This window comes from Actinoplanes flavus, assembly GCF_017592555.1.
In the GTDB taxonomy this organism is placed as follows: Bacteria; Actinomycetota; Actinomycetes; order Mycobacteriales; family Micromonosporaceae; genus Actinoplanes; species Actinoplanes flavus.
Genome location: NZ_JAGFNS010000001.1, coordinates 435,071 through 550,413 on the forward strand (window position 1 = coordinate 435,071; position 115,343 = coordinate 550,413).

Genomic DNA, 115,343 nt, shown 5'->3' on the forward strand with positions numbered 1-115,343 from the left:
GGGGTGCACCGCCGTTGGGCCGGGCGCCCGCGGGGGGGGGGCGGGGGGGCGGGGGGGGCGCCGCCCGCCGCGTGGGGCCGGCGGTTCGGGGTGGGTTGCGGTTGATCGCTGGCCCACCCGTACCGGAAATGGGTCAGAGGACGCGGTGGACCCAGCCGAAGGGGTCTTCGGCGAGGCCGCGCTGGATTTCCACGAGCTGTTTGCGGATGCCCATGGTGACCTCGCCGGGGCCGCCGTCGGCGACGGTGAATTCGCCGTCCTCGCCGCGGATCGTGCCGATCGGGGTGATCACCGCGGCGGTGCCGCAGGCGAAGGCCTCGCGGACCCGGCCGGAGGCGGCGCCCTCGCGCCACTCGTCGAGGCTGATCGGGCGTTCCTCGACGCGGCGGCCGGCCCGTTCGGCCAGCTTGATCACCGAGTCGCGGGTGATGCCGGGAAGGATGGTGCCGGTCAGCGGTGGGGTGACCAGGGTGCCGTCGTCGAGGACCAGGAAGACGTTCATGCCGCCCAGCTCGTCGATGTACTTCCGCTGCACCGCGTCGAGGTAGACGACCTGGTCGCAGCCGTGTTCGGCGGCTTCGGCCTGCGCCGAGAGGCCGGCCGCGTAGTTGCCGCCGCACTTGGCCGCGCCGGTGCCTCCGGGGGCGGCCCGGGTGAAGTCGGGCGACACCCAGATCGTCACCGGCTTGACGCCGCCGGAGAAGTACGGTCCGACCGGGGAGGCGATGACCAGGTAGAGGTACTCGGTGGCGGGCCGGACACCGAGGAAGACCTCGCTCGCGTAGGCGAACGGGCGCAGGTAGAGGCTGCCCTCCGGGTCCTGGGGGATCCAGCCGCGGTCGATCCGGATGATCTCGTGCAGTGACTGGAGGAACGTCTCGACCGGCAGGGCCGGCATGGCCATCCGCTGGGCGGACAGGTTGAACCGCTTGGCGTTGGCGTCCGGGCGGAACATCGCGACACCGCCGTCGGGCAGCGTGTACGCCTTCAGGCCCTCGAAGATCTCCTGGGCGTAGTGCAGCACGGCGCTGGCCGGGTCCATCGGGATGGGCGCGCGGGCCTCGACACGGGGTTCATACCACCCCTTACCGTCGGCGTAGCGCACGGTGACCATGTGGTCGGTGAAGATGCGGCCGAAGCCGGGGTTGGCCAGTAGGGCGACGCGATCCGCGTCGCTCACGGGTGCCGAATTCGGACGGATCTCGAAATTGAGGTTGTCATCACCATTCATGGCGAATTGACCTGCTTTCCACAGAAGAATACAAGCATGCGGGGGCACCCGTAGTGCCCCATGAATTTACCCCGAACGGCCGTTAACACAACGGCCGCGGGTGAGGTGACGGGTGAAGTCCGCTCAGAGGGCGGAGGCGACCCGGTCGCCGACCTCGGCGGTACGCAGCGGCGCGCCCGGAGCACGGGACGCGACCTCGGCCGCGACCGCCTCGGTTACTCGCCGGGCCTCGTCGAGCCGGCCCAGGTGCTCCAGCAGCAGGGCGGCGGACAGGATGGCGGCCGCCGGGTCGGCGATGCCCTTGCCGGCGATGTCCGGCGCGGAGCCGTGCACCGGCTCGAACGTCGACGGGTACTTCCGCTCGGGGTTGACGGAGCCGCTGGCCGCCATACCGATGCCGCCGGTCACGGCGGCGGCGATGTCGGTGAGGATGTCACCGAAGAGGTTGTCGGTCACCACCACGTCGAACCGCTGCGGGTTGCTCACCATGAACATGCTGGCGGCGTCGATGTGCTGGTACTCCGTGGTGACCTCGGGGAACTCCGCGGCGACGGCGGCGAAGGCCCGGGACCACAGGTTGCCGGCGTGGGTCAGCACGTTGGTCTTGTGCACCAGGGTGACGTGGCGGCGGTCGCGGCGCTGGGCGCGGGCGAACGCGTCGCGGATGACCCGCTCGACGCCGTGCCGCGTGTTCAGGCTCTCCTCGGTGGCGATCTCGGCGGGGGTGTTCTTGTGCAGAACGCCGCCGGCGCCGACGTAGAGGCCCTCGGTGCCCTCACGGACCACGACCATGTCGATCTCGCCGGCCTTGACGCCGGAGAGCGGGCTGGTGGTGCCCGGCCACAGCTTGCTGGGGCGGAGGTTCACATACTGGTCGAAGTCGAAGCGGAGCTTCAGCAGCAGTCCGCGCTCCAGGACGCCCGGCGGGACGCTCGGGTCGCCGATGGCGCCCAGCAGGATGGCGTCGTGGCCGGCCAGCTCGTCCTGGACGGACGACGGCAGGACCTCGCCGGTGCGGTGGTAGAGGCGGGCGCCGAGGTCGTACTCCTGGTACTCGGTGCCGGGGAGGACGGCATCGATGACCTTGCGGGCCTGCGCGGTCACCTCAGTGCCGATGCCGTCGCCGCCGACAACCGCGATCCGCGCCACGCTCACGTCAACTCTCCCCACACGTCCGGTCAACCCTCGGCCAGGCTACTCGCCCGTCCCGAAACACGGAACGGGAGTCCCACCAAGCGAACAGCCCCCTGGCCGCGGCAAACGGTCAGGGGGCTGTGGCGACGAGAAGTCCCGCCGGGATACACACCGCTCGCCCCGGGACGGGCGACGTCACCCGAAGACGGGCCCACTCGAGACGCGCGGCTGGGACAACGCTAGCGATGCGGACTAATGACGCGCAAGCCGCGCGCCCCGCGTGTCGGGCTCACTCACTCGGCACGGAGGTCGACCACCGCGGCCCGGGACGCACCGATCTCGGCGGCCACCCGGCCCAGCAGATCCGGCTCCACCGACGAATCCACGGTGAGGGTCATCAGCGCCTCGCCGCCGGCCGCACGGCGGGAGACCCGCATGGCCGCGATGTTCACCCCGGCCCGGCCCAGGGTGGTGCCGATCCGGCCGACCACGCCGGGCCGGTCGGTGTAGCGGAAGAACAGCAGCACCCCGCCCAGCGGCAGGTCCAGGTCGAAATCGTCCACCTCGACGAGCGTGGCGGCGGGCCGCCCGGCGACGCTCACGGTGCGGCCGTCCGGCAGGCCGCCGCGGACCCGGATCAGGTCGCCCGGCTCCTCGACGGCCGCCGTCTCCACCGTGACACCGCGCTCGGCGGCCAGGCGGGGCGCGTTCACGTACGTCACCGGCTCGCTCACCACCGGCGCGAACAGCCCCTTCAGCACGGCCAGCTCGAGGACCGTGACGTCGTGCCCGGCGGCCGCCCCGTGCACCTCGACGGTCACCCGTTCGGGCAGGTGGCCGGCGACCGCGGTGAGCACCCGGCCCAGCCGCTCGGCGAGCGGCAGCAGCGGGCGGACGTCCTCGTCGACCGGCCCTCCGGCGCGGACGTTGACGGCGTCCGGGACGAACTCGCCGCGCAACGCGAGGCTCACACTGCGGGCCACCGCGAGGCCGGCCTTGTCCTGCGCCTCCACGGTCGACGCGCCCAGATGCGGGGTGACCACCACGTTGTCCAGAGTGAACAGCGGCGACGCGGTGAGCGGCTCGGTCTCGAACACGTCCAGCCCGGCGCCGGCCACCCGTCCGTCGGCGAGGGCCTCGGCCAGCGCCCGCTCGTCGACCAGCCCGCCCCGGGCCGCGTTGACGATCCGCACCCCGGGTTTGACCAGCGCCAGCTCCTTCTCCCCGATCAAACCCACGGTCTCCGGGGTACGGGGAAGATGCACCGAGATGAAATCACTCTCCCGGAGCAGCTCCTCCAGGGTGACGAGCCGGACCCCGAGCTGGGCGGCACGGGCCGGCTGCACGTACGGGTCGTACGCGATCAGGCGGACCCCGAAGGCGGCCATGCGCTGCGCGAAGAGGACGCCGATCCGGCCCAGCCCGGCCACCCCGACGGTCTTGCCCTGCACCTCGACGCCGGTGTAGGCGGACCGTCGCCAGGCGCCCGCCTTGAGCGCGGCGCTCGCCGCGGCGGTGTGCCGGGCCACCGCCAGCAGCAGCGCCACGGCCTGCTCGGCGGCGGAGACGATGTTGCTGGTGGGCGCGTTGACGACGAGCACTCCGCGGGCGGTGGCGGCGGGGACGTCGACGTTGTCGAGGCCGACGCCGGCGCGGGCGACGACTCTCAGGCGCCGGCCGGCGGCCAGGATCGGCGCGTCGATGCGGGTAGCGCTCCGGATGATCACCGCGTCGGCGTCGGCGAGGGCTTCCGCCAATGCCGCCCGATGCGTCCCGTCGACGTGCCTGACCTCGAAATCCTCGGCCAGCACGTCGAGTGCGGCCGCTGCCAGTTCCTCGGTGACGAGCACTACTGGACTCATGGACCTCGATATTAAAGGCCCGGCCGGGAATCCGGCCGGGCCTTCAATCGTGAATGAATCAGGCGGTCTCGGTGATCGGCCGGTCCACCCAGCTCATCATGCCGCGCAGCTTCGCACCGGTGATCTCGATCGGGTGCTTGGCGGCCTCCTCGCGGAACTTCTTGAGCTCCGGCGCGCCGGCGTCGTCGTCCGCGATCAGGCGGCGGGTGAACTCGCCGGACTGGATGTCGGCGAGGATCTTCTTCATCTCCTCCTTGACCGCCGCGTTGATCACGCGCGGGCCGGAGACGTAGTCACCGAACTCGGCGGTGTCCGAGACGCTGTAGCGCTGGCGGGCGATGCCGCCCTCGTACATGAGGTCGACGATCAGCTTGAGCTCGTGCAGGCACTCGAAGTAGGCGATCTCGGGGGCGTAACCCGCCTCGGTCAGCACCTCGAAGCCGGTCTGCACGAGCGCGGACGCGCCACCGCAGAGGACGGCCTGCTCACCGAAGAGGTCGGTCTCGGTCTCCTCCTTGAACGTCGTCTTGATGACACCGGCACGGGTGCCACCGATCGCCTTCGCATAGGAGAGCGCCAGCGCCTGGCCCTCGCCGGTCGGGTCCTGCTCGACAGCGATCAGCGCGGGGACGCCCTTGCCGTCGACGTACTGACGGCGGACCAGGTGGCCCGGGCCCTTCGGGGCGACCATGGCGATGGTCACGTCAGCCGGCGGCTTGATCAGCTCGAAGCGGATGTTCAGGCCGTGGCCGAAGAAGAGCGCCTTGCCCGCGGACAGGTTCGGCTCGATCGACTCGGTGTAGATCTTGCGCTGCGCGGTGTCCGGCGCGAGCACCATGATCACGTCGGCCCAGGCGGCGGCCTCGGCCGGGGTCTTCACGGTGAGCCCCTGCTCCTCGGCCTTCGGGCGGCTCTTCGAGCCCTCCTGCAGACCCACCACGACCTCGACGCCGGAGTCGCGCAGCGACAGCGAGTGGGCGTGGCCCTGGCTGCCGTAGCCGATCACGGCGACCTTCTTGCCCTGGATGATCGACAGGTCAGCGTCGCCGTCGTAGAAAACTTCCGCGGTCATGACTTCCTTCTTCTTTCGTGTGGGCGAGCTTAGGCGGCGCGGAGCGCGGGGCCCGTGGTGATGGAGCGGGATCCGCGGCCGATGGCCACGAGGCCCGACTGGACCATCTCCTTGATGCCGTACGGCTCGAGGTCGCGCAGCAACGCATCCAGTTTGTCGGGATTACCGGTGGCCTCGATCGTCAGGGTGTCCGGAGCGACGTCGATCACTCGCGCCCGGAACAGCTCGACGGTCTCGAGCACCTGGCTGCGCTGCGCCCGGTCGGCACGCACCTTGACCAGCAGGAGCTCGCGCTGGACCGACTGGGCCGGGTCCAGCTCCACGATCTTCAGGACGTTCACCAGCTTGTTGAGCTGTTTGGTGACCTGCTCCAGCGGCGACGACTCGGCGTCGACCACGATCGTGATGCGGCTGACGTCCGGGTTCTCCGTCTCGCCGACCGCAAGGGAGTCGATGTTGAAGCTGCGCCGGGAGAACAGCCCGCTGACCCGGGCCAGCACACCGGGCTTGTTCTCGACCAGCACGCTCAGCGTGTGCTTGTTTGTCATCAGAGGTCGTCCTCGTCGAAGGTCGGGCGCACGTCCCGGGCGAACATGATCTCGTCGTTGCTGGTGCCGGCCGCGACCATCGGCCACACCATGGCGTCCTTGCCGACCGTGAAGTCGATGACCACCGGGGCGTCGTTGATCTCCATGGCCTGCTTGATGACCTTGTCGACGTCGTCCTTCGACTCACAGCGCAGGCCGACGCAGCCGAGCGCCTCGGCCAGCTTCACGAAGTCCGGGATCCGGTGCTTGTGGGTGCCCAGCTCGGTGTTCGAGTAGCGGCCGTCGTAGAACAGCGTCTGCCACTGCCGGACCATGCCCAGGTTGCCGTTGTTGATCACGGCGACCTTGATCGGGATGCCCTCCAGGGCGCAGGTGGCCAGCTCCTGGTTGGTCATCTGGAAACAGCCGTCGCCGTCGATCGCCCACACCGTGGTGCCCGGCTGCGCGACCTTGGCGCCCATCGCGGCCGGGACCGCGTAGCCCATCGTTCCGGCGCCGCCCGAGTTGAGCCAGGTGCCCGGCTTCTCGTACTTGATGAACTGGGACGCCCACATCTGGTGCTGGCCCACACCGGCGCAGTAGATCGCGTCCGGGCCGACGATCTCGCCGAGCCGCTCGATCACGTACTGCGGGGCCAGGGTGCCGTCGGTCGGCTCCTCGTAGCCCAGCGGGTAGCGCTCCCGGATGTCGTTCAGGGTCGACCACCAGGCCCCGTACTGCTCGGCGCCGCCGGCCGTGGAGGAGACCGCCGCGATCAGCTCGTCGATCACGTGCCGGGCGTCGCCGACGATCGGCACGTCCGCGTGCCGGTTCTTGCCGATCTCGGCCGGGTCGATGTCGGCGTGCACGATCTTGGCGTCCGGGGCGAACGAGTCCAGCTTGCCGGTGACCCGGTCGTCGAAGCGGGCGCCCAGGGTGACCAGCAGGTCCGCCTTCTGCATGGCGTACACCGCCGGGACCGTACCGTGCATGCCGGGCATGCCCAGGTGCTGCGGGTGCGAGTCGGGGAACGCGCCGATGCCCATCAGCGTGGTGACCACCGGGATGCCGGTCAGCTCGGCCAGCTTGCGCAGCCCGTCGGTGGCGCCGGCCTTGTGCACGCCGCCGCCCACGTACAGCACCGGGCGCTTGGCCGCGGCGATCAGCCGGGCCGCCTCGCGGATCTGCTTGCCGTGCGGGTGCAGGGTGGGCCGGTAGCCGGGCAGGTCCAGCGCCGGCGGCCACTGGAAGGTGGTCTGCGACTGGAGCACGTCCTTCGGGATGTCCACCAGGACCGGGCCGGGCCGGCCGGTGGCCGCCAGGTGGAACGCCTCGGCCAGGATCCGGGGCAGCTCCTCGGCGTTCTGCACCAGGAAGTTGTGCTTCGTGATCGGCAGGGTGATGCCCTGGATGTCCGCCTCCTGGAAGGCGTCCGTGCCGATGTAGGGCCGGCCGACCTGTCCGGTGATCGCGACGATCGGGACCGAGTCCATGTACGCGTCGGCGATCGGCGTGACCAGGTTGGTGGCGCCCGGGCCACTGGTCGCGATGCAGACGCCGACCTTGCCGGTAGCCTGCGCGTACCCGGTGGCGGCGTGGCCCGCGCCCTGCTCGTGCCGGACCAGGATGTGCCGCACCTTCGAGTCGAACAGCGGGTCGTACGCCGGCAGGATCGCCCCGCCCGGGATGCCGAACGCGACCTCTACCCCGAGGGCCTCGAGCGACCGGACGAGCGCGCCGGCACCGGTGGTGGCTACCGGGGCCACGGTGGTGGAGACGGTGTTCACGGCCGCCGCGACGGTGGCCGGAGTGACTCGGTTGGCGAGGGATTCGGGAGTGGGTCTCGTCATGGCAGTTCAGACCTTTTCGGGTTGGTCGCACCGGTACTTGAGCAACAAAAAAGGCCCTCGTGCGGGATGCACGGGACCTAGCGCACTCTCCTCACTCGAGGACAGTGCGCTCAGATAAGTACTCGGGACGCGAAGCACATGCGGCTAACCTTGCCCCATCTCACGGCCTGAGTCAACTGATCCCACATTTTGATCACCACGGGTGGTGACGAAATCCGGATCACTCGGCAACAGCGCTCTGACCTGCCGCATTCCCGGGCCGAGCCGGACCACCTGACTGCGGGCCGGCGCGTCACTGGGCGGGTTGACCCGGGGCGCCGGCAGCGGGCGCGGCCCCGCCGGGCGCAGGGTGCGCAGCCGGGACTCGAAGTGCTCGGCCGGCACGCCCCAGCCGAACAGCGAGCCCTGCCCGAGCCGGCAGCCGGCCTCCTCGACGATCTTCCGCTGGTCCTTCGTGCCGATCCCCTCGGCCAGCACCTCCAGGCCCAGCCGGTGCCCGAGCCGGACCACCACGTCGACCAGCGGGGCGGCCGTGCCGGTCCGCGACTCCGGCTCCGCCACCAGCGCGTGGTCGATCTTCAGGATGTCCACCGGGAGGGTCCGCAGCTGGCCCAGCGACGAGTAGCCGGCGCCGAAGTCGTCCAGCGCGATCCGCACCCCGGTCTTGCGCAGCTCGGCCAGGCGGCGGACCAGCTCCTCCATGTCGGTGGCGACGGCGTGCTCGGTCACCTCCAGGACCAGGCGCTGCGGGGGGACGCCGTACTCCGCCAGCACGTCCGCGACCTGGGCGGCGTAGTCGGAGTTGTGCAGCTCCTTGGGTGACAGGTTCACCGACAGCCAGACGTCGTGGCCCTTGGCCCGCCACTCGGCGAGCTGCTTGCACGCCTGCTCCAGCACCCAGGCGCCGATCCGGTTGATCAGCCCGGACTCCTCGGCCACCGGGATGAACTCGACCGGCGGCACCCGGCCCAGCTCCGGATGGGTCCAGCGGAGCAGCGCCTCGGCGCCGACCGGGCGCATCGACGGCAGCGCCACCACCGGCTGGAAGACCAGGCTCAGCTGGCCACGGTCGATGGCGTGCCGCAGCTCACCGGTGAGCGTGCCGCGGCGGCGCAGCACCTCGTCGTACTTCGGCTGGTAGCGCTCGACCCGGTTCTTGCCGCGCTGCTTGGCGTACCGCAGGGCCAGGTCGGCGTCGTGCAGCAGCTCTCCGGTGGCGGCCACGCCCAGGCTCGCGGACAGGAAGATCGAGCCGCCGTCCACGTCGTACGGCTCCCCGAGCACGGCGAGCAGCCGGTGCGCCGCCAGCACCGCCTCGTCGGCGTCGCCGCGCATCAGCACCGCGAACTCGTCGCCGCCGAGCCGGGCCGCCACGTCGCCGGCCAGCAGGTTGCGCCGCAGCCGGGCGCCCACCTCGGCCAGCACCGCGTCACCGACGTCGTGGCCGCGCATGTCGTTGACGGTCTTGAAGCCGTCCATGTCGATGCCGATGAGCGCGGCCTCCCCCGGGCAGGAGCGCAGCGCCCGCTGGAGGCCACGCCGGTTGGCCAGCCCGGTCAGCGGGTCGGTGTGCGCCAGCTCACGGAAGTGGGCCTCGCTCTGCCGCAGCCGCAGTGTGTAGCGGCGGACGTCGTCGAGGGCCAGGTACTGCCGGGCGACCAGGGCCAGGCCCACCACGGCGGCGCCGAAGTAGCCGGCCGCGTCCAGGGTGCCGCCGCGGGCCAGGTGGTAGCCGAGCGCGCCGAGCAGGGCCAGCATCGGAAAGACCGCGTACGCTCCGCCGCGCTCCAGCACGTCACCGGTCACCTCGACCGGCCGGTCGGCGGCCCGCACCGCCCAGGCCACCACGGTCAGCCCGGCGGTCAGCAGCAGGCCGCTGGCCAGCGTGAACCCGTCGTCGCCCCGGCAGATCCCGGTGGCCAGCACGTTCGCCGCGAGGGCCACCAGGCCGACACCGGCCGACACCCGGACGGTGTGCCGCCGTGGCCGGTGCGCGTGCAGCGCCAGGACCGCGGTCAGGCCGAGGGAGAGCGCCACCAGGACGGCCGGGACGATGATCGCGGGACACCGGTACGGCGTCGCGTCGCCCAGGATGCGGGTCGGCCGGCTGAGCAGCACCCAGCCGACGAACCAGATGGCGGCCGCGATGACCAGCCCGTCCAGCACGTGCCGGAGCGCCGCGGCCGGGCCCCGGGCGGCGCCGGGCAGCGCCACCGCTCCGGCCAGCAGGATGACCACGCCGATCGTGGTGCCGGTGGCCACCGCCGTGGCGAGCGCCCGGGCGTGCCCGGGAGAGTGATGGTGGCTGGTGATCAGCACGGTGACCAGGCCGGCCAGCGCCGCGGCGGTGACCAGCGCGCCACCGGCGGCCAGCAGCAGGTGCGCCCGCCGGGCGGCGCCGGTGTGCCGGCGGCCGGAACGGGCCAGGTAGGCGACCGCCGGGACGGCGACCAGCAGGCCCACGAGTCCCGCCAGATCCATACCGGACGGTGAGTGCACGGACACACTGTGCCCGATCTTCTTCGATTCCGACACCCCCGGCGTCCCGCGCTGTGGACGGCATGGGTGGTTCCGGGCCTGGCCGGTGGCACTATTGAGGGATGCCTGAGCTGCGCTCCCGGACTTCGACCCACGGTCGCACCATGGCCGGCGCGCGCGCCCTGTGGCGCGCCACCGGCATGACCGACGACGACTTCGGCAAGCCGATCGTCGCGATCGCCAACAGTTACACCCAGTTCGTACCGGGTCATGTCCATCTCAAGGACCTCGGTGGCCTGGTCGCCGAGTCGGTGGCGGCCGCGGGTGGCGTCGGGCGCGAGTTCAACACGATCGCGGTGGACGACGGCATCGCCATGGGTCACGGCGGCATGCTCTACTCGCTGCCCAGTCGCGAGCTGATCGCCGACGCCGTTGAGTACATGGTGAACGCGCACTGCGCCGACGCCCTGGTCTGCATCTCGAACTGCGACAAGATCACCCCCGGCATGCTGATCGCCGCCCTGCGGCTGAACATCCCGACGGTCTTCGTCTCCGGCGGCCCGATGGAGGCCGGCAAGACGATCGCCATCGAGGGCGTCGTGCACGAGAAGCTCGACCTGGTCGACGCGATGAGCGCGGCCGCCAACGACAACGTGACCGAGCAGCAGCTCGACACGATCGAGCGGTCCGCCTGCCCGACCTGCGGCTCGTGCTCCGGCATGTTCACCGCCAACTCGATGAACTGCCTGACCGAGGCGATCGGCCTGTCGCTGCCCGGCAACGGCTCGACGCTGGCCACGCACGCCTCCCGCAAGGCGCTGTTCACCGAGGCCGGCCGGCTGATCGTGCAGATCGCCAAGGAGTTCTACGAGAACGACGACGAGTCGGTGCTGCCGCGCTCGATCGCCAACCGGGACGCCTTCGAGAACGCGGTGGCGCTCGACGTGGCGATGGGCGGGTCGACCAACACGATCCTGCACCTGCTGGCCGCGGCCCGCGAGGCCGAGCTCGACTTCAGCGTCTCGGACATCGACGCCGTCTCGCGCCGGGTGCCCTGCCTGTCGAAGGTCGCGCCGAACAGCCCGAAGTACCACATGGAGGACGTGCACCGGGCCGGCGGCATCCCCGCGCTGCTCGGTGAGCTGCACCGGGGCGGCGCCTTGAAGGAGAACGTCCGCGCCGTGCACTCTGCCTCGCTGTCCAGCTGGCTCGCCGATTGGGACATCCGGGGCGGGTCGCCCACCGAGCAGGCGCTGGAGCTGTTCCACGCCGCGCCCGGCGGAGTCCGGACCACCGAGCCGTTCAGCACGCGGAACCGCTGGGCGACGCTCGACACCGACGCGGAGGGCGGCTGCATCCGGTCGGTCGAGCACGCCTACACCGTCGACGGCGGCCTGGCCATCCTCTTCGGCAACCTCGCCCCCGACGGCTGCGTCGTGAAGACCGCCGGCGTGGACGAGTCGATCTGGAAGTTCACCGGCCCGGCCCGGGTCTACGAGTCCCAAGACGACGCGGTCGCCGGCATCCTCGGCAAGGAGGTGGTCGAGGGCGACGTCGTGATCATCCGGTACGAAGGCCCCCGCGGCGGCCCCGGCATGCAGGAGATGCTCTACCCCACCTCGTTCCTGAAGGGCCGCGGGCTGGGCAAGGCGTGCGCGCTGATCACCGACGGCCGGTTCTCCGGCGGCACGTCCGGGCTCTCCATCGGCCACGTCTCCCCCGAGGCGGCCGGCGGCGGCCTGATCGCGCTGGTCGAGACCGGCGACGAGATCACCATCGACATCCCGGGGCGCAGCATCACGCTGAACGTGCACGACGACGTCCTGGCCCAGCGCCGCCACGAGCAGGAGCGGCGGCCCCGGCCGTACACGCCGGTCGCCCGTCAGCGCCCGGTCTCGGCGGCGCTGCGCGCCTACGCCTCGATGGCCACCAGCGCCAGCGACGGCGCCTACCGGCGGGTGCCCGAGTAGCGGGGGTTGCTCTTCAGCGACGCCGTGGCGGCTTCCGGCCCCCACGGCGTTGCTTTCCATCGGTACGGGCATAGCCGCGCCCACCCACGGCAGCGGCCGTTCCGCCGCACCTCGCAAGGCGCTGCCCACTCCAGGCCCCAACGCGCCCGCCGGGCCAACGCGGTTGGTCACCCGAAAAGATCTGCACGGCCAACTCCCGTGCTGTCTCGCCGACCGTGAAACAGCCCCGACAGCCCCGGAGCCAGCCGCGAAGATCCACTCGTCCCAGCCACGGAACCCGCGCCCCGAGCGGAACGGCGGTGCACTGAACACCCCCGCAAAACGCCGCCGGTGTCGAGGCAGCTGATTTCCCGACGCCAGCGGGGTGTGCTGGCGGCGGGAAATCACCTGCCTCGACACCGGTTACAAGGCGTTTTGCCGCGGAGCGAAGCGGAGCAATTGGGCCCAGCTTGCCGCGGAGCGAAGCGAAGCCATCAGGCCCAGTTCAGTCAATTCCAGGTGGGGAGGGGCTGGCCTGGTTGTTTGCGGCTCAGGTACTCCAGCACCTTGCGGCAGTCGAGGTTGGGTGAGCTGTAGGTGTGGCCCTTCAGCTTTTCCACGAGCGGCTGGTCGCCGGCCAGCTGGTCGAACTCGTTGTGGCAGGTCAACCGGGTGTCGACGGCGGATTGCGGGATGCGCATGACATACCGGGTGTCGGCGTGCAGGACGGTCAGCCATTCCTCGGTCTCGGCGATCGGGTAGCCGATGAACCGGCTTTCCGGGCGCACCTGGAGATCGTTGACGCCGTCGCCCAGGTCCTGCGTGGAGGTCACGGCGGTGCCGTTGATGAGGAAGGCCTGCGCGGACACCCATGGCGCGTCGAGGCTGTTCATGAACTGGAACGCCAGCGCGGCGGCGCCCAGGTAGACGACCGAGAGCCCCTGCCAGCCGGTGAGCGTATGTCCGCGCTTGATCAGCCGCTCGTCCGCGGAGCGGGCCCATCGGTGGCGGAGGTGGCGGATCACCAGCTCCACGCAGAGCGCGGTGAGGACCACGACCAGACAACGGCGCAGGTACGAGTACGGCGAGGCGAGGGCGGTGACCGCGGCCACGATCAGGATCAGTGGCCAGAGAGCGGGCTGGATCCGGGCCCGGTAGCGGATCGCGAACCAGATCGTGCCCAGGGCGATCGCGGGCAGGATGTAGTACGCGTAGATGGTCACCGTGCCGAGCGCCACCTGCACCGGGGTCGCGGCGAGCAGGGCGGTCGTGGTGGTCAGCGAATACCGCGCGACCCCGTAGATCTTGATGAGGAACAGCAGCAGGAGCAGGCTGGAGCCGACCGCTACCAGCTCCCGGGAGCTGATCCGGCCGTCCAGGTCGCGCGGTCCGTCCACCGGCGACGGGGCCGGAGCCGGAGCCGGGGGAACATCCGGAGTGGACGGCGGGTGCGGTCTGGTGACGGTCTCAGGGCTGGTCAGATGACGGGTGCGGGGACGTTTCTTCGGCTGTGCCATCGCCGGTCGGCCTCTCTCGGATCCCGGTCTCCGACGGGGCCTCAGGGTAGGCATCGAAGGCAACGACACGCCAGAGGCGGCTCGCCGGGTCCGGGCGGGCCGCGCGGGAGTCACGTCGGCTGCGGTGGGCGGGCTTCACCCGTACCCCCGAGGTCTGTGGAAAGGGGTGCGGCCCGCCCACCGCAAGCGATGGACGGGCCTCGACCCGCCGGATCGTGGCGGGCTCTACTTGAGAGCGCCCTCCATGATGCCGCGGACCAGCTGCCGGCCGCCGATGAGCAGCAGGACGATCAGCGGGACCGTGGCGACGAAGGCGCCGGCCAGCACCCGGCGGTAGATCACGTAGTTGCCGCTGGCCAGGTCCGACAGGGCCACCATCGAGGTGGGGAAGTCGGTGCCGTTCAGCGTGATCAGCGGCCACTGGAAGTCGTTCCAGGTGGCCACGAACGTGAGCAGGCCGAGCACGGCGAGGGCCGGCCGGATCGCCGGGACCACGACGGTCCAGTAGATCCGCAGGGTGAGCGCGCCGTCGATCCGGGCGGCCTCGACCAGCTCGTCCGGGATCGCGTGCCCGATGAACTGGCGCATGTAGAAGACGCCGAACGCGCTGACCAGGCCGGGCGCGATGACCGCGATCAGCTGACCGTTCCAGCCCAGCTTGCCCATCAGGATGTAGAGGGCGACCACGCCGAGCTGGTTCGGCACGGTCAGCGTCAGGATGACGATGAACATCAGGACGTTGTTGCCCTTGAAGCGCAGCTTGGCGAAGGCGAAGCCGGCCAGCGAGCAGAAGAACAGCGTCGACGCGGTGACCGCGAGGGCCACGATGAGGCTGTTGATCAGCGACGCGGTGAAGTAGACGTCCTGGAGGGTGAAGACCTCCCTCAGGTTGACCATCAGCTGGTCGCCGGGGATCACCGACGGCGGCGACTTCATGACGGCGTCGTCGGTGCTCGTCGCGATGACGAACATCCAGTACACCGGGAACGCCGAGACCAGCAGGATGGCGAACAGCCCGAGGTAGGACTTCCAGGTGCCCGGGGTGTCCTGGGGCGCGCGGCTCAACAGGCGGGTGCTCACTTTCCGCCTCCCAGGCGCCGGGTGGCCAGCGCGTTGATCGCGGCCACGATCAGGATGATGAGGAACAGCGCCCAGCTCATCGCGGCCGCGTACCCGAGGTTGAGGTCACGCCAGCCGACCTTGTAGATCAGCTGCGCGATGGTCCGCCACTGGTGGTCGTAACCGCCGTTGGCCAGTGCCGGGTTCTCGTCGAAGAGCATCGGCTCGTTGAAGAGCTGGAGCCCGCCGATGGTGGAGAGGATGACGGTGAACAGCACGACCGGCTGGATCATCGGCACCGTGATGCGCCAGAGCTGACGCCACGGGCCGGCGCCGTCGACGGCCGCCGCCTCGTAGACGTCCTTCGGGATGGCCTGCATGGCGGACAGGTAGAGCAGCGCGTTGTAGCCGATCCACTTCCAGTTGACCATGGTGGCGATGGCGATCCAGCTGCTCCAGGTGGTGGCCCGCCAGTCGAGCGGCTGCTCCTCGCCGAAGCCCACCAGCGACAGCAGCCAGTTGGCCATGCCGTAGTCGCGGCTGAAGAAGACCGCGAAGACCAGGGTCGAGGCGGCCACCGGAGTGACGTAGGGCAGCAGGACGCCGATCCGCCAGAATGTGGCGCCGCGCAGCTTGCGGTTCAGCAGGTTCGCCAGCATCAGCGCGATGAGCAGCTGCGGGACGGTGGAGAGGATGAAGATGCCGAACGTGTTGACCAGGGCGTCCCAGAAATCGGTGTCGCTCGCCAGCTTGGTGAAGTTCTCCATCCCGGCCCAGCCGGTGAGCGTCGGGTCGTCCAGACGCCAGTGGCGCAGCGCCACCACGCCGTTGAAGATGATCGGGAACAGTCCGAAGATCGCGAACAGGATGAAGAACGGCGCGATCAGCAGGTAGGGCACGGTCTTGGTGTCGAAGCGGTAGAGCCAGAACTTCGCGCGCGGCGGGGGCGCGTGCTTCGGCTCCTCGGTCCGCATCGCGCGGACATCGGTGAGCGACACGACAACTCCTCTAACGGGCCGGACGGCGGGACGGCCTCAGGCCGCCCCGCCGTACCGGAAGGGTTCGGATCAGGACTTCGAGGCCTTCTCGGCTTCCTTGACCGCCTCAGCCCAGGCGTCGGCCGACTTCAGCTGGCCCTGCTGCACCCGGTTGATCACGTTCTCCACGGCGACCCGGGTCGGGCCGTTCTTCTTGCCCAGGTACTGCGGCTTCAGGTTCGCCGCGGTGGTGGCGAAGATCTGGCCGGTCGGGGCGTTGGTGAAGAACTCCTTCTTGAAGTCCAGGATCTCCTTGTTCTGGTACAGCTCCGGCTGCGAGGGCAGGTTGCCGACCTTCTTGAAGACCTCGATCTGCTGCTCCGGCTGCACCAGCCACTCGACGAACTTGTACGCCTCGTCGACGTTCTTGCCCTGCTTCGGGATGGTCCACCAGGAGCCGCCCCAGTTGCCGCCGCCACCCGGGATCGCGGCGATGTCCCACTTGCCGGCCTGGTTCGGGGCGGTCTTCTGGATGTGGCCGAGCATCCACGCCGGGCAGGCGAGGACGGCGAACTGGTCCTTGGTGAAGCCCTGGTCCCAGTTCGGCTGGAAGCTGGCCAGGTTGGCGGAGAGCCCGGCGTCGATCGCCTTCATGGCGACGTCGAAGCCGGCCTTCGGGCCGCCCTCCATCTGGAGGGTCTCCTGCTGGTCGTAGAAGCCGACCGGCTGCTGCGAGAGGACCGGGTTGAACAGGTTGGTCGCCGAGTCGACGAACTTCTTGCCGGTCTTGGCCGTGTAGGTCTTGCCGGTCTCGATGAACTGGTCCCAGCTGGGCCAGAGCTTGGAGACCGCGTCCCGGTCGGTCGGCAGGCCGGCCGCCTTGAACAGGTCGGTGCGGTAGCACATGGCCAGACCGCCGACGTCGGTGCCGAGACCGATCTGCTTGCCGTCGGTGGACTGCGAGGCCTGCCACTTCCACGGCAGGTACTTCGACTCGAAGCTGCTCGCACCCTTGTCGTTCAGGTTCACGAACTGGTCCGCCTGACTGCGGAACTGAACGATGAAGCCCTCGTCGACGGCCGAGATGTCCGGGGCGCCGGAGCCGGCGACCAGCTTCTTCTGCAGGTCCTCGTGCTGGGCGTTGTACTCGCCCGAGTTCAGGACGATCTTCACGTTGGGGTGGTCGGCCTCGTACTTGGCCTTGAGCTGATCCAGGCCCATGTCACCCCAGAAGTTGACCTTCAGGGTGACCTGGCCGCCTTCGGTGCTGGAGTCGTTGCCCTCCAGCGCCTGCCCACTGCAACCGGCGATGGCCAGCGCGGCGGCGAGGCCGGCGGCCCCCACACGCGCGGCGCGACGTCCGAAACGTTCCATGTCATTCCTCCGCAAGGAGATGCGCATCACTGAACCGGGTAAGTAGGGGAGACCGTAAGCCGGGCTTTCAGCCATGTCAATACCGGGTTACGGGCGCGCTCCCAACCCCACCCAGTCCGGATTATTCGGACACCCGGTTTACATTGTCCGATGTGTGCCGTAACACTTAACCGATCAAGCGTGTGTCGGACGTCGAGGTAGTCCGTCGGCGTGCACCCGGCGCCCGATAAGCTCGGCGGCAGTGGGGACAGAGGAGACTGAGTGAAGCGGCCCACAATCGCCGACATCGCACGGCGGGCGGGCGTGTCCAAGGGCGCCGTGTCATATGCGCTGAACGGCCAGCCCGGCGTCTCCGAGGCGACCCGAAAGCGAATCCTGTCGATCGCCCAGGAGATCGGGTTCAACGCCAACAGCGCGGCCCGGGCCCTGTCCGGCGCCCGCGCGCGGGCCGTCGGCCTGACCCTGTGCCGCCCCGCCCGGCTGCTCGGCATCGAGCCCTGGTTCATGGGCCTGATCAGCGGTTTCGAGGCCGAGCTGGGTGAGCGGTCGTACGCGCTGACCCTCCAGGTGGTGGCCACCCCCGAGCAGGAGGTCGAGGTCTACCGCCGCTGGTGGGGCGAGCGCCGGATCGACGGCGTGATCGTCACCGACATCCGGGAGAACGACATCCGCATCCCGGTCCTCCAGGAACTCCAACTGCCGGCCATCGTGATCGGCGGCCCCGGCGACACCGGGCCGATCGCCCAGATCTGGTCCGACGACGCCGGCGCCATCACCGAGGCGGTCCGCTACCTGGTCGCCCTCGGGCACCACCGGATCGCCCGGGTCAGCGGCCCGCCCGGCCTGCTGCACACGCAGAACCGGACCAGGGCGTTCGAGGGCGTCTGCGCCGCCCTCGGCCTGGACCACTCGATCACCATCCCGGCCGACTACACCGGCGAGGAGGGCAGCCGGGCCACCCGGCGCCTGCTGATCGGCGGGGACCGGCCCACCGCGATCATCTACGACAACGACGTGATGGCGGTCGCCGGCCTGGCCGTGGCACAGGAGATGGGACTCTCCGTACCGGGTGACCTGTCCATCGTGGCCTGGGACGACTCACCACTGTGCAGCCTCGTCCACCCGCCGCTCACCGCGCTCAGCCGGGACATCTCGGCGTACGGGGCACAGGCGGCCCGGGAGCTGCTCAACGCCATCGACGGCACCAAGGTCGGCAACGTGGAGGCGGGCCGGGTCCACCTCACCCCACGAGGGAGCACCGCGCCGCCCCGTTAGCCGCGGTGGCTCTCCAGGTAGGCCTCGACGCGCTCGGCCGGCCCCGGATAGCCGAGCGCGAAACCCTGGCCGTACCGGCAGCCGGCCGCCACCGCCCGGGCGATGTGCTCGTCGGTCTCCAAGCCCTTGGCCACCACGTCCAGGCCCAGCCGGCGACCGAGACTGACCACCACGTCCAGCACCGCCGGGCCGCCGCCGACCACCGCCTCCGCGGGCGGGTCGATCAGCGCCCGGCTCAGCTTCAGCATGTCCACCGGCAGCCGCCGCAGATGCGACAGCGACGTCTGGCCCGACCCGAAGTCGTCCAGCGCGGCCCGGACACCGAGTTTGCGCAGCCCGGCCAGGGCGGCCACGATCGCCGGCACGTCCTCGGCGATCCAGGTCTCGGCCACCTCCACGACCAGGCGTTCCGGAAGCAGGCCGTAGCGGCGCAGGATGGTGGCGACCCGGTCCGGGAAACGGGCGGTGAGCAGCTCACGCGGGCCCACGTTCACGGACAGCCAGAAATCGTCGCGCACCGTCCAGGAGGCGAGACGGCGGCACGCCTCGTCGAGCACCCACTCGTCCAGCTCGGCGGTGATCCCCAGCGCCGCGGCGATCGGCAGCAGCTCCCCCGGCGGGATCGTGCCCAGCTCCGGGTGCCGCCAGCGGAGCAGCGCCTCGACCCCGGCCGGGCGGCCGTCACGCAGCGCCGACACCGGTTGGAACACCAGGTCCAGCTCACCGCGCCCGGCCGCGCCGAGCAGCTGCTGCTCCAGCTCCATCCGGCGGTGCAACTGGATCTCCACGTCCGGGTCGTACCACTCGACCCGGTCCCGGCCCAGCTGCCGGGCCCGCTGCCGGGCCAGGTCCGCCTGGCGCAGCACGTCGTCCGAGTCGGCGCCGCCGGCCAGCTCGGCCAGGCCCACGCTGGTGTAGAGCGTCACGGTCGCCCCGGGCAGCGGGTACGGCTCGCCGAGAGTGGTGACGATCCGGGTGGCCAGGGCGTACGCGGGCACCGCCGACTCACCGGTCAGCACCGCGAACTCGTCGCCGCCCAGCCGGGCCGCCACGTCCTCGCCACCGAGCAGGCCCCGGATCCGGCGGCTCACCTCGATCAGCACCGCGTCGCCGATCTCCCGGCCCCGGGTGTCGTTGACCTCGGCCAGTCCGTGCAGGTCGATCACCAGCAGGGTGCCCTGCTGCCCGGCCCGGCGGCGGAACGCCAGCAGGTCCCGCATCAGCGCCCGGCGGTTCGCCAGACCGGTCAACTGGTCCAGGTAGGAGAGCCGGCTGAGGGTGCGCTCCAGGTGCCGGCGCTCGCCGACGTCCCGGACGTGCACCACGATCGCCGCCACCTCGGGGACGGCCCGCTGGTCGGAGATCGTCGACTCGGTGTCCCGCCAGAGCCGCGCGCCGTCCCGCATCCGGGCGTTGATCAGCACCGGCGACCCGCCCTCGTCCGCGCCGGCGAGGATCGAGCCGATCACCGCGTCCGCGTCCGCCGCGTCGTCCGGGTGGATCAGCTCCCGGAACTCCCGGCCGATCACCTCCTCGTCACGCAGCCCGAAGAGGCGGGCCGCGGCCGGGGACTGCCAGCGGACGGTCAGTTTCTCGTCCAGCACCAGGGTCAGGTCGGTGGCGCCGGCCACCAACGAGCGGAAGTGCGCCTCGGCCACCCGTAGGCGGCCCGCGTACCGGCGGATGTCGCGCACCACGAGCAGTTCCCGTACGGCCAGGACGCTGACCATCACGAGACCGAAGATGATCGCCTCGGTGTCGAAGTCCCGGACCGTCACCAGGTGCCAGATCGCGGCGATCACGCCGACCGCGGCCGGCACCGCCAGCAGCGGATAGCTGGCCAGGTACTGGTCGGGGTGCCGGGGTTCCAGCGGCGGGGGCGGCAGGTCCCGCCGGGAGCCACCGACCGCCGACGCGGTCAGCCCACCCACCACCAGCAGCGTGGCCGGCCAGAGCAGCGGGCCGGTCGACCGGTAGGCCAGCATCCCCAGCCCGATCAGGACCAGCGACGATCCGGCGCCGCACCACAGGGCCGGCACCGGGCGGGGCCGGGCCCGCAGCACGATCACCGTGACCATCGCGACGCCGCCGGCCGCGATGAGCAGCGCCGGCACCAGCTCGGGACGCCGGGTGGTGGCCGGGATCAGGTACGCCGCGAAGCCCAGGCTCACCCCCAGCCCCACCCCGTCGAACATCCGCCGCAGCCGGACCACCCAGTTGCGGGCCGCGCCGGGCAGCAGCGACGTGCCGGTCACGAAGCAGGTGGCGGCGACGGCCAGCCCGGCGGTCAGCCAGACCACCCGGTGCTCCGGCGCCCACCACGGGATCAGCCCGGTCAGCCCGGTGGCCAGCGCGCCCAGGCCGACGAAACCGGCACCCCGGCAGGCCACGAAGGTGCCGTCGGCACGATGGATCGACAGCGCCACGCGGATCAGGACGGCGGCCGCGCCGAGGCCGGCGACGGCGATCGCCAGCGCCGCGACAGCGGAGCCGGGTGGCACAGCGGTCATCGGCGGTCCTCTGCTGTCGGCCCGGCGAGCCGGGGTGGGGCGGAGCGAGAGGGAGCTGCACCGGGTCAACGAGGGTCCCCGGATCGGGTTACGGCACGGCGTGTCACCGTCCCACGAACGGAATCGTCGGCCATTCAACGATGACGGTCAACCGGTGACCGGCCGGACGGGTCCGGCGTACCGGGTGGGAGGATGGGGGATGTGAGCAGTCGTCCCGTCCTCCGCGTCCGTAAGTCCGGCGCCGTGCTGGTCGCCGCGTTGATCGCGCTCGTCGGCACGGTCCCGCTCGCCGGCGCCGCCTGGCAGTTGACCCCGATCCTGCTGATCCCGCTCGCCGCCCTGGTCTGGGCGTGGCGGGCCGGCACCGACGTCTACCCCGACGAGCTGCGGGTGCGCGCCCTCTTCGGCGGCAACCGGGTGCCCTGGAGCCGGGTCGTGGAGCTGGCGCCGGACCGGCACGGCCGGGTCTCCGCCCTGCTCGACAACGGCAACGTCATCCGGCTCACCGGTGTCACCAGGGCCAATCTTCCGCTGGTCCTCGAAGCCGCCGGTCACCCGGTGACCGACCGGGACGCCGCCGCTCCATGAGCGGCGGGGTTCTGTCGGACCTCGCGGCTACCCTGGTCGGCAGATGTCGAGAGGGGTGGCTTGTCGTGCGATTCCGCCGGGTCCGCGCCGTGGCCGCGACGTCCAGCGCCGTGCTGGCGCTGACCGCGGGCTGCAGCTTCGGGCCACCAGGCCCGGATCAGGCCGGCTCGCCGCCCAACCTGCCCCGCCCGTCGGTCGCGCCGACCGCCGGCGAGGGTGACGCCGAGCGCGAGGTCGCCCTCAGCGTGCTGGCGAAGGATCTCGAGGTCCCGTGGGGCATGGCCTTCCTGCCCGACGGCGGCGCGGTGGTCACCGAGCGCGACACCGCCCGCATCCTCAAGATCGGTCCCGAGTCGACCGCCGGCGGGCTCCGGGTCACCGAGTTGCGGCGGCTCGGCGAGGTCACGGCCGGCGGTGACGGCGGGCTGCTCGGCGTGGCCGTGTCACCGAAGTTCGCGTCGGACAAGACCCTCTTCGTCTACTACACGACCGCGCAGGACAACCGGATCGCCAAGATCGCCGGGGACGGGCCGGTCCAGCCGATCCTCACCGGCATCCCGCGGTCCGCCGACCACAACGGCGGCGCCTTGGCGTTCGGGCCGGACGGTCTGCTCTACGCGGGCACCGGCGACGGCACGCCCGACGGCACCCAGGCCCAGGACCCGAAGAGCCTCGGCGGCAAGATCCTGCGCATCACCACGGCCGGCAGGCCCGCCCCCGGCAACCCGGTGCGGAATTCACCGGTCTGGTCGTCCGGGCACCGCAACGTGCAGGGCCTGACCTGGGACGAGACGAAGCGGATGTTCGCCACCGACCGCGGCCAGCCGCGCACCGCCGAGCTCAACGTGGTGGTGAAGGGAAAGAACTACGGCTGGCCGAAAGCGGACGGCCCCGCCACCAACCCGAAATTCACCGATCCCCTGGTCTCCTGGCCCACCGACACGTCGTCGTGCGCCGGTGTCGCCACGCTGGAGAGCATGGTCGCCACCGCGTGCGTGCTCGGCCGGCGGTTGCAGCTGCTCAACGTGACGGGCAACGGCACCGTGCTGGGCAGCCCGCAGGAGCTGCTGGCCGATGAGTTCGGCCGGCTGCGTGCCCTGGCCGCCGCGCCGGACGGATCGTTCTGGGTGGCCACCTCCAACCAGGAGGACGCCGGGCAGCCCGGTCCCGAGGACGACCGCATTCTCCGGCTGGTGTTCTCCGACGGCGGCGCCGGCCGGAGTTGACGGCGATGACTGTTTCGCGGCGATCCGGATCGGGCAGGTGAGGGCCCGATGAGCGAGGCGCCGACCAACCAGGAATCGCCCCGGCGGAGCACACGCCGACGCGCCGCCACCGCCACCTCCGCGCTCCTCGGAACGGTGACGCGGTCGTTCCGGGCGCTGGCCGGGCCGCTCCGGGCCGGCGCCGGCTTCTTCCGGGCGGCCACCGGTCTGACCGGCCGGGCGGTCCGGCATCGGTGGGCCCGGCGGCTGCGGGTCGCGGCGGCGATCGGGTTGACCGCGATCGTCGGCTCGCTGATCGGGGTGATGCTCTTCGCCCGCTCCGATCTGAACGTCGGCCCGTTCAGCGCCGAGATGGCGGTGATCCCGTCCGTGCACGGCGGCACCGAGGTGAACATCCCACCGCTCGGCTCGCTGCACCTGGACAGTCACCGCGGCCCGGTGCACCTGCGGGTGGACCTCGGCTCGCTGGACCAGAGCCGGACCGAGGCGCTGATCGACAATCCGGCCGCGATCAGCACGGCCGGCGAGCGGGCGGTCGACGAGGTGGTCGCCGGGGTGGCCCGGCTCGGCCTGCGCACCATGGGCCTGGCCGTGCTCAGCACGCTCGTCCTGGCCGCGCTGATCTTCCGCGACACCCGGCGGACGGCGGCGGCCGGCCTGACCGCACTGGTCGTCACCGGCGGCAGCCTGGGCGTGGCCGCCGCCACGCTGCGACCGGATTCGATCAGTGAGCCACGCTATGAGGGCCTGCTCGTCAACGCGCCCGCCGTGGTCGGTGACGCCCGGCGGATCGCCGACAACTACGGGCGCTACTCGGAACAGCTCCAGGCCATCCTCGGCAACGTGAGCCGGGTCTACTCGACCATCTCGGCGCTGCCGGTGTACGAGCCGGCCGGCAACACCACCCGCCTGCTGCACGTCTCCGACCTGCATCTGAACCCGACGTCGTGGGGCCTCATCCGGACCGTGGTGGAGACCTTCGAGATCGACGCGGTGATCGACACCGGCGACATGGTCGACTGGGGAAGCAGCGCCGAGACGTCGTACGTGGCGTCCATCCCGTCGATCCAGGTCCCCTACATCTACGTGCGCGGCAACCACGACTCGGCGGCGATCCAGGCCGCCGTGGCCCGGCAGAGCAACGCCGTGGTCCTCGACGACGCGCTCACCGAGATCGACGGGCTGACCATCGCGGGCATCGGCGACCCCCAGTTCACCCCCGACAAGAGCGAGACGAACGCGGCCGGCGACGAATCCAGCCCCGAGCTGCTGACCGCCGCCGGCGACCAACTGGCACAGACGATCCGCGACTCCGGCAAAAAGGTCGACATCGCCCTGGTCCACGACCCGGCCATGGCCCAGCCGCTGTCCGGCCTGGTCCCGCTGGTGCTCGCCGGCCACAAACACCGCCGCTCGGTGAGCACACTGCCCGCGCCCACCGCACCCCCGCCAGGCCCGTCGGCGTCGGCGTCCCCGGCCCCGTCGGCGTCCACGGCACCCTTGCCCACCATCACCACCCGCCTCATGGTGGAGGGCTCGACCGGCGGCGCCGGGCTGCGCGGCCTGGAAGGCGAGGACGCGACCCCGCTGAGCCTGTCGGTCCTCTACTTCGACGAGAACAACGAGCTCAAGGCATACGACGACATCCAACTCGGCGGCACCGGCGAGTCGAACGTGGAGATGCAGCGCAACGTCATCGGCCTCGAACCGGAGCCGTCCCCCACCCCGGCGCCCTCCCTCTCGGCGGTCCAGCCGTCGCGCTGACCGGTCACGCGCGTCTTCTCACTTCCTTTCCGGTACGCGCGACCCCGGCGGAACCCGGGCGGGGACCGGCGAGAACCGGCGGAAACCGGCGAGACCCGGCGGGAACGGCGAGACCGACGCGAGACCCGGCGGGAACAGCGCGACCCGACGCGAGACCCAGCGGGAACAGCGCGACCCGAAGCGAGAACCGGCGGGAACAGCGGGACCCGGCGAGAACCGGCGGGCGGCGGAGTAAGCGCCTCGGTCATGGGGTCGGAGTGGGTGGCGCGGTGTTGGGTTCGTGTGGCTGAGGAGGGGGCAGTCGGCTGGATGGCCTGCGCTAGCGGCGAAGTGCCGGCGGGGCTGTTGTTGGTCTTCAGGGGATTCGGCGGAGGTCCAACTGGAGTGTGCCGGTGTCCAGGCCCTCTGGGTCGATCTCGATGGTGTAGATGCCGGCTGTGGTACTGAAAGCCAGCGATGCGGTGGGGCGCTCGGCAGTCAGTGTGCCGGAGCCGGCGTCGAGGCCCAGGGGGGTCAGCAGTTGTACCGAGGTCTGGCCGGTGGCGGTCAGGGAACCCCGGCGGACGGTCAGCCGGAGCTGGTCGGCCTCCTTGGCGCGGAAGGTGACGTAGGCTCGCTCGCCGGCTCGGGACAGGGTGATGCGGGACGGCGGGGCGCCGGGGGTGAGGCGCGCCGTGACGGCGCCGACCAGCTGGACGGTGAGGGTGCCGGTGAGTGTGGTGTCCGGGTTGACCTCGATGGTGTGGACGCCGCCGGCTGTGGTGTCGAAGTTCAGGGTTCGGAAGTCGCTGTCCTCGCCGAGGGCTCCGAGCACCTCGGTCTCGCCGGCCGGGGTGGTGACCTTGAGATCGGTGTACTCCTGGCGGGGCAGGGTGCCTCGCCGGGCCACCAGGGTGAGATGCCGTGCCGCCGGCGACGGGAAGGTGAGGAAGGCCCGTTCGCCGGGTTTTCCGATGGTGACCTTCCGGGGTGGGCCGCCGGGGACGAGGGTGCCCGAGGTCGATCCGCGCAGGCTGAGCAGTACGGTTCCGTGTTCGGCGACCCGGGGTTTCACCTCGATGATGTAGCCGGCGGTCGCCGGGGCGGTGAAGTCGACGCTCGCCGACGACCAGGTGGTGAGCAGGGTGCCCTCGGCCACCTTCTCGTCGATGCGGCGGATGATCACGTCGGTGTTGTCGGCCGCGGTGAGGGTGCGACGTTCGGCCAGTACGGTGAGACGCTGCCCGGCGGTGGCGTCGAACCGGACGATGGCGAGCCGGTCGGCGTCGACCAGCGCACCCGGGCCGCCGACCGTGAGCCGGTCGACACCCGGCGCCCCGGCGCGAAACAGCGGACCACCGGCCGCGAGCCGCCCGCCTGGGACCGCAGCACGGAACAGCGGACCACCGGCCGCGAGCCGGTCGGGCGAGGTCATGGCGGTGAGCAGCGGGGCGCCGACGGGGAGGTGCACGGGTGGGGTCATGGTGGTCAGCAGGGGGCCGCCGATGTTGGTCAGGCCGGCCACTACGACCGTGGCGAGCACCCCTAACGCGGAGAACAGTGGCATTTCCGCAGAATATGACGGATTAGCCGTTTTCTGGCTGGATCGAGGGGCTCTCATCCGCGCGGGCCACGGCTCTGCGGTGTGGCCGTGAGCGGACGGCGGCAGCTCCGCCCGAAACGGGCGGCAAAGGGCCGGGGACGGCAACGCCCGGCCCCCATGGATTCCCGGGGCCGGGCGTAGCCGTACAAAATCGGTCAGGAAACGCCGAGGCGCTCCAGGAGCAACTCGCGGACGGTCTTGGCGTCCGCCTGGCCGCGCGTGGTCTTCATGACCGCACCGACCAGGGCGCCCGCCGCGGCGATCTTGCCGTCGCGGATCTTGGCGGCGATGTCCGGGTTCGCGGCGATGGCCTCGTCGACGGCGGCCGTGAGGGCGCCCGTGTCGTTGACCACCTCGAGGCCGCGGGCGGCCATCACCTCGGCCGGGTCGCCCTCGCCGGCGACGACACCCTCCAGGACGGTACGGGCGAGCTTGTCGTTCAGCTTGCCCTCGTCGACCAGCTTCTGCAGGGCCGCGACCTGGGCCGGCGTGGCGCCGACCGCGGTGAGCTCGACGTTCAGCTCGTTGGCGCGGCGGGCCAGCTCGCCCATCCACCACTTGCGGGCGCCCGCCGGGGACGCGCCGGCCGCGATGGTCTCCTCGATGATCTCGACGGCGCCGGCGTTGGCCACCGACTGCATGTCGAGCTCGGTGATGCCCCACTCCTCGCGCAGCCGGGCCCGCTTGGCGCTCGGCTTCTCCGGAAGGGCGGCCTTCAGCGTGGCGACCCACGCCGGGTCCGGAGCGATCGGCACCAGGTCGGGCTCGGGGAAGTAGCGGTAGTCGGTCGCGGTCTCCTTGGAGCGCCCGGGACTGGTGTCGCCCCGGTCCTCGTGGAAGTGCCGCGTCTCCTGGTGGATCTTGCCGCCGTCGTCGAGGATCGCGGACTGGCGGATGATCTCGGAGCGGACGGCGCGCTCGACCGAGCGGAGCGAGTTGACGTTCTTCGTCTCGGTCCGGGTGCCCCACTCCTCGCCCGGGCGGTTCAGCGAGGTGTTGACGTCGCAGCGCATCGAGCCCTGCTCCATCCGCACGTCGGAGACGCCCAGCGAGCGGATGATGTCGCGCAGCTCGGCGACGTACGCCTTGGCGATCTCGGGAGCGAGCCCGCCCAGGCCGGGCACCGGCTTCGTGACGATCTCGACGAGCGGGATGCCGGCCCGGTTGTAGTCGACCAGCGACTCGGTGGCGCCGTGGATCCGGCCGGTGGCGCCGCCGACGTGCAACGTCTTGCCGGTGTCCTCCTCGATGTGCACCCGCTCGATGCCGATGCGGTGGGTGACACCGTCGACCTCGACGTCCACGTAGCCGTCCACGCAGAGCGGCTCGTCGTACTGCGAGGTCTGGAAGTTCTTCGGCATGTCCGGGTAGAAGTAGTTCTTCCGGGCCATCCGGCACCACTCGGCGATGTCACAGTTCAGCGCCAGGCCGATCCGGATGGTCGCCTCGATGGCGGCCCGGTTCATCACCGGCAGCGCGCCGGGCAGGGCCAGGCAGACCGGGCAGACCTGGGTGTTCGGCTCGGCGCCGAAGTCGGTCTTGCAGCCGCAGAACATCTTGGTCGCGGTGCCCAGCTCGACGTGCGTCTCCAGGCCGATCACCGGCTCGTACCTGGTGAGGATCTCTTCGTAGCTCATCTCTGCTCCCTCCTCACAGGGCCGGCGGGGTGAACGTGCCGACGGCGGACTCCAGCGCGGCGGCGACCCGGTACATCCGGTCGTCGGCCAGCGTCGGGGCCATGATCTGGAAGCCGACCGGCAGGCCCTCGGAGAGCCCGCACGGGACCGAGATGGCCGGTCCGCCGTACAGGTTCGTCGGGATGGTGAAGAGGTCGGCGAGGTACATCTGGTACGGGTCGGAGGTCCGCGATCCGAACGGGAACGCCACGAACGGGGTGGTCGGCGAGACCAGCACGTCCACCTTCTCGAACGCGGACTGGAAGTCGCGGGTGATCAGGGTGCGGACCTTCTGCGCCTGGCCGTAGTAGGCGTCGTAGTAGCCGCTGGACAGGGCGTAGGTGCCGATGATGATCCGGCGCTTCACCTCGGGGCCGAAGCCGGCCTCCCGGGTCAGCGACATGACCTCCTCGAGCGAGCGGTTGCCGTCGTCGCCGGCGCGCAGACCGTACCGGACGCCGTCGAAGCGGGCCAGGTTGGAGGAGCACTCGCTGGGGGCGATCAGGTAGTAGGCGGGCAGCGCGTACTCGAAGTGCGGGCAGGACACCTCGACGACCTCGGCACCCAGCTTGACCAGGGCTTCCAGGCTGTCCTTGAAGGCCGCGGCCACACCCGGCTCGGAGCCGTCGCCGCTGAACTCCTTGACCACGCCGAGCTTGACGCCGGACAGGTCGCCGCTCTTGCCGAGCTGGGCGGCCCGGACGACGTCCGGGACGGGCTTGTCGATCGACGTCGAGTCCCGCGGGTCGTGGCCGGCGATCACCGCGTGCAGCAGGGCGGTGTCCTCGACGGTCCGGGCGCAGGGGCCGGGGGTGTCCAGCGAGGAGGAGAAGGCGATCAGCCCGTACCGGGAGGTGCCGCCGTAGGTGGGCTTCGCGCCCACCGTGCCGGTGACCGCGCCGGGCTGGCGGATCGAGCCGCCGGTGTCGGTGCCGATCGCGAGCGGGGCCTCGTAGGCGGCCAGCGCGGCGGCCGAGCCACCACCCGAGCCGCCCGGGATCCGGCCCAGGTCCCACGGGTTGTTGGTCGGGCCGTACGCGCTGTACTCCGTGGAGGAGCCCATCGCGAACTCGTCCATGTTGGTCTTGCCGAGGATCGGCATGCCGGCCTTCTTGAGCCGCTCGACGATGGTCGCGTCGTACGGCGGCTTCCATCCTTCGAGGATCTTGGAGGCGGCGGTGGTCGGGACGCCCTTGGTGGTCACCACGTCCTTGACGGCGATCGGCACGCCGGCCAGCGGGCCGGTGATCTCCCCGCGGTCGACGGCGGCGGCGGCCTCGAGGGCGCCGGCCCGGTCGACGTGCAGGAACGCGTGCACCCGGTCGTCGACGGCGGCGATCCGGTCGAGGTGCGCGGTGGCGACCTCGACGGCCGACACCTCCCGCTTCGCGATGAGTGAAGCGAGATCAGCGGCGGAGAGCCTGGTCAGGTCACTCACGGATCAGTCCTCCTCGTCCAGGATGCGCGGCACCCGGAAACGGCCCTCGTACGCGTCCGGCGCGCCGGACAGCGCCGCGTCCTGCGTGAGGCTCGTGGTGGGGACGTCCTCGCGGTACACGTTGGTCAGCGGCACCGAGTGAGAGGTCGGCGGGATGTCCTCCGCGGCCACCTCACCGACCCGCGCGACCGACTGCAGGATCACGTCGAGCTGCCCCGCGAATCGATCGAGCTCTTCTTCGGTCACGGCGAGCCGCGACAGGCGCGCCAGGTGCGCTACCTCTTCGCGGGAGATGGCGGCCATCCTGCCCCCTCATCGTTTGACGGTTTAACTGCCGGGCCTGAGTCTATTTCGCCGCGATTCCCGGGCTTGACCGGGCGGTACCGACGTCGCCACGTGGCGAGTTCGGTGGCCGGCATGGGACGGGCGTGGAACCAGCCCTGCGCCATGTGACAGCCGGCGGCCGCGAGCATCCGCCAGGTGGCCTCGTCCTCCACGCCCTCGGCGACGGCACGCAGCCCCAGCGAGTCGGCCAGGCCGATCACCGAGCGGACGATCGCGGCGTCACCCCGGTCGGTGGTCATGCCCAGCACGAACGAGCGGTCGATCTTCACCTCGGCGAGTGGCAGCCGCCGAAGATGCTGCAGCGAGGAGTAGCCGGTGCCGAAGTCGTCCAGTGAGATGGCCACGCCCATCCGGCTGAGCCGGGTGGTGGTCTCCAGGACCCGGTGCGGGTCGGCCATCAGCGCGCTCTCGGTGATCTCCAGCTGCAACAGGTCGGCGGGTACGCCGTACCGGCCGAGCAGCGCGCCCACCCGGTCCGCGATGTCCCCGGCGTGCAGGTCGCGGGCGCTGACGTTGACCGCGGCCCGCAGCGGCGCCCGCTCCCGCCGCCAGGCCGCGAGCTGGGCCACCACCTCCTCCAGCACACGGGCGGTGAGCAGCCGCATCACCGGGGTCGGCTCGGCCGCGCGGAGCAGCTCCTCCGGGCCGACCATGCCGCGCCGTGGGTGCCGCCAGCGCAGCAGCGCCTCCACCCCGACCACCTCGCCGGTCGCGATGGCGATCTGCGGCTGGTAGTAGAGGACTATCCCGTCGTCCGGCGGGTTCCGGCGCAGCGCGGTGCGCAGGTCGGCGACCAGGGTGAGCTTGTCGGGGGTGTGCTCGGCGACGTCCGGACCGTGCACGGCGACCTGGTCGCCGCGCTGTTTCGCCTCGTACATGGCCGACTCGGCCTCGCGCAGCAGGGTGCTGTCGTCGCGGCGGCCGGATTGCAGTGCTATCCCGATCGAGGCGCTCAACTCGACCGGGGTGCCGTCCAGTGGGAACGGGCGGCTCAGCTCGTCGGTCAGGTGCTGGGCGATGCGCCGGGCCGAGGCCGGGTCCTCGACCCGGGTGGCGAGCACCGCGAACTCGTCGCCGCCGAGCCGGACCACCAGGTCGTGGGTGGGCACCGCGGCGGTCAGCCGGTCGGCGACCCGGGTCAGCAGCCGGTCCCCGGCGCCGTGGCCGAGGGCGTCGTTGACCGTGCGGAACCGGTCCAGGTCGATCAGGAGCAGGGCGCGGCGCCGGTCCGGGTCGCGCTCGGCCATCGCGGCCTGGAGGCCGCGCCGGTTGGGCAGGCCGGTCAGCGGGTCGAAGCGGGTGGCCCGCTCGAACTCGCCGGCCCAGCGGACCATCCGGTGTACGGCGTGCAGCGCCAGCAGGGCCAGCGGCAGCAGGGCCGGGCTGACCCGGGCGGCGACCAGCACCACCGGGCCGAGCAGCAGCAGGGCCGCGGTGGCGAACAGGTCGGCGTGGCCGCGGCGGCGCCGGCGTGGCCGGGCGTCCGAGGTCAGCAGCCGGGCCAGGGCGGCCACCGCGTACCGGGCGAGCATCCAGGTGACGGCGGCCGCGCAGATCAGCACCGCCGTCCACCAGCCCGCGGTGTCGTCGACGCGCAGCGACGCCAGGTGGGCGACGGCCGACGCGGCGACCAGCGCCACGGCGTGCTGCACGGTCAGATGCAGGGTACGCCGGGGCGAGTGCCGCATCCGGGCGCCCGCGACCGCCACCGCCACCGTCTGCACGGCCACCGCCGGCAGCGCTCCCCAGGCGAGGGCGATGCCGAAGGTGAAGCAGATCGACGGCAGGATCACCGAGCTGGCGCGGCGGCCGGGCACCACGTACGGCCGGGAGTCCACCACGACGGCCAGCACCGCCATGGTCCAGAACGCCGGTGACAGGCCGCCGCTCGCCCAGATCAGCGGAACGGCGGCGACGACGGCCGGCACGGTGGTGACAAGCACGGCACGGCGGTGGTCCGGACCGGCCAGCCGTGGACGAGCGGCATCCATGCGACCTCCACGATGGCCTCGATCACCGATCGCATACACCATAGATCCATATGGCGCTTTTTGTCCGAAAGCGCCTAAACGTTGTTAGACGTCGGTTAGCTCTCAGACGTGCGATCCGCCGGGATTCACCCTTCCGGGGTGGTCTCGGCCACCGCCCTGGCCGCCTCCGGACCGTCCGTCAGCAGGATCCCGAAGCCCGCCTCGTCGAGCACCGGCACCTTGAGGGCGAGCGCCTTGTCGTACTTGCTGCCCGGGTTGTCGCCGACCACCACGAACCCGGTCTTCTTCGACACCGAGCCGGTCACCTTGCCGCCCCGGGTGGTGATCTCCTCGGCCGCCTTGTCACGGGTCCAGCCGGCCAGGGTGCCGGTGACCACGACGGTCACGCCGTCCAGCGTGCGGGGACCGGTCTCCACCCGCTCGTCGGCCATCCGCACGCCCGCGGCCCGCCACTTCCCGACGATCTCCCGGTGCCAGTCGACGGCGAACCACTCGCGCAGGCTGTCCGCGATGGTCGGCCCGACCTTCTCCACCGCGGCGAGCGGGTCGACGACCTTGGCGGGGCGCTTCGCGGCGGTCGCCTCCTCGGTCACGGTTTCGGATTCGGCCTCGGGCGGGGTCAGGGGCCGGGCGACGACCTCCTCGAGCGCCGCCATCGAGCCGAACTCCAGCGCCAGCGCGCCGGCCGCGTCCGGCCCGACGTGCCGGATCGACAGCGCCCGCAGGATCCGGGCGAGCGGGCGCTTCCTCGCCTCCGCCAGGCTCGCCAGCATCTTGACCGCGTTGGCGCCGAGCGTGCCGTCCTTCTTCACGAAGAACGGGGCGCGCAGCAGATCCTCCTCGGTGAGGTCGAACAGGTCGCCCTCGTCGAACAGCACCCCCGAGTCGATCAGCGCCCGGGCCGACTTCTCCCCGAGCACGTCGATGTCGAGGACGTTGCGATGACCGACATAGGTCAGGCGTTCACGACGCTGGCCCAGGCAGTACCGCGAGTTCGGGCAACGGATGTCGATGTCGCCCTCCTTCGCGGGAGCCAGTGGCGTGCCGCAGTCGGGACACTCGGTGGGCATCACGAACGCCCGCGCGTCCGCCGGCCGCAGCTCCAGCACCGGACCGAGGATCTCCGGGATGACGTCACCGGCCTTGCGCAGCACCACGGTGTCGCCGATCAGCACGCCCTTGCGGACCACCTCCTGCGCGTTGTGCAGGGTCGCGAACTCGACCTCGGACCCGGCCACCACGACCGGCTCCACCACCGCATAGGGGGTGACCCGGCCGGTGCGCCCCACGTTGACCGCGATGTCGAGCAGCTTGGTGGTGACCTCCTCCGGTGGGTACTTGAAGGCGATCGCCCACCGCGGCGCCCGACTCGTCGACCCCAGCCGGCCCTGGATCGAGACGTCGTCGACCTTCACCACCACACCGTCGATGTCGTGCTCGACGTCGTGCCGGTGCTTGCCGTAGAACTCGATGAACTCGCGCACCCCGGCCAGGTCGTCGACCAGCCGCCACCGCTCGCTGACCGGCAGGCCCCACGCCTTCATCGCCGCGTAGGCCGCCGACTGCGAGGCCGGGCCGAACCCCTCCCGTGCGCCCAGCCCGTGCACCACCATGCCGAGCCCGCGCGACCCGGTGACCCGGGGGTCCTTCTGCCGCAGGCTGCCGGAGGCGGCGTTACGGGGATTCATGTACGTCGGTTTGCCCTGCTCCACCAGCATCGCGTTGAGCGCCGCGAACGCCTCGGCCGGGAAGTAGATCTCGCCGCGCACCTCGACCAGGTCGGGCACGTCGTCGCCGGTCAGCCGCTCCGGGATGTCGCCGATGGTCCGCACGTTGGGGGTCACGTCGTCACCGACCCGCCCGGTGCCACGGGTGGCGGCGCGGACCAGCACACCCTTCTCATAGGTCAGGTTGATCGCCAGACCGTCGATCTTGAGCTCGCACAGGAACCGCACCGGGCCGCCGGCGTCCCGCACCGCGCGCTCGGCCCACGCCGTCAGCTCGTCGAGGTTGAACACGTTGTCCAGCGACATCATCCGCTCGGCGTGCTCGACCTTGGGGAAGTCGCCGGTGGCCGTGCCGCCGACCATCTGGGTCGGCGACTCGGGGGTGCGCAGCTCCGGGAACTCCGTCTCCAGCGCCTCCAGCTCGCGCAGCAGCAGGTCGAACTCCGCGTCCGACACCGTCGGCGCGTCGAGCTCGTAATAGCGGTGCTGGTGCTCGCGGATCTCGTCGGCCAGCTCGGCATGCCGGGAAGATGCCTCTGGTGTAGCCACTGAACCGAACCTCCGTGTCAGGAATACCTAGGTGGCACGGTAGTCCCACCCCCTGACACTTTCCGCTCTCAGACCTCGGCGATCCGGCGGCCGGCCTCCGTGCACGCCTTCAGCAACGCGCGGACGTAGCCGATCGGCGCGCCGGCCAGGCCGCAGGCCGGGGTGATCACGACCTGTTCGGGCAGCCGGGCGGCCGGGAAGCCGAGCCGCTGCCAGAGGGTCCGCACCCGGTCGGCGATCTGTTTCGACTCCGGGCGGCGGCCGGCGACCGGACGGGTCGGCGCGGCCCCGGCGAAGATCCCCAGCCCCGCCTCGATCGCCTCTCCGAGCGGGTCCAGGTCCGTGAGCAGCGACAGGTCGAAGGCGACCCCGGCGGCGCCGGCGTCCCGGATCACCGGCAACGGCACGTCCGGCGCGCAGCAGTGCACGAGGACCGGGGTGCCGGCGGCCTCGACCACCGTCCGCAGACGGGACGCGGCGTCCGGCCCGTCCACCTTCCGGTACGCGGAGAGCCCGCTCTCGGTGGGCACCTGCCCGGCCAGCACCGCGGGCAGCGACGGCTCGTCGAGCTGGAGCAGCACGGTGGCCCCGGGCACCCGCTTGCGCACCTCGGCCACGTGCCGGCGCAGCCCCTCGGCCAGCGAGTCGGTCAGATCCCGGACCGCGCCCGGGTCACGCAGCATCCGCCCGCCGATCGGCAGGTCCAGGTTCGCGGCCAGGGTCCACGGTCCGGCGGCCTGGATCTTCAGCGGGCCGGAGTATCCGTCGGCCTGCTCGGTGAGCTGGTCCAGATCGCGTTCCAGCAGATCCGCGGTCCGCCGCAGGTCCTTGCCCGGCCGCGAGGCGATCTGCCAGCGGCCGGCGTAGACCTGCACCGGCAGTTCGACGAGGAACCCGGCGGTCCGGCCGATCATGTCCGCGCCCGGGCCGCGGTCGGGCAGCTCGGGCAGGTGCGGCAGGCCGGGCAGCTCGCCCAGCACGATCCGCTGGGCCTCGGCGATGTCGGTGCCGGGCAGCGAGCCGATGCCGGTGGCGACGCCCGCACCCCAGGGGAGATCAGGCATGCGACGACACCCGGGAACCGGCCGTGATCGTCGCCGAGCCGAGCACGATGTCCCCCTCCGGATCCGGCCGGTAGGCGACGATCGCCTGACCCGCGGCGACGCCTCGCATCGGCGACGCGAGCGTGGCGACCAGGGCGTCCGGGGAGACCGCCACCGCGGCCGGGACCACCTCGCCGTGCGCCCTCAGCTGAACCTCGCACGTCACCGACTCCGCGGGACCGTGCCAGATCGGCCGGTCGGCGGTGACCACGTCGACCTCCAGGTCCTCGCGCGGGCCGACGGTCACCGTGTTGGTCACCGGGGTGATCGACAGCACGTAGCGGGGACGGCCGTCGGCGGCGGGAACCCGCAGGTCGAGGCCCTTGCGCTGGCCGACGGTGAACCCGTACGCCCCGTTGTGGGTGCCGAGCCGCTCGCCGGTCCGCCCGTCCACGATGTCGCCGGGCGCCGACCCGAGGCGGCTCTCCAGGAACCCGCGGGTGTCACCATCGGCGATGAAGCAGATGTCGTGCGAATCCGGCTTGTCGGCCACGGCCAGCCCACGCTCGGCGGCCTCCGCCCGGACCCGCTCCTTCGTCGAGTCGCCGAGCGGGAAGATCGCCCGGTCGAGCTGGGCCCGGGTCAGGACGGCCAGCACGTACGACTGGTCCTTGGCCAGGTCGACGCTGCGCCGCAGCAGGCCGTCGGCACCCAGCCGGGCGTGGTGGCCGGTGACCACCGCGTCGAAGCCCAGAGCCACCGCCCGGTCCAGCACGGCCGCGAACTTGATCTTCTCGTTGCAGCGCAGGCAGGGATTCGGGGTACGGCCGGCCGCGTACTCGTTCACGAAGTCGTCGACGACGCTGTCGTGGAACTCCTCCGCCATGTCCCACACGTAGAACGGGATGCCGATCACATCGGCGGCCCGGCGGGCGTCCCGCGAGTCCTCCAGGGTGCAGCAGCCGCGCGCCCCGGTCCGGAACGTCTGGGGGTTACGGGCGAGCGCGAGGTGCACGCCGGTGACATCGTGGCCGGCGTCACGGGCGCGCGCGGCGGCGACCGCCGAATCGACACCGCCCGACATGGCAGCGAGAACACGCATGCTCCCAGCCTATCTGGGTGTCTTCCAGGCCCCCGCCCGGCGGGCGCGTTCCACCGCACCCGGCAGCGCCGCGAGCAGCGCGTCCACGTCCGCCTTCGTACTGTCGTGCCCCAGGCTGAACCGCAGCGACGAGCGGGCCCGCGGGTCGTCGGCGCCCATCGCCAGCAGCACGTGACTGGGCTGGGCCACCCCGGCCGAACACGCCGAACCGGTCGAGCAGTAGATGCCCTGCGCGTCCAGGAGCAGCAGCAGCGCGTCGCCCTCGCAGCCCGGGAAGGAGAAGTGGGCGTTGCCCGGCAGCCGGTCGGCCGGGTCGCCGTTGTAGATCGCGTCCGGGATCGCCGCGCACACCCGCTCCACCAGGTCGTCGCGCAGCGCCGCCACCCGGCTGACGTGCTCGTCCCGGCCGGCGACGGCCGCCTCCACGGCCGTGGCGAACGCCACCACGCCCGGAGTGTCCAGAGTCCCGGAGCGCACGTCCCGCTCCTGGCCGCCACCGTGCAGCAGCGGCGTACAGGTCACGTCCCGGCCCAGCAGCAGCGCGCCGACGCCGACCGGACCGCCCACCTTGTGCCCGGTGAGCGTGAGCGCCGCGGCGCCGCTCGCCGCGAAGTCCACCGGCACCTGCCCGACCGCCTGCACCGCGTCGGTGTGGAACGGGATCCCGGCGGCCGCGGCCAGCGCCGCCAGCTCAGCGACCGGCTGCACCGTGCCGACCTCGTTGTTCGCCCACTGCACGCTGACCACGGCGATCTCGGCGCCGTGCGCGCGCACCAGCTCGGCGAACGCCTCCGGGTCCACCCGGCCGGCCGCGTCCACCGGTTGCAGGGCCGTGTCGGCGCCCTCGTGCCGCCCCAGCCAGTCGACCGCGTCCAGCACGGCGTGATGCTCGACCGCCGAGGCCACCACGCGGCGCAACCGCTGATCGGCGTCCCGCCGGGCCCAGAAGATGCCCTTGACCGCGAGATTGTCCGCCTCGGTCCCGCCACCCGTGAAGATCACCTCGGACGGCCGGGCCCCCAGCGCCGCCGCGATCCGCTCCCGCGACTCCTCGACCAGGCGCCGGGCCCCACGACCCGCCGCATGCAGCGAGGACGGGTTTCCAAGCTCGCGCGCCGCGGCGACATAGGCGTCGAGCGCGGCGGGCAGCATCGGCGTGGTCGCCGCGTGATCCAGGTAGGCCATCGCCTCCAGCTTAGGCCGTCCTCCGGTCACCGCCCCCGTCCGAGTCCTCCCAAGATCAAAATCACTGACCCGCTCCGGTACGCGGTCCGCCGCCCCCGACCACACCCACCCCGTCCCGCCCTACCGGCGACCTCTCCGTTTCCTCACGCCCGGTGCCGCCCGCGCCGGGCGGACCCGCCGCCCTCACCCTTACCCCGGCAGCCCTCACCCCGAGGCACCACCGCCCCAGCCGGCCGTGAGCGCTGTCTCGCAAGGCCCGAAACAGCACTGGCAGCCAGCCGGGGTGATCCAGCTGGCCGTGAGAGCTGCCTCGCGGGGCGCGAGACAGCGCTGGCAGCCAGCCGGGTGGGGTCGAGGGTGAGGGCGGCGGGTCCGCCCGGCGCGGCGGCAACAGGCGGGAGGTGACGGAAGGCTCGCGTGAGCCGGCGGGACGGGATGGTGTGGTCGGGGGCGGCGGACCGCGTACCGGGAAGGGGTTGGGGAAAGCGAACGGCCCGGCGCATGAACGCCGGGCCGAGCACGTGCATGTCCCGGGCGATCGGCCACCCGGAGGGTGAGCCAACGCCCGGGCCGTGGGACTACTTGCGCTTGCGGATCTCGTCGGCCGCCTGCGGGACGACCTTGAAGAGGTCGCCGACCACGCCGAAGTCGGCGAGCTCGAAGATGGGCGCCTCGGCGTCCTTGTTGACCGCGACGATCGTCTTCGAGGTCTGCATGCCGGCCCGGTGCTGGATCGCGCCGGAGATGCCGAGCGCCACGTAGAGCTGCGGCGACACGGTCTTGCCGGTCTGGCCGACCTGGAACTGGTGCGGGTAGTAGCCGGAGTCGACGGCCGCACGGGACGCGCCCACGGCGCCGCCGAGCAGGTCGGCGAGCTCCTCGACCAGCTTGAAGTTGTCGGCGTTGCCGACGCCGCGGCCACCGGAGACGACGATGCCGGCCTCGGTCAGCTCGGGGCGGGAGCCCTTCTGCTCGGCGACCCGCTCGACGACCTTGGTCAGCTTGTCGGTGTCCGACACGGCCACGGTCAGCTCCTCGACGGCCGGGGTGGCGGCCGACGGCTCCGGGGTGACCGAGTTCGGGCGGATGGTGACGATCGGCAGGCCCTTGGTGACCTTGGACTTGACGATCGCCGAACCGGCGAAGATCGCCTGGGTGGCGGTGCCGTCGGCGTCGAGGCCGACCGCGTCGGTGAGCAGGCCGTTGTCCAGCTTGATCGCCAGGCGGGCGGCGATCTCCTTGCCCTCCTGGGTGGAGGCGAGCAGCACGGCGGCCGGCTGGACCCGCTTCACCAGCTCGGCGACCACGGTGGCCTTGGGGGCGACCAGGTAGCCGTCGACGTCCTCACCGGACGCCGTGTAGATCTTCTCGGCACCGAACTCGCCGAGCTTCGCGGTGTCGGCGTCGCCGAACACCACGGCCGAGACCGACCCGAGGCCACGGGCGATCGTCAGCATCTCGAGGGTGACCTTCTTGACGCCGTTCTCGACGACGACCAGTACTTCAGCCATTGTTCTCTATCCCCTCGGACTCAGACGAACTTCTCGGTGGCCAGGTACGCGACGAGCTGCTCGCCACCGGTGCCCTCGTCGACGACCTTGGCGCCGCCGGTACGGGCGGGGCGCTTCGCGTACTCGAGGACCTGGCTGGTGGCGCCGGCCGAGCCGACCTCGCCGGCGGAGACGCCCAGGTCGCCCAGGGACAGGCTCTGCACCGGCTTCTTCTTGGCGGCCATGATGCCCTTGAAGGACGGGTACCGCGGCTCGTTGATGGTGTCCCAGACGCTGACGATCGCCGGGGTGGCGGCCGTGACGACCTCGTAGCCCTCGTCGGTCTGCCGCTCGACGGTCAGCTGGGAGCCGTCCACGGTGAGCTTGCGGGCGCCGGTGAGGGCGGCCACACCGAGGAGCTCGGCCAGCATGTGCGGGACGACCTGGACCCGGCCGTCGGTGGACTCGGCGCCGCTGATGATCAGGTCGGCGTTCAGGGTGCGCAGCGCGGCGGCGAGCACCTTGGAGGTGGCGACCGCGCAGGAGCCGTGGAGGGCGTCGTCCTGCACGTGGACGGCCTTGTCCGGGCCCATGGAGAGAGCCTTGCGGATGGACTCGGTCGCGCCGGCCGGACCAACGGTCAGGACGGTCACCTCGCCACCGTGCGCCTCTTTGATCTTCAGCGCTTCCTCGATGGCGTATTCGTCCATCTCGTTGATGACGTTGCTCGCCGACGCCCGGTCGACCGAGTAGTCAGCGCTAAGGGTGCGCTCGGCACCGGAGTCGGGCACCTGCTTCACCAGTACGACGATGTTCATCGCGCTCCTACGACCCTCCTGTATTGAACGCACCGTTGCGGTCGACCCTGTCCACGGCCGCCGAGGTTGCCGGGCGGCGGACATGTCAGCCAGGTTACCCGTCAGTAGCATCGCTGTTGCCGGCCACCCAGAGTGACACACCTCACCCACGCCCCGACCGTGATCGCTACAGTGGGCAATGAGGAGGTGTCAGACATGTCCGGTCAAAACGTCTCACTCGTGGAGGGCGTGAGCCCATCCACGACCCATACTCCCTCACGTCCCGAAGAGCCGATGCCGCAGTCCCATGGGCGAGGCGGCCCGGACTCTCCGTGGTGCCGCTGCGGCCGCCCGCGGGAGGCCTGCGTGAGTGACGAAGTCCGCAATCTCTGGCACCACCTTCTGGACCCCGTGGGTCAATAATCAACGGTGTGTTGCGAGAGTGGTTCAACCCGTCACTGACAGGCACCACTCCCGACTACCGCTTCTCCCTCGCCAACGAGCGCACCTTCCTCGCCTGGATCCGGACCGGCCTGGCACTGATCGCGGGTGGCCTGGCGTGCGCGCAGTTCCTTCCCCCACTGCCGGTGCGCCACCTGCGCGAGATCATCGCGATCCTGCTGCTGGTGCTCGGCGCCCTGGTGGCGCTGCGCGCGGTCGACCACTGGGTGCGGACCGAGCGGGCCATGCGGCACGGCACCGACCTACCACGCTCGCGGTTCCCGGCGGTGCTCGCCGTCGCGGTGGCGGCCGGCGCGGTCGTGATCATCGCGGCGGTGCTGGTCCAGGTCTTCTGAGATGGCCGAGCCCTGCGGCCTGCACACCCGGGATCCGGGGGCGTGCGCCCGGGTGCCCCGCGATCCGGGCGCCTCCGCGCCGCGGACCCGGCTCGCCTGGCGGCGCACCGGCCTGTCGGCCTCCGCCGTGGCGCTGCTCACCCTCCGGCCGGCCTTCGCGCCCGGCGCCGGCCCGGCCGAGTGGCTGCTGGCGGCGGCCGCGATGACGGCCTGGGCGGCGATCGTGGCGATCGCCCTGCACCGGGGCCGGGACCTGCGGACCCGGTTCCCCGGGCCGGCGCCCCGCTCGATCCGGGCCTACGCCGTCCTCATCGTCGTCCTGGCCGTCCTCGGCGGATGGGTTGTCATGCTCTGATCGTCGCCGACCCGGCTTTCGAGGAGCATCATTGCGGCATGGTCCGGTTGTTCATCTTCTTGGCCGCGGCAGCCCTCGTCCTGCTGATCCTGGCCCTCATCAGCGCCTTGTCGGTGGAGCGGGTCCGCAACGCGCCCCGCGCCGTCTGGATCCTCGCGATCGTGCTGATACCGCTCGCCGGACCGACCGCCTACCTCCTCTGGGGCCGCCCGATCAGCCGGTCCCGCCGCCCGATCCGCCGCCCCTCCTCGCCGGACGACGACCCGGATTTCCTGCGTTCGATGGACAGCGAGCAGTCCCGCCGCGACCGTGAGCTGCTCGACGAATGGGAACGGGATCTCCGGCAGGACGACGAGCCGGACCGTCCGTGAGGCGGCGGCCGCCGGTCAGAGCCCGAGCAGTCTCGCGATGTCGGTGAAGACCTCGACGGCGTCCTGGTCGAACGGTTCGCCGTTGCCGTAGCCGTAGGCCAGGATCAGCGCCACGATCGGCACGGTCACCATCACGATCATGCTGAGCAGCATCTGGATCGCGCGGCCGAGACGCCCACGGCGGCGCACCCGGGCCGGCCGCGGCTGCGGCTGGGGTTGCGGCTGCGGCTGCGGCGCGGAGACGACCGCGCGGGCGGGCGGTGAGACCGGGCGGGCCGAGCCCACGGCGGGCGAGACCGGCCGGGCGTGTGCCACCACCGGCTGCTGCGGCCGGGGCGCGGGCTGCTGCGGCCGGGGCGCGCGCGCCGGCTGCCGGGGCTGCCTCGGGGGTACGGGAGTCCGGCTCTCGTGTTCGGGGGGACTGGTGGCGACCGTCGCGTCCGGATCGGAACGCCAACTGTCGGCCGCGTGCGGCCACGGGTCCACCGGGGGAAGCAGATGCGGTGGGGTGTCGGCGGGCGGTCGCGGCCGGGACGGGCGGTTCTGCCGGGGCTGCCGCTGGGGCGGGCCGTCGGCACGCGGCCGATGCTGCGGTGGCGACTCGGCCCGGCCGGATCCGGGCAGCACCGGCACATCGATCGCGGTCGCGGACGGAACGGCCGGAACCGGCGTGGTCAGCGGTTTTCCCGCCACCATGGTCGGGCGGTCGGTCTCGGCCGGCCGGCCGGCCACCACGGTCGGGCGGTCGGCTTCCACCGGCGGCGTGGGTGACGGCGGCGCGTCCGGCCCCGATGCCGTCGCGACCGGTTCGTCCGCGACCTTCACGACATCCGCCACGTCCGCGGGGCTGGCCAGGACGGTCGGCTGGTCGCGCTCGACCAGCTCGGTCCGGGCCGCTTCGGGCTCGCGCTCCCCGGCCGGCCCCGCCAGCACGGTCGGCGCCTCGGCGACGGGTGGCGCCACCGGCACGGGTGGCGCCGCCAGCACGGTCGGACCGTCCTCCTCGGCGCGGACCGGAAGGTACTTGGAAGGCAGCCGCAGCTCCTCGGTGGGCCCGGGCGCGGCCGGCTCGGTGGTCAGCAGGGCGGCCCCGGCCAGGATGCTGCCCTCGGCCACGACCAGCTCGGGCTGCTCGATCACCACGGGCGGGTCGCCGAGCGCCCGGTGCAGCAGGGTGGCCACCAGCGGGATCCGGCTGGCGCCGCCGACCAGGAACACCCCGGCCAGCCGCCCGTCCGGCAGATCGGCCCAGCGCAACAGGTTCCGGGTGATCTCGACGGTCTGCTCCAGCACCGGCCGGGCCACCGTCTCCAGCTCCTCGCGGGTGAGGTGGGCCTCGATGTCGAGCAGCGGCACCACGAAGTCGGCGGCCTGCGCCCGGGAGAGCCGCTCCTTGGCGATCCGGACGTCGTCCCACAGCTGGCGGCGCGCCCGGCGCTCCTCGACGGTGGAGGGTTCCATGAGCCGGGCCCAGTCGGCGGTGCGCAGGTGCTCGACGACGGCCGCGTCGACGTCCAGGCCGCCGAGGTCGTCACGCCCGTCGACGGCGAGCACCTCGAAACCGGACGAGGTGCGCGCGACCACGCTGGTGTCGAAGGTGCCGGCACCGAAGTCGTGCACCACCACGACCGAGCCGATCGGCACGTCGCGCCCGAGCACCTCGGCGAAGTAGGTGGCCGCGGCCACCGGTTCGGCGACCAGGCGGGCGCCCTCCAGCCCGGCGCGGGCGGCGGCCTCGGCGAGCAGGGTGCGACGGGCCGCTCCCCAGGTGGCCGGGCAGGTGAGGGTGACCTCCGGCCGGTGCGGCCCGACCGCCCGGTGCCACTCCTCGGCGACCCGGGCCAGGACCGCGGCGATCAGCTCGACGGTCTCGAACTCCCGTTCGCCGAGCAGCACCAGCCCGTCGTCGACCCGGCGTTTCGGGTTGGGCTCGAAGCGGGCCGGGTCGAGCCGGGCGCTGTGCACCGCGTCCCGGCCGACGAGCAGGCTTCCGTCGGAGTCGGCGAAGACGGCCGACGGCAGCAGCGGGGAGCCGTCGACCAGGATCGGGCGGGCACGGCCGTCCGGCCATCGCGCGACGGCGACGGTGTTGGAGGTGCCGAAGTCGACGCCGAGGGCGTACCGCTTCGGACCACCCTGGTCGATGGGCATGCCCGCAGTCTAGGCAATGACAGCCCGCTTACGTTCCCTCCCGTCAGGCGGATTCCCGACGGTAAAGATCACCCGGGCCCTACTTTCCGGTGAACTTGGGGGCCCGTTTCTCGACGAACGCGGTGGTCCCCTCGACCCGGTCGTCGGTCGCGAAGAGGCCGGCGAACAGGTGCGACTCGAGGGCCAGCCCGGCCGCCAGGTCGACGCTGAGCCCGCCGTCGACGGCCTGCTTGGCGGCGCGCAGGGCCAGGGCCGGGCCGGTCGTGTACTGCCGGACGAGCTCGACGGCCGTGGCGTACACCTGATCGGCCGGGACCACCCGGTCGGCCAGGCCGATCCGCAGCGCCTCGTCGCTGTCGACCATCCGGCCGGAGAAGATCAGGTCCTTGGCGCGGGCCGGGCCGATCAGCCGGGCCAGCCGCTGGGTGCCGCCGGCGCCCGGGATGATGCCGAGCTTGATCTCCGGCTGGCCGAGCTTGGCGTCCTCGGCGATCACCCGCCAGTCACAGGCCAGGGCCAGCTCGCAGCCGCCGCCCAGTGCGTACCCCGTGATGGCGGCGACGACCGGCTTGGGGATCTGCGCGACCGCGTCGAAGGCGCTGGACAGCGCGCCGGCCCGGACCACCATCTCCTGGTACGTCACCGTGGTGAACTCGGTGATGTCGGCGCCCGCCGCGAAGTGCTTGCCGGCGCCGTGCACGACCACCGCGCGGACCTCGTCGTCCGCGGCCGCGGCCTGCGCCGCCGCCCGCAACTCCTCCTGCACCCGGGTGTTGAGCGCGTTGACCGGCGGCCGCTCCAGCCGGATGGTGCCGATGCCGTCCGCGACCTCGAGCCGTACGAACTCACCCACCGGTGTGCCCTCCTGTTCACTCCTGCCGTTTTGCCGTCAGCCTACGACGGCCGCCGACTACATTGGGACCACTGGGGAGGACAAAGATGACCACGTACTACCGGGATCCGGATGTGCTCATCACGTCATCCGGTGTGTCGATGAACGGCCACGAGTTCCGCCTGCCCGAGCTGATCCGGGTGTGGTACACGAAGGGCGCCCGTTCCTGGGGTGTCATCGCCTGGCGGGGCGCGCTCGGCCTGGCGATCCTGCTGCCGCTGCTGGCCGGCGGGTTCGCCGTGCTGGTGGCGCTGGCCATGGACGCCTCGCTCACCACCACGCTGGGCTGGGTGGTCGCCGGGGTCCTGCTGGGCCTGGCCGTGGTGCCGGTCGCCGACCTGCTGCTGGAGCGGGTCGACCGGTCGTACGACCGGGGCAGCCGCAGCCTGGAGATCTGGGGCCGGGTGCGGGCGGGCGACGTGCTGCTGCTGCGGACGAACGACGCCCAGCGGTTCGGCCGCGTCTACCGCGCCCTGCAGCGCGCGCTGGAGCCCGCGGTGCGCCGCTGACCATCAGGAAAGATCATGAGAGCCACCGAGGTACGGCCGACCGGCGTCGAGCGCACGTTCGGCGAGGACGAGCTGATCGTCACCAAGACCGATCCGCGCGGCGTCATCACGTACACCAACGACGTCTTCCTGCGTGTCTCCGCGCTGACCGAGGAGCAGGCGGTGGGCCGGCCGCACAGCCTGATCCGGCACCCGGACATGCCGAGGGCCGTGTTCCAGCTGCTGTGGGATACCCTCGGGAGGCGGCAGGAGATCTTCGCGTACGTGCTGAACCTGGCCGTCGACGGCGCGCACTACTGGGTGTTCGCGCACATCACACCGTCCTTCGACCGCACCGGGCGGCTGCTCGGCTACCACTCCAACCGGCGCCGGCCGGCCGCCGCCGCGGTCCAAACGGTCGGGTCCGTCTACGCCCGGATGCTGGACGAGGAGCGCCGGCGATCCCGGACCCCGGACGCGGTGGCGGCGGGCACGGCGGTCCTGGAGCAGATCCTCGGCGAGCACGGGCGCACCTACGACGAGCTGGTCTGGGACATCACCGACGGGAGCGCCCGATGAGGTCGGTGCCTCCGGCCGGCACCGGGCCGGAGGACGCGATCCGCCTGGTGACCGAGGTCTGCGAACGGGCCGCCAACGGTGATCTGGAGGCCCGGGTGCCGGCGCTCGGCGACACCGCCGGGGCCCCGGAGCTGCGGGTCGCGGTGAACGGGCTGCTCGACCACATCGACGCGTTCGTCCGGGAGTCCGGGGCGGCGTCGACGGCGGCCGCCGAGGGGCGGTTCCACCGGCATTTCCTCACCCAAGGGCTGGACGGGGCGTACCGGACGGCGGCCGAGCAGATCACCCACGCGAACCAGGTGATGAGCCGGACGGCGGCCCAGTTCGCGGACGCCGCCCGGGCCCGGCAGGCGCTCGCCGACGAGCTGGAGTCGGCGGTGCTGACCGCCTCCGAGCAGGTGGCGACGGCCGCCACCGAGATGGGCCGGTCAGCGAACGGGCTGGCCGACTTCGCCCGGAGCGCGGTCACCGACGCCGAGCGGGGGCTGGGCACGGTGTCGTCGCTGCGTACCTCGTCGGAGGAGATCCGGCACGCGGTCGACCTGATCAATCAGGTGGCGGCGCAGACCCGGCTGCTGGCGCTGAACGCCACCATCGAGGCGGCCCGGGCCGGGTCGGCCGGACGCGGCTTCAGCGTGGTGGCCAGCGAGGTGAAGAACCTGGCGAACGAGACCAGCTCGTCCAGCGAGGAGATCATGAACCAGGTCAACACCGTGCAGCAGTCGGCGGCCGACGCGATCGCCGTGCTGGAGGCGGTCACCAACCGGATCCGGGAGATGAGCGATCTGGTGGACGGCATCGCGGTGGCGGTGGACGGCGGTCACCGGTCGGGCGACGGCGGGCTCTCGCGGCTCGCCGAGGTGCTCCGGTCCGAGGTGTCCCGGTTCGTCACGACGATTCGCCAGTCCTGAAGATCTCCTCGATGTCGCCCCGGGCCGGCAGGGCGTTGCTCGCCCCGACCCGGCGCACGCAGGCCGCCCCGGCGGCGTTCGCCCAGCGGATCGCCTCGATCAGGTCGCGGCCCTCGCCCCAGGCGACGGCCAGCGCGCCGGTGAAGGCGTCCCCGGCCGCCGTGGTGTCGGCGACCTCCACCCGGAAGGCGGGCACGTGCACGTCGGCGCCGTCGCGGTCGGCGTACCGGGAGCCGTTGCCGCTCAGGGTGAGCACCACCCGGGGCACCAGGGCGAGCAGCGACGCCATGTCCGGCTCGGCCCGGCCGGTGATGGCCCGGGCCTCGGTCTCGTTGACCACCAGCAGGTCCACCTCGTCGAGCAGCCCGGGCGGCAGCACCCGGGCGGGCGCCGCGTTCAGGATGGTCCGGGTGCCGCCCGCGCGGCCGGCCCGCAGCGCGGCCAGCACCGTGGCCATCGGGATCTCCTGCTGGCAGAGCAGCACGTCGGCGGCGGCGATGGCGGCCGTCTCGTCGGCGGTGAGATCGACGAAGGTGCGGTTCGCCCCGGGGCTGACCAGGATCGAGTTCTCCCCGGCACGGTCCACCATGATCACGGCGACGCCGGAGGAGCCGTAGCTGGTCCGGACCAGGTCGACGTCGACGCCCGCAGCCGCGAGCCGGGCGTTGAGGGTGACCCCGAACGCGTCCGATCCGATCGCGCCGAGGAAGGTCGTCCCGGCGCCGGCCAGTGCGGCGGCGATGGCCTGGTTGGAGCCCTTGCCGCCGGGGGTCATCACGAAGTCGTCACCGAGCACGGTCTCGCCCGGCCGGGGCAGGCTCGGCGCCAGCCCGACCAGGTCCATGTTCGCGCTGCCGGCGACGACCACCCGGGTCGCCATCTAGCCGGCCCGGGCCGTGTAGCGGTCGCCGAACCGGTCGACGATCAGCGGCAGGCCGAAGGTCTTGGTCAGGTTCTCCGCGGTCATCACCTCGCCGAGCAGGCCGGCCGCGACCACGGTGCCCTCGCGCAGCAGCAGGCCGTGGGTGAAGCCCGGCGGGATCTCCTCGACGTGGTGGGTGACCAGCACCATGGCCGGGGCGTCCGGGTCCAGGGCCAGCTCGGTGAGGTGGCCGATCAGGGTCTCCCGGCCGCCCAGGTCGAGCCCGGCGGTCGGCTCGTCGAGCAGCATCAGCTCGGGGTCGGTCATCAGTGCCCGGGCGATCTGGGTGCGCTTGCGCTCGCCCTCGGACAGGGTGCCGAACTCACGGTCGGCGAACGCCGCGATGCCCAGCTGCTCGAGAAGCTCCCGGGCGCGGGCCTCGTCCTGCGGGTCGTAGCTCTCCCGCCAGCGGCCGACCACCGACCACGCGGCGGTGACCACCACGTCGAGCACCCGCTCGGAGGGCGGCACCTGGTCGGCGAACCGGCCGGTGGTGATGCCCACCCGGGTCCGCAGCTCGGTCACGTCGGTACGCCCGAGCTTCTCGCCCAGCACGTACGCCGTGCCGCGGGTCGGGTGCATCCGGGCGGACGCCAGGTTGAGCAGGGTGGTCTTGCCGGCGCCGTTCGGGCCCAGCACCACCCACCGCTCGTCCAGCTCGACCTGCCAGGACAGGTCGCGGATCAGGAAGTTTCCGCCGCGCACCACGTTCACGCGGTCGAAGGCGATGACGGTGTCCTCGTCGGGCGGAATGGGTACGGCAGCCTCCAGCACGCGTCCATCCAACCATGTCCGGCCGTGCGGGCCGGACGGCGTGCCGGTGCCCGGGGCTCAGTCGGTGGTCGAGCCGAACACCTCGTCACGGACCGCGTCCAGCGCCATCCGCAGCGCACCGTGCAGAACCGGCTCGGACGCCACCCGGGTGACCACCACCTTGGGCGACACCAGCGTGATCGCCGCCACCTCGCGCTCCACCCGGTCGGCCAGCGCCGCGCCGCCGGCCCGGCTCACCTCACCGGCCAGCACCACCAGCGGCGGGTCGAGCACCACACAGGTGGCGGCCACGCCCAGCGCCAGCCGGCGGGCCAGTTCGTCGAGCACCGGCTCGCCGGCCGGGCCGGCCGCGACGGCGGCCCGCACCACGTCGGCCGCCTCGGCGCCGCGGAAGCCGAACTGCTTGCCGATCGTCTTGACCGCGTCGGCGCCGGCGATCGCCTGGAAGGCGCCCTTCACACCGCGGCGGGAGGCGTTGTGCGGCACCTCGGCGCCGGCCACCGGCAGGTAGCCGATCTCGCCGGCCGCACCGGTGGCGCCCTGGTGCAGGCGGCCGCCGAGGACGGTGGCGAGGCCGACGCCGCGGCCGATCCAGACGAGCGCGAAGTCGGCGACCCCGGTGGCCGCGCCGGTGCCGGACTCGGCGACCGCGGCCAGGTTGACGTCGTTGCCGAAGAAGACCGGGATGTTCAGGTCGCGGCGCAGGTCGGCGAGCAGGCCGCGGTGCCAGCGGGGCAGGTCGTGGGCGAAGGAGATCTCACCGGTCTGCGGGTCGACGAGGCCCGGGGTGCCGAGCACCACCCGGCGCACCGAGGACATGTCGGCGCCGGCCTCCCCGGCGGCCTGGACCACCGCGTTGTGCACCACGCCGACCGGGTCGTCGGTGTCCTTGGTGCTCTGTTCGACCCGGCTGATCACCGCGCCGGTGATGTCGGCGCACGCGGCCACCACGCCGTCCGGGCCGACCTCCACCCCGATGACGTGGGCACTGGACGGGGTGACCGCGTAGAGCTGGGCGTTGGGGCCGCGGCCACCGGCCTGCTCACCCACCCGCCGGACCAGGCCGCGCTCCTCGAGCCGCTCGACCAGCTGGGAGGCGGTGACCTTGCTGAGCCCGGTCATCTCGCCGAGTTGCGCCCGGGTCAGCGGGCCTCGCGTGAGCAGCAGGTCCAGCGCCGCGCGGTCGTTGAGCGCGCGCAGCAACCGGGGCGTGCCCGGGAGGCGGGTGGCGGCCATACGTTCGTCCCCTAATAAGAAAGATTCTTTCCTGTTACAGTGTCGACGCACGACACGCAGCCGCAGCGTAACGGTAGGCAACGTCGCCGCACCGCAAGGACGCCATCGACTGCGAGCGATCATGGCAGCTCCCGGCGGAAAACGGCCAGAGTTGCGTCATCGGAAGGACACCATGGCCCTCGACCCCGGCCTCCGCCGACTCGCCCTGCACACCCTGCTCGCCGCCTTTCCCGGGCACGTCGCCCCGGACTGGGCGGGCGAGCTGCTCACCGAGGGGCTGGCCGGGCACACCCTGTTCGGCGCCAACGTCGGCGAGCCGGAGCAGGTCGCCCGGCTCACCGCTCAGCTGCGGTCGGCCCGGCCGGACGCGCTGATCGCGATCGACGAGGAGGGCGGCGACGTCACCCGGTTGGGGCACCGGACCGGGAGCCCCTACCCCGGGAACGCGGCGCTCGGCGCGGCCGACGATCCGGAGCTGACCCGGCGGATCTACGCCGCGATCGGCGCCGACCTGGCGGCCGTCGGGATCAACCTGAACCTGGCGCCGACCGTGGACGTGAACAGCGTCGCCGAGAACCCGATCATCGGCACCCGCTCGTTCGGGGCCGGCCCGGCGCTGGTCGCCCGGCACACCGGAGCGGCCGTGGCCGGGTTGCAGGCCAACGGGGTGGCGGCGTGCGCCAAGCACTTCCCCGGGCACGGCGCCACGGTCACCGACTCGCACCTGGAGCTGCCCACCGTCGACGTGCCGCTGGCCGTGCTGCGGGAGCGCGACCTGCCGCCGTTCGCCGCCGCCGTCCAGGCCGGTACGCGCGCCGTGATGAGCGCGCACATCCGGGTGCCGGAGCTGACCGGGGACGGGCCGGCCACGTTCAGCCGGGCGGCGCTGACCGGGCTGCTCCGCGACGAGCTGGGCTTCCGCGGCGCGATCGTCACCGACGCGCTGGAGATGCGCGGTGCGGCCGCCTCGGCGGGGAGCATCCCGCGGGCCGCCGTGGCGGCGCTGGCGGCCGGGGCCGACCTGCTCTGCATCGGGGCCGTGGTGGACCGGGCGCTGGTCGAGGCGATCGCCGCCGAGATCGCCGCGGCCGCCGGGGACGGGCGGCTGGAGCTCGCGCGACTGGAGGACGCGGTCGCCCGTACCGCCGCATTGGCCGCCTGGAGCGCGACCCCGCACCGGGCCGAGCCGGGCGACGGCGATCTGGGCGTCGAAGCCGCCCGTCGGGGCATGATCGTCGAGGGCGACCCGGCCGAGCTGCGTTCCCCGCTGGTGGTGCAGTTCGTGGCGGGCCACTCGATCGCCGAGGGCCGGGTGCCGTGGGGTCTCGGGCCGCACCTGAGCGGGGTCGAGCAGATCGAGGTGCCGGCCGGCGAGACCACCCCGGAGGCGCTGGCCGCGGCCGCCGGCGACCGGCCGATCGTGCTGGTCGGCCGTCGCCTGCACAGCTCCCCCGCGGCTCGCACCCTGATCGGGAAACTGGCCGCCGAGCGGCCGGTCGGCGTCGTCGAGATGGGCTGGCCGTCGCCGTGGCGGCCGGAGGGCGCCCGGGTCTACGTGGTGACCCACGGGGCGAGTCTCGCCAACGGCCGCGCCGCCGCCGAGGCACTCGGCCTTCATCACGCTGCGTGATCCGCCCGGGGCTGATCGGAGAACCTACGGCGCGATCGGGCCAGCCGAACGGGTAAACCGCACAGGGACTGCTTTCCACACGCCGGGACGTCACCTAGCGTGATGGCCACAAGGTGGGTCTGGGGACGATGAGCCGGGCAGGGCGTGACTTCGGGAGCAGCACGCCCTGCCCGGCTCATCACCGTTTCGCCGTGATCAGCCCGCCGACGAGGTCTTCACCAGGGTGCGGATCTGGCGCAGCAGCACCGACAGCGCCGCCAGGTCGGCCGGCGAGTCGTCGACGTTGCCCATCGCGTTGGACGCCCGGGCGATCGACGCCGCGTTCACCTGTTCCCACTGGGAGACCCGGTCCTCCGGCGCCGCCGACGACGGCGTCGAGTGGAGCACCTCGGCGGTGAGGGCGGCCAGCGCGGCGTACAGGTCGTAACGCAGCGCCATCCGGGCCAGGGTCTGCCAGCGGTCGCCACGCGGCAGCCGGGAGATGTGCGACAGCAGCGCGTCCACCCCGAACCGCTCGGAGAGCACGAAGTAGACCTGTGCCACCTCCTCCGCGTCCCGGTCGATGGCGGCGGCCGTCTCCAGGACGTCCAGCAGCCCGAAGCCGTAGAACACCCGGCTCACCGCGGCCGCCAGATCCTCCGGCACGTCCTTCGCGACCAGTTCGGCGATCCGGTCGACCAGCGCCCGCCGCTCGGCGCCGACGATCACCTCGGGCAGCATCGGCAGCAGCGTCGAGATGCCGGGCCGCAGTTTGGCGATCTCACCGGGCACGTCGATCGGTGAGCGCCGGGTGCTGACCAGCCAGCGGACCGCCCGGTCGAGCAGCCGCCGGGTCTCCAGGAAGACCAGCGTCTGCGCCGAGGTCGGCACCCGGTTGTCCAGCGCCTCACCGGCCGCCCAGATCTCCTCCAGGCCGAAGACGTCGCGAACCACCACGTAGGCCCGGATCACGTCGGCCGCCGACGCCCCGCTCTCCTCCATGGCCCGGTAGACGAACGAGGTACCGCCCCGGTTGACCACCTCGTTCACCAGCGCCGTCGAGATGATCTCCCGGCGCAGCCGGTGCCCGGCCATCCGCCCGGCGAACCGCTCGCGCAGCGGGGTCGGGAAATATTCGGACAGCACATCGGTGGTCCAGGCCTCGTCGACCAGCTCGTCCGCGAGGACCGCACGCTCCAAACTGATCTTGACGTACGCGAGGAGCACCGCGAACTCCGGAGGCGTGAGTCCCTCGCCGTTCTCGTACCGGGCGGCCAGCTCCAGGTCCGACGGCAGGGCCTCCAGCTCCCGGTTCAGCTCGCCGCGCTCCTCCAGCGAGGTGAGCAGCCGCCGGTGCACCGGGAGCAGCGAGTGCGCCTGCGACCGGGCGTTGCCCAGCGCCATGGCCTGCGCGTAGTTGTCCCGCAGCACCAGCTCGCCGACCTCGTCGGTCATCGCGGCGAGCAGCTCGTCCCGCTCCGGCAGGGACAGCTCGCCGTCGACGACCGCCCCACCGAGCAGGATCTTGATGTTGACCTCGTGGTCCGAGCAGTCCACGCCGGCCGAGTTGTCGATGAAGTCGGTGAACACCCGGCCCCCGGAGCGGGCGAACTCGATCCGCCCGCGCTGGGTCAGCCCCAGGTTGCCGCCCTCGCCGACCACCTTGACCCGCAACTCCGAACCGTTGATCCGGATCGCGTCGTTGCCCTTGTCGCCCACGTCGGCGTGCGACTCGGCGGCGCCCTTCACGTAGGTGCCGATGCCGCCGTTGAACAGCAGGTCGACCGGGGCCTTGAGGATGGCCCGCATCAGGTCGGTGGGGCTGATCGCGGGCGCCTCGCCGAGGCCCAGCGCGGCCCGGACCTCACGGCTGACCGGGATCGACTTGGCCGACCTCGGGTACACCCCGCCGCCCTCGCTGATCAGCGAGGCGTCGTAGTCGGCCCAGGACGACCGGGGCAGACCGAAGAGGCGCTCGCGTTCCGCGTACGAGGTCGCGGAGTCCGGGTTCGGGTCGAGGAAGATGTGGCGGTGGTCGAAGGCCGCCACCAGCCGGATGTGCCGGGACAGCAGCATGCCGTTGCCGAAGACGTCGCCGGACATGTCGCCGACGCCGACCACCGTGAAGTCCTCGGTCTGGGTGTCGGTGCCCAGGTCCCGGAAGTGCTTCTTGACCGACTCCCACGCGCCGCGGGCGGTGATGCCCATCTTCTTGTGGTCGTAACCGGCCGAGCCGCCGCTGGCGAACGCGTCGCCCATCCAGAAGTCCTTGCGGACCGAGATCTCGTTGGCGATGTCGCTGAACGTGGCGGTGCCCTTGTCCGCGGCCACCACCAGGTACGGGTCGTCGCCGTCGTGCCGGACCACGTCCTCCGGCGGCACGATCTTGCCGCTCAGGATGTTGTCGGTGACGTCGAGCAGCGCCGTGATGAAGCGCTTGTAGCACTCCACCGCCTCGTCGCGGTCGCCCGGCTTCTGCTTGAGCACGAAGCCGCCCTTCGCGCCCACCGGCACGATCACCGAGTTCTTCACCATCTGCGCCTTGACCAGGCCGAGCACCTCGGTCCGGAAGTCCTCCCGCCGGTCCGACCAGCGCAGACCGCCCCGGGCCACGGCGCCGAACCGCAGGTGCACGCCCTCGAACCGGGGCGAGTAGACGAAGATCTCGAACTTCGGCCGGGGCTGGGGCAGCTCCGGGATGGCCTGCGGGTCCAGTTTGAAGGCCACGTAGGACTTGGGCCGGCCCTCCGCCCCGCGCTGGTAGAAGCTGGTCCGCAGGGTCGCCTCGATGAGGGTCAGGTAGGAGCGCAGGATCCGGTCCTGGTCCAGGCTCTCCACCTGGTCGAGCAGCTCGGTGATCCGGCCGCGCAGCTCGCCGGCGCGACGGGTCCGCTCCGCCTCGCCGATCGGCAGCGCCGGGGAGAACCGCACCTCGAAGAGCCGCACCAGCAGGCCGGCGATCTCCGGGTACGCCGTGAAGGTCGCCTCCACGTACTGCTGGGTGAAGACGTTCCCGGCCTGGCGCAGGTACTTGGCGTAGGCCCGCAGCACCACCACCTGCCGCCAGGTGAGACCGGCCCGCAGCACCAGCTCGTTGAAGCCGTCCACCTCGGTCTCGCCCCGCCAGGCGGCCGCGAACGCGTTCTCCACCTGTGGGCGGACCTCGGCCAGCTCGCGGTGGCCGGCCGGGGGCAGCAGGCCGAAGTCGTACAGGTAGATGGTGCCGTCGGGGCGGCGGATCTCGTACGGCCGCTCGTCGGTGACCCGGACGCCCAGTGAGTGCAGCACCGGCAGGACGGCGGAGAGCATCATCGGCTCGCCGTACCGGTAGACCTTGAACCGGACGTCGCGCTCGTCCGGCTGCGGAGTGCCGTCCGCGCCCAGCCGCCGCCGGCGGAACAGGTGCATGGCCAGCTGGCCGGGCTCCTCGAGAAGCTCCAGCTTGGCCAGGTCCTGCATGCCCTCGTACGGGGTGTGCGTGTTCTTGTAGCTCTCCGGATAGGCCGCCGAGTACCGCTGGAACAGCCGCCGCGCCTGCTCGTCGCCGAGTTTGCGCTCCAGCACCAGGGAGAAGTCGTCGTCCCACATCCGGGTCGCGTCGGCGAGCCGCTCGGCCAGCTCGTTCGGGTCCAGCTGGCCGGGCGGGGCGGCCGGGTCGGTACGCACGATGAAGTGCACCCGCGCCAGCATCCGCTCGGTGACCCGGGTGGTGTAGTCCACCCCGACACCGTTCAGCTCACGGAGCAGGATCTCCTGCATGCGCAGCCGGTTGCCGGTGGTGAACCGGTCCCGGGGCAGGTAGATGAGGCAGGAGATGAACCGGCCGTACCCGTCCCGGCGCAGGAAGAGGCGCAGCTGCCGGCGGCCGGCCATCCGCAGCACCCCGATGACCGCCTCGTACAGGTCGTCGGTCTTGATCTGGAAGAGCTCGTCCCGGGGGTAGGTCTCCAGTATCTGGAGCAGGTCCTTGCCCGAGTGGCCGCGCGGCGACAGGCCGGAGCGGTCCATCACCTCCTGCACCTTGCGCCGGACCACCGGCAGCTCGCGCACGCTCGTCCGGTACGCCGAACTGGAGAACAGGCCCAGGAACCGCCGCTCGCCGACCACGTCGCCGGCCTCGTTGAACAGCTTCACGCCGATGTAGTCCAGGTACGCGGAGCGGTGCACGCTGGCCCGGGAATTGGCCTTGGTGATCACCAGGAGCCGCTTCTCCATGGCCCGCTCGTAGATCTCCGGGGCCATCTCCTCGGCCAGCCGGCGCGGCTTGCTCGCCCCGCGCAGGATGCCCAGCCCGGTGCCCGGAACAGCGGACAGGACCCCGTCGTCCAGCCGGTACTCCCGGTACCCCAGGAACGTGAAGTGATCGTTGGCCAGCCACTTGAGCAGCTCGATCGAGTCGGTGAGGTCCTTGTCCGGCACCGGCGAGGGGTGCTCGGAGCCCCGGGCGGCGGCCAGCTCGTCGGAGATGACCATGGCCCGCTGACGCATCCGCGGCCAGTCCTCCACCGCGTCCCGTACGTCGGTGAGCACCCGCCGCACCTCGTTGAGCAGCTGCTCGCGGGCCTCCGGGCGACGGACCGGGTCGATCTCGATGCGGATCCAGCTCTCCACCAGATCGCCCTCGATGGCGTCGTCCGGCTCCACCTCGGCCTCGAGCTGGGCCAGCGCCCCGAGCGGCTCGCGGCGCACCACGATCAGCGGGTGAACCGTCAGGTACACCTGGAGGTTGTGGGCGTTGAGCAGGGCGATCACCGAGTCGACCAGGAACGGCATGTCGTCGGTGACGATCCGCAGCACGCTGTGCGACTGCGAGCCGGACGGCTCGGTGATGGCGAGTTTCAGCTCACCGGGCAGCCGGTTGCGGGCCAGTTCGCGGTGCTCCACCGCGGCCGCGAACATCTCTTGGGGTGTGTATCCGACCAGTTCCTCGTCGGGTGCGAACCGCCAGAAGCGGCCCACCAGAGATGCGGTCGTGTGGTCGTCGCCCGCCTGCTCGACGGCCTGCGCCACCAACCGCTCAGCGTTGGGCACATCGTCGAGAACGGTCTGATCAGAATCGGTCGCTGCCTCGTCGGCGACAGCCATGGTCCGGCGCTCCCCTCACCCACGGCACTGTGGGCTCGAACGTTTCGAGCACAGCCTAGAACCACCGCCATGGTCCACCTCACACCCCGGGTGTGCCAGCGGCGTTTGGGCGGTATCGCCCCTATCCGGGGCACCCGCGACGGGCATGTACCCATTAACGTGCGACCTAGCCAATCATGGCTGTCACAGTGTTCACGGGAGGAACCGACATGCGCCGCACCCCGGCGGGCCTGGCCGCACTGATGCTTCTGCTGACCGCGGGCGGGTTGACCGGCTGCTCCAAGGAAGGCCCCGAAGACACCGTCTCGGCCTTTCTGAGCGGTTGGTCCGGAGGCGACCTGAACAAGATCGGCTTCGTGACCGCGGCCGGCGCCGAGGTCCCCGCGCCGGAGGTGCTGACCCAGATGCGCGGCCTCTACGGCGACCTGCTGGAGCAGAAGATCACCGTGTCCGGCGCCGGCGACGTCACGACCACCGGCGACGACGCCACCGCGCCGGTCACCGTGAAGTGGGCGCTGCCCGGCGGCGTCGAGTGGAGCTACCCGAGCACCGTCCGGCTCACCAAGGCCAAGAGCGACGGCTGGCAGGTCGTCTGGGAGCCGGCCATGGTCCAGCCCGAACTCGCCACCGGCGACAAGCTCCGGCTCCGGCGGGTCGCCCCGGAACGCGCCGCCATCGTCGACGCGAGCGGCAAGGCGCTCTTCGGGCCCCAGAAGGTGGTCGTCATCGGGGTCAGCCCGGAGAAGATCAAGGACCTCCCCCAGCTCCAGAAAGACCTGGCGGCGGCGTTCCGCAAGGTGGACGTCGACGTCGACCTCGGCACCCTGAAGACCCGCGTCGAGCAGTCCGACCCGGGCGCCTTCATCGAACTCGTCACGCTGCGCCGGGCGGTCTACGACAAGATCCGGCCGCAGGTCCGGCCGCTGGCCGGCACCGTCTTCCGCGAGGAGACCCGGTCGCTGGCGCCCACCCGGGAATTCGCCCGCTCCCTGCTCGGCACCGTCGACCAGGCCACCGAGGAGGACATCGGCAACTCCGGCGGGGCGCTCGCGGTCGGCGACGACACCGGGCACGGCGGGCTCCAGGAGAAGTACGACGCCACCCTGCGCGGCGTCTCCGGCCTCTCGGTGGTCATCGCCCGCGAGGCCGCCGACGGCGACACCGAGGACACCAAGCTCTTCACCGCGGAGCCGGTCGCCGGCAAACCCGTGAAGATCACTCTGGACACCCGGGTGCAGAACGCCGCCGACCAGGCCCTCGCCGCCGAGAAACAGCCCAGCTCGCTGGTGGCGATCCGGGTCAGCGACGGGGCCGTGCTGGCCGCCGCCAACGGGCCCGATCCGGGCGGCGTCAACACCGCGTTCACCGGGCAGGTGCCGCCCGGCTCGACCTTCAAGATGATCTCCGCGTACGGGCTGCTCGCCCGCGACGCGATCACCGCCGACACCGTGGCCGACTGCCCGAAGACGTTCACCGTGGACGGCCGCGAGTTCAAGAACTCCCACGACGCCGCGCTCGGCAAGGTCCCGTTCCACGTCGACTTCGCCAAGTCCTGCAACACCGCCTTCGCCGCTCTCGCCCCGAAACTCGGCCCCGCCGGGCTCCAGGAGGCGGCCGGCGCCCTCGGCATCGGCGGAAAATGGGATCTCGGCGTCGACGCCTACACCGGCCAGGTCTCCGACGGCGGCACCGCCACCGAACTGGCAGCGGCCGTCTTCGGTCAGGGCAGCACGGCGGTGAGCCCGCTCGCCATGGCCGCGGCCACCGCGGGCGTCGCCAAGGGACAGTTCCAGGCGCCCACCCTGGTCCTCGACCCGGCGCCCGCCGCCACCCCCGCCCAGCAACTCGACCCGGAGGCGGTCGCCGCGCTCCGCTCGATGATGCGCGAAGTGGTCACCTCCGGCACCGGCTCCGCCCTCCGGACCGTCCCCGGCAAACCGGTCCACGGCAAGACCGGCACCGCCGAATTCCAGACCGGCTCCGCCGACACCCACTCCTGGTTCGTCGGCTACCAGGGCGACATCGCCTTCGCCGTCATGGTCCAGAAGGGCGGCGCCGGCACCGAGGCCGCCGTCCCCGCGGTGAAGCGCTTCCTGACCACATTGAACTGACCATTCTCGTACGGGGTGGACCGAACCCGCCAAGCCGGACCGCCCCGTGGCTCCCCGCGAGCATCTGCCCGGTCAAGGCCGTGACGCGCCCGCCGGGCTGATGCCTCCGGTCACCCTCCGGCCCGGCCGCCGTGATCAGGCGGCACCGGGTGGGAGGCCGCCGAGGGGGCCCGGGCCTGCGGCGGGCGGGCCGAAGTCGCCGAGCACGGGCGGATCCGCCGGCGGGCGCGGGCGCAGCATGCCGGGACGGGTCGCGGGGATCGGATCCGAGTCGAGCAGCGGCGCGGATCCCAGCGGCCGGGAGAGAAGGCGCACCTCGTTGGCCCCGGCCCGGGAATCCGGACCGTCCGGCACCGGCACGGGTTCCTCATCGGCCGGTTCGGCTTCGGCCGCCGCCTCCGGCTCGGTCTCGTCCGGCTCGGCTTTGTCCGGGTCGACTTCGGCCGGGTCGGCGTTGCCCGGGTCGGCGTCGCCCGGGTCGGCGTTGTCCAGGTCGGCGTTGTCCAGGTCGGCGTTGTCCAGGTCGGCCCGGTCCCGGTCCGCGTGATCTCCGTCGGTGTGGCCGGAGCCGTCCAGGCCGGAGCGATCCGGCTCGGTGTCCACGCCCGGGCTGTCGCCGGGCTCATCGGACACGACCGTGCCGCCCGTCGGGCCGGTCGTCGCCGGGGCTGAACCGAATCGGTCATGGGCTGTCCGGGCATCGTCCCCGACACCGGCCGCGCGGCGGCCGTTGCCGCTCCGCGCCGTGGTGCCGAGAGCCGCCGCCAGGACGGACTCCGCGTCCACGGGCAGCGTGTTCCTCACCGGGCGAGCCGACGCGGACCCACCCCGGTCGTCCTCCGTCGCGGCGTCACCGGCGGAGGCCGGCCCCACCTGGACCGGGATCGCCCCGAGCGGCACGCCGACGCCCGGATCGACCGGCTCCGCCACATCCGGCTCCGCCCGGTCCGGCGTCTCGCCACCCCCGGAACCCGCCCGATCCGACGTCCCGCCACTTCCGGAGGCCGCCCGATCCGACGTCCCGCCAACCCCGGAACCCGCCCGATCCGGCGCCTCGCCAACCCCGGAGACCGCCCGGTCCGGCGTGGCCCCGGCGGGCGTCGGCTTACCAGCGGAGCCGTCGTGCGGAGCGCCGACGGTCGCCGTGCCGGACGGCGCGTCGCCGGTGGCCTCGGCCTGGGACGGCGGGTCCGGCGAGACGTCCGGCGCGGCGGTGGCGGCCAGGTCGCGCCGGGCCGCGGCCAGATCCGGGCGCGGGCTGGTGGACCGGACCGGGGACAGCCCGCTCACCACGGCGGACGTGATCTCGGCGGCGTACCGGCCGTCCGGGTCGTAGTCCGGGTCGAAGACGGTGATCTCGACGCCCAGGCAGTGCGGGGACTCGACCAGCCCGGCCAGCAGCAGCTCCAGCTCGGGGAAGGCGATGCCGCCCGGGTCGGGGGCGTCGACGGCGGGCATGACGGCCGGGTCGAGGACGTCGACGTCCACGTGCACCCAGTAGCCGGCGCAGTCGACGAGCTGGTCGCGGGCCCACTGGGCGCTGCGGGCCGCGCCCTCGGCGCGCAGCGCGGGGACCGGCCGGGTCACGATGCCGGCGGCCTGGAGGTCGAGGCGGTACTCGTCCTGGGCACGGATGCCGAGGACGACCACGTCGATGTCGCGGAAGTACGGCCGGCGGGACTCGATCGCCGCGAGGTTCGCCTGGCCGCGGCCGGTGACCAGGGCGAGGTCCTCACCGGCGGCGGCGCCCACGTACGACGCGTTGCCGGGGTGCCGGAAGTCGGAGTGGCCGTCCACGAACACCAGCCCGATGCGGCCGCCGACCGCGTCGCCGAGCCGGTGCATGGCGATGCCCGATCCGATCAGGATGGAGCAGTCCCCGCCGAGGACGACCGGGAACTCGCCGCCGTCGATGATGGCGCCGATCCGGTCGGCCAGCGCCCGCGAGTACGCGGCGATCTCGGCGGCGTGAGCCACCCCGTCGCCGGGGCGCCAGTCACCGGGGTCGTACCGCGGTGGGGTGAGGCAGCCCGCGTCGCGGGCGGCGAGGCGGGTGAGCAGGCCCTGATCGCGGAGGGCGCCGGGCGCTTTGGCGCAGCCCGGCACCGACGTCGCGGTCGGCGGGCGCAGGCCGAGATTGGACGGTGCGTCCAGAACGGCGATGCGGCGCACGACGCCCTCCTTCGCTCGAGACCCGCAGCCTAGAAGAGTGCGCTGGCCAGCGCACGCCGCGCGCCGGCGACCGCGGGGTCGTCCGGGCCGGCCACCAGGAACAGCGACAGCAGATGCTTGCGGACGGCCTCCCGGTCGTCGCCGGCGGTCCGCTTGATCAGGGCGATCAGGCGGGCGTACGCGTCCGGCGCCTGACCGCTGAGCACCTCGATGTCGGCGGCGAGCCGCTGGGCGGCCACGTCGTCCTGGTCGGCGGCGGCCTTGGCCAGCGCGGACGACGGGTCGACGCCGCTGATCCGCCGGTACAGCTCGACCTGGGCGAGGCCGGACTCGGCGGCCGCGTCGGCGGGCGACTCGGCCAGGATCTTCCGGTACGCCGCCTCGGCCTCGTCGAGGTCGCCGGTCATCAGGGCGTCGTCGGCCGCGTCGAGGCGGGGGTCCTCGGGGGTGGCCACCTCGACCCCGGCCGCCTTGAGGACGGCATCGATGTACTGCCGGATCTGGGACTCGGGCAGGACCCCGCTGAAGCCCTCCACCGGCTGCCCGCCGATCACCGCGGTCACCTGCGGGATGCCCTGCACCCGGAACACCTGCGCCAGGCGCGGGTTGAGATCCACATTGACCTTGCCGAGTATCCACGTACCGCCGTACTCAGCGGCCAGGCGCTCCAGCACCGGCGACAGCTTCTTGCACGGGTCGCACCAGTCGGCCCAGAAGTCCAGCAGCACCGGAGTGGTCAACGACCGCTCGAGAACGGCCTGGAAGTCGGCCTCGTTGACATCGATGACCGTCTCCGGGTTGACGCCGGGCACCGGGCCCGGCACGCCCGCGGCCGGGGTGGCCGCGGGCGTCGCGGGACGGCTCGGGGCGGCCGGTTTGGCCGGTGCCGCGGGGCGCAGCGCGCTGAGATCGACCGCGCCGCGGGTGAAGATCGACGGAGTGGTCCGTGGGTCGCTCATGGTTACCTAGTCTCGCACGCTGTCACGCCTGTTCGCGTCGCCACCAGTCCCCTCGATATCGGACGTCACAGCGTCAGAATCGCGGCGGCTCCCGGTAGATCCCCCACTCCGACTTCAGCACGCCGCAGATCTCGCCGAGGGTGGCTTCGGCACGGACCGCGTCGAGCATCGCGGGGATCATGTTCTCCCCGGTACGGGCCACCGCCACCATCCGTTCCAGGGCCGCTTTCACCCGTACCCCGTCGCGGTCGGTCTTGCGAGCGGCGAGCTCGCGCCGCTGCACCTGCTCGACCTCGTGGGAGACACGCAGGATCTCCAGTTCCTTGGCCAGGGTGCTGTTGTGCGCGTTGACGCCGACCACCTTCTTGTCGCCCTTCTCCAGGGCCTGCTGGTAGGCGAACGCGGCCTCGGCGATGTGCGCGGTGAACCAGCCGTCCTCGATGCCGCGCAGGATGCCGGCGGTGATGCTGCCGTCGTGGCCGAGCTCGCGGATCCGGGCGAAGATCTCCTCCGCCTCGGCCTCGATCCGGTCGGTGAGCGCCTCCACATACCACGATCCGCCGAGCGGGTCGGCCACATTGACCACCCCGGTCTCCTCCATGATCACCTGCTGGGTGCGCAGGGCGATCTCGGCGGACTCGTCGGTGGGCAGCGCGAGGGTCTCGTCGAGGGCGTTGGTGTGCAGCGAGTTGGTGCCGCCGAGGACCGCGGAGAGCGCCTCGATGGCGGTCCGGACCACGTTGTTGACCGGCTGCTGTGCGGTGAGCGAGACACCGGCGGTCTGCGTGTGGAACTTCAGCCACAGCGCCTTCTCGCTGGTGGCGCCGTAGTCGTCGCGCAGGTGCCGGGCCCAGATCCGCCGGGCCGCGCGGAACTTGGCGATCTCCTCGAAGAAGTCCACGTGCGCGTCGAAGAAGAAGCTCAGCCCGGGCGCGAACTGGTTGACGTCGAGGCCGCGGGACAGTCCCAGTTCGACGTACCCGAAGCCGTCGGCCAGCGTGTACGCCAGTTCCTGCGCGGCGGTCGAGCCGGCCTCCCGGATGTGGTAGCCGCTCACCGACAGCGGCTTGTACTTCGGGATCTCGGCGGCGCAGTACTCCATCAGGTCGCCGATCAGGCGCAGGTGCGGCTCCGGGGCGAAGAGCCACTCCTTCTGCGCGATGTACTCCTTGAAGATGTCGGTCTGCAGCGTGCCGTCGAGGTCGCGCAGGTTGGCGCCCTGCCGTTCGGCGGCCACCAGGTACATGCAGAAGACCGGGACCGCCGGACCGGAGATGGTCATGCTGGTGGTGACGTCCTGGAGCGGGATGCCCTCGAACAGCACGTCCATGTCGGCGGCCGAGTCGATCGCGACGCCGCAGTGCCCGACCTCGCCGAGCGACTCGGGCTCGTCGGAGTCGCGGCCCATCAGGGTGGGCATGTCGAAGGCGACGCTGAGGCCGCCACCGCCGGCGGCCAGGATCATCTTGTAGCGCTCGTTGGTCTGCCGGGCGTTTCCGAACCCGGCGAACTGGCGGATGGTCCAGGTGCGCCCGCGGTATCCGGTCGGATAGAGACCCCGGGTGTACGGGAACTCGCCCGGCCATCCGATCCGCTCGAATCCGGGATAGGCGGCGCCCTCGGGGGGCCCGTAGACGGGGTCGACCGCCACGCCGGAGAGCGTGGTGAAGTCGGCGTCCCGCTTGCGGGCCGCATCGTAGCGTCGTTGCCAGCGTTCCCGGCCGGCATGGATCTCGGCAGCGTCCATGCGGCCATCGTAGAGCAGAACTGAACGATCATTAAGCCCCCGGGAGCCGGTGTTCGAAGATCCACGCCTGCGGGTCGCCGTTGCGGTAGAGCAGCCGCATGATCGCCGGCATGGTGGCGTCCCGCAGCGCCGCGCGGACCGGGCCGAGCACCTTCGAGGAACTGCTGCGCCGGCCCTGGACGACCACCTTCTCCACCCGGGGGCGGCGGGCGGCCGCGTACGCCGCGAGGGCCGCCGGAACGTCCGGGTGCTCGCGCAGGCTGTGCCCGAGGACCACAGCGTCCTCCAGCGCCATCGACGCGCCCTGGCCGGAGGACGGCGCGACGGCGTGCGCCGCGTCGCCGGTCAGGACGATCCGCTCGCCGTGCCAGACCGGCACCCGCCGCAGGTCCCGGGTGTTCCACGGCCCGAGGACCTCGCTGCTGGCCCGGATCAGATCGGCCGCCGGATCGCCCGCGAACAACTCCAGCAGGTACGCCCGCCAACTGTCCGGGGTGAACTCGCCGGGCTCGGCCGGGCGACGGCGCGGCGGGTTGGCGAACCACCAGACCGAGCCGTCCGGGGCGGTCACCCAGCCGAAGAAGGCACGCCGGCCGAAGGACATCCGCATCACCCCGGGCGGCGGCGCGTCCCGGACCGGGCCGTCGGTGAAGCCGCCGGTGTTGAGCAGGCCGAGATAGTGCGGCGCGGGAGCCTTCGGATCGAGAACCTCCCTGGTACGCGAGTGCAGCCCGTCCGCGCCGACCAGCAGGTCTCCCCGCGCCGTGCGGCCGTCGGCGAACTCGGCCACGTCGCCGGACACGCCGGTCAGCCGGGCGCCGTACTCGATCGGGATGCCGCGGGCGGTCACCTCGGCGCGCAGTGCCGCGTACAGATCGGAGCGACGGATCGTGGTGCTGACCGTCCCGTCCGGCAGCGGCCCACCTAGCGGCACCTCGGCCAGCAGCCGCCCGGAGGCGCCGTGCAGCTCGATCACCGGGGTGGCGAACCCGCGGGCCAGAACCGTCGCCGGGTCCAGGCCGAGGGCGCGCAGCGCGGTCACCCCGTTGACCGCGAGGGTCACGAAGACGCCCCGCTCACCGGCGTCCCGCTCGGCGGCCTCGTAGATCACCGGGTGCAGGCCGGCGCGGTGCAGGGCGATGGCGGTGGCGGTCCCGGCGATGCCGCCACCGATCACGACAGCTTTTTTAGTCATGCAATGACTATTGATGACATGACTAGGGATCGTCAAGTCCTAAGCTGGCCGCATGAAGCGGTCTCCTCTGGCGATGGTTCTGCTGGCCCTGCTCGTGGAGGCGCCGATGCACCCGTACCGGATGCAGCAGGTGATCAAGCAGCGCGGCCAGGACCAGCTGGTCAACGTGGCGCAGCGCAACAGCGTCTACCAGACCCTGGACCGGCTGGTCCGGGAGGGACTGGCCCGCCCCGGCGGCACCAGCCGGGAGGCCGGGCGCCCGGAGCGGACCGTCTACGAGGTGACCGAGGAGGGCGCCGCCACACTGCGCCGCTGGCTGCTGGAGATGCTGCCGGAGCCGGCCCGCGAGTTCCCGGAGTTCCCGGTGGCGCTCGCCTTCCTGCCGGTCCTCAGCCCGGCCGAGACCCGGGAGCTGCTGGAACGGCGGCTCGAGACGCTCACCGACCGGGTCGCGGCCATCGACGCGCAGGCGCCGCCCGGCCTGCCCCGGCTCTTCCTGATCGAGGACGAGTACCGGGCGGCCGTGCTGCGGGCCGAGATCAGCTGGCTGCGCGGGGTGGTCGCCGACCTGGACGACGGCAGCCTGAGCTGGGACCGCGCGCTGATCGACGAGACGCTGGCCCGCTTCGGCTAGAGGTTGGCGACCAGTTCGGCGGCGGCCGCGTGCGGGTCGATCTCGCCGTCCACGACGCGGGCGGCGAGCAGTGGCAGGGCCGCGCCGCCGCTGAGATCGCCGATCCGGGCGCGCAGCGTGCCCAGCGCCAGCGCCGAGATCTCCGCCGACGCCCGGTGCTCCCGGCGCTTGCGGAGATGGCCGGTGCTCTCCAGCCAGTCCCGGTGCTTGCCGATCGCGGCCACCACGTCGTCGACACCCTCGCCCTTGGCCGCGACCGCGCGCACCACCTGGGGCCGCCACTCGTTCGGCCCGCGCTCGCCGAGCGCCAGCATGCCCTGGATGTCGCGGTAGGTGGCGTCGGCGCCCGGCCGGTCCGCCTTGTTGATCACGAAGACGTCGGCGATCTCCAGGACCCCGGCCTTGACCGCCTGGATGGCATCGCCCATCCCCGGTGCGAGCAGCACCAGCGTGGTGTCGGCCAGGGAGGCGATCTCCACCTCGGCCTGGCCCACGCCGACCGTCTCCACCAGCACCACGTCGCAGCCGGCGCCCTCCAGCACCCGGACCGCCTGCGGGGTGGCCGCCGAGAGCCCGCCCAGCTGACCCCGGCTGGACATGGAGCGGATGTAGACACCCGGGTCGGCGGTGTGGTCCTGCATGCGGATCCGGTCGCCGAGGATCGCCCCGCCGGTGAACGGGCTGGACGGGTCCACGGCCAGCACCCCGACCCGCCGGCCGCTCTCCCGCAGCGCGCGGACCAGCTCGTTGGTGGTGGTGGACTTGCCGACGCCGGGGGCGCCGGTCAGCCCGATGACCTGCGCCCGGCCCGCGAACGGGGCCATCGCCGCGGCCACCTCGGGCAGCGCGGGATCGCCGTTCTCCACCAGGCTGATCAGCCGGGCCACGGACCGCGCGTCGCCCTCCCGGGCCTTGGCGACGAGGGAGGGCACATCACGGGTCCGCCTCGACGTCACGCCGCCGGCACCTTGATGATCAGCGCGTCGCCCTGGCCACCGCCGCCGCACAGCGCGGCCGCGCCCAGGCCGCCACCGCGGCGCCGCAGCTCCAGCGCCAGGGTGAGCACCAGCCGGGCGCCGGACATCCCGATCGGGTGGCCGAGCGCGATGGCCCCACCGTTCACGTTGACGATCTCCTCATCCACCTTCAGCTCGCGGGCCGACTGGATGGCCACCTGAGCGAACGCCTCGTTGATCTCGATCAGGTCGAGATCGTCCACCTCGAGGCCGGCCTTGTCCAGCGCGTGCTTGATGGCGTTGGACGGCTGGGACTGCAACGAGCTGTCCGGCCCGGCGACGTTGCCGTGCGACACGATCTCGGCGATCCAGGTGAGGCCCAGCTCCTCGGCCTTCGCCCGGCTCATCACGATCAGCGCGGCCGCGCCGTCGGAGATCGGCGAGGAGCTGGCCGCGGTGATGGTGCCGTCCGGGGTGAAGGCCGGGCGGAGGGCGGACAGCGACTCGGCGGTGGCGCCGGGGCGGACACCCTCGTCGGTGTCGATCACCTGACCGGGGTCCCGGCCGCCGGCCGGGACCGCGGCGATCTCCTCGGCGAACCGGCCGTCGCGCTGGGCCGCGGCGGCCCGCTGGTGGCTGCGGGCGGCGAACGCGTCCTGCTGCTCGCGGGTGATGCCCAGGCGGGCGCCGCTCGCCTCGGTGGACTCGCCCATCGAGATGCCGGCCCACGGGTCCATCAGACCGTCGAACGCGGTGTGGTCGCGCACCAGCACGTCGCCGAACTTGCGGCCCTGGCGCTGATCGGCCAGCAGGTGCGGCGCGTTGGTCATGGACTCCATGCCGCCGGCCACCACCACGTCGAACTCGCCGGCCCGGATCAGCTGGTCGGCCAGCGCCACCGCGTCGATCCCGGAGAGGCAGACCTTGTTCACCGTGAGAGCGGGCGTGGTCATCGGGATGCCGGCGGCCACGGCGGCCTGCCGGGCCGGGATCTGGCCGCAGCCCGCCTGGAGCACCTGGCCCATGATCACGTACTGCACCCGCTCGGGGTCGACGCCGCCGCGGCTCAGCGCCGCCGCGATCGCGTGACCGCCCAGAGCGGTGGCGGGAAGGTGTTTGAGGTTGCCCAGCAGGCGCCCCATCGGGGTCCGGGCGCCACTGACGATGACGGAGCTGGTCATGGTCACGATCCGATCTGCGACGACCGGGTCTGGGGGAACCCGGGGTGGCCTTAACGATGGGTCAGGTCAGAGACTAACCGCATGACAGACGACACATCGAGCGCAGGCCGGGACGAGAATGTCACATTCCCCGGACTGCTCCGCATCGATCACGTCGGGATAGCGGTGCCCGACCTGGACGAGGCGATCGCCTTCTACGCGACCACCTTCGGGCTTCGCTGCGTGCACCAGGAGACCAACGAGGAACAGGGCGTACGGGAGGCGATGCTGGCGGTCGGCGACGGTGACGGCCCGCGGCTGCAACTACTGGCCCCGGCCCGCCCGGACTCGGCGATCGCGCGGTTCCTCGACCGCAGCGGCCCCGGTCTGCAGCAGCTGGCGTACACGGTGGCCGACGTGGAGGCGACCGCCGCGGCCCTGCGGTCCCGCGGTTTGCGCCTTCTGTACGACGCCCCCAAACGCGGCACCGCCGGATCCCGGATCAACTTCGTCCACCCGAAGGACGCCGGCGGCGTACTGGTCGAGTTGGTCGAGCCCGCCGGTGGGGGTACGCCGGTCGGGTGAATCGACCTGACGCGGCCCCGGTCTCCTGGCAGGATCGGGGCCATTGAGCAGGGCCGACGACGTCAGCGGTGGGATCGCGATCACTCGGAGCCCCGACTGTCCAGGTGGCGGCGGGACGGCACCGGATCGGCCGGCGCCGCCGGGCCCGTCACCCGAACGGTCCGGGGCCGCGCGACGGTCCAGGTCAAAGCTGATCTACTATGCGGTTCGGATGCCCCTCCGCTCTTGCATGTCCGCCCCCTTCTCGCCAGGATGGCGCAATGCCCCAGCAGCAGGATCAGAACCTGGCCTTCTTCGAGACCGCGAATTCGCAGCACGACTTCACGGTCGTCCTCCGCGGCTACGACCGTCACCAGGTCGACGGACACATCGGCCGGCTGCTCGCCGCGCTGAACCAGTCCGAGCAGGCCCGCGGCGAGGCCGAGCAACGGATGAACGACGCCCAGCGGCGTCTGCGCCAGGCCGAGCAGCGACTGAACGCGCTCGAGCAGAAGCTGGCCGACAGCAACAAGCTGCTGGAGGAGAACAACCGGCCGACGCTCTCCGGGCTGGGCACCCGGGTGGAGCAGATCCTGCGTCTCGCCGAGGAGCAGGCGAACGACCACCGGAACGAGGCGAAGCGGGAGTCCGAGGGCATTCTCTCCGCGGCCCGTCTCGAGGCCCGGGAGATCACCGACAAGGCCCGTGCCGAGGCCGCCGCCATGAAGGCGACCGCCGAGCGCGAGGCCGGGCAGGTGCGCACCCACGCCGAGCGGGAGGCCGCCGAGACCCGGGTGCAGGCCCGCCGCGAGGCCGACACGCTCCGGTCGGACGCCGACCGGGAGACCAAGCAACTCCGTACCGTGACCGCCCACGAGGTCGCCGAGCTCAAGTCGACCGTGGAGCGCGAGGTCGCGTCGCTGCGCGCCACCGCCGAGCGGGAGATCACCCAGGCCCGGGCCAAGGCCGCCCGGGAGGCCGAGGAGAAGCGCGCCGAGGCCACCAAGCTGCTCACCGACGCCCGCGACAAGCGGGACAAGGACCTCCAGTCGCTGGCCCTGGAGATCGCCGAGCGCCGGGAGAAGGCGGAGCGCGAGGAGTCGGAGCGGCACGCCGCCCAGGTCGCCGCGACCCAGAAGATGGTGTCCGAGGCCGAGGAGCGGGCCCGCGCCGCCGAGGACCGCGCCAAGGAGATCGAGCAGCGCGCCGAGGCCCGCCGGGTCGAGTCCGAGCGGTACTCCGCGGAGACCGTGGAGAAGGCGCGCGCCCTGGCGGAGAAGACCGTCACCGAGTCCCGCGCCGAGGGCAACCGGCTGCTCAGCGAAGCCCGGACCGAGGCGGAGCTGACCACCCAGGCGGCGCGCCGCGAGGTCGAGGACCTCACCCGCCAGAAGGACGCGGTCACCAACCAGCTCGGCCAGATGCTGTCCGGTCTCTCCGGCCTGGTTCCGGGAGGCGGCGCCGCTCCGGCGGCGGCCGCCGCCGCTGCCGTGGCCGCCGCCGCGGCGCCTGCTCAGCGGGCCGCCGAGCCGGAGGCCGAGGAGGCCGAGGAGACCGCCGGCGAGGCGGCGGAGACCGGTGACGAACCGGTGGCGGCTCAGACCAATTCCTGACCGAACTCCCGGTTCCCTCCGGTTGCGGACCCGCCACGGATACGCGACCGTGAACCCGCCGGGCGGCACATGACGAAATCAGGCCGTATCGGAGTTTCTCCGGTACGGCCTGACTCGTTTCGCGCTTGCCTGGGTTTGCCAACCGAGGTCAGACAAATCGCAACTACACGCATGGTCTCTTCCAACCCGGTGTGTATCGACACGCCACGGGACGATGCGTATGTGAGGATGGACAGCATGTCGCACGGCGGTGAAATCTTCGGTCTCGGCGGAGAGGCGGCCACCGAGCCCAGCTTCGAAACGGCCCTCCGGGGCTACGAGAAGAAGCAGGTCGAGCGATACGTCACCCGGGCGGAGAACGAGATAGCCGCCCTCCTCAACGACCGCGAGCAGGCTTACTCGCAGATCCAGGCGCTGAGCGCGCAGATCAAGGGCCTGCAGGCGGAGCTCACCCAGGCCCGGCGCGACTCCGGGATCACCGGCGAGGTGTCGTTCCGGCACCTCGGCAAGCGGGTGGAGCAGATCCTGCTCCTCGCCGAGGAGCAGGCCGAGGCGATCAAGGCGTCCGCCACCGACGACATCGCGAGCCGGCTCGCCGAGGCGGAGCGGATCCGGGCCGAGGCCGAGGCGCACGCCCACAACGCCATCCGGGACTTCGAGATCACCCTGGCCGCGCGCCGCGCGGAGGAGGAGAAGGTGGACACCGCGAAGCGGATCGCCACCGACAAGGCGATCGCCGCCGCCCGGCAGGCCGCGGAGCAGAAGCGCGCCGAGGCCGAGGCGGTGCTGGCGCGGGCCCGTAACGAGGGCAAGCACATCACCGAGAAGGCCACTCAGGACGCTCAGCGGGCCAAGGCCGAAGTGGACGGCTACGTGCAGTCCACCCGGATGCAGGCCGAGCAGGAGCTCAAGGCGCTGCGGGAGAAGACGCAGCAGGAGATCACCGCGCAGCGGACCGAGGCGGAGCGGGAGCAGGCCGACCTCAAGGCGGCCGTGGAGCACGAGCTGGCGCTGCGCCGGCACGCGGTGATCGAGGAGCTGGGCCAGATGCGGGCCGGCGTCGAGAAGCAGTGCTCCGACCTGCGCAGCGAGGCCGACAAGTACGCCGAGGAGGTGCTGCGCCGCTCCGACGACCAGGCCACCGCAGTCCGCAAGGAGATCGCCGCGCAGCAGGAGAAGATCGTTCAGGCCGGCCGCGATCTGGAGGCCGCTCTGGTCGAGACGTCCGAGGCCGAGAAGCGGCGGACCGCCGCTCAGGAGCAGGCGAAGGCGGCCGAGAAGGAGACCGAGCGGGTCGGTCAGCTGCTCACCGAGGCGAAGCAGCAGCTGGAGGCCGAGCTGAATCGGGTGGCCGAGGCGCAGCGTTCCGGTGAGGCCGCCGAGCGGCACGCCGCCGAGGTTCGCCGGCAGGTGCAGAAAGAGGCGAAACGGGTGGCCGAGCTGGCCGCCGCCGCGGTGCTGGCCGCCGCCGCCGAGCCCGAGGACGGCGAGAAGCCCGCCGACCCCGCCGCCCCCGGGGTGGCGCCGCCGGCCGACCAGGAGCCGCCGGCCAAGGTCACCGCCTCGGCCAAGGTGACCGTCCCGCAGGCGAGCCGGGTGCCGGCCGAGGCCGAGTGACCATCGGTGGCAGGGGTGGCCCGGCGGCGATAGCCTCAGTTGATGTCCGCCGAGCCACCCGTGCCCGAGGAGACGCCGCCCGTCGAGGAGCAGCCGCCGGTCGAGGAGCGGCCGCCCTTCGGCACGCCCGGTCCCCCGCTGAACCGGCGTAACCCCTTCCTGCTCGGCTTCCTCTTCGGGCTGGGCCTGATCCTGGCGTACTCGCTCTTCCTGGGCGTCCGGAACGCCGCCTCGATCCTGGTTCTGATCTTCATCGCGCTGTTCCTGGCGATCGGGCTGAACCCGGCGGTGACCCGGCTGCGCGGCTGGGGCCTGCCGCGCGGCGCGGCCGTGGCGGTCGTCGCGCTCAGTGTGGTGCTGCTGCTGGTCGGCGGGCTGGTGGCGCTGATCCCGCCGCTGGTCACCCAGACCACCGAGCTGGTCAACAACGCGCCCGAGGTGGTGGAGAGCCTGCGCCGCAGCCGGACGGTCAACGATCTGGTGCAGCGCTACGACATCGCGACCAAGGTGCAGGGCGCGGTGAACGCGGGGACGATCGGCAACGCCCTGGGCGGGGTGGTCGGCGGCGCCCGGCTGCTGTTCGGCACGATCTTCAACATCCTGACCGTGCTGGTGCTGACGATCTACTTCATGGCCGCCTTCGACCGGATCAAGGCGACCGGTTACCGCCTCGTGCCGGCCAGCCGCCGGGAGCGGGTCGCGCTGCTCACCGACGAGATCCTCAGCAAGGTGGGCGCCTACATGGTCGGGGCGCTGGCGATCGCCGTACTCGCCGGGGTGTGCAGTTTCGGGCTGGCGCTCACCCTCGGCCTGGCCTATCCGTTCGCGCTGGCCGTGGTGGTGGCGGTCTGCGACCTGATCCCGCAGATCGGCGCGACCCTCGGCGCCGTCGTGGTCAGCCTGGTCGGCTTCGCCGAATCGGTGACCGCCGGCATCGTCTGCATCGTGTTCTTCATCGTCTACCAGCAGGTGGAGAACTATCTGATCTACCCGCGGGTGATGCGCCGGTCGGTCCGGGTGAGCGACGTCGCGGCGCTGGTGGCGGCCCTGGTCGGGGTGGGGCTCTTCGGCGTGGTGGGCGCCCTGGTCGCCATCCCGATGGTGGCCGCCATCCAGCTGATCATGCGCGAGGTGGCGATCCCCAGCCTCGAGGACCGCTAGCCCTTCTCGAAGGCCGCGACCGTCCGGTCGGCGTAGGCGCTGGCGTCCCCGGTCTCCATCGGGCCGTCCCAGACCGACGGCAGCGGCGTCGGCACCTCCGGCGCCACCCGGCGGACGATCTCGTCGAGCACCTTCTCGGCGTCGCCGACCCACAGGTGCTTGGCGCCCGGGACCGGCAGCACCTCGGCCTGTGGGACGGCCGCGAACCGTTCGGCCGCCTCGGCCGGGCGCAGGTAGTCGTCGAACTCCGGGATCAGCGCGGTCAGCGGCTTGCCGTCGGCCGCCCAGGCCGCGAGATGCTCCGGCCGCGAGAAGCGCAGCGGCGGGGAGAGCAGGACCGCGCCGGCGATCGCCGGGTCCAGCCCGTACATCAGGGTCAGGTCGGTGCCGAAGGACCAGCCGACCAGCCAGATGTTCGGCAGGTCGGCGAACTCGGCGAACTCGATGGCGGCGGCCACGTCGTAGCGCTCGTCCACCGCCTGCGAGAACGCCCCGCCGCTGGTGCCCCGGACGCTGCTGGTGCCGCGGGTGTTGAAGCGCAGCACGGCGATCCCGGCCAGGGCGGGCAGCCGCCAGGCGGCCTTGCGGTAGACGTGACTGTCCATCATGCCGCCGTGGGTGGGCAGCGGGTGCAGGCAGACGAGGGTGGCCACCGGCTCGCGGTCGAGCGGCCGGGCCAGCTCACCGACGAGGGTGACGCCGTCGGCGGTGTGCAGCTCGATGTCCTCCCGGTGGGCCGGGAGGATCGAGTTGGCACGGATCTGGTTGCTCATACCGCGATCATCGCCCATAGCGGGGAGCGCTGCGCGACCGCTCCACCCCGGGAGCGCGGCGGTCCCGGGCCCGCCAGCAGCCGGTGTGCCAGTGGCGGCGGTCGGTCAGGTCGCCACGCTCGTCGACCGGCCAGGCCACCACGTGCGCCACGCCGGGCCGGATCTCCTGGACGCACCCCGGGCAGCGGTAGATCTTCACGGCCGCCGCACCGAACACGTTCCGCACCATGTAGTCACCGTCCTGCCACTGCTGGACGCGGTCCTCGGTGATGCCGGGACGGTCGGGACGCTCCTCGTCCGTCTTGGCGGAGCGGGGGCGGTTACGGCGGGGGCTCACAACCTCAAGCGTACGTAGTGACTCACTGGTAACAATCACCCTAGACTCGCGGACATGACGGCGACTCACGTTCCCGGCCTGCCAGTGATCGAGGACGGCCGGCTGATCTCGACGAACCCGGCCACCGGTGAGGAGGCCGGCCGCGTACCGGTCGCCGACGAGACGGCGGTGCGCGCGGCCGTCGGGCGCGCCCGGGAGGCCGCCCTGTGGTGGCAGGGCCTCGGTTTCGCGGGCCGCCGGACCCGGCTGCTGCGCTGGCGTTCACTGATCGTGCAGCGGATCGAGGAGCTGGCCGAACTCACCCACCGGGAGTCCGGCAAGCCGGTCACCGACGGGCTGATCGAGGCCACCGCCGCCGTCGAGCACCTGGACTGGGCGGCCCGCAACGCCAAGCGGGTGCTCGGGCCGCGCCGCGTCCGGACCCGGCTGCTGGTCGCCGAGCACTCCGGCCACCTGGAGTACCAGCCGTACGGCGTGGTCGGCGTGATCGGCCCGTGGAACTACCCGATCGTGACCCCGATCGGCCCGATCAGCGGCGCGCTGGCGGCCGGCAACGCGATCGTCTTCAAGCCGAGCGAGTACACGCCGGTGGTCGGGCAGTGGCTGGCCGACTCGTTCGCCGAGGTGGTGCCGGAGCACCCGGTGCTCCAGGTGGTGCACGGGCTCGGCGACGTCGGCGGCGCGCTGTGCCGGTCCGGGGTGGCCAAGATCTCCTTCACCGGCTCGACCGCCACCGCCAAGAAGGTGATGGCCGCCTGCGCCGAGAACCTGGTGCCGGTGGTGCTCGAGGCCGGCGGCAAGGACGCGCTGATCGTCGACGCCGACGCGGACGTGGAGGCGGCCGCCGAGGCCGCCGTCTGGGGCGCCATGACCAACGCCGGGCAGACCTGCATCGGCATCGAGCGGGTCTACGCCGTCGAGCCGGTCTACGACCGCTTCGTGGACGCCGTCGTGGCGAAGGCCGGCAAGCTGCGCACCGGCGAGGAGATCGGCCCGATCACCATGCCGAAGCAGCTCGACATCATCCGCGACCACATCGAGGACGCGCTGGCCAAGGGCGGCCGGGCGGTGCTCGGCGGCGCGGAGGCGGTGCAGGCGCCGTACGTCTCCCCCACCGTGCTGGTGGACGTGCCCGAGGACTCGTCGGAGATCCGTGAGGAGACGTTCGGCCCGACGCTCACCATCACCCGGGTGCGGGACGCCGACGAGGCCGTCACGAAGGCCAACGACACCCCGTACGGGCTGGGCGGCTCCGTCTTCGGGAAGAAGAACGCGATCCGGATCGCCCGCCGGCTGCGCTCCGGCATGGTCGCCGTGAACGGGACGCTCACCTTCGTCGGCATGGGCAACCTGCCGTTCGGCGGGGTCGGCGAGTCCGGCTTCGGGCGCATCCACGGCGACGACGGGCTGCGCGAGTTCGCCCGGGCCAAGGCGATCACCGTACGGCGTGGCCCGTCCCTGCTCCCGGCGATGACCTTCGAGCGCACCCCGGCCCAGGTGAAGCAGATCGTGAAGGCTCTGCGCCTGCTCTATGGTCGCAAGCCTTAGCACGGAAGCCTTAGCCTCGAAGGGGTGGCCGATCATCCCGCAGTCGAAGTCAGTGATCTGAATGTCAGCTACGGCTCGACGCCGGTGCTGGTGGATGTGGGGCTCACCGTCCCGGCCGGCGCCGGCGTCTGCGTCACCGGCGAGAACGGCATCGGCAAGTCCACTCTGCTGCGCTGTGTAAGCAGCCTCCAGCGCCCGGACTCGGGCGTGATCCGGGTGTTCGGCGGCGAGCCGGGCGACCGTCCCGACTTCTGGCGGGCGGTCGCCACCACGGTCGAGCCGCCCACCTGGTACCCCGGCCTGACCGCCCACGAGCACGCCGAGCTGGTCTGCCGGGCGCACGGACAGGACCCGGGCGAGGCGGGCATCGACGAGGCGCTGGAGCGGTTCGGGCTGGCCGGGCACGCCGACGCCATCCCGCCGTCGCTCTCCTCCGGCCAGAAGCAGCGGCTCACCCTGGCGCTGGTCCTGCTGCGCCCGAGCGCGCTGCTCATCCTGGACGAGCCGGAGCAGCGCCTGGACCCGGAGGGCCGGGCCATGGTCGCCGGCATGCTGGCCGACTATCTGGCCGGCGGCGGTTCACTGCTGCTGGCCAGCCACGACGACAAGTTCGCGGTCGCCGCGGGCGCCGAGATCGTCTCGATGGACATGCTGTGACCGTCGTCGAGCTGCGGCCGGTGCGCCGCTGGATCCGCCGTACCCAGTCCGCGCACCGGGATCGCGGCGAGACCGCCACCACGGCGTACGTCGTCGTCTTCTCGATCCTGGTGCTGGCCGCCATGGCCCAGGAGACGCTGGCCGCGGTCTTCCGCCCGCTGGTCCCGGATCTGACCGGCTCCGGGGCGCTGGCCTGGGCCGCCGTCTGCGCCGGCCTGCTCTTCGCCACGCTGCGCCGGCTGGGCCCGGTCACGGTCAGCCGCCCGGCCGCCTACTTCCTGCTCACCGCGCCGGTGAGCCGCCGCCGCCTGCTCTCGCCCACGCTGACCGTCGCGACCTTCGGCGCGGCTCTGGCGGGCGCCGCCGCGGCGCTCGGCATCCTCGGGCACGCCGCGTCCACCGGCTCGATCGTCCTGGTGGCGACCGGCGCCGTCGTGGGCGTGCTGCTCGCGGTGGCCGCCGCGACCGCGCAGGCGCGGCCCCGGGCGTCCCGGATCGCCGACGCGGTCGGGCGGGTGGCGATCGCCGCCGGGCTGGCCGTGCTGGTCGCCGAGGAGGCCGGGTGGACGCCGCCCACTCCGGGCGGGTGGCCGCCGGCCGTCGTCGTGGTCCCGCTCACCGGGCTGCTCGCGCTGGTCGCCGCCGCCGGCTTCCTTCTGGCTGTACGGGACCTCGCGCGCACCCCGAACGACGAGATCCTGGATTCGGCGAAGACGGCGGGCACCCTGGCCGACTCGGTGTACGGCGTGGAGCCGTCCTTCCTGGCCGACATGCTGGAGCGCCGCTACTGGGCACACCGTCGCCTGCGGTCCACCCGGCTGTCCCGCCGGCTGCCGCCGCTGACCGCCCAGGACCTGCTGTTGGCCCGCCGCCGGGTGCCGCGGCTGCTCTGGGCGGCGGCCGCCACCACGCTGCCGCTGCTGCTGTCCGGCGCCCCGCCGTGGCTGCTGGCCGGCACGCTGCTGATCGGCACGATGCTGGTGGCCCGCACCACGACGGCCGCCGTGAAGACCGACGCCACCAACCCGGTTCTGCTGCGCCTGCTGGGCCTGACCTCACGCCGGGCGCTGTGGCAACGGCTGTGGGTGCCGGCCGCGCTGGGCACGATCTGGGCCACCGTGGCGCTGGGCCTGCTCCAGGTGACCGGGGCGCTCCCGCCCGGCCCGTGGTGGCCGCTGGGCCTGGCGCTGGGCCCGATCGGTGCGGTGGCCGGTCTGCGGGCGGCCCGGGCCGGTCTGGTGCGCAACGACCTGCTGCCGGTGGAGACGCCGATGGGCTCGGTCCCGACCGGCCCGGTGCTGCACGCCTTCGCGGGCCTGGATCTGCTGCTCCTGGCCCTGCCCACGGTGGTCGCCCTGGCGACGGCCGCCCCGGCGACCGTGAGCCTGCTGATCCTCCAGCTGGGCCTGGGATACCTGGGCGTACACGCCTACCTGACCTTCACCACCTCACCGGACCGGGTCGAGCTGGCGGCCCGCTGACCTCGGCCTCAGAAGAGGGTGAGCTCGTCGCGCTTCATGCCGCGCAGGGCGTCGTAGTCGACGACGACGCAGCGGATGCCCCGGTCGGTGGCCAGCACCCGGGCCTGTGGCTTGATCTCCTGGGCCGCGAAGATGCCCTTGACCGGGGCGAGCAGCGGATCCCGGTTCATCAGCTCGAGGTAGCGGGTGAGCTGCTCCACCCCGTCGATCTCCCCGCGCCGCTTGACCTCGACCGCCACCGATCCGCCGTCGGCGTCCTTGCACAGCAGGTCGACCGGCCCGATGGCGGTCATGAACTCCCGGCGGACCAGGGTGAAGCCCTCGCCGAACGTCTCCGGGTGCTTGGCCAGCAGCTCCTGGAGGTGGGCCTCGACGCCGTCCTTCTGGAGACCGGGGTCGACGCCCAGCTCGTACGAATAATCCTGGAAGACCTCCTCCAGGGTGATCCGCAGCTCCTCGCCGGCCTTGTTCACCACCTTCCAGACGCCCGGCGCCTCCTGCAGCTTGCAGGGCGGGCTCATCCAGTTGAGCGGCTTGTAGGCACGGTCGTCGGCGTGGATCGACACCGACCCGTCGGCCTTGACCATCAGCAGCCGCACCGCCGGGGGCAGATGGGCGGAGAGACGGCCGACATAGTCCACGGAGCACTTCGCGATGACCAGACGCACCCAGCGACGGTACCTGACGGCGTACCGGCGCCCGGCGGGCGGCACGAGCGCGCCGATGCCATGCTGGAATCGTGCTCGAAGCATTGACCGGTACCGGTCTGGCCGCATCGGCCGGCCTGAACGCCTACATCCCCCTGCTCACCATGGGCCTGCTGGCCCGTTACACCGATGCCATCGAGCTGCCGTCCGGTTGGGCCTGGGTGTCCAACGGCTGGACCCTGACGATCCTGGCGCTCCTGCTGGCCGTCGAGGTGGTCGCGGACAAGGTGCCGGTGGTCGATCACGTCAACGACGTGGTGCAGACGTTCGTCCGGCCGACCGCCGGTGGTCTGGCGTTCGGGGCCGGCTCGTCCTCGGAGACGGTGACCGTCGCCGACCCGGGCGCGTTCTTCGGCTCGAACCAGTGGGTGCCCATCGCGGCGGGTGTGCTGATCGCGCTCTGTGTCCACGGTGTGAAATCGGCGTCCCGGCCCGTGGTCAATGCGACGACCGGCGGGCTCGGCGCCCCGGTCGCCAGCACGGCCGAGGACATCGGCAGCGTCGTCATGTCGGTGCTGGCCATCGTGCTTCCGGTGCTCGTGCTGGGCGTTCTCGGGGTGCTGGTCTGGGCGGCGGTGTGGGTGGTGCGCCGGCGTCGCCGCCGCAAGCGTGAGCGGATCGGGAGTGTCGAGACCCGTCACCTGTTTGGTTGACTTCTCGGGTGCCCGCGATCGCCGTACCCGCCTTCGCCCTCGCCTGGTGGTTCGCCTGTTACCTGATCGGCCGTGATCCGGAGCGGGCGAGCCTGCGCTGGCAGGCGACGGCCCTCGTGTCGTACGCCCTCGGGGTGGCCGCCTGGACGCTGGCCCCCGCCTCCGATCCCGCCGAGATCCTGCTCTGCATCCCGGCGCTGTGCTGGGCCGGCGCGGTGGTGGCGCTGCTGCCGCTCACCCCGGCCGAGCGCCGCCCGGTGGACCGTGGCGCGCTGGCCCTCGGCGCCGCGTTCCTGTTGATGATCGTCTTCCTGCCGCAGGCGGGCCGCCTCGTGGTGCTGGCCCCGCTGGTCGGTGGGCTGACCCTGCTGTGGCGGCTGCGCGCCCAGGTGGCGCCGCGGATGATCCCGCTCGCGCTGACCGTGATGGCGGTGCTCTGCACGGCCGCGCTGGGGCTGCTGCTGTTCACCGCCGGGGGCGCCCGCGCCGCGATCGCCGCCCTGGGCCTGGACCTGCTGGTGGTCGGTTACCTGGTGGCGGTGTCCCACGCGGCCGAGGCCGGTGAGCGGCTGCGGCCCGATCTGCGCCGGGCGATCGTCGCCGGGCTGGCCGTGCTGGTGCTGGCCGGGATCCCGGCGGCGGCCACCATGTTCCTGGTCCCGGAGCACGACGGGGTGGCCGCGCTCCAGTTCCTGGTGCTGGCGGCCGGCGCCACCCTGGCCGGGCTGGGCGCTCAGGTGCGCCGGCTGCTGGACCGGCTGGCGCTGGCCGGCGAGGACCGGCTGCGCTCGGACCGGGCGGCCCTGTTCCTGAACGCGGACGCGCTGCTGCGCCGCCGTGAGCGCCGGCGGCTGCACACCGTCGGCGAGACCGAGTTCCTGCGGATGACCCGGCGGGCGCTCACCGACTTCGGCGACCTGAACCGGCTGGCCCGCAGCCCGCTGACCGATCTGCCGTCGGTGGAGCGGCGGCTGGCCGGGCGGGAGGACCAGCCCCGGGCGCGCGCCCGGGAGTTGCGGGCGGTGCTGCGGGAGTGCGTCTCGGCGCTGCGCCCGCCGGGCCCGTTCGGCACCACCGACGACTGGCGGTACTACAACGTTCTCCAGTTCTGCTGCGTGCTGGGGCTGAACCCGTACGCCCGGCGGCCGAAGACCGACGGGATGAGCCGGGAGGCGCGGCTGGCCGTCGACTGGTTCCGGCGGTACGTCCCGGAGGCGGTCACCAAGCAGTGGGTCCGGGAGGCCGCGATGATCGTGGCCGAACGGCTGTGGACCGAGGTGGCGGTCCGGCAGCCGGCGCTGCCCGCCACGCCGGACCAGATCACGACACGCAACCGGTAAGCGGATAAATGCCGTAAAGATGGCTAAAATCGCCCACCATGGACGCCGGGGTAACGCGTGGGTAGCCACCGCAACGCGCTGGTCGCCGCGATCCGGCAGGAGCTCGCCGAGGCGCGGGGCACCGCCCGTGCCGTCCTGGCGGCCGCCGAGTCGGCCCGGGGCGAGGCGCAGCAGCGGCGACAGCTGGTCCGGGAGGCGTACGCCACCTGCCTGAGCCGCCTCGCCGAAGCCCGGGAGGCGACCCGCGCCGACATCGAGGACCGCTACCGCGGCGAGGCCGCCCGCCTCGCCGGGCACCTGCGCGGGCTGGCCACGGTCAGCGCCACCGGGGCGGCCGGGGCGCCGTGGAAACTCTGGGCGCCCAGCGAGCCCCCACCCGGCCGGTCACCCGGCCTGCTGCGGATCGGCACCATCAGCTTCGACGGGACGGCCTCGCTGCCCGGCCTCGTCCCGCTGCTCGACGTGGCGCACCTGCACCTGAGCGGGCCGCCCGCGATCCTGGACGAGGTGATCACCGGGCTGCTGCTGCGGGCCCTCGGCAGCACCCGGCCCGGCGAGGTCGAGCTGACCGTCTACGACCCGGAGCGCCTGGGCGGCACGCTGGGCGCGTTCGCGCCGCTCGGGCCACGGATCGTCGGGCCGGGCGGGCTGACGGCGCTGCTCGACGAGACGGTCGAGCACATCTGCTCGGTGGCCGTACGCGAATCCTGGCGCCTCGTGGTCCTGCTCGCCGACCGGGCCACCACCGAGGAGATGACCCGGGCGCAACGGGCCCAACTGGACCGCATCGTGCGTACCGGGGTGGGCCGAGGGGTGCACCTGGTGGTCCGCGGACTGGAACTGGAGGACCATCCGTCGGTCGAACGGATCGCGGTCCGGGACCGGGTCGCCACCTGCGGCTCGCTGGGCCGGCTGGAGGTCCAGCTGGACCCGCCGCCACCCACCGAACGGGTCGCCGCGTTCTGCCGGGAGACCGCCGAGCGGCTGTGCGAGGGCCCGCCCCCGGCCCGGCTCGCCGACCTGGAGCCGGCCCGCACCTGGGCCGAGTCCTCCCGGTACGGCCTGATCGCCCCGATCGGCGACAGCACCGACAGCTGTCTGGTCGAGGTGCCGCTCGGCGACGACCCGCCGCACGCCCTGATCGGCGGCCCGGCCGAATCCGGCAAGACCAACCTGATCCACACCTGGCTGGGTTCGCTCGCCACCCGGTACGGCCCTGAGGAACTGGCCCTCTACCTGCTCGACTTCACCGACGGCGAATCCTTCGCCCGGTACGTTCCCGGCGCCCGCGACCCGAGCTGGCTCCCGCAGGTCCGGCTCGCCGGGGTGAACGTGTCCGGCGACCGCGAGTTCGGCCTGGCCATGCTCCGCCACCTCGGCGAGGAACTGCGCAGCCGGGCCCAGGCCGCCAAACGTCACGACACCGACCGGCTGTCCGGGCTGCGCGGCGCCGACCCGGACGGGCACTGGCCCCGGATCGTCGCGGTGATCGACGAGTTCCCGGCCCTCCTCGGCGGCCGCGACGGACTCGCCGACGAGGCCGCCGAACTGCTCGAGGACCTCGCCCGGCGCGGCCCCGCACAGGGCATCCACCTGATCCTGGCCTGCCAGGAGGTGTCCGGCATCCAGGTGCTGTGGGGCCGTCCCGGGCTGATCGCCCAGTTCACCCTGCGGATCGCCCTGCCCAAGGCGCGGCGGGTCCTGGCCGACGACAACCTGGCCGCGTCGGTCATCCCCCGCCATCACGCCGTCGTGAACCCCGAATCCGGCCTGGCCGGCGCGAACCGGGTGGTGCGGCTGCCGGACGCCGGAGACCGGACCGCGTGGCGGGCCGTCCAGCGCCGGCTGTGGCGGTCCCGGCCCTCCGGGTGCGAGGAGCCGCGGCTCTTCGACGGCAACGCGGTGCCGCGACTGCCGTCGGCGTACCGGCCGTCCGGGCGGGTGCCGTCCGCCGACGCACCGGTCGGATCCTCACCGGGCGCGGTGCTCGGCGAGCGGATCGACGTGGCCGCCCGCCCGGCACGGCTGCGCCTGGGCCGGATGCCCGGCCGCAACCTGGCGGTCCTCGGCACCCGGACGGACGAGGCCTGCGACGTCCTGGCGGCCGCCGCGCTGTCGCTGGCCGCCCAGGGGCCGGCCCACTTCAGCATCGTCTGCCTGGAACCGGCCGCCGAGCGGGCCGCCGCCCGGCTGGTCGCCGAACTGCCGGCCGCCGACTGGTACGACTCCTCGGACGTCCACTTCGGCCCACCCGCCTCCGACGTGCCCCGCTACGTGATCGGCTACGGGCTGGACGCGGCCGGGCCACCGCACCGGCCGGCCCTGCGCACGCTGCTCACCGACGGCCCCGAACAGCGGATCCACGTGCTCGGCTGGTGGCGGGGCGCCGGCCGGCTCCGGGACGACCTGGCCGGCCGGTTCGACCCGATCGGCGCGTGGGTGGCGCTCGACGTCCACGGCTCCGAACTCGCGGCGCTCCACCCGCAGCCGGGCGGCCCGGCCTGGTACCCACGCCCCCGCCGGGCCCTCTTCTTCGACCGCTCGGTGCACCGCACGCCCGAGGTGATCATCCCGTACGAGGTGAACAGTGACCACACGTGACCGCCAGCCGCTCGGCCGGGACTACCAGCTCATGGTGAGCGCGCTCGCCGACGTGACCCGCCGCCGCGACGCCGAGGTGGCCGAAGCCGAACAGGCCTACCAGGACAGCGCCGCCCGGGCCGCCGGCGAACTCGCCCGCGCCGAGAGCGACGCCCTGGCCGCCGACCGCTGGGCCGGCGCCGCCGCCGCACAGGTCCTCGACGTCGACCGGGAAGCCGGCCGCCTCTGGGAACAACTCCGCCGCGCCGGCGGCCTGCGGGTCCGCGCCCTCGGCGAACTCCCCGAACCCGCTCCGGTCGAGGCCATGCCCCGGATCGCCTTGCAACGCCGCCCGGAACCCGGCGAGGACGTGGTCGCGCCCGGCCGCCAGTCCCCGCGGGTCCTGCTGTCCCGGGCGGCCGACCGCATCGACGTCACGATCCGCCCCGCCGGCAACGGCACCCTGCCCCGCTGGGTGCTTCCGCTGCTCCCGCTGGCCGGCGGGCTCGTCGCCGCCCTCACCGGCCTGATCGCGGCCGGTCTGGTCACCTTCGGCGACACGGTCATGTGGGGTGGCCCGGTGATCCGTGGCCTCGGCTGGCTCACCTTCCTGGTGGCGCCGTCCGCGGGTGTCCCGCTGGTCGCCTACACGGCACACAGCCGCCTGCACGCCCGCCTCGACATCGGCGGCATCGGCCTCACCCTGCTGGGCGGCATGGTCGCCGCCACGGCCCTCTCCCTGGCCTTCGCTAGCAGAGCTTAATGGCTCCGCTTCGCTCCGCGGCAAAACGCCTTGTAACCGGTGTCGAGGCAGGTGATTTCCCGCCGCCAGCAAACCCCGCTGGCGTCGGCAAATCAGCTGCCTCGACACCGGCGGCGTTTTGCGGGAGTGCTCAGTGCACCGCCGTTCAGCTCAGGTGACCGCTGCACCGCTGGCTGGGGGCGGCCCGCCCGGCCGGCGGCGGGGTGCGGCCTGGAGTGGCAGGCGGCCGGCCGCGGTAGCCGCCGGAGGCGGGGTTCGGTCCACCTGCGGTTGTGGGAGGTGTGGGCGTACCGGAAATGGTTTGAGGACGAACGCGAGCGTGCCGGGCCCCGCTCAGCGGGACCCGGCACATGATCAGCCAGCTCAGTAGGAGTAGAAACCCTTGCCGGTTTTGCGGCCCAGGTCGCCGGCCTGGACCATGCGCTGGAGCAGCTCCGGCGGGAAGAACTTCTCGTCGGCGGTGTCGCGGTAGATGTTGCTCGCCGCGTTCAGCATGACGTCGAGACCGGTGAGGTCGACGGTGGCGAGCGGGCCCATCGCGTGACCGAAACCGAGCTTCATGACGGTGTCCAGGTCGGCCGCGGAGACGACGCCCGACTCGACCAGCTTGATCGCCTCGACGAGGATCGCCGAGAAGAGCCGGTTGGAGACGAAGCCGGCGACGTCGCGCTTGACCTCGACGCAGGTCTTGCCGACCTCCTCGGCGTAGGCCCGCGCGGCCGCGAGGGTCTCGTCCGAGGTCTGGTAGCCGCGAACCAGCTCGACCAGCCGCATCATCGGGACCGGCGAGAAGAAATGGATGCCGACGACCGATTCCGGCCGGCTGGTGACGGTGGCGATCTGGGTGATCGGGATGGCCGAGGTGTTGGTGCCGAGGATCGCGCCGGCCTTGCAGATCTTGTCGAGGGCCTTGAAGACCTCGTGCTTGGCCTCGATCTTCTCGTAGATGGCCTCGACCACGACGTCGGCGTCGGCGGCCGCGTCCAGATCGGTGGTGGGCGTGATCCGGGCGAGGGTGGCCTCCACGTCCGCCTCGGCGATCTTGCCCTTGGCCGCGAACCGGCTCAGCGAGTCCCGGATCGCGGACATGCCGCGGTTGAGCGAGGCGTCGTCGACATCCCGCATGGTGACCTGCCACCCGGCCTGCGCCGAGACCTGGGCGATGCCGGAACCCATCAATCCGGAACCGATGACCGCTAGACGACCCGCCATGCTCACTCCTTCGTTAGCGCCGAGGCGCCGACAGCTTAACGCAGGTTCAGCACCGCCTCCGATCAGGGCGAATCCCGGAATACCGGGAATCGCGATGCCAGACTGTGTGTATGGCCACGAGCGATGGCTGGTACCTCATCGGACCGTTGATCGCCTTCGGACTGGTCGGCTTCCTCGGCGCGGTGTTCTGGCGTATGGGCCTGCAGCCCACCGGCTCCCCCGGAGGACCGGGCCGGGAGGGGTACGCGGACGGCCTGGCGATCTTCGGCGAGCGGGACGACTACGGCCTGCTCTTCCCGGCCGCCGTGACCGAACACCCGGAGGTGGCCGACGAGATCCGGCGGCTGCTGGCCGATGCCGGCATCCGTGCCACCACGGCGATCCGGCGCGACGGGCGGGTGAGCATCCTCGTCTTCTGCGAAGAGGTGGAGGAGGCCCGCCGGCTGGTCGGCTCGGTCTAGAAGTCGAAGGTCGGCTCCGGCACGTCGGTACGCTCCACCTCGACGCCCAGCCGGGCCAGGTCGGCCACGAAGTCCGGATAGCCACGGTCGATGTGGTGCACCTCGCCCACCTCGGTCACCCCGTCCGCGCAGAGCCCGGCGATGACCAGCCCCGCCCCGGCCCGGATGTCGGTGGCGCGGACCGGCGCCCCGGAGAGCCGGTCGCGGCCGTTGACGACGGCGTGGTGCCCGTCGGTACGGATGTCCGCCCCCAACCGCACCATCTCGTTCACGAACATGAACCGGCCGTCGAAGATGTTCTCGGTGATCAGCGAGGAGCCCTCGGCCACCGAGGCCAGGCCCAGCGCCATCGGCAGCAGGTCGGTCGCGAACCCCGGGTAGGGCAGCGTCACGATGTCGACGCCGCGCGGCCGCTCACTGGTCCGCACGCGGAAGCTGTTCTCCCCCGGCTCGATGGTCGCGCCCGCGGTAGCCAGCTTGTCCAGCGCGATGTCCAGGAACTCCGGCCGCACCCCCTGCACGGTCACGTCGCCACGGGTCATCACCGCCGCGTACGCCCACGTGCCGCCGACGATCCGGTCGCCGACCGTGGTGTGCCGGACCGGCTTCAGCGGACCCGGCACGCCCTCGATCACCAGCGTGGACGTGCCGGCGCCCTCGATCCGGGCGCCCATCGCGTTGAGCATCTCGCAGATGTCGACGATCTCCGGCTCCCGGGCCGCGTTGTCGATCTCGGTGACGCCCTTGGCCAGAACCGCGGCCATCAGGATGTTCTCGGTGGCGCCGACGCTCGGGAAGTCCAGCCAGATCTTGGCGCCGCGCAGGCCGCCGGGCGCCGACGCGATCACGAAGCCGTGCTCGCCGGAGATCTCCGCGCCCATCCGGGCCAGGCCGGAGACGTGCATGTCCAGGCCACGGGACCCGATCATGTCGCCGCCGGGCAGGGCGACCCGCACATAACCCCGGCGGGCCAGCAGCGGGCCGAGCACGCAGATCGACGCGCGCAGCCGCCGGACCAGGTCGTAGTCGGCCTCGCTGCCCGGCTCGGCGGGCACGTCGATGACCGCCTCGGTGCCGTCCAGCGTGACGTCGCAGCCGAGCCGGCGGAGCACCTCGGCCATGATCGCTATGTCGGTGATCCGGGGAACGTTCGCCACCACGCTGCGCCCCTCGGCCAGCAGCGCGACCGCCATCAGTTTGAGCGCCGAGTTCTTCGCGCCGCCCACCATGACGTCTCCGGCGAGGCGAGCCCCACCCTTCACCCTGATCACATCCACGCGGGCAATCGTAGGAGCCGTAGCCCAACCGCGCCTCGTAGGGTGGGGCCATGGCTGTGCATCTCACCCGCATCTACACCCGGGCCGGCGACGCCGGACAGACCCGGCTGGTCAACAACGAGCTCGCGCCGAAGACCGCGCCACGGATCGCCGCCTACGCGGACGCCGACGAGTGCAATGCCGCGGTGGGCGTGGCGCTTGCGCTCGGTGAGCTGCCCGAGGACGTACGAGCGGTGCTGTCCGCGATCCAGAACGACCTCTTCGACCTGGGCGCCGACCTGGGCAACCCGGTGGCCGAGAATCCGCCGTACCCTCCACTGCGGATCACCGAGGCGTACGTGACACGCCTGGAGGGGTGGTGCGACGAGTTCAACGAGCGCCTCGCCCCGCTGGACAGTTTCATCCTCCCGGGCGGCACGCCGGGGGCGGCTCTGCTGCACGTCGCGCGGACGGTGGCCCGCCGCGCCGAACGTACCGCCTGGGCCCTCTACGAGCAGGAGCCCGACCGCACCTCGGACCTGCCGCTGAAATACCTGAACCGCCTCTCCGACCTGCTCTTCATCCTCAGCCGGGTGGCGAACCCGTCCGGCGACGTCAAGTGGGTCCCCGGCGGCGTCAACGCCCGGTGACGGGCTCCCCGGCCTGAAGGGTGCCGTCGATGGTGGTCACCGCGTGGCCGCTGAGCAGGGTGCGGTCGCCGCGCAGGGCGACCCGCACCGTGCCGCCGCGCCGGGAGGCCTGGTAGCCGGTCAGCTCGGTGCGGCCGAGGCGGGCCGCCCAGAACGGGGCCAGGGCGGTGTGCGCGCTGCCGGTGACCGGGTCCTCGTCGACGCCGACGGCCGGGGCGAAGAAGCGGGACACGAAGTCGTGGCCCGGTTCGCCGGACGCGGCCGTGACGATGACGCCGCGACGGCTCAGCCGGGCCACCGCCCCCAGGTCGGGGGCCACCGCCCGGACGGTCTTCTCGTCGGCGACCTGGACCAGCAGATCGTCCGTGTTGGGCCCGGTGTGGTGCACCGAGACGATCTCGGCGCCGAGGGCGGTGGCGAGCTCCGGGTCGATCGGGCGTTCCGCGAGCGGGGCGGTCGGGAAGTCGAGGGTGATCAGACCGTCCGGAGTCCGTACGGCGGTGAGGATGCCGCTGCGGGTCCGGTAACGGATCGGGGTGGCCGGGTCGATCACGTGGCTGATCGCCAGGGTGGCGTGCCCGCACAGGTCGACCTCGACGGCCGGGGTGAACCAGCGCAGCGCCCAGTCGGCGTCCGACCCGGGCGGCAGCGGGTGCGCGAAGGCTGTCTCGGCGTGGTTGACCTCGGCGGCGATCCGGAGCAACCACTCATCGGACGGGAAGGGCCCTTCGGGCAGCAGCAGCACCCCGGCGGGCGCGCCGGTGAAGGGACGGTCGGTGAAGGCGTCGACGATTCGGATCCGCATGGGTTGAAGCTATGCGATGTGCCGGCCGCGGTGGGGGCTCAGCTCTCCATCGGGCGGGGGCCGAAGACCGTGCGGCCGCGGAGGCTGCCCGGATCGCGGGGCGGGCCCGCCTCGAGCCAGGACAGGAAACCGGTCACCGTGGTCTCCGCCATGGCGATCTCCACGTCGGCCTCCGGTGTCCGGCAGCGCAGGACCACCCAGTGCGCCGGCATGGTCAGGCGCTCCGGGCCGGCCGGCACGCGCCGATCCTCCACGGTGAGGGCCCGCCGGTCGAGCACCCGCTTGGGGCGGATCGCCAGGCTGAACATGCGGTGGAACCGGAGCTCGTCGCCGACGAACTGGCCGAGGCCGGGCGACCAGCCCCGGCCGGGCACCATCGTGTTGATGCGCACCTGGACGCGAATGGTCCCGCCGCCGACCATGAGCAGGCGGCGGCGGAAGAAGATGGCGAAGAGGAGCGCGAGCAGCGCGACGACGCAGATCCCGGAGGCTTCCAGAATCCGCATCGCCGGTGTCAGTGCGACTCGGGGGTGGCGGGCACGGCGCTCTCGGCGAGCACCGTCACACCGTTGGCGTCGATGGAGAGGAAGCCACCGGCCACGTCGTAGGTCAGCTGCTCACCACCGGCGAGCTTGACCCGGACCTGGGAGGGCTCCTTCAGCAGGCCCAGCAGCGGCGAGTGGCCGGGGAGCACACCGATCTCACCCTCGGTGGTGCGCGCGACGAGCATCTCGGCCTCGCCGGACCAGACCTTCTCCTCGACGGCGACGACCTCGACGTGCAGCTGGTTGGCCACGCTGTCTCCCTTTGACGCTGCGATTGAAGTTCGGGTGAAGTCTAATCGGCGGCGAACGCCGACGTGGTACGGGGTGGCCAGGTCAACTCTCGCCGGCCACGTATTCCGGATGATCAAGGAGGAAGGCGCCGATCCGGTCCTCCTGGACCGCCTGGAAGAACTCCTCGGCGGACGGATCCAGCTGCTCGCCGAGGTACCTCCCGCCGGAGTAGAGGCCGCCACCGGGCAGCTTGATCAGCGTCATGTCGTCGGTGTCGATGCCCTGGAGGGCCAGCCCCCAGTCGACGACGCTGTGGCCGCCGCCGTCGAAGGTGAGCGAGTCACCGGCCGCGTCCAGCACCTTGAACAGCTTGGTGGGATCGGTCACCACGTCCTTGCTCATCGCCTGCTCGGCCATCGCCTTGATGAACTGCTGCTGGTGCCGCTGCCGGTCGTAGTCACCGTTGGGCAGCCCGTAGCGCTGGCGGACGTAGTCCAGCGCCTCCCACGCCTCGAGGTGGTGGGTGCCCTTCTCGTAGACCTTCCGCGGACCGGTGTACGGATGGTCGCAGCCACCGTTGCGGCAGGCCGCGCTCTTGGGCCGGGGCGTGCCGTCGGGCTGGAGGTGCTCGGACTCGACGGTCTGGTCGATCGTCATGGTGACGCCGCCCATGGCCTCGACGATCTTCTTGAAGCCGCCGAAGTTGATGATCGCGCCGGCGTCGAAGTCGTGGATCCCGGTGACGTCGCCGACCGTCTCGGCGAGCAGCTGGAAGCCCTGCCCCACGTCGTGCCGGCCGGTGCCGGTGTCGCTGCCGAACGACATCGCCGAATTGATCTTCGCGGTGGTCCCGTTGAAGCCGGTCTGGGAGAAGGCCGGGATCCGCACGAACAGATCCCGGGGGATGGAGAAGAGGAACGCCTGGTCCATCGTCTCCGGGATGTGCGCCACGATGATCGAGTCGGAGCGCGGGGCCTGCGAGTCGTCGCGCGGGTCGATGCCGGCGAGCAGGATGTCGAGCGGGCCCTCGATGTCGGCCGATCTCCTGGTGGCGCCGGGAGCCGGATCGCCGATCAGGGTGCCGGGCGCGTCGATGCCGTTGGTGTACCTGGCGATCAGGGCCTGCCCGGAGACCAGCACGCCACCGCTCACGACCATCAGCACGCAGCCGGCCCCGGCGGAGAGCCGGGCCCACAGCGGCGCACGCCGACCCTGGAAAGACTTCGCCACGGGAATCCCAACTCTGCCGGGCGATCCACGCGTCCCCGGCACGGCCGGGTGATCTCTGGATGCGCGGCCCAGCATACCCGCGCCACCTGACGACGGCCGGGATCCGGAGATACCCGGAGAGCGCGAAGGGCCGCGCCGGCATGTGCCGGCGCGACCCCACAGCGTACGGGCTGGATCAGCCCTTCATCAGCTCGTGCGCGTTCTTCTCGAGGTCCTCGAGGCCACCGCACATGAAGAAGGCCTGCTCCGGGTAGTTGTCGTACTCACCCTCGGCGATCTTCTTGAAGGCCTCGATGGTCTCCTTGAGCGGGACCGTCGAGCCGGGAACGCCGGTGAACTGCTCCGCCGCGTAGGTGTTCTGCGACAGGAACCGCTCGATACGACGGGCCCGGGCGACCGTGACCTTGTCCTCCTCGGAGAGCTCGTCCATACCGAGGATGGCGATGATGTCCTGCAGGTCCTTGTACTTCTGGAGGATCCGCTGGACCTCGCGGGCGACCGCGTAGTGCTCGGCGCCGACGAACTCGGGCGCGAGGATCCGCGAGCTGGAGGCCAGCGGGTCCACAGCCGGGTAGATGCCCTTGTCGGAGATCGACCGCTCGAGGTTGGTGGTCGCGTCCAGGTGGGCGAACGTGGTGGCCGGCGCCGGGTCGGTGTAGTCGTCGGCGGGCACGTAGATCGCCTGGAGCGAGGTGATGGCCTTGCCCCGGACCGAGGTGATCCGCTCCTGGAGCTCACCCATCTCGTCCGCCAGGGTGGGCTGGTAACCCACGGCCGACGGCATACGGCCGAGCAGGGTGGAGACCTCGGAACCGGCCTGCGTGAACCGGAAGATGTTGTCGATGAAGAGCAGCACCTCCTGGTTCTGGACGTCCCGGAAGTACTCCGCCATGGTGAGGGCGGTCAGGGCGACCCGCAGACGGGTGCCCGGCGGCTCGTCCATCTGGCCGAAGACGAGGGCGGTCTTGTCGAGAACGCCACCCTCCTCCATCTCCAGGATGAGGTCGTTGCCCTCACGGGTGCGCTCGCCGACGCCGGCGAACACCGAGGTGCCACCGAAGTTACGGGCAACCCGGATGATCATCTCCTGGATGAGCACCGTCTTGCCCACGCCCGCGCCGCCGAACAGGCCGATCTTGCCACCACGCACGTACGGCGCGAGCAGGTCGAGCACCTTGATGCCGGTCTCCAGCATCTCGGTCTTCGGCTCGAGGTCCGCGAACGCCGGGGGCTTGCGGTGGATGGCCCAGCGCTCCTGGACGTCCAGCGTCGACGGGTCGACGTTGAGCACCTCGCCGAGGGCGTTGAACACGTGGCCCTTGGTCACGTCACCGACCGGCACCGAGATCGGCGCGCCGGTGTCGCTGACCTCGGCGCCCCGGATGAGGCCGTCGGTCGGCTGCATCGAGATGGCACGGAGCAGGTTGTCACCCAGGTGCTGGGCGACCTCCATGGTCAGCTTCTTCGTGCCGCCGGAGAGGGTGACCTCAACGTGCAGCGCGTTGAAGATGGCCGGCATGGCGTCACGGGGAAACTCGACGTCGACGACCGGGCCGATGACCCGGACGACGCGGCCGACAGCGGTCTCCGCCTTGGTGGGCTCAGCTACAGCAGTCATCACACATCACTTCCCGCCGCGGCCAGCGCGTTGGCGCCGCCGACGATCTCACTGATTTCCTGGGTGATCGCAGCCTGCCGCGCGGAGTTCATCTCGCGCGTGTACCGCTTGAGGAGGTCGTCGGCGTTGTCCGACGCGCTCTTCATCGCCCGACGGCGCGAGGCCGACTCACTGGCCGCCGAGTCCAGCAACGCCGCGTAGAGACGCGTGTTGAGGTACTTCGGCAGCAGCGCGTCGAGCAGCTCGTCCGCCTCCGGCTCGAATTCGTAGGCCGCCTTGAGCTCGGAGGACTTCTCCTCCTGCTGCTCGACCTGCACCGGCGCGAGAGGCTTCGCGTTGGCGGTCTGCGTCATCAGAGACTTGAACTCGGTGCTCACGATGTGCAGCTCGTCGACGCCCTCGATGTTCTCCGGGCCGAACGTGCCGTCCGTGCCGGAACCGGCCTCGAACGCCTCGATCAGGGCGTCGCCGATGCGCTTGGCGTCGGCGAACGACGGGCGCTCGGAGAAGCCGGTCCAGCTCGCGGCCACCGGCCGGTTGCGGAACTTGTAGTACCCGACGCCCTTGCGGCCCACGACGTACAGCACCACGTCCTTGCCCTCCGCCTTCAGCTGAGTGATCAGCTGCTCGGCGGTGCGGATGGCGTTGGCGTTGTAGGCGCCGGCCAGGCCCCGGTCACTGGTGATCAGCAGGACACCCGCCCGCTGGACGCGCTCACGCGCGACCAGCAGGGGGTTGTCGACCGAAGCGTTGGTCGCCAGGGCGCCCAGGACCTTGGTGATCGCCTCCGCGTACGGCCGGGAGGCGTTCACCCGCTCCTGCGCCTTGGCGATCCGGCTGGTGGCGACCAGCTCCTGAGCCTTGGCGATCTTCTTGGTCGACTTGACGGTTCGGATACGCCGCCGCAGCGCCTGTACCTGACCGGCCATGACTAGCTACCGCTCTCGGTCGAGCCGCTCTGGAAGACCTTCTTGAACTCGACGACACCGGCCTTCAGGCTCTCGATGTTGTCGTCGCTCAGCAGGTTGGTCGACTCGATCGCGGTGTAGACCTCGCTGTTGTGCTGCTTGAACCACTGCAGGAACTCCTGCTCGAAGCGGCGCACGTCAGCAACCGGGATGTCGTCGAGCTGCCCGGTGGTGCCGGACCAGATCGAGATGACCTGGTCGACCGTCGAGTACGGCGAGTACTGCGGCTGCTTGAGCAGCTCGACCAGGCGGACGCCCTTCTCGAGCTGAGCACGCGAGGCGCGGTCCAGGTCGGAGGCGAAGGCCGAGAAGGCCTCCAGCTCACGGAACTGGGCCAGGTCGAGACGCAGCCGGCCGGAGACCGAGCGCATCGCCTTGACCTGGGCGGAACCACCGACGCGGGAGACCGAGGTACCGACGTTGATGGCCGGGCGCACACCCGAGGCGAACAGGTCCGTCTCGAGGAAGATCTGGCCGTCGGTGATCGAGATCACGTTGGTCGGGATGTAGGCCGAGATGTCGTTGGCCTTGGTCTCGATGATCGGCAGACCGGTCATCGAGCCGCCACCCAGCTCGTTGGAGAGCTTGGCGCAGCGCTCCAGCAGCCGGGAGTGCAGGTAGAAGACGTCACCCGGGTACGCCTCACGGCCCGGCGGGCGGCGCAGCAGCAGCGACACGGCACGGTACGCCTCGGCCTGCTTCGTCAGGTCGTCGAAGACGATCAGGACGTGCTTGCCGTTGTACATCCAGTGCTGGCCGATGGAGGAGCCGGTGTACGGGGCGATGTACTTGAAGCCGGCCGGGTCGGACGCGGGCGCGGCGACGATGGTCGTGTACTGCAGCGCGCCCTGCGCCTCCAGGGTGCCCCGGATGCTGGCGATGGTGGAGGCCTTCTGGCCGATCGCCACGTAGATGCAGCGGACCTGCTTCTCCGGGTCGCCGGAGTCCCAGTTCGCCTTCTGGTTGATGATCGTGTCGATCGCGACCGTGGTCTTACCGGTCTTACGGTCGCCGATGATCAGCTGGCGCTGGCCACGGCCGATCGGCGTCATGGCGTCGATCGCCTTGATGCCGGTCTGCAGCGGCTGCTTCACCGGCTGCCGCGCCATCACGTTCGGCGCCTGCAGCTCCAGCTCACGGAAGCCTTCGTTGGCGATCTCGCCGAGGCCGTCGATCGGGTTGCCCAGGGCGTCGACCACGCGGCCCAGGAAGGCGTCGCCCACCGGGACCGAGAGGACACGGCCGGTGCGCTTGACCGGCTGGCCCTCCTCGATGTTCGCGTAGTCACCCAGGATCACGGCGCCGATCTCGCGGACGTCGAGGTTCAGGGCGACGCCCAGCGTGCCGTCCGCGAACTCCAGCAGTTCGTTCGCCATCGTCGAGGGCAGACCCTCGACGTGCGCGATGCCGTCGCCGGCGTCGGAGACGATGCCGACCTCTTCACGCGTGAGATCGGACGACGTGGCGGACGAGACGTAGCGCTCTAGCGCCCCCCGGATCTCGTCCGAGGAGATGGTCAGCTCGGCCATCCTCTGCCTTCTCTGTCTAGCTCGGGACGTCACCGCCGCCGAGGGGGCTTCTCGATGGGAATCGAGGGGAAAGGACTATTTAGCGAACGCCTGCTTGGCCTGGTTCAGCTTGCGCAGGACCGTGCCGTCGTAGAGGTCGGAACCGACCCGGACGCTGACACCACCGAGAACCGACGGGTCCACGTCCACCTTCAGCGAGACCTCACGGCCGTAGAGGGCGGACAACTTCGCGGCCAGGGACTGCTCGTCGGCGTCGGTGAGCGGCTTGGCGACCGTCACATACGCCACCTCGCGGTCCCGCTTCGCGGCGGTCACCTCGACGAGCCGGGTCAGCGAGGCCTGGAAGCCACGACCACCGAAGCCGGTCAGCGCCACCTCGGCCAGGCGGCCGGTGACACCGTGCACCTTGCCCTTGAGCAAGTCCTGCACCAGCTTAACCCGCGGCTCGACCGGCGCACCGGCGTCACTAAGAGTGACGGCCAGCTGCGAGTCACCCGACACGATCTGGCCGAACCGGAACAGCTCGTCCTCGACGTCGGCCAGCTTGCCCTCGCGGTCCGCCGAGGCGAGCAGGGCGTCCACGCCCAGCCGCTCGGCGGCGTCGAGGAGCTCGGACGGACGGGAGAAGCGGCCGGCCACCAGGGCGGCCACCGCGTTCACCGTGGTCTCCGACACCTTGCCGGCGAGCAGCGAGCGCAGCAGGCCGGCACGGTCGGAACCGGGCCGGGACGGGTCGGTCAGCGCCCGGCGCAGCCGGGGCTGGGCCCGCAGCAGGCCGGCCACCGACAGGATCTCGTCGGCGACCGTCGCCAGCTGCGGGGCCGTGGCCGCCGCCGTGTTCGCGGCGAGCTGGTCCGACGCCTCGCCGTAGGCCTCGCGGCTTACGCTCGACGCCATCAGCGCTGTCCCGCCGTGTCGAGGTCGGCGATGAACCGCTCGACGGTGCCACGGGTGCGCGCCTCGTCGGCGAGAGCCTCACCGACGATCTTGCTGGCCAGGTCGACCGCGAGCGTGCCGACCTCGGACCGGAGCTCCCGGACGATGGCCTCGCGCTGGGCGGTCAGCTGCTCGTTGCCGGCCGCGATGATGCGGTCCGACTCCTCGCGAGCCTTGGCCAGCACGTCCTGCCGGATGCCCTCGGCGTCGGCCCGGGCCTCGTCGCGGATGCGAGCGGCCTCGGTCCGCGCCTCGGCGAGCTGCGCCTTGTACTGCTCGAGCAGCTGGTTCGCCTCGGCCTGCGCGGTCTCGGCACGCTTGATGCCGCCCTCGATCGCGTCGACGCGAGCCTTGAACGTCTTCTCCATCTGCGGGAAGACGAACTTCATGAGCACGAAGCAGAGCACCGCGAAAGCGACGGTGCCGACGACCATCTCCTGCCAGACAGGGATGATCGGGCTGTGCTCGGCACCCTCGGCCAGAATCACTTCGATCATGGAAACCTCCTAGTCGAGGTCGAAGATCAGACGTTGCCGGCCCAGATGAAGCCGAACGCGATGCCCAGCAGGGCCAGGGCCTCGATGACGGCGAAGCCGATCCAGACGTACGGCAGGGTCAGACGGGACGACTCGGGCTGACGGGCGGTCGCCTGGATGTAAGCCGAGAAGACCAGACCAACACCGATGCCGGGGCCGATCGCAGCGAGACCGTAACCGATGGCGGCGGTGCTGCCCTCAACGGCGGCGACAAGGTCCATTGCTAATTCCTCCTGGTATCTCGCGTGACTGTCACGCGGGACGACAACGGGGTGTTACTCGTTCGGTACTTGCTCAGTGCTCGTCGGCGAGCGCGCCCTGGACGTAGCTCGCGGTCAGCACCGTGAAGACGTAGGCCTGGAGGCAGATCACCAGGAACTCGAGCATGGTCAGCGCGATGGTGAGTGCCCAGGACAGGACCGAGACGGGCGCCAGCCAGGCGTTCGCGCTGATCATCGCGAAGCCGCCGAGCGTGAAGACGAGCAGCAGCATGTGACCGGCGAACATGTTGGCGAACAGACGGACGGCCAGCGAGAACGGCCGGACGATGAAGTTCGAGAACAGCTCGATCGGGATCAGCAGCGGGAGGATGAACCACGGCGCCGGCGGGATCAAGGCGTGCTTGAAGTACTTGAAGAAGCCGTGGTGCCGGATGCCGACATAGATGAACATCACATAGCTGATCACCGCGAGAACCGCCGGGAAGGCGATGTGCGAGTTCGGCGACATCTGCACGAACGGCACGATGCCCCAGAAGTTGTTCAGCAGGATGAACATGAACAGCGTCGTGAGGTACGGCGCGAAGCGGACGCCGGCCGGGCCGATCATGTCGACCGCCACGTTGTTCCGTACGAAGCCGTAGACGCTCTCCGCGATCCACTGCCTCTTCGTCGGGACCAGCTGCGGCTTCCGGTACGCCGCCAGGAAGAACACGATCAGCAGGGCGACCGTGACCCAGACCAGCAGAGTGATCTTGGTGAACCAGTAATTGTCGTGAGCGCCCCACGGCAGGATGCTGGGCAGGTAGAAGTCCTCGACGCTCGGCGGGAACGGTACATCCGCTGCGAGGACGATCGACTGACCGGTCACCGTAGCCCTTTCCTGTCAGGCGCCGAGACGGCGCACGATGAGGTACACACCACCGGCGACGCCGAGAACCGCGCCGATGCCGGCGAAGATGCCCTCGGTTCCGGCGTAGTGGTCGACCAGCCAACCGATCCCGCCCCACACGAGAATGCCCGCGATGAGATAGGAGACCGCGGTCATGCCCATACCCGTGTCGGGGGGTGGGTCCGAACCGTTGTCACCGCGTGATTCGTGGGGAGGTTTCTGGCCGGTCATGACGGCCCGAACGATATCAGCAGGAAACACGAAGCTAAGCGGGACCCCCCGCACAACCGCAGTTGTCCAGGCGTCAGGGGTCTCGCAACTGACTGGACACGGTACTCCTGTCGCGCCAAATCGGAACACGGCACGTGCCAGGAGGTCACCGGATCGTGGCGGCTTGACCGTTTCCCACGGCCCTGACCTGGGCCTTTGCGGTGCCCTAGATCACTTTCGCGAGGTCCGCCGGTACATCCACCAGGCCTGCACGCCGGTCCAGACCACGACCCCGGCGACGATCCCGTATCCGAGGGGGAGACGTCCCGGCCAATCGGACGTCACCCCGAATGCCAGGATTACCCCTAACAAGGTGTATTTCACCACATAGGTGAGGAGCCCGAGGGGCATCAGCAAAGCCGGCCGCACCGTGTCCGCCCACGCGATCACCAGCGTGGACATGCTGTAGCTGACGGTCACGACCAGAACCCCGGCGGCCGCACCCAGGGCGGCCTCCGGTCCGCCGTACAGGAAACCGGCGGAGGCCGCGCAGAGCATCAGCGCCGCCGAGACCGCCGACAGGAACGGCAGGTGCTCCACCCGCCACCGCGGATCCGCCGCCACCTGATTCACCACGACCTCCCTCGGCGCCCGCTCACCGCATTCCGGCTCGATGGGCGGCGCCACGCTACCACCCACGTCACCTATGCGCCCCAAAACGCCCGTTCAGGGGACCGTTCCGGAATTCTTACCGGGAATTCGCCAGCAATTCGGCGTCGAGCGGATAGGGCGGGAAAGCGCCGACGATTTCCCCGACCTCGAGCGCCACGTCACGCAGCGCCGCCGCGCCGGCCGCGGTGTCCGGGTCGGCGGTCACGGCCCGGCCGATCAGACTGGCGATCCGCCGCATCTCACCCTCCCGCATCCCCTGCGAGGTGACGCTCGGCGTCCCGACCCGGACACCGGAGGCCACGGCGGGACGCTCCGGGTCGTACGGCACCGGGTTCTTGTTGAGCGCGATGCCGGCACGGGCGCAACGCGCCTCGGCGTCCCGGCCGGTCACGCCCAGCTCGCGCAGGTCCAGCACGGCCAGGTGGTTGTCGGTGCCGCCGGTGACCGGGCGCATCCCCTCGGCGGCGAGCCCGGCGCACAGCGCCCGCGCGTTGCGGACGGTCTGGTTCGCGTATCCCCGGAAGTCGGGTGTGCCCGCCTCCCGGAAGGCGACCGCCTTGGCCGCGACGGCGTGCATCATCGGGCCGCCCTGCGCGAACGGGAAGACCGCCTTGTCGATCCGCTGGGCCAGCTCGGCCCGGCACAGGATCATGCCGCCGCGGGGACCACGCAGCGCCTTGTGGGTGGTGCCGGTGACCACGTCGGCGAACGGCACCGGCGACGGTAGCGCCCGCCCGGCCACCAGGCCGATGAAGTGTGCCGCGTCGACCATCAGGTACGCGCCCACCTGGTCGGCGATCTCCCGGAACAGGGCGAAGTCGATCAGGCGGGGGTAGCTGGTGGCGCCACAGATGATCAGCTTGGGCCGGTGCGCCAGGGCCAGGTCGCGGACCTCGTCGTAGTCGATCTCCTCGGTCTCCGGCGCCACCCGGTACGCGATCGGATGGAACCACTTGCCGGAGAAGCTGGCCTTGCTGCCGTGGGTGAGATGCCCACCGTGCGGCAGCCCCATGGCCAGGACCACGTCACCCGGCTCGGCCAGCGCCGCGTAGGCCGCCAGGTTCGCCGACGTCCCGGAGTGCGGCTGGACGTTGGCGTGCTCGGCCACGAACAGGTCCAGGGCCCGCTCCACGGCGAGCCGCTCGGCCCGGTCCACCTGGCCGCAGCCGCCGTAGTAGCGCTGCCCGGGATAGCCCTCGGCGTACTTGTTGGCGAGGGTGGAGCCGAGCGCCGCGAGCACCGCCGGTGACGTGAAGCTCTCGCTCGCGATCAGCTGGAGCGTGTCCCGCTGGCGGGCCACCTCGTCGACGAGCACGTCGGCGATCTCCGGATCCTCGCGCTCCAGCGCCGCGAAGTCCGGCCCCCAGAAGGTGCTCACCCTGGCCTCCCGAGCTCGAGGAGCCTGCCCGTCCCGAGCATATTGCTTCGGAGGGTCGCTTCGTGGGCACACTCTGCAGTCATGTTGTGCTTGGTCACCGGAGCCACCGGATACATCGGCGGCCGGCTCGCACCCCGGCTGCTCGACGCCGGGTACGACGTCCGCTGCCTCGCCCGCAGCGCCGCCCGTCTGCGGGACGTCCCGTGGGCCGGCCGGGTGCGGATCGCCGAGGCCGACCTGTCCGACCCGGCCACCCTGCCGGCCGCGTTCGAGGGGGTCGACGTGGCCTACTTCCTGGTCCACTCGCTCGGGCGGCGGGACTTCGAGCGGCTCGACCGGGAGGCGGCCGGCAACTTCGCGGCGGCGGCGCGCGCGGCGGGCGTACGCCGGATCGTCTATCTCGGCGGCCCGGAGCCGCCCGCCCATAAGCGAGCTTCCGCTCACCTGCGCTCCCGGGCCGAGGTGGCCCGCATCCTGCTGGACAGCGGCGTGCCGACCGTGGTGCTGCGGGCGCCGGTGATCATCGGCTCCGGGTCGGCGTCCTTCGAGATGCTGCGCCATCTCACCGAACGGCTGCCGGCGATGGTCACGCCCCGGTGGGTGAGCAACCGGATCCAGCCCATCGCGGTACGGGACGTGCTGCGCTACCTGATCGGCGCGGCGGCCCTCCCGCCGGAGGTCAGCCGCGGCTTCGACATCGGCGGCGCCGACGTGCTCACCTACGCCGAGATGATGCAGCGGTACGCCCGGGTGGCCGGGCTCCCCCGCCGGATCATCCTGCCCACCCGGGTGCTCAGCCCATGGCTGTCCGCCCACTGGGTCGGCCTGATCACGCCGGTCCCGAACGCCATCGCCCGCCCGCTGGTGGCCAGCCTCGTCCACGAGGCGGTCGCCCACGAGAACGACCTGGCCGCCCTGCTGCCGGGCCCCGAACCGATGGGCTTCGACGAGGCGGTGCGCCGGGCCCTCGGCAAGATCCGCGACGCCGACGTGGAGACCCGCTGGTCCAGCGCCGCCGGCCGGGACGCCGCCGCCGAGCCGCTGCCCACCGACCCGGAGTGGTCCGGCGGCACCGTCTACGTCGACGAGCGGTCCCGCCCGGTGGACGCGCCGCCGGAACGGCTGTGGCGGGTCATCGAGGGCGTCGGCGGCGAGAACGGCTGGTACTCGTTCCCGCTGGCCTGGTCGGTGCGCGGCTGGCTGGACCGGCTGGCCGGCGGCGTCGGGCTGCGGCGCGGCCGGCGCGACCGGCACCGGCTCCGGGTCGGCGAGGCCCTGGACTGGTGGCGGGTCGAGGAGATCGAGCCCGGCTCGCTGCTGCGCCTGCGCGCCGAGATGCGGGTGCCGGGGCGGGCCTGGCTGGAGATGCGGGTGTCCCGCGGCGAGGACGGCCGGAGCGTCTACCGGCAGCGGGCCGTCTTCCTGCCGCGCGGGCTGGCCGGGCACCTCTACTGGGCGTCGGTGCTGCCCTTCCACGGCATCGTCTTCAACGGCATGGCCCGCAACATCACCCGGACCGCGGAGACCCGCTAGGCGGTGCTATGCCGCCGCGCGGCTCAGGCGATCGCGTACGGCCAGCCAGTCCTCGGTCTGCGGCGGCTCCTGCACCAGGATCGTCGCGACTCCGGCGTCGTCCAGGCGGTGCAGGGCGGCGTACAGGTCGGCGGCGTACTCGCGCGGGTCGGCGGAGAGGACCTCGGTGCCGTCGCTCCCCTCGTACACCAGGGTGGCGATCGGCTCGGCCAGGCCGGACCGGTCGACGTCCCGGACGTCCTTGCACAGGATGGCCCGGGCGCGCGGCGCGTAGTGCCGCCGGCTCATGCCCGGCGAGGGGCGCGCCACGCCGTCCGCGGTCTCCGACTCGGGCAGGGCGATCGTCCCGCAGGCGTCCCGCAGCATCCGCAGGCCGAGAGCGCCCGGCCGGAGCAGTCGCGGCACGTCGCCGGTCACGTCCAGGACCGTCGACTCGATGCCCCACGAGCAGGTGCCGCCGTCGAGGACCAGCGGAACGTCCGGCAGGCTGCGGACCACGTGACCGGCGGTGGTCGGTGAGATGCCCTCGGACCGGTTCGCGCTGGGCGCGGCCAGCGGCAGGCCGGAGGCGCGCAGCAGGTCGAGGGCGACCGGGTGGGCCGGGACCCGCACGGCGACGGTGTCGTTCGCGGCGCCGATGCCGGGCAGGCGCGCGGCCCGCCGCACGACCAGGGTCAGCGGACCCGGCCAGAACCGGGCGGCCAGCTCGTCCGCCCGCCCGGACCACTCGTCGGTCAGCTCGCGGGCCGCCGCCACGTCGGCGACGTGCACGATCAGCGGGTTCCAGGTGGGACGGTTCTTCAGCCGGTAGATCTCGGCGACCGCCCGCTCGGAGAAGGCGTGGGCGCCGAGCCCGTACACGGTCTCGGTGGGGAAGGCCACCACCGAGTCGGCGCGCAGGATCTCGACGGCCCGGCGCAGTCCCTCGGCGTCGGGCGCGACCACGACGCTCACGGGAGCAGCAACGCGGCGAGCGGCATGGTGGTGTCCTCGATCTCGTCGGCCACCCGCTGGAAGGTCTGGTCGCCACGGCCCCACGGGTCGTCCAGGTCGTCGGCGGGCTGCGGCGCGTCCGGTCCGCGCAGCGTCGCCACCTGCTCGACGATCGCCACACCGCGGGCGTGCACCGCCTCCGGCTTCGCCTCGGCCGGCGGCAGCCCTCCGGCGTCGACCGCGCCGAGCAGACGGCCGAACTCGCCCAGTACGAAGGTGCGGTCGGCCGCCTCGGGACGCAGCGCCACCACGTAGTCGTACTGGTCGGCGGTGGCCGTGAGGATCAGGTCGGCGTCGTCGATGAAGTCGCCGCGCAGCTTGCGGGCCTGGAAGTCCTCGTCGGTGCCGCGGCGGGCGCGGACCAGCCGGGCGGCCGGCGGGTTCATCTCCTCGCCCTCGTGCCAGCCGCCGGTGCCGGCGCTCACGCTGCGGATCAGCGTGTCGCCGTCGGCGTCGCCGGCCCGGTCCCGGACCGCCCGGGCCAGCAGGCGCTCGGCCATCGGGGAGCGGCAGATGTTGCCCATGCAGACGTGCAGAACGGTGAACGGAGGCAAATCAGGCCTGCCCATCGATGATGTCCGGAACCACGTCACGCAGCTTCTCGAGCGGGATGGCGCCGGCCCGCAGCACCCGGGGCAGATCGCCGGTGACGTCGACGATCGTGCTCGGCGCCGGGTCGGCGGCCGGGCCGGCCTCCAGGTAGACGCGAACCGTATACTCCAGCTGGTCGCGGGCCTCCTCGGCGGTCAGCGGCGCGGGCGAGCCGATCTTGTTGCCCGCGGTGACCGCCATCGGGCCGACCTCCCGCAGCACCTCCAGCGCCACCGGGTGCAGCGGCATCCGCACCGCCACCTGGCCGCCGGTGTCGCCGAGGTCCCAGGTGAGGCTGGGCGAGTGCTCCACGATGATGGTGAGCGCGCCGGGCCAGAACGCGTCGGCCAGCTCCCGGGCCGCGCGGGGCAGCGAATACACCAGGCCGTCCAGGGTGTGCCGCGAGCCGACCAGCACCGGCGGCGGCACCCGGCGGTCCGAGCCGCGGGCGTGGTGCAGCTGGTTGACGGCGTGCGGGGCGAACGCGTCGGCGCCCACGCCGTAGACCGTGTCGGTGGGGATCACCACGAGCTCGCCGCTCTTGGCCGCCTCGACCGCGGCGGCGATGCCACGGTCCCGGTCCGTGACGGTGGAACAGTCGTAGAGCATCACGGGATGCAGTCTGCCATGCGGCTAGGCGGTCTCCCACCGGCGGCGTGCGGTCGCGTAGCGGGGACGCTCGGTGAGATCGTCGTGCGCGGCCACCTCGGTGAAACGGCCGTCGGCGCGCAGCAGCGCGGGCACCGCCGCACCGTGCACGTCGTCGTGCTCGATCCCGACCGAGCCGCCCGGTTTGAGCAGGACCGCGGCCAGCTCGATCACCGGCCGGATCACGGTCAGCCCGTCGCCGCCGCCGAACACCGCCTCGGCCGGGTCGTGACCTTCGACCTCCGGCGGGACCGGGGTGCCGTCCGGCACGTACGGCGGGTTGCACAGCAGCACGTCCACCGCACCGTGCAGCTCGGACAGCAGCCCCGGGTCGGTGACGTCCCCGGCCACCACCTCGATCACCGGGTGGGCGGCGGTGTTGCGGCGCAGCCAGGTCAGCGCGGCCGGTGACCGTTCCACGGCGATCACCCGGCCGGCCTTCGTCTCGTCGGCGATCGCCACCGCGATGGCGCCGCTGCCGCTGCACAGGTCGACCACCACGGCGCCCGGGTCGGTCCGGGCCACCCCCCAGCCGGCCAGCAGCTCGGTCTCCGGGCGCGGCACGAAGACGCCGTCCCCGACGGCCAGCTCCACGTACCGGAACGCGGCCGTGCCGAGCAGATGCTGCAACGGGATCCGGCGGGCCCGATCGGCGACCAGCTCCCGGAACCGGTCCACCTCCACCGCCCGGATCGAGTCGATCAGCAGCAGGCGCCCGCGGGGCACCCCCAGCACGTGCGCGACCAGCAGCTCCGCGTCGACCCGTGGGGAGGAGACGCCGGCCGCCGCGAGCTCGGCGGTGGCCGCGGCCAGAACCGGAGCCAGACGGGTCCGATCCGTGCCTTCGCGGGGGTGTTCGTGTCGCGGTGTCACGGCATAATCATGAGACGTCGCGCACGCGGGGTAGCCGGCGACCCGCCGAGGCCGTGGGAGGCGCCTGGTGAGTTGGTTGGACCAGCTCGCGGAACACGTCGAGGACCTGCGCCGCGCAGGACACCTGCAACAGAACGGGCAGTCCGCGCAGGCGCTGCCGATCCTCGACGCGGTCCTCGCCTCCGCCTCCGACCCGACCACCCGGGCGTACGCACGGGTCCAGCGTTTCGGCGCGCTGATCAACCTGGGCCGGGTGGCCGAGCTGGCGGTCGCGATGGCCGCCGCCGCCGAGGCGGTCCGCGAGGTGCCCGACCCCTATCTGCGCGGCCAGATGCACGCCTTCGCGGCCCTCGGCGCCCACCTGCAGAGCAACCTGGACCGCGGCGTCACCCACCTGGTGCAGGCGTCGCGGGCGCTGGCCGCCGTCCCGGAACGCGACTCGGAGACCGCCTGGGGCTGGCACGACCTCGCCATGGCGTACTCGTACCTGGGCTTCCACGGGCAGGCGCTGATCGCCATCGAGCAGGCCCGGGAGGTCGGCGCGGCGGCCGGCCTGGCCTCCGAGGTGTTCGCGGCGCCCGGCATCCGGCTGCGCAACGCCGTGGCGCTGGACCACCAGGGCGACACCGACGGGTGCCTGCGGGTGCTGCGCGACATCGACGCCGAGCTGTCCCGCTACGTCGCCACCGACCAGCTGCGCCCGGGCAGCCGGGCGGTCTACGGCTACGCGCTGGCCCGCCGCGCCGCCCTGGGCGAGCCGACCGGGGCCGACGCCGCCCGCTGGCTGACCGGTGGCGGCGACAGCGTCCGGACCCGGGACCTGCGGCATCTCGGCGCGGTCTGCCTGACCATCGCGGGCGGCCGGCCGGAGCGGGCGCTGTCGATGCTCCAGGCGGTGCCGGTCTCGGCCGAGGTGCTGGGCGCGCCCGAGCCGGCCCGGTTGCGCAGCATCTGTCACGCCAGCGCCGGCGACCACGCCGCCGCGCACGCCGCCGACCGGTACGCGTTCCGCCTCGCCGCCCTGCGCATCGACCAGCTCCGCGACGGCTATCTGGACGGTGTCGCCGCCCGCCTGGACGCCCAGGAGACCCACCGCGACCCCGGCCGGTACGGCGACGAGACCCTCACCGACCCGCTCACCGGGCTGCCCAACCGCCGCCAGCTGGAGCGGTACGTCGACACCCTGCTGTCCCGCGGCGAACGGGCCGCCGTCGGTGTCTGCGACGTGGTCGGGTTCACCTCGGTCAACATGCGGCACGGGCGGCACTGCGGCGACCTGGTCCTCCAGCGGATCGCCGGGGTGCTGCACCGGGTGATGCGCCGCGGCGACTTCGTGGCCCGCTTCGCCGGTGACGAGTTCGTGCTGGTCCTGCCGGGCGCCGGCCCGCACCAGGCGGCCGAGGTGTCCCGCCGGATCGGCGCGGCCGCGACCGCGGAGAACTGGCAGGCGCTGGTCCCGGGCACACCGATCGGGCTGGCCTCGGGCTGGTCCGAGATCGGCGCGCACGGCCGTGGGCTGAGCGCCGCGCTGGCGGCCGCCGCGGCGAGCCGGAAGCCGACGTGACCGTGATCGAGCTGGGCGACGTCAGCAGGGTTCCGGCCGAGTCGCCGGAACCGGAGCCGGCGCCCGAGTTCCAGCGGGGCACGGTCCGCCGTCTCGTGCTGATCGGCCTCACCCTGCTCTGCGCCGTGCTGCTGAGCGCCTCGCTGCCGCCCGGCCCGGCCGGGTTCCGCCGGCTGTGGTCGGTTCCGTTCGGCCAGACGGACACCATGGCGATCCGCGGCGATCTCGCCTTCGTGCACCGCGCCCGCCCGGGCGGCGCCGAGCTCACGGCGTACGACCTGGCGACCGGCGCGGTCCGCTGGGTCCGGGTGACCGGCGGCGACGTGACCTGGCTGAGCGGCGGGCAGAGCGAGGAGGTGCTGCTCATCCCCGGGAACGAGCAGACCGTCGAGGTGGAGTACGAGGACGGCAGCCGGGGTGTGGAGATCTACGGCGGCACGGTCACGGCCCTCGACCCGGCGACCGGCACGCCGCTGTGGAAGCACCCCGGCTTCCAGGAGTGGGCCGACACCAACGGCACGGTCCTGCTGTACGAGTACGACCGCGACGGCCTGGCCGCGGTGCGGGTGGTCCGGGCCCGCGACGGCGACCTCGCCTGGGAACGCCGCCTGGAGGACGCGCAGACCGCGATGCTCCAGGCCGACGGGACGGACCCGGCGCACGTGGTGCTGATCGCGCCGGACGGCGGGACCACCGTGCTGCGCTATGCCGACGGCGCCACCGTGGTGAACCGCCGCCTGCCGTGGACGCCGATGCGGCCGTCCACCAACCGGGGCAGCTCGCTCTTCACGGCGACCGGTCTGGTCCTGGTCGCCGAGAACCTGGCGGAGCATCACGCCAGGGTCACCGCGTACCGGGTGGGCACCCTGGAGCGGCTCTGGGAGCGGGAGAGCGACGAGAACCCGTACGTGCAGGACTGCGGCCCGGTGCTCTGCCTCGTCGCCGGCACCGACATCATCGCCCTCGACCCGGCCACCGGCACCGAGCGCTGGCGCCGGCCCGGCCAGGTGAACGTGGGCGTCCTGCCCGGCGACCGCATGCTGGTCAGCGACGGCGCGGACAACGCCCAGCAGACGATCCTGCGCGCGGTGGACGGCCGGGTGCTCGGCTCCGGCGGCCGCGGAACCGTGATCCACCACAACCGCCGGGACGGCAGCATGCTGCTCTCCCGGACGCTGCCGCCGGACTACAACCGGGCCGTGCTGCGCCGGCTCGACCTGAGCACCGGCCGGTCCGTGGTGCTCGGCGTCATCCCGATCAGCCAGGACGGCTTCTGTGACGGCGACGGCCGCTACATCGGCTGCCGCGACGGGGACGACCTCACGTTCACTGCCGTCGGCTGAGGTCCGGGTCCCCGGCCAGGCGGGCCGCCCGGTCGGAGGCGGCCAGCGCGTCCAGCACGCCGTCCAGCTCACCGCCGAGGACCAGGTCCAGGTTGTACGCCGTGTAGCCGATCCGGTGGTCGGTGATCCGGTTCTGCGGGAAGTTGTAGGTGCGCACCCGCTCGGAGCGGTCGACCGTACGGACCTGGGCCTTGCGGGCGTCACCGGCCGCGGCGTCGGCCGCCTCCTGGGCCTGGGCCAGCAGCCGGGACCGCAGGATGCGCATCGCCGACTCCTTGTTCTGGAGCTGGCTCTTCTCGTTCTGGCAGCTCACCACGGTGCCGGTGGGCAGGTGGGTGATCCGGACGGCGGAGTCGGTGGTGTTGACCGACTGCCCACCCGGGCCGGACGACCGGTAGACGTCGATCCGCAGGTCACCGGCCTGGATGTCGATGTCGACCTCCTCGGCCTCGGGCAGCACCAGCACGCCGGCCGCCGAGGTGTGGATGCGGCCCTGCGACTCGGTGACCGGGACCCGCTGCACCCGGTGCACGCCGCCCTCCCACTTCATCCGGGACCAGACCCCGTGGCCGCCCTCCGGCACGCCCCGGGTCTTCACCGCGACCGAGATGTCCTTCACGCCGCCGAGGTCCGACTCCTGTGAGTCGATCACCTCGACCACCCAGCCGCGGCGTTCCGCGTACCGGGTGTACATGCGCAGCAGATCGCCGGCGAACAGCGCCGACTCCTGGCCGCCCTCGCCCGCCTTGATCTCGATGATCACGTCCTTGGCGTCGCTCGGGTCGCGCGGGATCAGCATCTCGCCGAGCTTCTCCTCCAGCGCGGGCAGCGTGGCGGCGACCGCCTCGACCTCGGAGGAGAACGCCGGGTCCTCGGCGGCCAGCTCCTTCGCGGCGGCCAGGTCGGCGCGCGCGGCCTCCAGCTCCTGGTGCGCGGCGTTCAGCGGGGCCAGCTCGGCGAACCGGCGGCCGATCCGCCGAACCAGCGCCTGGTCGGCGTGGATCGAGGGGTCCTCCATCCGCCGCTCCAGGTCCGCGTACTCGGCGAGAAGCGTGCTCAAACGGTCGTTGCTCATCGAATCTCTCCAAGTCGTCAGAAGAAGCGGACCACACGCGAACGGCGCCCGCCCCGGAAACCGGGACGGGCGCCGTTGAAGCGGTTACTTCTTCTTCGCGGCCGTGACCTTGGCGTACTTCGCCTGGAACTTCGCGACCCGGCCCGCGGTGTCGAGGACGCGCTGCTTGCCGGTGTAGAACGGGTGGCAGGCGCTGCAGGTCTCGACGCGGATCTCGCCGCCCTTGGCGGTGCTGCGGGTGGTGAAGGTGCTGCCGCAGGAGCAGACGACCTCGGTGGTCGAGTACTCGGGGTGGATGCCGCTCTTCATGTCTTCTCGGTCCCTCTCGATGATCGGGTCGCCGGGTCGCCCCACTGTCTGTGAAAAAGGCGTGAACCGGAACCCCTACTGGCCGATGTACCAGTCTGCCATGCCTCCCGTACCGGCCGGAAATCAGGAGGCGCAACCGGATTCACGCTGGTTAACGTGAGCGTCCCTCCGTTCATTCCACCCCCTTGGCAGGCACCCCATGACGCTGCTCCACGACGTCCTCGATCCGCTCGAACTGGCTGAAGCGATCGGAAACGGACTGGTCCGGACACAGCGTCACCCCAGCCTGCCGTTCGTGATCTACAACTACACCGAGGCCTGCCAGTACAGCGGCGCCTGGACGCCGATCACGCTGGCCTGCCGTGGCCTGGTGGTGGACGCCGACGGCCGGATCGCGGCCCGGCCGTTCCCGAAGTTCTTCAACCACGACCAGGCACAGGCTCCGGCGCTCGACCCGGGCGCCCGGGTCACGGTGACGGACAAGGCCGACGGCAGCCTCGGTGTGATCTATCACGACGGCTCCGGCTACGCCGTCGCCACGCGGGGGTCCTTCGCGTCGGATCAGGCACTGCACGCCACGGACCTTCTGCGTACGCGGTACGCGTCCTTCGTACCCCCGGCGGGTTTGACCGTGCTCGTCGAGATCATCTACCCGGGGAACCGCATCGTCGTGGACTACCGGGGCCTGGACGACCTGGTGCTTCTCGGGGCGGTCGACATCGCCACCGGCCGCAGCTTCGGCCCGGAGGCGGTGCCGGACTGGCCGGGCCCGGTGGTCGAGACGTTCGGTTACGCGACACTGACCGAGGCGCTGGCCGCTCCGCCGCGCGACGGCCGGGAGGGCCTGGTCGTCCACTTCACCGACGCCGACCAGCGGGTGAAGATCAAGTACGCGGACTACGTCCGGCTGCACCGCCTGGTCACCGGGCTCACCCCGCGCAGCGTGTGGGAGCTGGTGGTCACCGGCGGCGACCTGGACGCCATGCTCGAGCCGCTGCCGGACGAGTTCCACGTGTGGGCGCGGGGCGTCGTGGCGGAGCTCACCGCGGAGGCCGACGCGCGGGCGGCGGCGGTCGAGGCCGCCTACGCGACGATCGTCGCGGGCCTGGCGGAGGGCTGGAGCCGCCGGGAGTTCGCGATCGAGGCGGTGCGCAGTGAGCACCGCGCCGAGCTGTTCCTCCGGCTGGACGGCAAGGATTACCGTCCCGGCCTGTGGCAGCGGGTCCGGCCGGCCGGTTGAGGAGTGACGGGAATGACACGACTGCTGATCACGCGCGGCCTGCCGGCCTCCGGCAAGACGACGTTCGCGCACAAGCTCCAGCCCGGCGTGGTCCGGGTGAACCGCGACGACCTACGGCGCATGTTGCACGGCGGCCGGCTCTACACGCAGGTGGCCGAGGGCCAGGTCACGCACGCCCAGCGGGCCGCCGTGGAGGCCCTGCTGCGGGCCCGGGCCAGCGTGATCGTCGACGACACGAACCTGCGCGCCAAGACGGTCCGCGAGTGGGCCGAGATGGCGGCCCGGTTCGACGCGTCGTTCGAGGTGCACGACTTCACCGACGTGCCGGTCGACGAGTGCGTCCGGCGCGACGCCGAGCGCCCCGAGGGTGACCGGGTCGGCGAGGACGCGATCCGTCGCCTGCACAGCCGCTATCTGGCCGGGAAGAACCTGCCGCTGCCGGTCCCGTTCGTCGAGCGGGGCGGGCCGGGTGTGGTCTACCGGCCCGATCCGGAGCTGCCCGAGGCGGTGCTGGTCGACATCGACGGGACGGTGGCGCTGATGAACGGCCGCAGCCCGTACGACTGGCGCCGGGTCGGCGAGGACGAGCCCAACCCGGCGGTGATCGCCGCGGTCCGGGCGATGCACGCCGCCGGGCACGCGGTCGTCTTCTGCTCCGGGCGGGACGCGGTGTGCCGACCGGAGACCGAGGCCTGGCTGGACCTGTACGTCGGGGTGCCGTACGAGGCGTTGTTCATGCGCGCCGAGGGCGACAGCCGCAAGGACTCGATCGTCAAGCGGGAGATCTTCGACCGTGAGGTCAGCGAGCGCTGGCGGATCGTCGGAGTGTTCGACGACCGTCAACAGGTGGTACGTATGTGGCGGCAGCTCGGCCTGACCGTGTTCCAGGTGGCGGAGGGAGATTTCTAGGGTGAAGTACCCGCGGACGTTCCATCTGCCCGACTCACCGGGAGCGACCGCCGACGACCGGATTCAGCATGATCTGTCCTGGTTGGATGGCGAGCTCGTGGTGACCGAGAAGATGGACGGCGGCAACCTCACCTTCACCCGGGACACCATGTTCGCCCGCTCGCTCGACTCCGGCACCCACCCGTGGGACCGTCCGGCGAAGGCGCTGTGGGCCATGACGGCGTACCGGATACCCGACGACTGGCGTGTCTGCGGCGAGTCCATGTGGGCCCGCCGCAGCGTCGCCTACACCGATCTGCCCGGTGTCTTCCTGGTCTTCGGGATCTGGGACGAGACGAACACGCTGCTCGGCTGGGACGACACCGTCGACTGGGCCCGCCGCCTGGAGCTGCCCGTCGTCCCGGTCCTCTACCGGGGCGGCAGCCTCTCCGAGGCCCGTGCCGCCTGGGCCGCCCAGCGCACCGAGGACGACTCGGAGGGCTTCGTGGTGCGTGCCACCGGCCGCATCCCGGCGTCCGAATTCGATCACAAAGTCCTGAAGTGGGTCCGGCCCGGCCACGTCCGTACGCCCGCCTCCTGGCGTCACCGCGACGACTTCCCGGTCAACGAGTTCGCCTGACACTCATCCCCGGTAGGGGCAGCGGGTGCCGTGCCGGGCCAGGTCGGCGGCTTCGGAGTCCAGGTAGAAGGCCGGGCGCTCGTCGAACTCGTCGTAGTAGCGGTGGAAGACCGGAGTGATGCCGCCGGAGATGGGCGGGACGATCCAGCTCCAGTCGGCCGGGACGCGGCGCCCGGCCTTCTCCTCGTTGCGCAGGTGGGTGAGGAAGCGCTGCGACTCGGTGTGGTGGTCGCTCATCTTGACGCCGGCGCGCTCGAAGCTGTGCAGGACGGCCCGGTTCAGCTCGACCAGCGCCCGGTCCCGCCACAGCGTGGACTCCCGGCTGGTGTCCAGCCCCATCCGCGCGGCGACCAGCGGCACCAGGTTGTAGCGGTCGGCGTCGGCGAGGTTGCGGGCGCCGATCTCCGAGCCCATGTACCAGCCGTTGAACGGGGCGAGCGGATAGTGCACGCCGCCGACCGTGAGCCGCATGTTGGAGATCGCCGGTACGGCGTGCCAGCGCAGCCCCAGCTCGGCGAACCACGGCAGGTCGGGGTGGCTGAGCGGCACCTCCCGGATGGCGCGTTCGGGCAGCTCGTAGAGGCGTACCCCGTCGCCGGGCGTCTCGATGACCAGCGGCAGCACGTCGAACGCCTCGCCCTTGCCCTGCCAGCCGTAACCGCGGACGGCCGCGGTGAACTCGATCAGCCGTGGGTCGCCGACCGTGCCGCCGGCCTCGGTCCGGTACCCGGCGTAGCGGATGAGCTGCTCGTTCCAGACCCGGGCGTGCGGCTGGCCGGGCTGGGCCGCGGCGAAGACGCTGATCACCGGCCGGATCTGCCCGTTCCCGGCGGCCTGGAGGTGCTGCACCAGCAGCGAGTAGATCTCGTCGGCGGTACGGGCGCGGCGGCGGTCCAGCACCAGGAGGCTGCGCCAGTAGAGCCGTCCGATGCACCGGCTGGCGTTGCGCCAGGCCATCTTCGCGCCGTGGGTCAGCTCGTCCGTGGTGTGCACGTAGGTCCCGGTCGCGGCGATCTGCGCGCGGACGATGGCGAGTCGCGGCTCGACCGGTCCGAGGCGGGGGTTCTCGGTGTAGCAGCGCCGGAGGAAGTCTTCGGCCTCCCCGGGATCGACGGGTGAACCCGGATCCCAGGGTTCCGCCGGCTGGTCCCGGTAACCGGGCACGATCATCGAGCGCCTCCGGATGGTCGAGGGATGGGGATACCGGAGGTTCGCACGACCCCGTAGCGGGCGAATCAGACAAGATGTGCGACAAAAGCGAAGCGGCCCACCCGAATGGGTGGGCCGCGTCACATTTGTCCGGTGATGCTGGTTCGCGACGGTGGAGACCGAAGCATCCGACTTGCGCTAACTCGCAGTCACGGTAGGTCGCGAACAAGCATCATTACTCGCCAGGCGTCGACTTGGCGATCTGCATCAGGAACTCGATGTTGGTCCGGGTCTGCTTGAGCCGGTCCATCAGGAGGTCCAGAGCCGCGCCGGACTCCAGCGAACTGAGCACCTTGCGGAGCTTGTGAATGATCGCCAGCTCCTCCTTGCCCAGCAGGATCTCTTCCTTACGGGTGCTGGAGGCGGAGACGTCCACGGCCGGGAAGACCCGCTTGTCGGCGATCTTCCGGTCCAGCTTGAGCTCGGCGTTACCGGTGCCCTTGAACTCCTCGAAGATGACCGTGTCCATCATCGACCCGGTCTCCACCAGCGCGGTGGCGAGAATGGTCAGCGAGCCGCCGTTCTCGATGTTGCGCGCCGCGCCGAGGAACCGCTTCGGCGGGTAGAGCGCGGTCGAGTCGATACCACCCGACATGATCCGGCCGGAAGCCGGAGCGGCCAGGTTGTACGACCGGCCGAGCCGGGTCACCGAGTCGAGCAGCACGACCACGTCGTGGCCCAGCTCGACCAGCCGCTTGGCCCGCTCGATGGCGAGCTCGGCGACCGTGGTGTGGTCCTGCGGCGGACGGTCGAACGTGGCCGCGATGACCTCGCCCTTCACCGTGCGCTGCATGTCGGTGACCTCTTCGGGCCGCTCGTCCACGAGCACGACCATCAGGTGGCACTCGGGGTTGTTGCGGGTGATCGCGTTGGCCAGCGCCTGCAGGACCATCGTCTTACCGGCCTTCGGCGGGGAGACGATGAGCGCGCGCTGGCCCTTGCCGATCGGCATCACCAGGTCGATGATGCGCGTGGTGAGGATGTGCGGCTCGGTCTCCAGCCGCAGGCGCTCCTGCGGGTAGAGCGGGGTGAGCTTGTAGAACTCGGGACGGCGACGGGCCTCGTCCGGCTCCATCCCGTTGATGGTGTCGAGCCGGACCAGCGGGTTGTACTTGTCCCGCCGCTGCCCGTCGTTGCCACCCTCACGCGGGGCGGAGCGAACCGCACCGGTGACCGCGTCGCCGCGGCGCAGACCGTACTTCTTGACCTGCGACATCGAGACGTAGACGTCGTTCGGCCCGGAGAGGTAACCGGTGGTGCGGACGAACGCGTAGTTGTCCAGCACGTCCAGGATGCCGGCCACCGGGACGAGCACCTCGTCCTCGGACACGTGCGGCTCCCGGCCCTCCCGCTGGCCACGGTCGTCACGCTGGTCGCCGTCACGGTCCCGGCCGCGGCGGCGGTCCCGGAAGCGGCTGCGCCGGCTCCGGCGGCCACCCTCGCCGTCGTTGTCGTCGTCGTCGTGACCCTGGTCACCACGACCCTCGGCACGCTGACCGCGGTCGTTGCGGTCCTCGCGCTGCTGGTTGTCACGCTGGCCGTCACGCTGGTTGCGCTGCCGGTCCCGGTTGCGCTCACCGCGCTCCGGCCGGTCGCCGCGCTCGGGACGCTCGGTGGTCTCGACCGCGGGCGCGGGGGCCTCGGCCGAAGCCGGAGCGGCCTCCACGGCAGCCGCCTCCGGCTCGCGCGGGGCGGTTTCCCGGGGCTCCCGGGAAGCCCGCTCACGGCGGCTCCGGGCGGGGCGCTCGGCCGGAGCCGACTCAGCGGGTGCGGCTGCGGTCTTGGGCGTCTCGACCGGGGCGGCCTGGGCCGGGGCCGGCTGCGCGGGGGCGGCGACAGCCTCGGCGCTGTTGGTGCGCGGGCGCGGGGCCGGCTCGGCGGCGGGCGTCCCGCCGCTCTGGCGCTCGGTGATCGCGGCGATCAGCTCGCCCTTGCGCATCCGGGCGGTGCCGGAGATGCCGAGGGAGGCGGCGAGGCTCTGCAACTCGGGCAGCAGCATCGCGGACAGCCCGGTGCCGCCCCGGCGGCGCTTCGTAGCGGTCGCGGTGGTGCCGGCGCCGTCAGCGACGTCAGAAACACCCGACGTCACGTCGGTGGTGTCGCTCAATGGATTCCTTCCGTCGGAAAAAGCCCGAGTCCACCCGGAACTGCAGCCTGGGCCGGGTGCCCTCGGAACCCGCTTCGCAACAGCGGCGCGGGAGTTGGTGCAGCACGGCAGCTCGACCGGTATCCCTGCCCGTCAGGGCTTGACGGGTAGGTCTCGGCGAGTGCAGCGATCTATGGATGCTGCCCGGCGTTTGCCTTGATGAGAGTTGAGAAAGGCCGTAGGCCAGAAACCTCGGGGGTGCGCCGAACCGCAGAGATCGCTTGCTTCGCGGCTGTGCTAGGTCTTGAGCGTAGTCAACTCGTGCGACCTGCGGCAACAGGACCCCGCTCGGCGTGTTCCACCATACCCCCTTTCACACGAGCACCGGCGTCATCCACGCCCAGCACTTCGCCGTGCCAGTGCGCGCCCGGCGCGAAATCGGCCGGGACCTGCGTCAACGCGAGCACGGTCGGGCCGGCTCCGCTGACCACGGCGGCCACCCCGACCGCGCGGAGGGCCGCCACCAGGGACGCCGTCGCCGGCATCCCCGCGGCGCGGTAGTCCTGGTGCAGCCGGTCCGCGGTGGCCGGGAACAGCAGGGACGGATCCGTGGTGAGCGCGTGCGTGAGCAGGGCGGCCCGGCCCGCGTTGAACGACGCGTCCTGGTGCGGGACCTCCGGCGGCAGAGCGGCACGCGCGGACGCCGTATACCCCAACTCGGAGGGGATGAAAACGGTGGGCCGCACGCCGGCGGCCGGGGTCAGCGAGACGGCCCGGGCGCCGTCCGGCTCGGTCCAGGCGACGGTGAAGCCGCCGAGCAGGCAGGGCGCCACGTTGTCCGGGTGGCCCTCGAGACGGGCCGCGATCCGCAGCGCGGCCGCGTCGTCGATCAGCTCGAGACCGCCTTTGATCAGGCCGCGGGCCAGCTGCACGCCGCCCACGATGGCCGCCGAGGAACTGCCCATGCCACGGGCCTGCGGGATCCGGTTGACGCACTCGACGGCGACGCCCGGCGGTCGCTCGCCGGCCTCGTCGAAGGTCGCCAGCATGGCCCGCACCACCAGGTGCTCGGGGCCGGTCGGCAGCTCGCCCGCGCCCTCGCCGTGCACCGTCACCATGTAGGAGTCGCCGGTGACCCGGGCGGTCAGATCGTCGTACAGCGTCAGCGCCAGGCCCAGGGCGTCGAAGCCGGGGCCGAGGTTCGCGCTGGTCGCCGGCGTGCTGACGGAGACCGGTTCGGTGACGAAGGACAAACCCATCGCCACATGCTAGGGGTTGATCATTTCGGGGGTGGCTCCCCGGTCCCGGTGGTCCCGAATATCGGCTCGGTGGACGGGCGCAGCCGCCGGGTGGCCAGCCGCCACCCGATCGCGTAGACGAGGGTGATCGAAGCGCACCCCGCGATGATCCACTCCGGGTCGGCGCGGTCGATGACGGCGCCCGCGGCCAGCTGGCTCACCGCGATGGCGACCGTCGCCAGCATCATGTCGGTGGCGAAGACCCGGCCGCGCAGCTCGTCGGGCACCTCGCCCTGGAGCGCGAAGTTGGACAGCACCCAGTTGCTGCCGCCGGCGAAATGCGCCACGAAGACCAGGAACAGCGTGAGCGGAAACCACGGCGCGACGGCGACACCCAGGTAGCCGACGCCGTACAGGCCCATGGACAGGGCCAGACCGGGCAGCAGCCAGGACGGGCGGGTCAGCACCGGGCGCATCACCAGCGGGCCGATCAGGGCGCCCAGCCCGCGCAGCGCGAACAGCAGGCCGGTGCCCAGCGCTCCGACCCCGTGTGCCGCCGCGATCAACGGGAACACGGTCAGCACCCCGTTGCCGAGGCCGACCGCCGACTTCACCGTGACGAGAGCCCGCAGGCGGGGACGGTGGGCGATGTGACGCAGCGACTCGAGCAGGGCGGTCAGGGCCCGGGCCGGCTCGCCGTCGCCGCTGCGCGGCGCCTGCATCGGACGCCGGATCAGGGCGGTCAGCACGCTTCCGGTGAGCAGGCAGACGGCGGTCACGGCAAAGCAGGCGTACGGGCTGAAGACGCTGCTCACCACGCCACCGAGGGACGCGCCCACGACCGTCATGGTGCCCCAGGCGGAGCCCGCGATCGTGTTCGCGGCCGGCAGGTCGGCGGGGTCCACCAGGTTCGGCAGGGCGGCCGACGCGGCCGGCGAGTAGAACGCCTTCGACACCGCGATGGCCCCGACCGCCACCAGGGCCAGCGGGGCGGTCGCCGCGGAGCGCACCGCGAACAGCAGCAGCACCGACAGGAAGGCCGCGGCGTTGGCGAGGATCAGGATCCGGCGGCGGTCCACCCGGTCGGCGACCGTGCCGGTGAAGGGCAGCAGCAGCGCGAGGATGCCGGTGTCCACGGCCAGCACCAGAGCGCCCAGCAGGCCACCGCCGGTCAGCTCCGGCAGCAGCACGAGCAGCGGCACCATGACGAACCAGTCCGCCCCGAAGACCACCAGCTCAGCGGCGAACAACCGGCGGAAGTCACGGTTACGGGTAAGGACCGAGAAGTCTGCTGGCACGTACCGAAGTGTAGATACGCCGATGCCCGGCCGCAGTGGGCCGGGCATCGGTTCGGATCATGCCTACTCGGCCGGGTTCACCGGCTTCCGGGGCATTTTCAGGACCTCGAACTGGTCGGTCAGGCCGCGCAGCGCGGACTTCCCGCCCGCCTCCGGGGCCTCGTGGGCACCGCCGCTGGAGTCCGGCGTCACACCGGCCGACACCAGGTCGTCGACGGGCTTGTCGGCGGCGTGCTTCGGCTCACCGGCGGC

Annotated in this window: 98 protein-coding genes (1 of these 98 cut by a window edge); 33 read left to right on the plus strand and 65 right to left on the minus strand. The window is 72.0% G+C overall.

From position 1 onward, the window contains the following. Positions 1-133: 133 nt before the first annotated feature. From J5X75_RS02035 to J5X75_RS02065, 7 genes are all read right to left on the minus strand, one after another. Positions 134-1,231: a branched-chain amino acid aminotransferase gene (locus tag J5X75_RS02035; RefSeq protein WP_208465435.1), complete on the minus strand. Its 1,098-nt coding sequence runs from the start codon at positions 1,229-1,231 to the stop codon at positions 134-136. 123 nt (positions 1,232-1,354) lie between these two features. Continuing rightward, positions 1,355-2,380, minus strand: a complete 1,026-nt coding sequence (locus tag J5X75_RS02040; protein ID WP_208465682.1) for a 3-isopropylmalate dehydrogenase — start codon at positions 2,378-2,380, stop codon at positions 1,355-1,357. Positions 2,381-2,658: 278 nt separating this feature from the next. Next, entirely contained in the window at positions 2,659-4,227 is a 1,569-nt protein-coding gene (serA, locus tag J5X75_RS02045; protein ID WP_208465436.1) for a phosphoglycerate dehydrogenase, read from the minus strand. A 58-nt stretch (positions 4,228-4,285) separates the two neighbouring features. Further along, positions 4,286-5,299: a ketol-acid reductoisomerase gene (ilvC, locus tag J5X75_RS02050; RefSeq protein ID WP_208465437.1), complete on the minus strand. Its 1,014-nt coding sequence runs from the start codon at positions 5,297-5,299 to the stop codon at positions 4,286-4,288. Positions 5,300-5,328: 29 nt separating this feature from the next. Continuing rightward, a complete protein-coding gene (ilvN, locus tag J5X75_RS02055) occupies positions 5,329-5,847 on the minus strand; it encodes an acetolactate synthase small subunit (protein WP_183216670.1) in 519 nt (172 codons plus the stop codon). Then, positions 5,847-7,676 (minus strand): acetolactate synthase large subunit, encoded by a 1,830-nt coding sequence (locus tag J5X75_RS02060; RefSeq protein WP_208465438.1) that lies wholly within the window; start codon positions 7,674-7,676, stop codon positions 5,847-5,849. The genes ilvN and J5X75_RS02060 overlap by 1 nt, the downstream gene beginning before the upstream one ends. 144 nt (positions 7,677-7,820) lie before the next feature. After that, positions 7,821-10,175 carry a putative bifunctional diguanylate cyclase/phosphodiesterase gene (locus tag J5X75_RS02065; RefSeq protein ID WP_307797889.1) on the minus strand — a complete coding sequence of 785 codons (2,355 nt, stop codon included), beginning with the start codon at positions 10,173-10,175 and terminating at the stop codon, positions 7,821-7,823. Between the two features lie 101 nt (positions 10,176-10,276). Between J5X75_RS02065 and ilvD the strand changes: the two genes are divergently transcribed. Further along, positions 10,277-12,124, plus strand: a complete 1,848-nt coding sequence (ilvD, locus tag J5X75_RS02070; RefSeq protein WP_208465440.1) for a dihydroxy-acid dehydratase — start codon at positions 10,277-10,279, stop codon at positions 12,122-12,124. 488 nt (positions 12,125-12,612) lie between these two features. Here ilvD and J5X75_RS02075 read toward each other — a convergent pair whose 3' ends face one another. The 4 genes from J5X75_RS02075 to J5X75_RS02090 all read right to left on the minus strand — a co-directional run bounded on the left by J5X75_RS02075 (position 12,613) and on the right by J5X75_RS02090 (position 17,030). Further along, on the minus strand, positions 12,613-13,620 hold the full coding sequence (locus J5X75_RS02075; RefSeq protein WP_208465441.1) for a hypothetical protein: 1,008 nt from the start codon (positions 13,618-13,620) through the stop codon (positions 12,613-12,615). A gap of 225 nt (positions 13,621-13,845) precedes the next feature. Then, complete coding sequence (locus J5X75_RS02080) at positions 13,846-14,700, minus strand: carbohydrate ABC transporter permease (protein ID WP_208465443.1); 855 nt, start codon at positions 14,698-14,700, stop codon at positions 13,846-13,848. Then, positions 14,697-15,677 carry a carbohydrate ABC transporter permease gene (locus J5X75_RS02085; RefSeq protein WP_372450824.1) on the minus strand — a complete coding sequence of 327 codons (981 nt, stop codon included), beginning with the start codon at positions 15,675-15,677 and terminating at the stop codon, positions 14,697-14,699. The genes J5X75_RS02080 and J5X75_RS02085 overlap by 4 nt, the downstream gene beginning before the upstream one ends. 69 nt (positions 15,678-15,746) lie before the next feature. Beyond that, the gene (locus J5X75_RS02090; protein WP_208465444.1) at positions 15,747-17,030 is read right to left on the minus strand and encodes an ABC transporter substrate-binding protein; all 1,284 of its coding nucleotides are present in this window, start codon (positions 17,028-17,030) and stop codon (positions 15,747-15,749) included. Positions 17,031-17,291: 261 nt separating this feature from the next. On the opposite strand from J5X75_RS02090, the gene J5X75_RS02095 reads away from it, so the two are divergent. Next, on the plus strand, positions 17,292-18,305 hold the full coding sequence (locus tag J5X75_RS02095) for a LacI family DNA-binding transcriptional regulator (RefSeq protein WP_208465446.1): 1,014 nt from the start codon (positions 17,292-17,294) through the stop codon (positions 18,303-18,305). Here the strand turns inward: J5X75_RS02095 and J5X75_RS02100 are convergent. Then, positions 18,302-20,815: a putative bifunctional diguanylate cyclase/phosphodiesterase gene (locus J5X75_RS02100; RefSeq protein ID WP_208465448.1), complete on the minus strand. Its 2,514-nt coding sequence runs from the start codon at positions 20,813-20,815 to the stop codon at positions 18,302-18,304. The two genes, J5X75_RS02095 and J5X75_RS02100, sit on opposite strands and share 4 nt — an antisense overlap. Before the next feature lie 201 nt (positions 20,816-21,016). Here J5X75_RS02100 and J5X75_RS02105 point away from each other — a divergent pair, with 201 nt between their 5' ends. The 3 genes from J5X75_RS02105 (at position 21,017) to J5X75_RS02115 (ending at position 24,393) form a co-directional block, all read left to right on the plus strand. Next, the gene (locus J5X75_RS02105; protein WP_372450825.1) at positions 21,017-21,403 is read left to right on the plus strand and encodes a PH domain-containing protein; all 387 of its coding nucleotides are present in this window, start codon (positions 21,017-21,019) and stop codon (positions 21,401-21,403) included. 65 nt (positions 21,404-21,468) lie between these two features. After that, complete coding sequence (locus J5X75_RS02110; RefSeq protein WP_307797890.1) at positions 21,469-22,629, plus strand: PQQ-dependent sugar dehydrogenase; 1,161 nt, start codon at positions 21,469-21,471, stop codon at positions 22,627-22,629. Positions 22,630-22,677: 48 nt separating this feature from the next. Beyond that, complete coding sequence (locus J5X75_RS02115; RefSeq protein ID WP_208465452.1) at positions 22,678-24,393, plus strand: metallophosphoesterase family protein; 1,716 nt, start codon at positions 22,678-22,680, stop codon at positions 24,391-24,393. A 355-nt stretch (positions 24,394-24,748) separates the two neighbouring features. On the opposite strand, the gene J5X75_RS02120 is transcribed toward J5X75_RS02115, so the two are convergent. From J5X75_RS02120 to J5X75_RS02170, 11 genes are all read right to left on the minus strand, one after another. Further along, complete coding sequence (locus J5X75_RS02120) at positions 24,749-25,939, minus strand: hypothetical protein (RefSeq protein ID WP_208465453.1); 1,191 nt, start codon at positions 25,937-25,939, stop codon at positions 24,749-24,751. Positions 25,940-26,130: 191 nt separating this feature from the next. Further along, entirely contained in the window at positions 26,131-27,612 is a 1,482-nt protein-coding gene (gene gatB / locus J5X75_RS02125; protein WP_208465454.1) for an Asp-tRNA(Asn)/Glu-tRNA(Gln) amidotransferase subunit GatB, read from the minus strand. A gap of 13 nt (positions 27,613-27,625) precedes the next feature. Then, complete coding sequence (gatA, locus tag J5X75_RS02130; RefSeq protein ID WP_208465455.1) at positions 27,626-29,089, minus strand: Asp-tRNA(Asn)/Glu-tRNA(Gln) amidotransferase subunit GatA; 1,464 nt, start codon at positions 29,087-29,089, stop codon at positions 27,626-27,628. A 3-nt stretch (positions 29,090-29,092) separates the two neighbouring features. Beyond that, complete coding sequence (gene gatC / locus J5X75_RS02135; RefSeq protein ID WP_208465456.1) at positions 29,093-29,392, minus strand: Asp-tRNA(Asn)/Glu-tRNA(Gln) amidotransferase subunit GatC; 300 nt, start codon at positions 29,390-29,392, stop codon at positions 29,093-29,095. Beyond that, complete coding sequence (locus J5X75_RS02140; protein ID WP_208465457.1) at positions 29,365-31,425, minus strand: putative bifunctional diguanylate cyclase/phosphodiesterase; 2,061 nt, start codon at positions 31,423-31,425, stop codon at positions 29,365-29,367. The genes gatC and J5X75_RS02140 overlap by 28 nt, the downstream gene beginning before the upstream one ends. 125 nt (positions 31,426-31,550) lie before the next feature. Beyond that, entirely contained in the window at positions 31,551-33,722 is a 2,172-nt protein-coding gene (gene ligA, locus J5X75_RS02145) for an NAD-dependent DNA ligase LigA (protein WP_208465685.1), read from the minus strand. Positions 33,723-33,769: 47 nt separating this feature from the next. Next, complete coding sequence (locus tag J5X75_RS02150; RefSeq protein WP_208465458.1) at positions 33,770-34,765, minus strand: methionine synthase; 996 nt, start codon at positions 34,763-34,765, stop codon at positions 33,770-33,772. Next, the gene (gene mnmA, locus J5X75_RS02155; protein ID WP_208465459.1) at positions 34,758-35,846 is read right to left on the minus strand and encodes a tRNA 2-thiouridine(34) synthase MnmA; all 1,089 of its coding nucleotides are present in this window, start codon (positions 35,844-35,846) and stop codon (positions 34,758-34,760) included. Before mnmA ends, J5X75_RS02150 begins: the two co-directional genes overlap by 8 nt. Positions 35,847-35,855: 9 nt before the next feature. Next, positions 35,856-37,031 carry a cysteine desulfurase family protein gene (locus J5X75_RS02160; RefSeq protein WP_208465460.1) on the minus strand — a complete coding sequence of 392 codons (1,176 nt, stop codon included), beginning with the start codon at positions 37,029-37,031 and terminating at the stop codon, positions 35,856-35,858. Positions 37,032-37,609: 578 nt separating this feature from the next. Further along, positions 37,610-38,542 carry an electron transfer flavoprotein subunit alpha/FixB family protein gene (locus J5X75_RS02165; protein WP_208465461.1) on the minus strand — a complete coding sequence of 311 codons (933 nt, stop codon included), beginning with the start codon at positions 38,540-38,542 and terminating at the stop codon, positions 37,610-37,612. Between the two features lie 20 nt (positions 38,543-38,562). Then, positions 38,563-39,339, minus strand: coding sequence for an electron transfer flavoprotein subunit beta/FixA family protein (locus J5X75_RS02170; protein WP_208465462.1), 777 nt, complete (start codon positions 39,337-39,339; stop codon positions 38,563-38,565). Positions 39,340-39,749: 410 nt separating this feature from the next. On the opposite strand from J5X75_RS02170, the gene J5X75_RS02175 reads away from it, so the two are divergent. From J5X75_RS02175 to J5X75_RS02185, 3 genes are read left to right on the plus strand one after another with little or no spacing between them, the layout of a single operon-like run. Continuing rightward, positions 39,750-40,115 carry a YidH family protein gene (locus J5X75_RS02175; protein ID WP_372450827.1) on the plus strand — a complete coding sequence of 122 codons (366 nt, stop codon included), beginning with the start codon at positions 39,750-39,752 and terminating at the stop codon, positions 40,113-40,115. 1 nt (position 40,116) lies between these two features. Continuing rightward, the gene (locus J5X75_RS02180; RefSeq protein WP_208465463.1) at positions 40,117-40,470 is read left to right on the plus strand and encodes a DUF202 domain-containing protein; all 354 of its coding nucleotides are present in this window, start codon (positions 40,117-40,119) and stop codon (positions 40,468-40,470) included. A 38-nt stretch (positions 40,471-40,508) separates the two neighbouring features. Next, positions 40,509-40,841 (plus strand): PLD nuclease N-terminal domain-containing protein, encoded by a 333-nt coding sequence (locus J5X75_RS02185; protein WP_208465465.1) that lies wholly within the window; start codon positions 40,509-40,511, stop codon positions 40,839-40,841. Positions 40,842-40,856: 15 nt separating this feature from the next. Here the strand turns inward: J5X75_RS02185 and J5X75_RS43865 are convergent, their stop codons facing one another. After that, the gene (locus J5X75_RS43865; RefSeq protein WP_238487117.1) at positions 40,857-42,992 is read right to left on the minus strand and encodes an Hsp70 family protein; all 2,136 of its coding nucleotides are present in this window, start codon (positions 42,990-42,992) and stop codon (positions 40,857-40,859) included. A gap of 79 nt (positions 42,993-43,071) precedes the next feature. Next, a complete protein-coding gene (locus tag J5X75_RS02195; protein WP_208465466.1) occupies positions 43,072-43,845 on the minus strand; it encodes an enoyl-CoA hydratase/isomerase family protein in 774 nt (257 codons plus the stop codon). A gap of 86 nt (positions 43,846-43,931) precedes the next feature. Here J5X75_RS02195 and J5X75_RS02200 point away from each other — a divergent pair, with 86 nt between their 5' ends. Genes J5X75_RS02200 through J5X75_RS02210 form a run of 3 tightly spaced genes read left to right on the plus strand, consistent with a single transcriptional unit; the run spans position 43,932 to position 45,862 of the window. After that, the gene (locus J5X75_RS02200; protein ID WP_208465467.1) at positions 43,932-44,393 is read left to right on the plus strand and encodes a DUF6232 family protein; all 462 of its coding nucleotides are present in this window, start codon (positions 43,932-43,934) and stop codon (positions 44,391-44,393) included. Positions 44,394-44,408: 15 nt separating this feature from the next. Next, positions 44,409-44,951, plus strand: coding sequence for a PAS domain-containing protein (locus tag J5X75_RS02205; protein ID WP_208465468.1), 543 nt, complete (start codon positions 44,409-44,411; stop codon positions 44,949-44,951). Next, positions 44,948-45,862 carry a methyl-accepting chemotaxis protein gene (locus J5X75_RS02210; RefSeq protein ID WP_208465469.1) on the plus strand — a complete coding sequence of 305 codons (915 nt, stop codon included), beginning with the start codon at positions 44,948-44,950 and terminating at the stop codon, positions 45,860-45,862. Before J5X75_RS02205 ends, J5X75_RS02210 begins: the two co-directional genes overlap by 4 nt. Here the strand turns inward: J5X75_RS02210 and J5X75_RS02215 are convergent. From J5X75_RS02215 to J5X75_RS02225, 3 genes are read right to left on the minus strand one after another with little or no spacing between them, the layout of a single operon-like run. Then, positions 45,840-46,742: a ribokinase gene (locus J5X75_RS02215; RefSeq protein WP_208465470.1), complete on the minus strand. Its 903-nt coding sequence runs from the start codon at positions 46,740-46,742 to the stop codon at positions 45,840-45,842. The two genes, J5X75_RS02210 and J5X75_RS02215, sit on opposite strands and share 23 nt — an antisense overlap. Continuing rightward, positions 46,743-47,570, minus strand: a complete 828-nt coding sequence (locus J5X75_RS02220) for an ABC transporter ATP-binding protein (RefSeq protein WP_208465472.1) — start codon at positions 47,568-47,570, stop codon at positions 46,743-46,745. Between the two features lie 45 nt (positions 47,571-47,615). After that, positions 47,616-48,794 carry an ROK family transcriptional regulator gene (locus J5X75_RS02225; protein ID WP_208465474.1) on the minus strand — a complete coding sequence of 393 codons (1,179 nt, stop codon included), beginning with the start codon at positions 48,792-48,794 and terminating at the stop codon, positions 47,616-47,618. Positions 48,795-48,966: 172 nt separating this feature from the next. On the opposite strand from J5X75_RS02225, the gene J5X75_RS02230 reads away from it, so the two are divergent. Continuing rightward, positions 48,967-50,424, plus strand: a complete 1,458-nt coding sequence (locus tag J5X75_RS02230) for a glycoside hydrolase family 3 protein (RefSeq protein WP_208465476.1) — start codon at positions 48,967-48,969, stop codon at positions 50,422-50,424. A 195-nt stretch (positions 50,425-50,619) separates the two neighbouring features. Here J5X75_RS02230 and J5X75_RS02235 read toward each other — a convergent pair whose 3' ends face one another. Then, positions 50,620-55,488, minus strand: coding sequence for an NAD-glutamate dehydrogenase (locus tag J5X75_RS02235; RefSeq protein ID WP_208465477.1), 4,869 nt, complete (start codon positions 55,486-55,488; stop codon positions 50,620-50,622). Between the two features lie 209 nt (positions 55,489-55,697). Between J5X75_RS02235 and J5X75_RS02240 the strand changes: the two genes are divergently transcribed. Beyond that, positions 55,698-57,599 carry a penicillin-binding transpeptidase domain-containing protein gene (locus tag J5X75_RS02240; RefSeq protein WP_208465479.1) on the plus strand — a complete coding sequence of 634 codons (1,902 nt, stop codon included), beginning with the start codon at positions 55,698-55,700 and terminating at the stop codon, positions 57,597-57,599. Between the two features lie 135 nt (positions 57,600-57,734). On the opposite strand, the gene J5X75_RS46340 is transcribed toward J5X75_RS02240, so the two are convergent. The 4 genes from J5X75_RS46340 to J5X75_RS02260 form a co-directional block, all read right to left on the minus strand. After that, complete coding sequence (locus J5X75_RS46340) at positions 57,735-59,771, minus strand: arginase family protein (RefSeq protein ID WP_208465481.1); 2,037 nt, start codon at positions 59,769-59,771, stop codon at positions 57,735-57,737. Positions 59,772-59,800: 29 nt separating this feature from the next. Beyond that, positions 59,801-60,730: a tetratricopeptide repeat protein gene (locus J5X75_RS02250; protein WP_208465482.1), complete on the minus strand. Its 930-nt coding sequence runs from the start codon at positions 60,728-60,730 to the stop codon at positions 59,801-59,803. A 73-nt stretch (positions 60,731-60,803) separates the two neighbouring features. Continuing rightward, positions 60,804-62,477: a coenzyme B12-dependent isobutyryl-CoA mutase large subunit gene (gene icmA / locus J5X75_RS02255; RefSeq protein WP_208465483.1), complete on the minus strand. Its 1,674-nt coding sequence runs from the start codon at positions 62,475-62,477 to the stop codon at positions 60,804-60,806. A gap of 31 nt (positions 62,478-62,508) precedes the next feature. Further along, positions 62,509-63,672 (minus strand): FAD-dependent oxidoreductase, encoded by a 1,164-nt coding sequence (locus J5X75_RS02260; protein WP_208465484.1) that lies wholly within the window; start codon positions 63,670-63,672, stop codon positions 62,509-62,511. A 52-nt stretch (positions 63,673-63,724) separates the two neighbouring features. Here J5X75_RS02260 and J5X75_RS02265 point away from each other — a divergent pair, with 52 nt between their 5' ends. Then, positions 63,725-64,306 (plus strand): PadR family transcriptional regulator, encoded by a 582-nt coding sequence (locus tag J5X75_RS02265; RefSeq protein WP_208465485.1) that lies wholly within the window; start codon positions 63,725-63,727, stop codon positions 64,304-64,306. Here J5X75_RS02265 and meaB read toward each other — a convergent pair. Beyond that, on the minus strand, positions 64,303-65,262 hold the full coding sequence (gene meaB / locus J5X75_RS02270; RefSeq protein WP_208465486.1) for a methylmalonyl Co-A mutase-associated GTPase MeaB: 960 nt from the start codon (positions 65,260-65,262) through the stop codon (positions 64,303-64,305). The genes J5X75_RS02265 and meaB overlap by 4 nt on opposite strands. Next, positions 65,259-66,443, minus strand: a complete 1,185-nt coding sequence (locus J5X75_RS02275; protein ID WP_208465487.1) for an acetyl-CoA C-acetyltransferase — start codon at positions 66,441-66,443, stop codon at positions 65,259-65,261. Before J5X75_RS02275 ends, meaB begins: the two co-directional genes overlap by 4 nt. An 81-nt stretch (positions 66,444-66,524) precedes the next feature. Here J5X75_RS02275 and mce point away from each other — a divergent pair, with 81 nt between their 5' ends. The 4 genes from mce to J5X75_RS02295 all read left to right on the plus strand — a co-directional run bounded on the left by mce (position 66,525) and on the right by J5X75_RS02295 (position 71,377). Further along, positions 66,525-67,007, plus strand: a complete 483-nt coding sequence (gene mce, locus J5X75_RS02280; protein WP_208465488.1) for a methylmalonyl-CoA epimerase — start codon at positions 66,525-66,527, stop codon at positions 67,005-67,007. A gap of 260 nt (positions 67,008-67,267) precedes the next feature. Further along, complete coding sequence (locus J5X75_RS02285) at positions 67,268-68,599, plus strand: coiled-coil domain-containing protein (protein ID WP_208465489.1); 1,332 nt, start codon at positions 67,268-67,270, stop codon at positions 68,597-68,599. A gap of 228 nt (positions 68,600-68,827) precedes the next feature. After that, a complete protein-coding gene (locus J5X75_RS02290; RefSeq protein WP_238487242.1) occupies positions 68,828-70,216 on the plus strand; it encodes a Laminin subunit beta-1 in 1,389 nt (462 codons plus the stop codon). A gap of 42 nt (positions 70,217-70,258) precedes the next feature. Beyond that, on the plus strand, positions 70,259-71,377 hold the full coding sequence (locus J5X75_RS02295; RefSeq protein ID WP_208465491.1) for an AI-2E family transporter: 1,119 nt from the start codon (positions 70,259-70,261) through the stop codon (positions 71,375-71,377). Here the strand turns inward: J5X75_RS02295 and J5X75_RS02300 are convergent. Together J5X75_RS02300 and J5X75_RS02305 are read right to left on the minus strand one after the other, a co-directional pair. Then, entirely contained in the window at positions 71,374-72,150 is a 777-nt protein-coding gene (locus J5X75_RS02300; protein ID WP_208465492.1) for an alpha/beta hydrolase, read from the minus strand. The two genes, J5X75_RS02295 and J5X75_RS02300, sit on opposite strands and share 4 nt — an antisense overlap. Positions 72,151-72,157: 7 nt before the next feature. Continuing rightward, the gene (locus J5X75_RS02305) at positions 72,158-72,487 is read right to left on the minus strand and encodes an Rv1322 family protein (RefSeq protein ID WP_208465493.1); all 330 of its coding nucleotides are present in this window, start codon (positions 72,485-72,487) and stop codon (positions 72,158-72,160) included. A 54-nt stretch (positions 72,488-72,541) separates the two neighbouring features. Here J5X75_RS02305 and J5X75_RS02310 point away from each other — a divergent pair, with 54 nt between their 5' ends. From J5X75_RS02310 to J5X75_RS02320, 3 genes are read left to right on the plus strand one after another with little or no spacing between them, the layout of a single operon-like run. Continuing rightward, positions 72,542-74,035 (plus strand): aldehyde dehydrogenase family protein, encoded by a 1,494-nt coding sequence (locus J5X75_RS02310; RefSeq protein WP_208465494.1) that lies wholly within the window; start codon positions 72,542-72,544, stop codon positions 74,033-74,035. A 24-nt stretch (positions 74,036-74,059) separates the two neighbouring features. Further along, positions 74,060-74,692: an ABC transporter ATP-binding protein gene (locus J5X75_RS02315; RefSeq protein ID WP_208465495.1), complete on the plus strand. Its 633-nt coding sequence runs from the start codon at positions 74,060-74,062 to the stop codon at positions 74,690-74,692. After that, positions 74,689-76,173 carry a DUF6297 family protein gene (locus J5X75_RS02320; RefSeq protein ID WP_208465496.1) on the plus strand — a complete coding sequence of 495 codons (1,485 nt, stop codon included), beginning with the start codon at positions 74,689-74,691 and terminating at the stop codon, positions 76,171-76,173. Before J5X75_RS02315 ends, J5X75_RS02320 begins: the two co-directional genes overlap by 4 nt. An 8-nt stretch (positions 76,174-76,181) precedes the next feature. Here the strand turns inward: J5X75_RS02320 and nucS are convergent, their stop codons facing one another. After that, entirely contained in the window at positions 76,182-76,841 is a 660-nt protein-coding gene (gene nucS / locus J5X75_RS02325) for an endonuclease NucS (RefSeq protein ID WP_208465497.1), read from the minus strand. Between the two features lie 71 nt (positions 76,842-76,912). On the opposite strand from nucS, the gene J5X75_RS02330 reads away from it, so the two are divergent. From J5X75_RS02330 to J5X75_RS02345, 4 genes are read left to right on the plus strand one after another with little or no spacing between them, the layout of a single operon-like run. After that, complete coding sequence (locus J5X75_RS02330) at positions 76,913-77,533, plus strand: DUF4126 domain-containing protein (RefSeq protein ID WP_208465498.1); 621 nt, start codon at positions 76,913-76,915, stop codon at positions 77,531-77,533. An 8-nt stretch (positions 77,534-77,541) separates the two neighbouring features. Beyond that, positions 77,542-78,873: a hypothetical protein gene (locus J5X75_RS02335; protein WP_208465499.1), complete on the plus strand. Its 1,332-nt coding sequence runs from the start codon at positions 77,542-77,544 to the stop codon at positions 78,871-78,873. Positions 78,874-78,930: 57 nt separating this feature from the next. Beyond that, positions 78,931-81,474: an FtsK/SpoIIIE domain-containing protein gene (locus J5X75_RS02340; RefSeq protein WP_208465500.1), complete on the plus strand. Its 2,544-nt coding sequence runs from the start codon at positions 78,931-78,933 to the stop codon at positions 81,472-81,474. Continuing rightward, positions 81,461-82,216 carry a hypothetical protein gene (locus J5X75_RS02345; protein WP_208465501.1) on the plus strand — a complete coding sequence of 252 codons (756 nt, stop codon included), beginning with the start codon at positions 81,461-81,463 and terminating at the stop codon, positions 82,214-82,216. The genes J5X75_RS02340 and J5X75_RS02345 overlap by 14 nt, the downstream gene beginning before the upstream one ends. A 363-nt stretch (positions 82,217-82,579) precedes the next feature. Here the strand turns inward: J5X75_RS02345 and J5X75_RS02350 are convergent, their stop codons facing one another. Next, the gene (locus J5X75_RS02350) at positions 82,580-83,428 is read right to left on the minus strand and encodes a 3-hydroxyacyl-CoA dehydrogenase family protein (RefSeq protein WP_208465502.1); all 849 of its coding nucleotides are present in this window, start codon (positions 83,426-83,428) and stop codon (positions 82,580-82,582) included. Positions 83,429-83,538: 110 nt separating this feature from the next. Between J5X75_RS02350 and J5X75_RS02355 the strand changes: the two genes are divergently transcribed. After that, positions 83,539-83,889 carry a hypothetical protein gene (locus J5X75_RS02355; RefSeq protein ID WP_208465503.1) on the plus strand — a complete coding sequence of 117 codons (351 nt, stop codon included), beginning with the start codon at positions 83,539-83,541 and terminating at the stop codon, positions 83,887-83,889. On the opposite strand, the gene murA is transcribed toward J5X75_RS02355, so the two are convergent. Beyond that, entirely contained in the window at positions 83,886-85,175 is a 1,290-nt protein-coding gene (gene murA / locus J5X75_RS02360) for a UDP-N-acetylglucosamine 1-carboxyvinyltransferase (RefSeq protein WP_208465689.1), read from the minus strand. The two genes, J5X75_RS02355 and murA, sit on opposite strands and share 4 nt — an antisense overlap. Positions 85,176-85,216: 41 nt before the next feature. Between murA and J5X75_RS02365 the strand changes: the two genes are divergently transcribed. Further along, complete coding sequence (locus J5X75_RS02365; protein ID WP_208465505.1) at positions 85,217-85,795, plus strand: cob(I)yrinic acid a,c-diamide adenosyltransferase; 579 nt, start codon at positions 85,217-85,219, stop codon at positions 85,793-85,795. On the opposite strand, the gene J5X75_RS02370 is transcribed toward J5X75_RS02365, so the two are convergent. From J5X75_RS02370 to glyA, 14 genes are all read right to left on the minus strand, one after another. Continuing rightward, positions 85,782-86,600, minus strand: coding sequence for a PhzF family phenazine biosynthesis protein (locus tag J5X75_RS02370; RefSeq protein ID WP_208465507.1), 819 nt, complete (start codon positions 86,598-86,600; stop codon positions 85,782-85,784). The two genes, J5X75_RS02365 and J5X75_RS02370, sit on opposite strands and share 14 nt — an antisense overlap. A 38-nt stretch (positions 86,601-86,638) precedes the next feature. Beyond that, positions 86,639-87,106, minus strand: a complete 468-nt coding sequence (locus J5X75_RS02375; protein ID WP_208465508.1) for a DUF2550 domain-containing protein — start codon at positions 87,104-87,106, stop codon at positions 86,639-86,641. 8 nt (positions 87,107-87,114) lie between these two features. After that, positions 87,115-87,396, minus strand: coding sequence for a F0F1 ATP synthase subunit epsilon (locus J5X75_RS02380; protein ID WP_208465509.1), 282 nt, complete (start codon positions 87,394-87,396; stop codon positions 87,115-87,117). 82 nt (positions 87,397-87,478) lie between these two features. Beyond that, positions 87,479-88,606: an LCP family protein gene (locus J5X75_RS02385; RefSeq protein WP_443607007.1), complete on the minus strand. Its 1,128-nt coding sequence runs from the start codon at positions 88,604-88,606 to the stop codon at positions 87,479-87,481. Between the two features lie 175 nt (positions 88,607-88,781). Further along, complete coding sequence (gene atpD, locus J5X75_RS02390; RefSeq protein ID WP_238487119.1) at positions 88,782-90,224, minus strand: F0F1 ATP synthase subunit beta; 1,443 nt, start codon at positions 90,222-90,224, stop codon at positions 88,782-88,784. Continuing rightward, the gene (locus J5X75_RS02395) at positions 90,224-91,153 is read right to left on the minus strand and encodes a F0F1 ATP synthase subunit gamma (protein ID WP_208465511.1); all 930 of its coding nucleotides are present in this window, start codon (positions 91,151-91,153) and stop codon (positions 90,224-90,226) included. The genes atpD and J5X75_RS02395 overlap by 1 nt, the downstream gene beginning before the upstream one ends. Positions 91,154-91,155: 2 nt before the next feature. Beyond that, entirely contained in the window at positions 91,156-92,721 is a 1,566-nt protein-coding gene (atpA, locus tag J5X75_RS02400; RefSeq protein WP_208465512.1) for a F0F1 ATP synthase subunit alpha, read from the minus strand. Between the two features lie 75 nt (positions 92,722-92,796). Further along, positions 92,797-93,618, minus strand: coding sequence for a F0F1 ATP synthase subunit delta (locus J5X75_RS02405; protein WP_208465513.1), 822 nt, complete (start codon positions 93,616-93,618; stop codon positions 92,797-92,799). Further along, positions 93,618-94,151, minus strand: coding sequence for a F0F1 ATP synthase subunit B (locus J5X75_RS02410; RefSeq protein WP_208465693.1), 534 nt, complete (start codon positions 94,149-94,151; stop codon positions 93,618-93,620). Before J5X75_RS02410 ends, J5X75_RS02405 begins: the two co-directional genes overlap by 1 nt. A gap of 29 nt (positions 94,152-94,180) precedes the next feature. Beyond that, positions 94,181-94,414 (minus strand): ATP synthase F0 subunit C, encoded by a 234-nt coding sequence (locus tag J5X75_RS02415; RefSeq protein WP_208465514.1) that lies wholly within the window; start codon positions 94,412-94,414, stop codon positions 94,181-94,183. Between the two features lie 73 nt (positions 94,415-94,487). Beyond that, the gene (atpB, locus tag J5X75_RS02420; RefSeq protein ID WP_208465516.1) at positions 94,488-95,282 is read right to left on the minus strand and encodes a F0F1 ATP synthase subunit A; all 795 of its coding nucleotides are present in this window, start codon (positions 95,280-95,282) and stop codon (positions 94,488-94,490) included. A 15-nt stretch (positions 95,283-95,297) separates the two neighbouring features. After that, positions 95,298-95,534 (minus strand): AtpZ/AtpI family protein, encoded by a 237-nt coding sequence (locus tag J5X75_RS02425; protein ID WP_208465517.1) that lies wholly within the window; start codon positions 95,532-95,534, stop codon positions 95,298-95,300. 210 nt (positions 95,535-95,744) lie between these two features. Further along, entirely contained in the window at positions 95,745-96,146 is a 402-nt protein-coding gene (locus J5X75_RS02430; RefSeq protein ID WP_372450828.1) for a hypothetical protein, read from the minus strand. Between the two features lie 115 nt (positions 96,147-96,261). After that, the gene (gene glyA, locus J5X75_RS02435; protein WP_208465518.1) at positions 96,262-97,563 is read right to left on the minus strand and encodes a serine hydroxymethyltransferase; all 1,302 of its coding nucleotides are present in this window, start codon (positions 97,561-97,563) and stop codon (positions 96,262-96,264) included. An 81-nt stretch (positions 97,564-97,644) separates the two neighbouring features. Between glyA and J5X75_RS02440 the strand changes: the two genes are divergently transcribed. Further along, positions 97,645-99,096: an SDR family oxidoreductase gene (locus J5X75_RS02440; protein WP_208465519.1), complete on the plus strand. Its 1,452-nt coding sequence runs from the start codon at positions 97,645-97,647 to the stop codon at positions 99,094-99,096. A gap of 6 nt (positions 99,097-99,102) precedes the next feature. Here the strand turns inward: J5X75_RS02440 and J5X75_RS45840 are convergent, their stop codons facing one another. From J5X75_RS45840 to prmC, 4 genes are read right to left on the minus strand one after another with little or no spacing between them, the layout of a single operon-like run. Further along, on the minus strand, positions 99,103-100,050 hold the full coding sequence (locus tag J5X75_RS45840) for an L-threonylcarbamoyladenylate synthase (RefSeq protein WP_208465520.1): 948 nt from the start codon (positions 100,048-100,050) through the stop codon (positions 99,103-99,105). Next, the gene (locus J5X75_RS02450; RefSeq protein ID WP_208465521.1) at positions 100,047-100,643 is read right to left on the minus strand and encodes an arsenate reductase/protein-tyrosine-phosphatase family protein; all 597 of its coding nucleotides are present in this window, start codon (positions 100,641-100,643) and stop codon (positions 100,047-100,049) included. Before J5X75_RS02450 ends, J5X75_RS45840 begins: the two co-directional genes overlap by 4 nt. Position 100,644: 1 nt before the next feature. Then, positions 100,645-101,289: an L-threonylcarbamoyladenylate synthase gene (locus J5X75_RS02455; RefSeq protein ID WP_208465696.1), complete on the minus strand. Its 645-nt coding sequence runs from the start codon at positions 101,287-101,289 to the stop codon at positions 100,645-100,647. Positions 101,290-101,313: 24 nt separating this feature from the next. Next, on the minus strand, positions 101,314-102,201 hold the full coding sequence (gene prmC / locus J5X75_RS02460) for a peptide chain release factor N(5)-glutamine methyltransferase (protein ID WP_208465523.1): 888 nt from the start codon (positions 102,199-102,201) through the stop codon (positions 101,314-101,316). 67 nt (positions 102,202-102,268) lie between these two features. Between prmC and J5X75_RS02465 the strand changes: the two genes are divergently transcribed. Both J5X75_RS02465 and J5X75_RS02470 read left to right on the plus strand, forming a co-directional pair. Further along, positions 102,269-103,765 (plus strand): GGDEF domain-containing protein, encoded by a 1,497-nt coding sequence (locus J5X75_RS02465; RefSeq protein WP_208465525.1) that lies wholly within the window; start codon positions 102,269-102,271, stop codon positions 103,763-103,765. Next, complete coding sequence (locus J5X75_RS02470) at positions 103,762-105,108, plus strand: outer membrane protein assembly factor BamB family protein (protein ID WP_208465526.1); 1,347 nt, start codon at positions 103,762-103,764, stop codon at positions 105,106-105,108. The genes J5X75_RS02465 and J5X75_RS02470 overlap by 4 nt, the downstream gene beginning before the upstream one ends. On the opposite strand, the gene prfA is transcribed toward J5X75_RS02470, so the two are convergent. Together prfA and rpmE are read right to left on the minus strand one after the other, a co-directional pair. Next, positions 105,092-106,183, minus strand: coding sequence for a peptide chain release factor 1 (gene prfA / locus J5X75_RS02475; protein WP_208465527.1), 1,092 nt, complete (start codon positions 106,181-106,183; stop codon positions 105,092-105,094). The genes J5X75_RS02470 and prfA overlap by 17 nt on opposite strands. Positions 106,184-106,267: 84 nt before the next feature. Next, positions 106,268-106,492 carry a 50S ribosomal protein L31 gene (rpmE, locus tag J5X75_RS02480; RefSeq protein WP_183217236.1) on the minus strand — a complete coding sequence of 75 codons (225 nt, stop codon included), beginning with the start codon at positions 106,490-106,492 and terminating at the stop codon, positions 106,268-106,270. A gap of 199 nt (positions 106,493-106,691) precedes the next feature. On the opposite strand from rpmE, the gene J5X75_RS02485 reads away from it, so the two are divergent. The 3 genes from J5X75_RS02485 to J5X75_RS02495 are packed head-to-tail and all read left to right on the plus strand — an operon-like array spanning position 106,692 to position 109,260. Continuing rightward, a complete protein-coding gene (locus tag J5X75_RS02485; RefSeq protein WP_208465528.1) occupies positions 106,692-107,732 on the plus strand; it encodes an RNA ligase in 1,041 nt (346 codons plus the stop codon). 12 nt (positions 107,733-107,744) lie between these two features. Further along, a complete protein-coding gene (locus tag J5X75_RS02490) occupies positions 107,745-108,641 on the plus strand; it encodes a phosphatase domain-containing protein (protein ID WP_208465529.1) in 897 nt (298 codons plus the stop codon). 1 nt (position 108,642) lies between these two features. Next, positions 108,643-109,260 carry an RNA ligase family protein gene (locus tag J5X75_RS02495; protein ID WP_208465530.1) on the plus strand — a complete coding sequence of 206 codons (618 nt, stop codon included), beginning with the start codon at positions 108,643-108,645 and terminating at the stop codon, positions 109,258-109,260. Positions 109,261-109,263: 3 nt separating this feature from the next. Here the strand turns inward: J5X75_RS02495 and J5X75_RS02500 are convergent, their stop codons facing one another. The 5 genes from J5X75_RS02500 to J5X75_RS02520 all read right to left on the minus strand — a co-directional run. Beyond that, entirely contained in the window at positions 109,264-110,430 is a 1,167-nt protein-coding gene (locus J5X75_RS02500; protein WP_208465531.1) for a nitric oxide synthase oxygenase, read from the minus strand. A gap of 214 nt (positions 110,431-110,644) precedes the next feature. Further along, positions 110,645-112,576: a transcription termination factor Rho gene (rho, locus tag J5X75_RS02505; protein ID WP_208465532.1), complete on the minus strand. Its 1,932-nt coding sequence runs from the start codon at positions 112,574-112,576 to the stop codon at positions 110,645-110,647. A gap of 293 nt (positions 112,577-112,869) precedes the next feature. After that, positions 112,870-113,814 (minus strand): homoserine kinase, encoded by a 945-nt coding sequence (gene thrB, locus J5X75_RS02510; protein WP_208465533.1) that lies wholly within the window; start codon positions 113,812-113,814, stop codon positions 112,870-112,872. A 20-nt stretch (positions 113,815-113,834) separates the two neighbouring features. Continuing rightward, positions 113,835-115,091 (minus strand): MFS transporter, encoded by a 1,257-nt coding sequence (locus J5X75_RS02515; RefSeq protein WP_208465535.1) that lies wholly within the window; start codon positions 115,089-115,091, stop codon positions 113,835-113,837. A 63-nt stretch (positions 115,092-115,154) separates the two neighbouring features. Continuing rightward, positions 115,155-115,343, minus strand: partial view of an efflux RND transporter permease subunit gene (locus J5X75_RS02520; RefSeq protein ID WP_208465537.1) — the 3' portion only. It continues 3,078 nt past the right edge of the window; the window shows 189 of its 3,267 coding nt (coding positions 3,079-3,267); its start codon lies beyond the right edge, outside the window — the gene reads right to left on this strand; it ends in the stop codon at positions 115,155-115,157.

Excerpts from the sequence above, each read along its gene's own strand:
- J5X75_RS02035 (WP_208465435.1), bottom strand. The coding sequence starts at position 1,231 with ATGAATGGTGATGACAACCTCAATTTCGAGATCCGTCCGAATTCGGCA.
- serA (WP_208465436.1), bottom strand. The coding sequence starts at position 4,227 with ATGAGTCCAGTAGTGCTCGTCACCGAGGAACTGGCAGCGGCCGCACTC.
- ilvC (WP_208465437.1), bottom strand. The coding sequence starts at position 5,299 with ATGACCGCGGAAGTTTTCTACGACGGCGACGCTGACCTGTCGATCATC.
- ilvN (WP_183216670.1), bottom strand. The coding sequence starts at position 5,847 with ATGACAAACAAGCACACGCTGAGCGTGCTGGTCGAGAACAAGCCCGGT.
- J5X75_RS02060 (WP_208465438.1), bottom strand. The coding sequence starts at position 7,676 with ATGACGAGACCCACTCCCGAATCCCTCGCCAACCGAGTCACTCCGGCC.
- ilvD (WP_208465440.1), top strand. The coding sequence starts at position 10,277 with ATGCCTGAGCTGCGCTCCCGGACTTCGACCCACGGTCGCACCATGGCC.
- J5X75_RS02075 (WP_208465441.1), bottom strand. The coding sequence starts at position 13,620 with ATGGCACAGCCGAAGAAACGTCCCCGCACCCGTCATCTGACCAGCCCT.
- J5X75_RS02090 (WP_208465444.1), bottom strand. The coding sequence starts at position 17,030 with ATGGAACGTTTCGGACGTCGCGCCGCGCGTGTGGGGGCCGCCGGCCTC.
- J5X75_RS02100 (WP_208465448.1), bottom strand. The coding sequence starts at position 20,815 with ATGACCGCTGTGCCACCCGGCTCCGCTGTCGCGGCGCTGGCGATCGCC.
- J5X75_RS02115 (WP_208465452.1), top strand. The coding sequence starts at position 22,678 with ATGAGCGAGGCGCCGACCAACCAGGAATCGCCCCGGCGGAGCACACGC.
- J5X75_RS02120 (WP_208465453.1), bottom strand. The coding sequence starts at position 25,939 with ATGCCACTGTTCTCCGCGTTAGGGGTGCTCGCCACGGTCGTAGTGGCC.
- gatB (WP_208465454.1), bottom strand. The coding sequence starts at position 27,612 with ATGAGCTACGAAGAGATCCTCACCAGGTACGAGCCGGTGATCGGCCTG.
- gatC (WP_208465456.1), bottom strand. The coding sequence starts at position 29,392 with ATGGCCGCCATCTCCCGCGAAGAGGTAGCGCACCTGGCGCGCCTGTCG.
- J5X75_RS02140 (WP_208465457.1), bottom strand. The coding sequence starts at position 31,425 with ATGGATGCCGCTCGTCCACGGCTGGCCGGTCCGGACCACCGCCGTGCC.
- J5X75_RS02150 (WP_208465458.1), bottom strand. The coding sequence starts at position 34,765 with ATGCCTGATCTCCCCTGGGGTGCGGGCGTCGCCACCGGCATCGGCTCG.
- mnmA (WP_208465459.1), bottom strand. The coding sequence starts at position 35,846 with ATGCGTGTTCTCGCTGCCATGTCGGGCGGTGTCGATTCGGCGGTCGCC.
- J5X75_RS02160 (WP_208465460.1), bottom strand. The coding sequence starts at position 37,031 with ATGGCCTACCTGGATCACGCGGCGACCACGCCGATGCTGCCCGCCGCG.
- J5X75_RS02165 (WP_208465461.1), bottom strand. The coding sequence starts at position 38,542 with ATGGCTGAAGTACTGGTCGTCGTCGAGAACGGCGTCAAGAAGGTCACC.
- J5X75_RS02170 (WP_208465462.1), bottom strand. The coding sequence starts at position 39,339 with ATGAACATCGTCGTACTGGTGAAGCAGGTGCCCGACTCCGGTGCCGAG.
- J5X75_RS02180 (WP_208465463.1), top strand. The coding sequence starts at position 40,117 with ATGGCCGAGCCCTGCGGCCTGCACACCCGGGATCCGGGGGCGTGCGCC.
- J5X75_RS02185 (WP_208465465.1), top strand. The coding sequence starts at position 40,509 with ATGGTCCGGTTGTTCATCTTCTTGGCCGCGGCAGCCCTCGTCCTGCTG.
- J5X75_RS43865 (WP_238487117.1), bottom strand. The coding sequence starts at position 42,992 with ATGCCCATCGACCAGGGTGGTCCGAAGCGGTACGCCCTCGGCGTCGAC.
- J5X75_RS02200 (WP_208465467.1), top strand. The coding sequence starts at position 43,932 with ATGACCACGTACTACCGGGATCCGGATGTGCTCATCACGTCATCCGGT.
- J5X75_RS02205 (WP_208465468.1), top strand. The coding sequence starts at position 44,409 with ATGAGAGCCACCGAGGTACGGCCGACCGGCGTCGAGCGCACGTTCGGC.
- J5X75_RS02210 (WP_208465469.1), top strand. The coding sequence starts at position 44,948 with ATGAGGTCGGTGCCTCCGGCCGGCACCGGGCCGGAGGACGCGATCCGC.
- J5X75_RS02215 (WP_208465470.1), bottom strand. The coding sequence starts at position 46,742 with ATGGCGACCCGGGTGGTCGTCGCCGGCAGCGCGAACATGGACCTGGTC.
- J5X75_RS02225 (WP_208465474.1), bottom strand. The coding sequence starts at position 48,794 with ATGGCCGCCACCCGCCTCCCGGGCACGCCCCGGTTGCTGCGCGCGCTC.
- J5X75_RS02230 (WP_208465476.1), top strand. The coding sequence starts at position 48,967 with ATGGCCCTCGACCCCGGCCTCCGCCGACTCGCCCTGCACACCCTGCTC.
- J5X75_RS02235 (WP_208465477.1), bottom strand. The coding sequence starts at position 55,488 with ATGGCTGTCGCCGACGAGGCAGCGACCGATTCTGATCAGACCGTTCTC.
- J5X75_RS02240 (WP_208465479.1), top strand. The coding sequence starts at position 55,698 with ATGCGCCGCACCCCGGCGGGCCTGGCCGCACTGATGCTTCTGCTGACC.
- J5X75_RS02250 (WP_208465482.1), bottom strand. The coding sequence starts at position 60,730 with ATGAGCGACCCACGGACCACTCCGTCGATCTTCACCCGCGGCGCGGTC.
- icmA (WP_208465483.1), bottom strand. The coding sequence starts at position 62,477 with ATGGACGCTGCCGAGATCCATGCCGGCCGGGAACGCTGGCAACGACGC.
- J5X75_RS02260 (WP_208465484.1), bottom strand. The coding sequence starts at position 63,672 with ATGACTAAAAAAGCTGTCGTGATCGGTGGCGGCATCGCCGGGACCGCC.
- J5X75_RS02265 (WP_208465485.1), top strand. The coding sequence starts at position 63,725 with ATGAAGCGGTCTCCTCTGGCGATGGTTCTGCTGGCCCTGCTCGTGGAG.
- J5X75_RS02275 (WP_208465487.1), bottom strand. The coding sequence starts at position 66,443 with ATGACCAGCTCCGTCATCGTCAGTGGCGCCCGGACCCCGATGGGGCGC.
- mce (WP_208465488.1), top strand. The coding sequence starts at position 66,525 with ATGACAGACGACACATCGAGCGCAGGCCGGGACGAGAATGTCACATTC.
- J5X75_RS02285 (WP_208465489.1), top strand. The coding sequence starts at position 67,268 with ATGCCCCAGCAGCAGGATCAGAACCTGGCCTTCTTCGAGACCGCGAAT.
- J5X75_RS02290 (WP_238487242.1), top strand. The coding sequence starts at position 68,828 with ATGGACAGCATGTCGCACGGCGGTGAAATCTTCGGTCTCGGCGGAGAG.
- J5X75_RS02295 (WP_208465491.1), top strand. The coding sequence starts at position 70,259 with ATGTCCGCCGAGCCACCCGTGCCCGAGGAGACGCCGCCCGTCGAGGAG.
- J5X75_RS02300 (WP_208465492.1), bottom strand. The coding sequence starts at position 72,150 with ATGAGCAACCAGATCCGTGCCAACTCGATCCTCCCGGCCCACCGGGAG.
- J5X75_RS02310 (WP_208465494.1), top strand. The coding sequence starts at position 72,542 with ATGACGGCGACTCACGTTCCCGGCCTGCCAGTGATCGAGGACGGCCGG.
- J5X75_RS02350 (WP_208465502.1), bottom strand. The coding sequence starts at position 83,428 with ATGGCGGGTCGTCTAGCGGTCATCGGTTCCGGATTGATGGGTTCCGGC.
- J5X75_RS02355 (WP_208465503.1), top strand. The coding sequence starts at position 83,539 with ATGGCCACGAGCGATGGCTGGTACCTCATCGGACCGTTGATCGCCTTC.
- J5X75_RS02365 (WP_208465505.1), top strand. The coding sequence starts at position 85,217 with ATGGCTGTGCATCTCACCCGCATCTACACCCGGGCCGGCGACGCCGGA.
- J5X75_RS02370 (WP_208465507.1), bottom strand. The coding sequence starts at position 86,600 with ATGCGGATCCGAATCGTCGACGCCTTCACCGACCGTCCCTTCACCGGC.
- J5X75_RS02375 (WP_208465508.1), bottom strand. The coding sequence starts at position 87,106 with ATGCGGATTCTGGAAGCCTCCGGGATCTGCGTCGTCGCGCTGCTCGCG.
- atpD (WP_238487119.1), bottom strand. The coding sequence starts at position 90,224 with ATGACTGCTGTAGCTGAGCCCACCAAGGCGGAGACCGCTGTCGGCCGC.
- J5X75_RS02395 (WP_208465511.1), bottom strand. The coding sequence starts at position 91,153 with ATGGCCGGTCAGGTACAGGCGCTGCGGCGGCGTATCCGAACCGTCAAG.
- atpA (WP_208465512.1), bottom strand. The coding sequence starts at position 92,721 with ATGGCCGAGCTGACCATCTCCTCGGACGAGATCCGGGGGGCGCTAGAG.
- J5X75_RS02405 (WP_208465513.1), bottom strand. The coding sequence starts at position 93,618 with ATGGCGTCGAGCGTAAGCCGCGAGGCCTACGGCGAGGCGTCGGACCAG.
- J5X75_RS02415 (WP_208465514.1), bottom strand. The coding sequence starts at position 94,414 with ATGGACCTTGTCGCCGCCGTTGAGGGCAGCACCGCCGCCATCGGTTAC.
- J5X75_RS02425 (WP_208465517.1), bottom strand. The coding sequence starts at position 95,534 with ATGACCGGCCAGAAACCTCCCCACGAATCACGCGGTGACAACGGTTCG.
- J5X75_RS02440 (WP_208465519.1), top strand. The coding sequence starts at position 97,645 with ATGTTGTGCTTGGTCACCGGAGCCACCGGATACATCGGCGGCCGGCTC.
- J5X75_RS02455 (WP_208465696.1), bottom strand. The coding sequence starts at position 101,289 with ATGCTCTACGACTGTTCCACCGTCACGGACCGGGACCGTGGCATCGCC.
- prfA (WP_208465527.1), bottom strand. The coding sequence starts at position 106,183 with ATGAGCAACGACCGTTTGAGCACGCTTCTCGCCGAGTACGCGGACCTG.
- rpmE (WP_183217236.1), bottom strand. The coding sequence starts at position 106,492 with ATGAAGAGCGGCATCCACCCCGAGTACTCGACCACCGAGGTCGTCTGC.
- J5X75_RS02485 (WP_208465528.1), top strand. The coding sequence starts at position 106,692 with ATGACGCTGCTCCACGACGTCCTCGATCCGCTCGAACTGGCTGAAGCG.
- J5X75_RS02490 (WP_208465529.1), top strand. The coding sequence starts at position 107,745 with ATGACACGACTGCTGATCACGCGCGGCCTGCCGGCCTCCGGCAAGACG.
- J5X75_RS02500 (WP_208465531.1), bottom strand. The coding sequence starts at position 110,430 with ATGATCGTGCCCGGTTACCGGGACCAGCCGGCGGAACCCTGGGATCCG.
- thrB (WP_208465533.1), bottom strand. The coding sequence starts at position 113,814 with ATGGGTTTGTCCTTCGTCACCGAACCGGTCTCCGTCAGCACGCCGGCG.